The sequence below is a fragment of the Pseudarthrobacter sp. NamE2 genome (genome assembly GCF_005796205.1).
Classification (GTDB): domain Bacteria; phylum Actinomycetota; class Actinomycetes; order Actinomycetales; family Micrococcaceae; genus Arthrobacter.
The window spans coordinates 1-115,343 of the sequence record NZ_VAHN01000006.1; the positions used below are offsets into that span (position 1 = coordinate 1).

A 115,343-nucleotide genomic window follows, 5' to 3' on the forward strand; every position below is an offset into this window, starting at 1 on the left:
GCCGGAGGCGCCGGCCTGGATCATGGACTTCATTAGCTCGTAGGCGTTCAGCGGACCGCCGAAGCCGGCCTCGGCGTCGGCGACGATCGGGACCAGCCAGTCCTCAACGGACTGGATGCCTTCGGAGAATTCGATCTGGTCGGCCCGGAGCAGGGCGTTGTTGATCCGGCGGACAACGGTGGGAACGGAGTTGGCGGGGTAGAGGGACTGGTCCGGGTAGGTATGGCCGGAGTTGTTGGCGTCCGCGGCCACCTGCCAGCCGGAGAGGTAGATGGCCCGCAGCCCGGCCTTGACCTGCTGCACTGCCTGGTTGCCGGTGAGGGCACCGAGGGCATTGGTGTACTTGCCCTCCTTGTGTTCCGCGCTGAGCTGCTTCCACAGCTTCTCCGCGCCGCGGCAGGCGAGGGTGTGTTCTTCGGAGACGCGGCCGCGGAGGCGGATGACGTCGGAGGCTGAGTAGTCCCGGGTCACACCTTCCCAGCGGGGGTTGGCGGACCATTCGAGCTCCAGGGCCGCGGCCTGTTCTTCGAGCGTCTGGGAGGTGGGCTCAAATGCTGCGGTCATCGTTGATCTCCTTGTTTGTATTTGTTATTGAGCGTTGTTGTGACAGACCTGCTTTTTGCATTGCTGGGCCCTCGATTTATGTGCTCGCTTCATCACCTGCCGCTTCCCGGAAATCCCTTCTTCTTTAGAGGGGAACAGGTGGGGCAAAAGCATTTCCCGCGAAGGTGGAGGTGCTAGGGAACGCCTGCTGTTGCGGGCAGGATGGGCTGGGGCAGTCCTGCAAGCGTCCCGACTTGGCGGTATTTTTCGAGTCGTTGCGGAAGGAGCTCGTCCAGCCCGGTGGCGGAGAGGGCGGCCAGTTCGAATTCGATCGCCTGTGCCAGGCGCTGGCAGAATGCCCTGCCTTCGAGTGCGGCGTCGGGGCGCTCGTCTACAACGTGCTCGACCATCCCGAGGGCGTACAGGGATGCGACATTGATACCCTGCGCTTCCGCCAGTGCCGGGGCGAAATCGGTGCTGCGGTGCACGATGGCGCTTGCTCCCTCGGGCGGCAGCGGGGATAGCCATGCATGTTGCGCGGCGATGGTCCGGTCTGCGGGGAAAAGCGCCAATGCCCCGCCCCCGGTGCCCTGGCCCAGCATCACCGATACGGTTGGGGAGCGCAGGCCGATGAGGTCATGGAGAGAGCGCGCTATTTCACCGGCCAGGCCACCTTCCTCTGCCTCTTTTGACAGCGCCGCACCGCCGGTGTCGATTACCGTGACCAGTGGCAGTCCCAACTCCTCAGCCAGACGCATGCCGCGACGCGCTTCACGCAGCGATGCCGGTCCCATCGCGGTTTGCTGCGGCGGCCGGGGCCGGGTATGCCCAATCACCACGCAGGACTTTTGTCCGAAGCGGGCCAGAGCCAACAGGAGTCCCGGGTCCTTTTCGCCCTGGCCGGTGCCGTTGAGGGGAAGGACATCGCGGGCGGCGGAAGTCAACAGTTGGCGCAGATCTGGACGCTGGGGATTGCGGGAGATCGTGATCGATTCCCAAGCCCCTGCATCAGACGGTTTCGTGGTGAGTGTGCGCGGCGGACGGACGCGGGGCTGTGGGCCGGCAACCAGAATGTTCAGGGCGCGGTCGACGACGTCGGACAATTGCCATGGCGGGACTACGGCGTCCACGAGTCCTTTGTCAAAAAGGTTCTCGGCCACCTGCACGTTTTCCGGGAAGGGCGAGCCGTGCAATGCCTCATACACCCGCGGTCCCAGGAACCCGAGTAGCGCGCCGGGCTCTGCAACCGTGATGTGTCCAAGTGATCCCCAGGAGGCCATCACGCCGCCGGTGGTGGGGTGGCGGAGGTAAACCAAGTAGGACAGCCCGGCCTGCCGGTGCGCGCGGACGGCCGCGGTGATCTTCACCATGGAAAGGAACGCTGCTGTGCCCTCCTGCATACGGGTGCCGCCGGACGCTGGTCCTGCCAGGAGGGGAAGTCGTTCCCCGGTGGCCCGTTCAGCAGCGTTTACGATTCGTTCGGCTGCGGCGTGGCCGATGGAGCCGGCCAGGAAACGGAACTCGCTGACGATAACCGCCACCCTCCGGCCGCGGATCAGACCTTCGCCGGTGAGTACGGACTCATCGACTCCGGTTTTCATCCGGGCCGCCTCCAGTTCCTGCCGGTACTCCGGGCCGGGGTTGGGATCCACTACGGGCGAGTCCCAACTGCGGTACGAGCCGGGATCGAGCACGGTGGCGATAAGCTCGGCGGCGGTCAGGTGCTTGATTTTCTGGGATGCAGTCACGCTAGCGGGCCTCCGCAGCAGCGAAGGGGGCCGTGGCGTTGTCGGCAGGGGCCAGGCCCAGCCATTCCCGGATGGATTCGCCGTCCGCGTCCAGCAGCGGCGAAGCTGCATGCCCGGTGATGGTGGTTTCCGCGGTGTCGCCCGGGGCGAAGAACCGCAGCGGTGGGCCGGGGAGGCTGACCTTGCCCAGCAGCGGATGCTCCACCTCCACGACGAGGCCCTGGGAGGCGACCTGTTCCCAGGCGTATACCTCGTCCAAGGAGCGGACCTTCCCGGCCGGGATCCCGGCGTCGTTCAGCTTGTCCAGCAGTTCCGCCGCGCCATAGTCTGCGAAGACGCGTTCGACGGCGGCAATCACCCCGGCGCGGTTCCGCACCCTTTCGGCGTTGCTGGCAAAGCCCGGGGCGGCGGGGTCCAGGCCGAAGGCGGCGGCGAAGGAGGCCCAGAGCTTTTCGCTGCCGACGCTGATTTGGACGCTGCCGTCCTTGCAGTTGAACAACCCGTAGGGGGCGATGGAGGGGTGGTGGTTGCCCTGCGCCTGCGGGACCTCGCCGGCCACCGTGGTGCGGGTTCCTTGGAAGGCGTGGACCCCGATCAGCGAGGCCAGCAGTGACGTGCGGACCACCTTGCCCCGGCCGGTCCGGTCGCGTTCAACCAGCGCTGCGAGAACTCCTGTTGTGCCGTTCATGCCGGCCAGCAGGTCGGCGATCGGGACGCCCACGCGCTGCGGGTCGTCCGGGCCGGAGCCGGTGAGGGACATCAACCCCGCTTCGCCCTGGAGGATCTGGTCGTAGCCGCTGCGCTGGGACTCGGGTCCGTCGTGGCCGAAGCCGGTGATGGACAGTATGACCAGGCGCGGGTTCAGTTCGTGCATGAACCGGGTGGAGAAGCCCAGCCGGTCCATCACGCCGGGGCGGAAGTTTTCGATCACCACATCGGCGCGCTCCAGCAGCCCGCGCAGCACGGCCTGGCCGTCGCCGCTTTTCAGGTCCAGTGCGATGGATTCCTTGTTGCGGTTGCAGGACATGAAGTACGTGGACTGCAGGTCGTCCTTGGGGCCGACGAAGGGCGGGCCCCAGCCGCGGGTGTCGTCCCCCGTCCCGGGGTTCTCCACTTTGATGACACGGGCGCCCAAATCGGCGAGCATCATGCCGGCGTGCGGGCCGGCAAGGGCCCGGCTCAGGTCTATGACAGTGTGGCCGGCCAGAGGGCCTTGGGGACGGTCAGCTCGGTTCATGCGCTGCTTCCTTTTCGTATCGAAGGTTGGCCGGGGCCAAAAGAGGCGGGAATTCAGGGCGGCTATAGCCAGCCGGGGACAACAAGTGCGAGCCAGGCAAGGATGGGGCCGGCGACGATGACGATGCCGCTGTAGCCGAGGATTTGCTTGTAGAACTTGTCCTTGTCCACACCTTCGGGGGCGTTGGCCAGGACCAGGGCGCCGTTGGTGGAGAACGGTGAAACATCGACGATGGTGGCGGCGACGGCCAGGGCGCAGATGACCCCGACAGCTCCGATTTCACCGGTGGACAGGAACGGCACCGCGAGCGGGATGAGTGCGGCCAGAATGGCGGTGGAGGAAGCGAAGGCGGAAACGATGGCGCCAATGAAGCAGATGAGGAGGGCTGCCACCAGGGGCATGCCCATGCCGGCAACGCCGTTGGAGACGAACTCGATGGTGCCGGCCTCTTCAAGCACGCCGACGAAGGTGAGCATGCCACAAATCAGCAGAACCGTGGACCAGCTGATTTTGTTAATGGCCCCTTTCTGGGCGGCTGGCGAGACGAGCGCCAGGACGACCGCGATGGTGATGGAAACGAAGCCGACATCCATCTTCAGGCCCAGGGCCACGACTGCCAGCGCGATCAGGCCGCCAATGGTGACCAGTTGCGGGATCCGCTCAGTTTGTTCCTTCGTGGCTGCAGCGCCATCGCCGGCGGGATCGCGCGGGCCGTACATGCCCGAGCCGAAGCCTTTGAAGGACACGTCCCTGCCTGCCTTGGCCCCGACGCTGACGGCCATCCGCGCCTCGGCGGCCTGCTCGACGAAGTGGCTTACCCGGGAGGACAACAGCTTCCTGCCGCCCAGGACCACGAAGAGGACGAGAGCGATGATGATGTTGAAGATGAGGCTGGACAGGAACAGCGCTGTTGGACTGAAAGCCAGGTCGGTTTTAGCAAGGATGCCGTTAACTGTGACGCCGTAGACGGCGATTGGAGAGAAACCACCCGCCTGCGCGCCGTGGATGACCATCATGCCCATCAAGAGCGGGCTGATCTTGTATTTGCCGGCAAAGTTGAGCGCGATGGGGGCGATGATGGCGACGGCGGCGGGAGACAGCGCGCCGACGGCGGTGATCACGGCGGTGATGGCGAACATGACCCACGGGATGAGGGCCACCCGGCTGCCCACCAGCTTGACGGCACCTCGCACCAGGAGATCGATGGTGCCGTTGTTCTGCGCGATGGCGAACAAGTACGTGACACCCACGATGGTGAGGAAGAGTCCGCCCGGGAAGTTGGCGAGGATGTCGCTGGTGGACATGCCCAGTACCAGCGTGCCGAGCAGGAAAGCGCCAACGAAGGCGAGGGCGCCCATATTGAGTGGCAGGACGGTAGCGAGCAGGAACATTGCCGCCAGGATGATGATGGATAAAACAGGAGCGGACATCGTTGGTCCTCCATAGGGAAAGAAATCTGTGACGTGAACCACTGGCTCACTGGACTAGCCTCTTAGACAGCGGGTCTATCTGTCAATAGCGACTCGTTGTACTCTTGGAGAACCGACGACGACGGATGAGGGCTTGTGGACAAGACACCCCGGATAGGACTTGAGCGGGTCACCAGACCAAGGCTCTACGAACAACTCGTGGAGCAGATCCTCGCCTATATCGAATCTGCGCAGCTTCGACCAGGTGATCTCCTGCCCGCCGAACGTGACTTGGCTGAGCGCCTTGGCGTTTCCCGCGCCACCCTGGCCCAGGCCCTGGTGGCACTCGAGGTGTTGGGCGTCATCGACGTCCAACATGGCACCGGCGCCGTACTGGCCCGGCGCCCCAGCGTCGCATCCGTGATCAAAGGCCTGCGGGAGCACCGCAGCAGGCTGCCCGAAATCGTCGAGGCGCGCAGCACCCTGGAAGTGAAGCTTGCAGGACTCGCAGCTGCCCGACGCACCGAGCAGGACCTCAAAGACATCGACAAAGCCCTGGACGTCATGGCGCAGGAGATCAAGGACGGGGACCGCGGCACCCGCGGCGACGAACTCTTCCATCAGGCCATCACAGCAGCAGCACACTCCTCCGTACTGGCACAGCTCATGGCCTTCATCGCCGAAATGATCCTGGAAACGCGCATGGAATCACTCGGCCAGCCAGGCCGACCCGAGCAGTCCCTCGCCTCGCACCGCAAGATCGCGGACGCCATCCGCAATCAGGACGCCGAAGGCGCAGCCGAAGCCATGCTGTCCCACATCGAGCTCGTATCCGACGTGGAACTGCTCCGATAGCGCGCTTAGGCAACCTTCGGAAAAACTCCAAGCCTCTGGCTCGCAAAGTCCCAAATGCAGTTGCAGGTAACCCCGTTGGGAGCCTCGCCCCGTTCATTTCCCAACCTCAAGATAAGCCTTCCGCCAACCCGCCTGGGTTCCCGGAAGGCGCTTAACCCGGTGCCTGCACTACGGAGACTTCGAGCGGCCCAAGAGTGGGATCAGGTCTTATCCACGGCCCGAGACTGGGAGCCGTCAGGGTACCCGCCCGGCAGCAGTAGCGATTGCTTTGTACGGGCAGGTGAGGGTCGATCGTCAGGTTGGGGTGTAGCCTTCGCCGACAGCTATTGAGATCCTTCGAGGACATCAATAGCCCTGCGGCCAAGGCTGCCTAAGACGTGGCGGTGCATGGCTTCCCTTGCCCGGTCCGCCTCGCCGGCAATGACGGCCTCGGCGATCTGGACGTGTTCTTCCTGGACGCGGGCCTGGTCCTTTTCGGAATCCCGTTGGCTTTGCAGCCCGATCTGCCGGTACTGGTCCGCTTTGTCCCAGAGGCCTTCGAGAATGCCGATGAGGAGCGGATTGTGCGATGAGAGATAAATGGCCCGGTGGAAATCGCGGTGCGCGGTCAGGGCGTCAAGGTCGGTGGAAGTGCTTAGCGGAGTAAGCCGCTGGAGGGTTGTTTCGATGTTTGCAATGTCCTGCGGCGTGCGGCTGCCGGCGGCCAGTCCCGCGGCCAACGGGTCGAGGTTTTCCCTAATGACGTAGAGGTTCCGCGCCTCATCCGCGGTGAGGGGCGTGACCCTCGCATCCCGGTGTGAGTCCAGCTGTACCATACCTTCGGCAGCGAGCCGGCGAAGCGCTTCGCGCAGGGGAGTGGTGCTGACCCCAAGTTCCTGTGCCAGCATCGTCTGGCTGAAGACTGCGCCAGGCTGGATCTGGCCGGTGAGTATGCGGCGGCGCAGTTCGTCGTAGGCGTAGGCGCTCTTGGTGAGGGCAACGGGAGGGATCGGCACGGTGTGCTCCTTACGCGCCTTCCGGCATCATGACTGTCTGCTTCAGATTACCGGGTTGGTGGTGATTGAAAGCGGAAAGGGTGCGGAGCGTAGGCGTCCCCGTTCGCCCCGCCCGCGCCCTGCCCGGGCAGTGGAATTTGCTAGACGTCCTGCCGTGCCTTGGCAGTGACGCGGCGCCAGAGTGTGTAGGCGAGCACCAGTGCCAAGATGCCGTAGAGCGCCCAGGTGACGGGGCTGTCGACCAGGACGGAGACTTGGCCGCCGCTGGACATCATGGCGTTCCGCAGGCTGGTCTCGGCCAGGGGGCCGAGCACGACGCCGATCATGATGGGGGCCAGGGGGAAGCCGTACCGGCGCAGGATGAATCCGAGGACCCCGATGGCCAGCACGATGTAGAGATCGGCAACGGCAGCGCTGGTCGCATACACACCGAGCCCGCAGAAGACCGTGATGCCGGCGTAGAGGTAGTGCTTGGGGATCAGCAGCAGCTTTGCCCATAGCGGTGCAAAGGGCAGGTTGAGTACCAGCAGGACCACCAGGCCGATGAACAGGCTGGCCAGCAGCGCCCACACCAGGTCCGCGTTGCGTTCAAACAGGAGCGGGCCCGGCTGCAGGCCATACTGTTGGAATGCTGCGAGCATGATTGCCGCTGTGGCTGAGGTGGGCAGGCCCAGCGCAAGAAGGGCGCCCATGGCGGTGCCCGAGGTGGCGTTGCCGGCAGCTTCCGGGGCCGCGACGCCGCGGATCGCGCCCTTGCCGAACTGCGGGTCGCGGCGCTTGCGGTCCAGCTGGCGCTCGGTTCCGTAGGCCATGAAGGTGGGCACTTCCGCGCCGCCGACAGGAATGACACCGAAGGGGACCCCGAAGGCCGTTCCCCGCAGCCAGGCGGGCAGTGCTTCCCGGAATTCCCGCTTGGAAAGGTAGGGGCGGCCAGAGACTGCGATTGCCGAGAGCTTGGGATCGCGGTGGATGCGGGAAGCAACATGGAACACCTCACCCAGGGCCAGGATGCCCACGGTGATGACGATGATGCTGATTCCGTCAAAGAGCTGCGGCACGTCCGCGGTGAAGCGCGAGGCCCCGGAGATGCCGTCGATGCCCACCATCGCAAGAGCCAGCCCGATGGCGAGAGCGGACAGACCCTTGATGACTGAGTCTGATACCACGGAGGCGGTGGCGATGAACGCGAACACTGCCAGCGCAAAGTATTCGGCAGGGCCGAACATCACGGCGATGTCAGCGAGTTTTGGGGCAAAGAACACCACCAGCGAGGTGGCGATGAGGCCGCCGATGAAGGCTCCGATGGCGGATGTGGCCAGTGCCTGCGGGGCGCGCCCGAGTTTGGCCATCCTGTGGCCTTCAAAGGTGGTGGCGATTGCGGTTGAGCCGCCGGGGGTGTTCATGAGGATGCCCATGGTGGAGTCTCCGAAGAGGCCGCCGAAGTACACTCCGGCGAACATGATGAAGGCGCCCACCGGGTCCAGGCTAAAGGTCACCGGAAGCAGGAGCGCCACCGCCATGGAGGATCCCAGGCCCGGGATCACGCCGACGGCGGTGCCCAGGAACGCGCCGACGAAGACCCAGAGCAGGTTCATGGGAGTGAAGGCCTGGGCAAAGCCTTCCAGGAGAAGGGAAAGGGATTCCATCAGCCGAAGATTCCTTCCAAGATGCCGCCGGGCAGGTTCAGGCCCAGGCCGGCGCCGAATGCGAGCTGGATGCAGGAGGCGAAGACCAGGGACAGGCCGAGGTCGAAGAGGGGACGTTTGCTTCCCAGGGCACGGGAGACACCCCAGAACAGCACCGCCGCGGAGATGAGCCAGCCCACAGGGATGAGCAGCAGCGCAAACGCCAGGAACGAGCCGAAGACGAACGCCAGTGACTTCCAGTCGGTATGGAAGCGGTGCACTGTTCCGATTTCCGTCACGTGTTCGGGCTTCCGCAGAGTCTGTACTGCCAGCAGGAGGGCGAGGACGAAGATGGCGATGACGATCAGAATGGGAAAGAACGTGGGCCCCGGCGCCTTGGCGCCTTCCGGGACATCCATGGTGATGATCCCTGCAGTGAGGTAGGCGCCGATCGCGGCGAGGATGCCTGCGACCACCAGCCCGCTGCGGCCGGCCCAGAATCCGGGCCGGTCCGCGGGCTGTTCAACGGCCAGGACTTCCTGCGCTGTATCCGCGGTGTTGCCTGTCTCAGTGGTCATCGGAATCTGCCTTCACGGTTAGGACGGGAACCGTTGAGCCAAGGATGATGCTCTGGGCGTCGGATCCGAGGATCACTTTGCTGACCCGGGAGCGGTTGCGTACCCCGATCACCACCAGGGCGGCACCGGTTTCCACCGCGGTGTCCAGCAGCTCTTCGGCAGCATGGCGCCCCTGCGGGTCGCGGGCCAGGAGTGTGGCGCCGGCTTCGACGGCGCCGTGCAGGGCCGCGCCGCTGCCTTGTTCCGGAATCTCCCCAAGGGGGAAGATGGCCAGGGGTTTGCCGGCGGTTTCGGCCGCCTGCAGGCCGTGCCTGAGGGCGGCATTGCCCTCGGCGGTTGTTGTGTATCCAACCAGGATTGTCATGTCTTCTCCAGCGATGTGTTGGGTGGGGGAGGTCAGTAGCCGAGTTCGTTCCAGATGTTGTTCACGGCCTCGCTCTCATCGGCGATGAACTGCTCGAACTCCTCACCGGCGAGGAACCTGTCAGTCCACTGGTTCCGCTTTATGGCGTCTTTCCATTCAGGGGTCTGCACCACTTCGGTGACGATGTCCTGCAGGACCTGCTTCTGCTCCGGGGTGATACCGGGGGCGGCCACTATCCCTCGCCAGTTGGTCAGGCTAATGTCGTAGCCGAGCTCCTTCAGGGTGGGCACGTTTATCGTCTCCACCGGTTCCGGGGCGGAGACGGCGAGGGCCTTCAGGCGTCCGGCTTCGATCTGGTCCGCGAAGTCCACGTAACCGCTCACCGAGGCTTTGATGGTGCCGGACATGAGCGAGGTGGCCAGTTCGCCGCCGCCGGAGTACGCGATGTAGTTGACCGCAGTGGGTTCGATGCCGCCGGCCTGGGCCAGCTGCGTGATGATCATCTGGTCAACGCTGCCAAGTGATCCGCCGCCGAAAGCGAAGGAACCGGGGTCCTGCTTCCAGGCCGCAACCAGGTCATCCACCGAGTTGTACGGCGAGTTGGCGGGAACCACCAGGACGTCGTAGTCCTCCGTGATTCGGGCGATGGGTGTGACATCCTCCAGAGTGGTGTCGGAGCCATTGATGTTGATCGCACCCAGCATGGTGATGCCCATCAGCATCAGGGTGCTGCTCTCACCCTCCATGCCCGCGAATTTCGTCAGGCCGATGGTTCCACCGGCTCCGGGGATATTCACCACCTGCGCGTTGTTGACGATGCCCTGGGCGCGCATTGCCTGCTGGGCTTCCCGCGCTGCTCCGTCCCAGCCCCCGCCCGCGCCTGCCGGCGCGATCAGGGTAAGCCGGTTGCGGGCGTCATCACCGGAGCCACTGGCAGACGCGTTGACGGAGGCAAGGGCGACGGCGGTGATGCCCAGGACTGCGAAAGCGGCGCGGGCCACCTGCTTGAAGCGGGAGTGTTTCTTAACAGACGTCGGATGGGGCTCCATCGCCCTTCCTTCCTTTCGGGGAGTAGCGCAGCACCGGTATGTCATCGGCACGCCGGTTGCAGCTTATAAGCTATGATCTATATCTGTCCATCCCGCAAGTCAGGGCCAGACAAGCGAAGAGAAGGTGTTGCAATGACGCTCCAGGCCGGAAGCACCATCGGTCAGCAGACCATTTCGGTGGGGGAACGCAGGTTCCGCATCACGGACGTCCAGTTCGCGCTGGGCCCAGACTTCCACCGGTTGCCCATGGTGCTTCGCCTGCTGGCGGAAAACACGCTGCGCAGGTCGGCGCCGGCGGAGGCTGCACGGACAATCGGGAACCTGCACAACTGGCTCCCGACCCGCAGTTCCGAGGAGGAACTGGAATTTTGGCCCCAGCGTGTGCTGATGCACGACACCACCAGCACACCCGCCCTGGTGGACGTGGCGGCGATGCGGGACTCACTCGCGGAAGCCGGACTTGACCCGACGACGTTGAACCCGTTGCTGCGGGTGGACGTTTCGATCGACCATTCGCTGGCAGTTGAGGAGTACGGCCATCCGGACGCGGCCGGCCGCAACCTGGTCCACGAGTACCGGCGGAACCGGGAGCGCTACCGTTTCCTGAAGTGGGCTTCCCAGGCGATGGAAACAGTCCATATCAACCCGCCGGGCACCGGCATCATGCACACCATCAACCTCGAGCAGCTGGCCACGGTCGTCACCACCATTGAAGATCACGACGGCGGCCTGCCCTGGGCAGTGCCAGACATGATGATCGGCACTGACAGCCATACGCCCATGGTCAATGGAGTGGGCGTCCTTGGCTGGGGCGTCGGCGGACTCGAGGCCCAGACTGTCATGTTCGGCATGCCCACCACCCTCCGGATCCCGGACGTCATCGGTGTCCGGCTCACCGGTTCACTCCCTGCCGGCGCGACTGCAACTGACCTGGCCCTCACCGTCACCCAGCGACTGCGCGCCCTCGGGATATCGGGGGAATTCGTGGAGTTCCACGGACCCGGTGTGGCCGGCCTGACCGTAGGACAGCGGGCAGTGATCTCCAACATGGCACCGGAATACGGGGCCACCACGGGCTACTTTCCCATCGACGTCCACGTCTTGGATTACCTGCGTGAAACAGGTCGCAACGAGTTCCAGCGCAACCTGGTTAAGGCGTACGCCCAGGCAGCAGGCTTCTGGTTCGACCCGGCTGCCGAACCGGAGTACACCTCCACCATCACGGTTGACCTCGACGCGATCGAGCTGCGCGCCGCGGGGCCGCGCCGTCCGCAGGACCTGCTCGCGCTGTCAGAGATACCGGCGGTCCTGCACTCCAAAAACAAGCCCGCCCGGGAACCGGACGCGGACCTGCCGCCGTTCCCTGTCGCCCTTGCCGCGATCACCAGCTGCACCAACACCACCGACCCCAAGCTCCTGATCGCCGCAGGCCTGGTCGCCGCCAAGGCCCGGAAGCTCGGACTCGTCCTGCCGTCCTGGGTCAAAACCTCCCTCGCCCCCGGATCACCCGCCGCAGTCAGCTATCTCAAGCGGTCCGGCCTGCTAGCGGAGCTCGGGGCGGTCGGATTCGACATCGTCGGCTTTGGCTGCACCACCTGCATCGGCAACCCCGGCCCCCTCCCCGAGGGGATCAAGGCAAGCCTCGATAAGGGCAGGAGCCGCCCGGTGGCCATCCTCTCCGGCAACCGCAACTTTCCCGGCAGGGTCCACCCGGACCTGGACCTCGGCTTCATCATGTCCCCGCCCCTCGTGGTGGCCTACGCCCTCGCCGGCAGGGCAGACATAGACCTTGCAACCCACAACTTCCGTGCCGGCAGCAGTGGAGACGGTACGCCGGTGACGCTCACTGACCTGTTGCCGAGCCAAGCGGAAATCGATGCGGCGTGGGAAGCCGGGCAGGACCCGCAGGACTTCGCCAGGGACTTCTCGGTGGCAGTACGGAACCCCATGTGGTCCCGCCTCGAAGCACCGGACTCGCCGCTGTTCCCCTGGGACCCCGAGTCCACCATCCTGCGCCGTCCGCCGTTCGCGTCAATGGACCAGGGCAGCCAGCTGGGCCACTACATCGCCCACCCCCTGCTGGTCCTGGGCGACGACATCACCACCGACCACATCTCCCCGGCCAGCGCAATCCCGCCGGACAGCCTGGTGGCGGACTTCCTGGCGGAGCGCGGAGAGGACCGGGACGACCTCAACGTCTTCGCCTCCCGGCGGGGCAACTGGGAAGTAATGCTCCGCGGCGGCTTCCACAACAAGACCGTCAACAACCGGCTCGGCGCCGCAATCCCCGGCGGGCTGCCGGTCGCACACACCGTCCACGGGCCCAGCGGCGACGTCCTGCCACTGCCCGAAGCCGCCGACCGCTACCGGCAGGAGGGGCACTCCACGGTCATCGTCGCCGGAGAACGGTTCGGAACCGGCTCCTCCCGGGACTGGGCAGCGAAAGTCCAGAGACTCCTCGGCGTGCGGGCAGTCATCGCCGGCAGCTTCGAGCGGATCCACCGCTCAAACCTGATCGGCATGGGCGTGCTGCCGCTCATAACCCCGGAAAACATGCGGGAAAGGCTGCAGCACCTGCAGCCCGGGGACCGGATCGAGGTCGTGGCACCCGCCGGTGCCATCGCCCCGCGCGCCCGTGTCCGTGTTGTCCTGCACCCCGCGAACGGTGGGGCTGAGGAGTTCATCGCCCGCGCCGCCGTCGAAACCGAACTCGACGCCAGCCTGCTCCGGGCAGGAGGCGTCATCCCCTCCCTCCTGCGCTCCACCATCGAAGCAGGACAGCACAAGGAAGCCGCATCAGCATGAACAAAATCAGCGTGAACCGGCCCATCGTCGAACTCGACGGCGACGAAATGGCCCACACCATGTGGACCCTCGTACGGGACAGGCTTATCAACCCATACGTCGAGGTGCCCATCCTGCGCTTCGACCTCTCCCTGCCGAACCGCGAGCGGACCGGGGACAAGGTCACCCTGGAAGCGGCGCAGGCCGTCGCTGAGCACCAGGTAGGCGTCAAGTGCTCCACCATCACTCCGGATGCTGCCCGGGCAACCGAATACGGGCTCAGCCGGCTGTGGCCGTCCCCGAACGGCACCGTGCGCAACGAGCTGAACGGGATCATCTTCCGCGAACCCGTCATCATCGAGTCCGTGCCCCGGCTCATCCCAGGATGGACAAAGCCTCTCGTCATCGCCCGGCACGCCCATGCGGACCAGTACAAGGCAGTCAACTTTGCAGTTGCCGGCGCGGGCAGGCTCACCCTGACCTACACGCCCGACGACGGGTCCCCGGCCACCAGCCACGAGGTGGCAACCTTCCCGGAAGGCGGCGGGGTGGCCATGGGGATGTACAACTACACCGACTCCATCCGCGACTTCGCCCGGGCATGTTTCGCCTACGGTCTGCGGCGCGGCTACCCCGTGTACTTCTCGTCGAAGAACACTGTTCTCAAGGCTTACGACGGGCACTTCAAGGACGTGTTCGAAGGCGTTTACAAGGAGGAGTACCGGGCCCGCTTCGAAGCGGCGGGACTCTTTTACGAGCACCGGCTCATTGATGACATGGTGGCCTCGGCTTTGAAATGGGAAGGCGGCTATGTCTGGGCCTGCAAAAACTACGACGGCGACGTGCAGTCGGACATCGTCGCCCAAGGCTTTGGGTCTCCCGGCCTCATGACCTCCGTCCTCACCTCCCCGGATGGCAGCATACAGCTCACTGAAGCAGCCCACGGGACCGTCGCCCGGCACCACCGCCGCCGCCAGGCGGGTGAAACCACCTCCACTAACCCCATCGCCACCATTTATGCCTGGACCAGGGCACTCGCGCACCGGGCGACGTTGGACGGGAACACCAGCCTGGCCGGCTTCGCCGTAGACCTGGAGGACGCGGCGATCAGGACAGTCGAAAAGGGAACAATGACCGCAGACCTGGCTCGCCTGTCCGGCAAGGGGACCGTCAGCGTTACTACGGAAGACTTTATCGACGCCCTCGCAGACCGATTGGTAGCCCTTTCAGGTGCAAAGTAGCCGTCGCGTTAGGTCCTGGGGAGCAGAAACGACAAGGTTGGCTTCTCGGCGCTCCGGTCAAGGCGATCATTCAGTACGAACTCTGGCGTCAGAATAGAGCGAACTTCCGCTTTACGGACAGTGGCTCAAAGCTGATCTCAGACCCTACCCTGACAGTCGGATGCAACGAAACCTGGGGTGGGGGAGTTCGAGAACAGTCAATATAGGCCCAAAACTCTGGACTGGATGACATCCCCTTGCGACAAGTGCAGCTAAGTCACATGCTGTGACTGGGCGGGCGTCTGAGAACAAGTTGGAGCTTCGTCCACCAGCCAAGTCATCCCTTGTCAGGTGCCCCTTACGTCAGGCTGCGGTGTGCCTGTAATGACAGAGAGAAGCGCCATGTGCAAGGGGAATCAAAATTGCAGTGTTAGCGACCTTGGACTGATTTTCACTTGACTCTGGCGCCCAATTCCGCAAAAGAGCTAACGTCATTGACTCCCAAGTACTCCGAGTGCTGAACCGTTTCGTAGTTAGGATAGGCCGGTGAGCGAACCCAGCCCCCATGAATCTGATGTCCCAGAACCACATTCCTCCATAAAGCGGTTGCGCGTCGACAAAGCCAACCCCACCATCTACGACATCGCCAGGGTGGCTGGGGTAAACCCCTCTACCGTATCGAGGGCGCTCAGTAAGCCCGGCAGGGTCAGTGCCAAGACGCTGAAAATTATTGAGGACGCCGCTGCCGAGTTGAATTACCAAGTCAACCCGATCGCCCGTGCGTTGCCTACTGGCAGGACCAATACGTTCGGATTGATCGTCGCCGACATCACCAATCCCACGTTCTTCGACATTATTCGCGGCGCACAGACTACGGGCACCTTGCGCGACTACACTTTGGTGCTGGCCGAATCGGCCGAGTCCGCCGTTACGGAACTGACGACGGCGCGGCGCATGATGACCACGGTAGACGGTCTCATTTTAGCCAGCCCCCGCATGGACGATCACGACATCCGCGCTTTGGCGCAGGACAAACCTGTGGTAGTCATCAACCGGGAAGTTGAAGGCGTTTCGTGCGTCATTCCGGACGTGGCCAAGGGCATCAGCGAGGCAGTCCGGAGCCTGGCCGGCAATGGACACAAGCGGATAGTATTCGTACCCGGTCCACCGCAGTCCTGGATGTCCGCGCGCCGCTGGGACGCTGTGCAAAGTGCCTGCGAGTGGTCCCGCGTCGAGGCGGTGCGGCTGGAATCGGCCAAGCCAACGGTCGACGGCGGCAGACGGGTGGCCCGGGCAGTGCTTGCCAGCGGTGCCACGGCGGTAATGACGTATAACGACCTGCTGGCTATCGGGCTCCTGCAGGAACTACAGGCCGGCGGTATCTCCGTGCCTGATGAGATCAGCATTGTGGGCTTCGATGACATCTTCGGGGCGGACTTTACTACCCCGCCCCTGACCACCGTGCGGTCGCCCCTGGGGGAGTGCGGAGCCGCCGCGGCCACTCGCCTGCTTGACCTGCTAACCGACGCCGGCAGCCCGATTGAAATTATGCAGGTGGAGACAGAACTGGTGCTTCGGGGATCCAGTGGAAAGGTGCTGGCCAAAAGCTAAGACTCCTGGTGATGGATTGCAATGCGTGGCAACTTTGGCAACCGGTTGACAAGCGGTTCATCTAGCCCTGACGATTGACGTATGCCACAGTCCATCGCTTCCCACCCGGACAGGCTCCTGCCTGCCGAACCCGGCACCCGCAGCATCGCCCGGGACCTTCTAGCCCGGGTCCAGGATCTGCCGATCATTTCGCCGCACGGCCACGTTGACGCCGCAGTCATCGAGCAGAACACTCCGTTCCCTGACCCGGCAGCGCTGCTGGTCAGTCCGGACCACTACGTCACCCGACTGATCCACGCCAGCGGTGTTCCGCTGGACCGGCTCCGCCCATCAAAGACCGCGGAACCGGACTCACGGGCCGTGTGGCGTGAGTTCTGCAAAGCCTGGCCACTTTTCGACGGCACAGCCTCCGGGTACTGGCTGCGGACGCAGTTCGAGAGCGTGTTCGGGCTGCAGCACGAGATCAGCGCCGAGACGGCGGAGGCCACCTATGACGCCATCTCTGCCAAGCTGCAGGAGCCGGGTTTCCGGCCGCGGGAGCTGTTCAAGGACTTCAACATCGAGGTGCTGGCCACCACCGACGATCCCCTGGACAAGCTGGAAAGCCACAAGGCGATCGCACAGGATCCCTCCTTCCACGGCCGGGTCCTGCCCACCTTCCGGCCGGACGCGTACCTGAACATCGCCCACCCCGACTGGGCCGGCAACGTCGAGCGCCTGCTCGCGGCAGCGGGCGACGGCGGCACGGGCTATGGCGCCTACCTCGCCGCGCTGGAGAGCCGGCGTCGATATTTCATAGACCATGGCGCGGTGTCCGCGGACCACGGCGTCATCACCCCGGCAACGCTCAAACTGGACCAGGCCGAGGCGGCGCGGCTGTTCGACCGGGCACGCTCCGGCGAGGCCACCCCGGAGGACCGGGACGCCTTTGAGGCCCACATGATGTACCAGATGGCGCGAATGTCCGTGGTGGACGGCCTGGTGATGACCATCCACCCCGGCTCCTACCGCAACCACCACCAGCCCACATTCGAGTTCTTCGGTGCGGACACCGGCCATGACATCCCGTTCGGCATCAACTACACCCAGGCCATCCGGCCCGTGCTGCAGGACTTCGGCACCGCCAAGGACTTCCACCTGGTGCTGTTCACCCTGGACGAGACGGTGTTCTCCCGCGAGCTTGCCCCGCTGGCCGGCTTCTACCCCTCTGTGTACCTTGGCGCGCCGTGGTGGTTCCTCGACGCCCCGGACGCGATGCTGCGCTTCCGTTCCGCCGTCACCGAAACCGCAGGATTCTCCCGGTCCTCCGGATTCATTGACGACACCCGCGCGTTCTGCTCAATCCCGGCCCGCCACGACGCGTCACGCCGGATCGAGGCCTCCTTCCTCGCCCGGCTGGTCGCCGAACACCGCATCACCGAGGACCGCGCGCACGAGCTCATCGTGGACATCGTGGACGCCTCCCCGCGACGGGTCTTCAAGCTGTGACTTCGGAGGTGGTGGAGCAGACAGCCGCGGCACTTCCGCTGCTCACCCGCGGACTCCGGCCGTTCCCGGCTCCGCCCGTCCGGATCGTGCACCTGGGCCTCGGTGCCTTCCACCGGTCGCACCAGGCCTGGTACACCCAGCACGCCGGTGATGCGGGGGAGTGGGGGATCGCGGCGTTCAGCGGCCGCCGGCCTGATGCCGCGGACACTCTTTCCGCCCAGGACGGCTTGTTCACACTGGTGCAGCGCTCCGGGGACGGGGACGCTTTTGAGCTTGTGGGCAGCATTGTCGAAGCCGTGGATGGCGCGAACCTGCAACGGTTGAAAGAAATGGTGGCTTCGAGGCAGACCTCGGTCATCACCCTGACCATCACCGAGGCCGCCTATGCCCTCGACGGGTCCGGCGCCTTGGAATCGTCACCGCTGGGCCGCCTGGTCCTGGCCCTCGGCGCCCGGCGGGAGGCAGGCGCGGCACCCGTCGCCATCGTCAGTTGCGACAACCTTGCCCATAACGGGGCGGTGACCCGCAATGCCGTCCTCAACCTGGCCGGGCGCTTTGAGGGGCTGCCGGACTGGATCGGCGCGAACGTGAGCTTCGTCAGCACGTCCGTGGACCGGATCACCCCCAAACCTACGACGGCGGACCTCGGGCTGGTCGCCGACGCATGCGGTTACCTTGACGCCGCGGCCGTGGTCACTGAACCGTTCCGCAACTGGGTGCTCAGCGGGGATTTTCCCGCCGGGCGACCGCGTTGGGAAGACGCCGGCGCGGTGTTTGTGGACGACATCGAGCCGTACGAAAACCGGAAGCTGTGGCTGCTCAACGGCGCGCACTCCATCCTGGCGTATTCGGGATTGTTCCGAGGGCACCGGACCGTGGCTGAGGCGCTGTCGGATCCTATCTGCCGGGACGCGGTGGAGGAGTTCTGGGATGAGGCTGCCCGGCACCTGCCGGCCAGCCTGGGCATCCCGGAGTACCGGGCCGCGCTGCTGGAACGGTTCGGCAACGGCAGGATCGCGCACCATTTGGCGCAGATCGCCATGGACGGCACCACCAAGCTGCGGATGCGCGCTCTGCCGGTCCTGGCCGCCGAACGCGCCGCCGGCCGCCCCGGGGACGGGGCCGCGCGGATGATTGCCGCCTGGCTGGCCTACCTCTCAACAACGGACGGGTTCCAGGACCCGCTGGCCGCGGACATCAACACCGCGAACGCCCTTAAAGGCAGCAAACGCACGGCGGCGCTTGTGGCGCTGCTGGACCCGGACCTCGCCGGGGACGCCGGCCTTGTTTTCCGGCTCGATGCCCTGCGAGCCGGTTTTGCTACTGCTTTTCCTGCGGATATTTCCGCTCTTGATCACGCGGGCCGCCAAGGCAGCGGACCGTAACTGGAAGGACCACCATGAAAATCATTGCCGCTGAAGTGTTTGTGACCAGCCCGTCCCGGAACTTCGTCACGCTCCGGATCACCACCGAGGACGGTGTCACCGGCATTGGTGACGCGACCCTGAACGGCCGGGAACTCGCCGTCGCCGCCTACCTGAAGGAGCACGTCGCGCAGCTGCTAATCGGCAAGGACCCGCACCGGATCGAGGACACCTGGCAGTTCCTCTACCGTTCCTCGTACTGGCGCCGCGGTCCGGTAACCATGGCTGCGATCGCCGCCGTCGACATGGCGCTGTGGGACATCAAGGGCAAGCTGGCCGGTATGCCCGTGTATCAGCTCCTCGGCGGGGCGTCCCGGAACGGGCTGCGCGCCTACGGCCACGCCTCCGGCGCCGACATCCCGTCCCTGTTCGACTCCGTCCGCGAACACCTGGAACTGGGATACAAGTCCATCCGGATCCAGACCGCCGTCCCGGGCATCAAGGCCCTCTACGGCGTGGCCGCCCAGGCCCAGGCGTCGGGGGAGCGCTACGATTACGAGCCCGCGGGCCGCGGCGCGTACCCCGTGGAGGAGGACTGGGACACCCGCGCCTACCTGCGCCACCTGCCCACCGTCTTCGAATCCGTCCGCAACGAATTCGGCCCCGAGATCCCGCTGCTGCACGACGGCCACCACCGCATGACACCCATCCAGGCCGCAAAGCTCGGCAAAGCCCTGGAACCCTATGACCTGTTCTGGCTCGAGGACTGCACCCCGGCCGAGAACCAGGAAGGACTGCGCCTGGTCCGCCAACACACCACCACCCCACTGGCCATCGGCGAAATTTTCAACACCGTCTGGGACTACCAGACCCTCATCCGGGAACAGCTCATCGACTACGTCCGCGCCGCGTCCACCCACTTCGGCGGCATCAGCCCGCTGAAGAAGGTCATGGACTTCGCCGCGCAGTACCAGATCAAGTCCGGCTTCCACGGCCCCACCGACATCTCCCCGGTCGGGTTCGCCGCGCAACTGCACGTGGGCCTGGCCATCCACAACTACGGCATCCAGGAATACATGCAGCACTCCGACAAGACCAACGAGGTCTTCCACCAGTCCATGACCTTCACCGACGGCTACCTGCACCCCGGCGACAACCCCGGCCTCGGCGTCGAATTCAACGAAGAAGCCGCCGCGGCATTCCCGTACCAGCAGGCCTACCTGCCCTACAACCGCCTCATCGACGGCACCGTCCATGACTGGTAACGGCACAGAGGCAAAGCCCCTGGTTGTGGTGATGGGCGTATGCGGCTGCGGCAAGAGCACCGTCGGGGAGTCGTTGGCCCGGCAGTTCAGCATCCCTTTCCTTGACGGTGACTCCCTGCACCCGGCGCACAACGTCGCCAAGATGGCTTCAGGAACCCCACTCACGGACGAAGACCGCTGGCCCTGGCTCGCCACCGTCGGTGGCCGGCTCGCCGAAGCAGGCGAGGGCGGGCTGGTCCTCGCATGCTCGGCCCTGCGGCGCAGCTACCGTGACGCGATCCGTACCCAGGCTCCGGACACCCTCTTCCTTCACCTGCATGGCAGCAAGGAACTCCTCGAACAGCGCCTGGCGTACCGGGCCGGGCACTTCATGCCGGCCGGGTTGCTTGTATCCCAGCTCGCAACGCTTGAACCGCTCGAGGCCGACGAGGCGGGCGTGACGTTGGATATCGCCGCGCCGGTCGAAGAGGTTACTGCTAGGGCGCTCAGGGCGCTGAAGAGGACTCAGGGTTTGGCAGCACCAGATAAACGTTGAGCTCCACTAAGTTTTAGTTGTCCTTTGCTGAGCGTCCAGTCGGTCGAAAGTTATTGCAGTTGACAATTCTGTGGTGTAGTACTCAGTTTTCGCGTAAACTTTTCGTATGGAGTCTGCTACTCGCGCGCGAGGGCCTTATGCCAAAACTGTTGAACGGCGCTCCGCCGTAGCGCGGGCCGCGCTTGAGATTGTTCTTGAAAAGGGCCATCGCGCAATAACCACCGCTGAGGTAGCCTCACGTGCTGGTATGAGTGAGACGGCGATGTTGTATCACTTCCCTACTCGCGACCACATCCTGGTTGCGGCTATGGAGCTAGCCGACAGCGATAGCCGGACCGTCTTGACCGACCAGTTTCTGGGCAGTGAAGCGCAACAAGGCGAATGGCCCCCACCGGAGCTAGCGCGCCTTAGTGCCGAGGATGAGGCCGTGACCCGCCTCTTCTTTGCTTTGAGTGCCGAGGCAGTAAATACCGACCATCCTGCACACCAGTATTTGAAGGACCACCAAGAGCAGACAGTCCTCCATTTTGCCGACGGTATAAGAAGGCGGCAATCGAACGGGTACGCCTTGCCTGGCTTGGATCCTCACGCCGTTGCCCGCCAAGTAGCGGCAGTCTGGAGTGGTCTGCGCATGCAGTGGCTGGTCAATCCCACCTTCGATCTTGCCTCCGAAGTGTCCCAAGCATTCAAAGCACTGACAGGCCAGTCGATTATGGAAGCAAAACGGAGCATCAATGACCTTGTATCCCGAATGTAAAAGTAGTAGATCCGTGGCCAGGAGATAACTCGGCATCCTGGCGGTTGCGGGCAGCAGCCGCGCAGGTTCACCTGTTGCCAGCCGTAGAAAGTTCCTTCGCCTCGGTGCCTGAAGGGCTTCGTGAAAACCCTGCAGCAACAGCTGAGGGTTTGGTCACGCATATGTAGGGCAGCACAAGCTGCTGCAAAATTCAGACCCCGCCTAGGGCCAAACTCGTCGAAAAACCAGCAGAACACAGTTGAAAAACAACTAGATGGCAACCGGTTGTATTTTTGTTTCCAGCATGGTTTGCTTGTGATGCCGATCACCGCCACTGCCCGCCAAGTAATCGGCCTCCCAGTACCCCCCTACCTTCACACCCTCCATCTCGACAAAGGAGTCTCCCCACATGATTACCGTCCTGTCTCGAGCCAGATCGCTGACAAGAGCAGCATCAGCAACAGTGGCCGTTGCTGCACTTCTAGCAACCGCGGCATGTTCATCCGCCTCCCCTGATACATCTGCCCAACAATCCCAATCCCGGGACCAGGAGCTGAGCATAGCCGTCCAGGCACCGCCGGCCTCCCTGGACCCGTCCCAGCTTGCCGAGGGACAGCAGTCCTACGTTTGGGCGTCCATATTTGACACCCTGCTGCTGGTGGACAAAGAAGGAAAAGTCCGGCCAAACGCAGCTGAGAGCTGGAAGTACTCCGAGGATTTGCGCACACTGACACTCAAACTTCGGGGGGACCTGAAGTTCAGTGCAGGCGATGCGGTTACTGCGAAAGACGTTGTTGGAACATTGGAACGAACCCGGGCAACTCCCGGCCAGCAGCAGTCCAAGCTTGCCAAGGTAACCGCGGTTTCGGCGCCTGACGATTCCACTGTCGTCATCCAGCTGTCCGCACCCGAGCCGTCGCTCCTGAACTATCTGGCCCAAGCCACGGGCGTCATCGGGGACCCTGAGACCCTGGCGGCGGAAACGACTAAGCTTCGTCCTGCCGGCTCCGGACCCTACGTCCTCTCGGACGCCACCGTCGACGGTACCGAGTATGTTCTGGAACGCCGGGAGGACCATTGGAACGCGGCTGCCTATCCTTTCAAAACGGTCAAGGTTAAGGTCATTCAGGACCGTACGGCGCAATACAACGCGCTTCAGGCCGGAGAAGTTAAGGCCGCCTTTATCCAGGCCCCGCAGCGCCAGCAGGCCGAAGCCGCCGGTTTCAAAGTGAAAGAAGTGCAGGCTGTTGCTGCGCTTGCGCTGATTCTGGCTGACCGGAAAGGCGAACTCGTCCCCGCGCTTGCTGATGTCAAGGTCCGCCAGGCCATCAACATGGCATTCGACCGCGAACAGGTCGTCAAAGCGCTGCTCCAGGGTGTGGGCCGGCCCACGGTACAGGTCTTCAACCCGAACGGTGACGCGTACAACTCGGAACTGGAGGGCACCTACGATTTCGACCCTGAGAAAGCACGCAAACTTCTCGCCGAGGCAGGCTATGCGGACGGCTTCTCCATGACCATGCCCAGCACCGTCATCTCGCAATCCTTCGAGCCGGTCATTACGCAGGCCTTGGCTGACATCGGGATCAAGGTCACCTGGGAGCCGGTGCCCCCGCAGAACACTGCAGCATCGATATCGTCAAAGAAGTATCCGGCTGTGCTGTGGTTTGCAGGGCTCAACGAGGCAGGCCGCGAGGTGGGGGACATGTATACGCCTGAAGCATTCCTCAACCCTTTCAAGTGGCAGGACCCTGAGTTCGACAAGTTGCTCCAGAAAATTGCTAACGAATCTGACGAAGAAGCCCGCGCGGACCTCTACAAGAAGGTCAGTGAATACACGGTGAAGCAGGCCTTGAACGCCCCAATTGCTTACACCGGGACCCTCTGGGCGACCGCGCCGGACGTTGAATTCATTCCCTCAGTCGTCGTCTTGCCGACAGTCCGGGACTTTGGGGTAACCAGCGGCTAGTTCCCTAAAGGGTTGGTAGGTTCCTGGTTCGTCCGGGGCCCTACCAACCCTCGTCCCGACCGCGTTTGTCCCCTCCCGGTTCGCGGACCTTCCTCCTCCGGCCCGAGCATCGCGTTGCAGGGGAACTGCCGTGGCACACCTTGCAGACGCGGTGCCCGAATCAGAACAGCACACCTGCCCTGCTGGGGCACCATCACAATAAGGAGTCTGAAGATGCCAGAGGAAAAGTCACGAGGCAGCTCATGATCAGCTACGCCCTCCGACGTCTGGGTGCGGGTATAGTCCTTGCGCTGCTCGTCACCATGATCACGTTCTTCCTCCTCAGCGGCTCCCTGGAATCCGTTGCCCGGGAACGCTTGGGCAGTGCAGCCACTCCCGAGTCCATAAAAGCACTGATGACCCAGCTCGGTTTCGACAGGCCAGCTATCGTGCAATACCTGGATTGGCTTGGAGCCGTATTGACCGGTGACTTCGGTACCTCACTGTTCACAAGCCAACCGGTCGCTCCGGCCGTGGCTTCCCGTTTGGGCGTCACGCTTTCCCTTGTCGTCACCGCCCTGATCATTACGGTGATCGTCAGCGTCGCGCTGGGTGTCTGGGCGGCCTCACGAGGTGGAGTGGCCGACAAGGTATCCCAGGCCCTGTCACTCGTGGGATACATCGTTCCCGGGCTGCTGATTGCGATTGTCCTGGTAGCAGTATTGGCGGTGAATCTGAAGCTGCTGCCCGCGACCGGATTCACCCACTTCGCCCAAAACCCGGCGAAATGGGCGGCATCGATCACCATCCCGGTGATAGTGCTGGTAATCGGCGGGGTGGCCAGCATGGCCGCGCAGGTACGCGGGTCCATGATTGATGAACTTCGGAAAGACTACGTCCGCACCCTGCGGACCCGGGGCATCCCGACGCGCTCCATCGTGCTCCGCCACGCGCTGCGGAACGCCGCGAGCCCGGCACTGACCGTGCTGTCCCTTGAATTCATCCAAATGCTGGGCGGCGCGCTGATTATCGAAAACGTATTCGCGCTCCCTGGGTACGGCCAGTACGCATTCAACGCGTCCCTCCAAGGGGACATCCCCATCATCATGGGCATCACACTGTTCGGCGTCATGCTCGTAGTGGCAGTGAACCTCATTACCGACGTAGTAAACGGCTGGCTCAACCCGAAGGCGAGAATCTATTGAGCATCGAAGAACTCAGCGTCGATCCCGGGCTGGCAGCCCCAGCCCGGAAATCTCCGCTGCGGAAACTCCTCAAGGACCCCCAGGCGATCATCACCTCGGTGCTGCTGCTGGTCATCATCGTCCTGGGACTACTCACGCCGTGGATCACCCCGCATGACCCCAACGAAGCCCAGCTCAACGCGATCAACGCGGCACCCGGGACTCCCGGGTATCCCCTGGGCGCGGACCAGAACGGGCGCGACATCGCATCCCGGCTCCTCCATTCGATCAACACGAGCATGATTTCAGCCCTGATCGGCGCCAGTGTTGCCCTCATCATCGGGGTGACGTTCGGCCTGCTTGGCGGCTACTTTGGACGGCGCCTGCGCAGTGCCACCGAATGGGTCTTCAGCCTCATCATGACCTTCCCCGGGCTCCTGCTGCTGATCGTCCTGATGCCTGTCACCAAAGGTGACTACCGCGCAACCATGCTCATCTTCGGGGTCCTGCTCTCGCCCGGTATCTACCGCATCGTGCGGAACCTCGTGGTCGGTGTGAAGAATGAGCTCTACGTTGACGCGGCACGGGTGTCCGGCCTGTCCAACCTGCGTATCCTTGGCCGGCACGTTCTGTTCGTTGTTCGTGGCCCCATCATTATTGCCGCCGCGTTCCTGGCCGGTTCCGCGATCAGCCTGCAGTCCGGCCTTGCCTTCCTCGGCGTCGGATCCAATCTTGTTCCCAGCTTCGGTGCGATGATCGCGGACGGCTTTACTAACCTCTACCTCGACCCGACCCAGTTCATCTGGCCCAGCATCCTGCTGGGGACCCTCACTGCCTCCCTCGTCCTGCTCGGCAACTCCCTGCGGGATGCGTTCGAGGGCGTGAAACTGAAGCCCTCAAAGCTGGCCGAACCCACGCTTAAGAGCGAATCCGCGGTAGTTGGCGATGTTGAAGCAGCGGAGTTGCTGTCGGTGAAGGACCTGGTCATTGCCTACCCCACGCCTTCGGGCCAGCTGAAGGAGGTCGTGAAGGGTGTCAGCTTCAGCCTTCACGCAGGGGAAACTCTCGGACTGGTAGGGGAATCCGGGTCCGGCAAGACCCAAACTGCTTTTTCGATCCTTGGAGTGCTCCCGTCGGAAGCTGTCATTGTGCAGGGTTCCATAAAGTTGGAGGGACGGGAGCTGCTCGGTTTACGCGAGCAGGACCTGCGCGCGCTGCGGGGCCGGGAAATCTCGTACATCCCGCAGGAGCCGATGTCGAACCTGGACCCCTCCTACACTATCGGCGCCCAGCTTGTGGAGGGCATTCGCGCCTCTGCACGCATGTCCGGTGCGGACGCAAGAGCCAGAGTGCTCGCCTTGCTGGAGCGGGTGGGGATCCAGGATCCGCAGCGGACCTTTGACTCCTACCCCCATCAGATCTCCGGCGGGATGGCACAACGAGTACTGATCGCCGGTGCCGTGGCGAGCCGCCCCAAGCTGCTCATTGCCGATGAACCCACAACCGCACTCGATGTGACGGTCCAGGCCGAGATCCTTGACCTGCTGCGGGAACTCCAGGCCGAACTGCACATGGCGGTCCTGCTCGTCACGCACAACTTTGGTGTGGTCGCCGATATCTGCGACCGGATCGCCGTGATGCAGAACGGCCAAATTGTCGAGTCCGGCTCGGCGCTGGAACTGTTCCGGGAACCGAAGCACCCGTATACACAACTGCTCCTGGGGTCGATTCTGGACGAGCACACCGTACGAACCGACCCGCCGGTGCCTGTCGCGGCGGCTACTGGGGAGAAAAACTGATGAGTACGCCGCTGTTGGACGTGACCGACCTCCGCGTAGCCTTCACTGGCCGCGGATTCCGCCCGAAGGCGGTTGAGGTCCTGCACGGAGTATCCCTGAGTATTGGCGAGGGTGAGACCCTCGGGATAGTCGGGGAATCCGGGTCAGGCAAAACCACGATCGGCCGGGCGGTGCTGGGTCTGGTAAAGCCCTCCGGGGGCCGCATCCGCTTCCAAGGTGCCGATATCACTCATGCCAGCCCCAGGGATCGCAGGACTTTGTCCAAGAGCATCCAGGTGGTCTTTCAGGACCCCTACACCTCCCTCAACCCGTCACTGACCATCGGCGACACCTTGAGCGAGCCACTCGTGGTGCAGGGTGCGACAGCGGGCGACGCACGAGCACGGGTTCAAATGCTGCTTGACCAGGTGGGTCTACCGCGGGACGCTGGCGAGCGGTTGCCGCGGGAGTTCAGCGGCGGGCAGCGTCAAAGAGTCGCGATCGCCCGTGCCCTTGCCCCCAAACCAAAACTCATCGTCTGTGACGAGCCGGTCTCGGCCCTGGACCTGTCCACACAGGCCCGGGTCATGGACCTCTTTATCGACATTCAGCGCCAGACCGGGGTGGCCTACCTTTTCGTCTCCCATGACCTGGCGGTCGTGCGGCACATCAGCCACCGGGTCAGCGTCGTCTACAAGGGAGATATCGTCGAAACCGGCCCCGCGGACCTGGTGACGTCCACCCCGGAGCACCCGTACACGCAGCGGCTGTTGCTTGCAGCACCGATCGCAGACCCTGTCGAGCAGGAGAAACGCCGGGCAGAACGGCATCGGCTCGCCGAGCTCCACCGCGAACAGAACGTCCAAGCGGGAGTCGCATGATCGGAACAACGCCGATACTTCCCGGTTTCCACCCTGACCCATCCATCTGCCGCGCCGGCGAGGATTACTATCTGATCAACTCAAGTTTCGAGTACTTCCCCGGCGTACCGATCTTCACCAGCCGGGACCTGCTGACCTGGCGACAGATCGGCAACGTCCTGGACCGTGAGAGCCAGCTCAACGTAACCCCCGGGATTGCAGGGGCGGGCAAGGGCATCTATGCGCCGACCATCCGCTTTCACGACAGGCACTTCTGGATCAGCAACCGGCGTCCCGCTGACAGCGCCCCTTGCACTGCGGGCCGTAGAAGACCCGCAACAGCACGGTGTCCGCACAGGGCCGGACCGGCTCGAACTGGGCTACGAACAGGACGGCTTCAACGTACTGGCGACCATTGATGGCCGGTACCTCTCGACAGAAGTCGCGGGTGGATTCACGGGAAGAGTCATCGGGGTGGAGGCGCTTGGCGGGCAGGCACGCGTCAACCGCTTTGAATACCTCGCCGGTGCCACTGAGCCTGCCACCGGCGCATAGGCGGCTAGGTGATGGGGGAGTGCCAACACCCACAGCAAGGCTTCGCCCAGGTCGAGGACTGCCGGGGCAGCTACTTGGCGTCGTGCGCAGGGCTGAAGTCCGCGCTTCTTCAGTCCTTTACTCCGATACTCCGACTCTAGATAGGTGAACTCATGGACCGTGCATCTTTCGATCCTGACCGGACTTTGCGGTGGGCCGTCGCCGGAGCCGGGACCATCTCCCGCAGCATCGTGCCCGATCTGCAGGCCATACCCGGCAACCAGGTAGAGGTCGTCTTCAGTAGGGACCCGGCAAACGCAGCCCGCTTCGCTAAGGAGTTTAATCTGGCCCGCTGGACCGATGACTTCGCATCGGTGGTACAGGACCCATTGGTCGATGTGCTGTATCTCGCGACGCCCTTCGCTACTCACGCTGCAATGGCCCGTGAGGCGCTGCTGGCCGGCAAACATGTAGTCATCGAAAAGCCCATGGCAATGAACGCGGACGAGGTCGAGGAACTGTTCACCTTGGCTGGAAGCCAAAGCCTGTTCCTTATGGAAGCCATGTGGATGAAGTTCAACCCTGCGTTCCAGCACCTTTTCGAACTCCTGGATTCAGGGGTGATCGGGAAACCATCAAGCCTGCGCGCTGGTTTCGGCTTTCCGCTGATCCCTGATGGCGGCAGCAGATGGGACCCGGCACGCAGTGGCGGAACCTTGCTGGATCAAGGGATCTACCCTGTGACCTTGGCTCACGCCATCTTTGGAGAACCGACAGATGTCCATGCCCGCGGATGCCTCCGCGACGACGGCCTCGACTTCGCCGAACACTTCACCCTTGACTTTGAAGAGGGCCGGTTCGCCCAGTGCGCCAGTTCAATGACTGAATTTGTTGACCCGACCGCGTCAATCAGCGGCACGTTGGGGTGGATCACAATCCCGGGTATGTTTTGGACATCGACAACTCTTCTGATGCACGCCGGTTCCTGGGCCAAGATGTTCGCCCCGGAACCGATAGAGCACGACCGCGAAGGCAACGGATACGTCCCCATGCTCCGGGCCGCCGGAGAGGCCATCCGCTCAGGAGCCACGCAGCATCCGATACATCCCGCGTCCGACACGATTGCCGTATTCCGAACCCTAGACGCCATTAGTAAGCAGGTTAAGGAATCAGCCGCAAGGTTCCCGTTTGATGCCTCCCAAGGAAGCAGACCTACTGAATCGAGGGATGATGCCTGCCTGCCCCGCTGATTTTCTTCTGGCGGCTTCTGCTATGCCCGGCAGCAGTTCATGCCCGACAGCAGGATCCAAACAGACCGCCCTGCCAGCGGTGTCAGTAAGGCGCCGGCCGTGAATGCCGGCGCTGTTCCCGACGGCAACACGAAAACGACGAAGGGTATGGACCAAGGGGACGGAGAAACCGTAGCCCCTCATATGCCCGAAGCGGCAGGGCCATTTCCGGCACTGGCCGGTGACCCACTGGTGCCGACGCGGGCGTCCGCGGGCGGTGTGGGAACGGTCGGGCTGGGAACCGTTGGCCTCCTGGTCTTCGCAACGTTCGGTGGAGCCATGGCTCTGATTGCGCCTATGGCTTTTTCGCTCTCACTTCGATTGGAGGTGCTGGCGCCCGGGCGGGTCGAACTGCTCGGTTACACAATCGGCATTGGGTCGGTTTTTTCACTCCTTGCTTCCCCGCTCACCGGAATTCTGAGCGACCGGACCCGGAGCCGTTGGGGCCGACGCCGGCCCTTCACCTGTGCCGGTCTGGTGCTGGGTATCGTGGCAACCCCGGTGATGGCCTTCGCCACGGATCCCCTCATCCTCACCGCAGGGTGGGTGCTGTCCACTATCGGGTGGGGTACCGCACTGGGTTCCATCGGGAATTACCAGGCGGACCGTCTGCCTCCCCACCAACGGGGGAAGATTTCAGCCCTCACGGTACTGACGATGCACGTAGCGCCGGTAGCAGGAATCCTGCTCATCGGACTCGTAAGCAAAGACGCGTTCTGGGTCTTCGGGATCCCTTCGCTGGTCGGCACCATCTGCGTGGCTTCCTTCATCATTTTCGTGAAGGAAGGGGACAACCGGGACGCCGGGCCTCTTGAACCGCTGTCGCTTCGGCGTTTCCTTGCCAGCTTCGTGTTCAACCCGCGGAAGGAACCTGACTTCGCCTGGACCTGGCTGGGCAGATTCGTCTTTTTCTTCGGCCTATCCCTAACGACGAGCTTCAGCACCTTTTTCTACGCCCAACGCCTCGGGATAGGAGTTTCAATGGTTGCTTCAGCCTTGGCGGTCATCTCGGCAGCCAGTGTTTTGAGCGCCGTTTTCGGATCCATCGGTGCAGGGTGGCTTTCAGACCACTGGGCCCGCCGTCGCCCGTTCATCATGGTCGCCACAGTCCTGTTTGCCCTGGGTGCCTCGCTCACCGCCTTCGCGCATGACCTTGTAGCGCTGGTGGCAGGGACGCTTGTTTCATCCCTCGGGATCGCGATCTTCAGCGCCGTCGGCCAGGCGCTGGTCCTGGACGTCCTGCCCCACAGGCAGACGCAGGCCGGACGCTTTATGGCCATCACAAGCTTCGCGCAGAAAATCCCCGGGGCACTGGCCCCATTCGCCGCCACATTACTGCTGTCCCTCACCAGCGTCGGCGACGAGAAGAACTACACGGTGCTCTACCTGAGCGCTGGCATGCTGGCGCTGGCCGGAGGACTCATCACCTTGCTGACGGTCAAATCAGTCCGCTAAAAACGGCTCCGGTCATCGCAGGCCAGCCATGAACAGTGCCGCAGACCGTTGCAGCGCCCTCACCATCTCGCAATCATCAACCCATTTGTACTAACCCGCAGGAGGAAACGCAGTGCTAAAGCCCCGCCCCACACTCACCCGAGAACTTGTAAACCTCGATGGTCTCTGGCGCTTCGCCATCGAAGACGCAAACGTGCCCAGGCCCTGGACCGGAGCCCTGGAAACCAGACTTGAAGCCCCCGTGCCCTCCAGTTACAACGACCTCTATACCGACCCTGAAATCCGTAACCACGTCGGATGGGTGTGGTACCAGAGGACCGTACGTGTGCCCCGCGGCTGGGCAGGGGAGCGAGTGATCCTCCGCCTGGACGCGGCGACACACGAGGGCAAAGTTTACGTCGATGACGTTCTTGTCGCCCGGCACGTCGGAGGCTACACACCATTCGAAGCCGACATCACCGATCACGTCTCACCAGGCGCGGAATTCAGGCTCACGGTCGGAGTAAGCAACGAGCTGACCAGCACGACCATCCCCCCCGGCAGCATCAGCGTGACCCAGGACGGGCGGCGCCAGCAGACCTACCTGCACGACTTCTACAACTACGCAGGCCTGGCCCGGTCGGTGTGGCTCTACAGCAAACCCGAGCGCCATATCAGCGACATCACCATCGTCACCGGCGTCATCGGGCAGACAGGTGTCGTCGACTACTCCGTGGCAGCCAGCCACGAAACAACCGTCCGGGTCCGCGCCCTGGACGCCACGGGGTGCGAAGTCGCGACGGCAGAAGGAAGCAACGGAACCCTCAGCATTGAGGCGGTCACTCTCTGGCAGCCGGGAGCGGCGTACCTCTACGACCTCGTGGTCGAGCTGCTCGACGGCGAGGAAGTGATCGACAGCTACACCGAACCGTTCGGAGTCAGGACGGTCGAAGTGCGCGGAACCCAGTTCCTCATCAACGGCAAACCGTTCTACTTCACCGGCTTCGGCAAACACGAAGACACGGCGGTCCGCGGCAAGGGCCACGACAACGCCTACCTGGTGCACGACTTCCAGCTGCTGGAGTGGGCCGGAGCGAACTCCTTCAGAACCTCGCACTACCCTTACGCCGAAGAGGTGCTGGAATTCGCTGACCGCAATGGGATTGTCGTCGTTGACGAGACTGCTGCGGTCGGACTGAACCTGGGCGTCCAGGGAGGGCTGACCGGGATCGGTCCCAAGCCCACCTTCTCCCCGGAAACCTTCAATCATGAGACCCAGGCTGCCCACGCGCAGCACCTCCGCGAGCTGATAGCCCGGGACAAGAACCACCCCAGTGTCGTGATGTGGAGCATCGCCAATGAGCCGGCTTCCAACGAAGAAGGAGCCCGCGAATACTTCGAGCCCCTGGTGCAGCTCGCGCGGGAACTGGACCCCACCCGTCCCTTGACCTACGCCGCCGTTATGTTCGCAACCTTCCAGAACGACAAAATCGCTGACCTCTTCGACGTCCTCAGCATCAACCGCTACTACGGCTGGTACGTGTTCACGGGTGACCTGGCAACCGCGGAACAGTACCTGGAAGGCGATCTTCGCGGCTGGGTGCAGGCTTTCGGCAAGCCCATCATGATGAGCGAATACGGAGCCGACACGATGCCCGGACAGCACTCGGTGTGGGATATGCCCTGGAGCGAGGAGTACCAGCAGTCCTACCTCGACATGAACCACCGGGTCTTTGACAGGATCGAGGCCTTCATCGGAGAACATGTCTGGAACTTCGCCGATTTCCAAACCTCCAACGGCATCCACCGCGTGGACGGCAACAGGAAAGGCGTCTTCACCCGGGACCGGAAGCCGAAATCAGCAGCACACACCCTCCGCGCCCGCTGGACAGGCCTGAACGGCAGCAAACCTTCCGCGAACGAAACAGCAATCCCCGACGAAGAAACAAAAACCCGGCCCGTACCTGCCCTGGAGGGAGCAAAATGACGGAGACCACTAAACCTCTGACCGGCTCGCGCTCCATCCGGGAATGGCTGGGCCATCCTGCGGGAGGACCGCTGCTGCGGGGCATGCTCACCCAAGCCGGACAGGACGAAGCAGCCCTCAAACCCATCGAACACTTCGCCCTCCAACAACTGGTCGAACTAGGGGGCGGCCAGTTCCCGCAATCATTGCTCGATCATCTGGTCCGCGAAGTCAACGAGGGAGTACTCCCCGAGGACACCACTGACAACGGCCAGGTTGGTGCACGGGGAGGGGTGTGGGCGGAACGGATCTCGGATGCCCGCTTCTCCGGCAAGACCGTGATCGTCACCGGGGCGGGCTCCGGCATCGGACGGGCCACCGCCTCCAGGATCGCGCGAGAAGGGGGCAGGGTCATTGCTGTGGACATCGCCGCTGACCGGCTCGACGCGCTGGTCACAGCCCACCCGCAGGCAGACATCGTCCCGGTACCCGCCGACATCACCAATGATCCGGACATCGCCCGGATCGTTGAAGCCGCCGGCGCCCGGATCGACGCGCTGGCCAACGTCGCCGGGATCATGGACGACATGACGCCACTGCACGAGGTTTCCGATGACGTCTGGGACCGGGTGTTCGCGGTCAACGTCGACGGAATGTTCCGCCTCACCCGCGCGGTCCTCCCGGTCATGATTACGGCAGGGCGGGGATCAATCGTCAACGTCGCTTCCGAGGCAGCACTCCGGGGCAACTCCGCCGGATTGGCCTACACTGCCTCCAAACACGCCGTTCTCGGGGTAACCCGCAGTACCGCATTCATGTACGCACCTCAAGGGATCCGGGTGAATGCGGTCGCCCCGGGCCCGGTCGCGACCGGAATTGCGGCTACTTTCGGCTCCGAGCTCGGCGCGAAACGGCTCGGCCCGTTCATGCAGATGATCCCGCCAGTGGCCGAAGCATCACAGTTGGCCGCGTCCATCACTTTCCTGCTCAGCGATGACGGAACGAACATCTCTGGCGCTGTCCTGCCCTCGGACGGGGCCTGGTCGGTGCAATAAGAGAGGCAAAGTCAAAAGGCTCCGGGAAAGGGGCGGGCGGGCATATCTTCCGGCCCCTTCCCGGCACAGCGATGATGCCTCCCTCCCCAAAGGAGCAAAGGGAGTGCTTCACTCAATTCCCAAGGTCGACTATAAGGAGATCCTCATGAACGAAACTTCCTGCTGTCACTGGACGATCGTCCGCTGCCCCACCACAAACCTGCGCTCCTTGGATGCCAGATGACGACTGGATTAGGTCCTTGGCAGCCCGAAGACGACTGGACCCTGCTTGTCGGCCAGCATATCGAGATCCACGAACAGGGAAAGATTCTCGATCGGGGCCGGGTGGAGGACGTGACAAAGGACGGGGACGTCCTGTGGCTGGGGATGGATGGACCGAGGTGCCGGCGCCTCATCGAAAAAAATCCTGAAAGGCACGCGAAGGTCCTATAAGCTTCGCCCAACCAGGACACCGGCGGCCGCTTATTTGTCCTCTGGTGAGCCTATGAACCGCATCAGCGCCTCCATGAGGTGCAGCGTCGGCCGATCGGGATCGAGAAGGAACTGTATCCGGAGGCCATCGATCATCGCCAGCACCATCGTGACCTTGTCATCGGCGCTGAGTTCCTCGCTGTCATGGGAGGTGGCAAGGCGCTTGCTGGTGAAATGCTGGCGCATCCTTTCGCGCCGGGCGATGAAGAAATCGTGCGCCGGGTGACCGGGATTTGTTGCCGCGATCGTGATGGCCAGCCAGTTCCGCAGCTGTTCGGGATGAGCGAATTCTTCCTGAAGAAGGCTGCTCAGGACCCGCTCCCTGGGCACCTTCGATTCCATGATGCTGCGGGCAAGTTCCATGTCGTCAGCATCGCGTTGGGCAAGGGCGGCCAGGAGGAGGTCATCCTTCGTGGCGAAATGCCGGAGCAGCGCGGCGTGGGTCACGTTCGCGCGGGCAGCGATGTCTCTCAGGGACGCCCGCTCATAGCCGTGCTCGGCAAAGCTGGCCGAAGCAGCACGCACGATTTCCGCACGGCGCGCCGGAGTTGTCGCATAGGGGCCGCGGCGGCGTGACCCCACCTTTTGTCCGGCGGCTGTTTCGGAAGTGGTCATCACGGAACTGATCCTTTGTGTTTAACCGGTCAGGGGTGCTTTGAGAGAGGGTCTTGCCAATTGTAACCACGTTGGCTACTATTTCGGAATGTAACCAGCGTGGTTACATTTACTGGGTTTCGACGTCAGAGTCGCCCAGCTCCGCCCGCGGTGCCGCGGGCGAAGAGCCACCCGATAAAGGAGTCACAGGTGACTACGAACGAGCGCGAGGCTACCGGTCTTGCCGGCGGCATGGCAGCCGCCCAGCCGATGTCAGGTAACCAGCCCCCCACGGGCGAGGCCGGCAACACTGTCGGGACCAATGCTGAGGAGCCCCAATCCCCAGTGAGCCGGGGGTATGTCTTCTGGCTGATGCTGGCCAGCTTCGGCGCATCAATGGCCATGATGGTCCCGCTCTCGTACGGCATCGCGGTTCGCATTACGGAGCTCGCCCCCGGGCAGGAAGAGGTGCTGGGCTACATCACCGGCACCGCGCAGTTGATCTACCTGCTTATCAGTCCAATGATCGGGATCTGGAGCGACCGCACGCGGTCCCGGTTCGGGCGCCGCACGCCCTTCATCTTCCTCGGCACAGCCATCGGCCTTGCCGGCCTGATCGTCATGGGATCAGCGCCCAACCTGCTGATCGTGGGCGCCGGCTGGGTCTTGGGTATGTCCGGATGGTCCATTTCAGGGGGCGCGATCCAGAACCTCATGGCCGACAAGCTGCCTGAACAACAGCGCGGAAAAGTCTCCGCACTTACCGGGTTGATGACCCAGATCGCGCCCGTCCTGGGCATCGGAATCGCCTACGCGGTCTCGTCCAACACCCTGCTCGTGTTCGTCGTTCCGGGCGTTGTCGGCGCCGTGCTCCTGGCATTGTTCCCGCTGATCAAGCCCGAGGGAAGCTCCAAGGATATCGCCGTCCACTCGGACGTCACCGCCAAGTCCCTGGTTGCCAGCTACGGCTTCAACGTCCGTAAGTACCCCGACTTCGCGTGGAACTGGCTGGGCCGGTTCGTGTTCTTTATGGGCCTGTACTTCAACACCACCTTCGGCACTTTCTTCTACGCACAGCGCCTCGAGCTCCCGGTCCGGGAAGTAGCCGGTGTCGTCGCCACCATCGGCATGCTTGGCGTCGTCGCAGCCGCGGGCGGCGCGCTGCTGGGCGGGTTCCTGTCCGACAAACTCAAGCGCCGGCGCCTGTTCGTACTCATCGCTGCGGTTCTCTTCGTTGCAGGTGCAGTAGTCGAGGCCTTTGCCTGGTCATTGCCTCAACTGATTGTGGGGGCTGTGCTGATGCAAATGGCGATCGCCGTGTTCGCCACCGTCGATCAGGCCATTATCTTCGCCATCCTGCCCAACCGTACCGAGACCGGGCGCTACATGGCCGTCGTGGCCTTCGCCCAGAAAATACCCAGCGCCGTCGCCCCGCTCATCGCTTCTCTTGTCATCACGCTCGGTGCTGTGGGCGCGGAAAAGAATTACACGCTTCTGTATCTGGCCGGCGCTGTCCTTGCCCTGCTGGGCGGTTTGGTGATCGCGCTCAAGGTCAAGACCGTCCGCTAGACGCTGTTCCCGTACTCAAGGAAGAAGGACCACAATGGGCGGAGTGCCCTACGATCTGACCGTTGACAGCGGTGGCGATCAGTTCCCGGTAACCGGATCTGCACCCAGGCTGTCATGGAAGCCCGCTTCTGACAGCGCTGGCCCGGAGTATGAGCTCGAAGCGCTCATCGACGGTGCACCGCAACAGCCGGCAACATCCAACGGCCACCTGTATGTCGCATGGCCCTGGGCGGCGCTGCGCAGCCGGCAACGCGTGCAGTGGCGTGTGAGGACCGCCGGGACCAATGCCGGCTGGTCTGACTGGTCTGGATTCGAAGTCGGACTCCTCGATCCGGACTGGACCGCCTCGTGGATCTCCCCGGTGGAGAATAGAGACCCTGGCTACGGCCAGCGGCCCGCGAACATCCTGGCTGCCGAGTTCGTACTGCCCGCCGAGGTGACGTCTGCCCGGCTTTACGCGACAGCACTCGGGGTCTACACCGCCGCCATTAATGGGCAGCGGGCAGGTACAGCTGAACTTTCCCCAGGAACAACGTCGTACGACCGCACACTCTATGCCCAGGCATCCGATGTGACATCCGCGCTCAAGCCGGGGCGCAACCGGGTTGACATTGAACTCTCTGACGGCTGGTACCGAGGCCAGGTCGGTGCGTTCCGGATCCCCGCCGGCTGGGGAACCACCCTCGGGGTCCGCGCCGAACTGCACATCGAACTCGCTGACGGATCCCGTCAGGTAGTCGTCACGGACGACACCTGGACCAGTACACCGTCCACAACGGTCCGCGCGGACCTCATGGACGGGCAAGTCACCGACTACACGCTCCCGGCGGCGCCGCCCTTTAAGGCCCTCGCCGGCCTGGTTGAAGCACCGCCGATCGCCTGGTCACCGGCCCCGCCGGTGCGGGTTGTCGAATCGCGGCCACCCGAGCGGCTGGAGGAGCTCCGGCCGGGGGTGTGGGTTGCCGATTTCGGCCAGAACGCGTCGGGGTGGATCCGGCTCGAGGACCTGGGACCGGAGGGCACCCGCACGGTGATCGAGTACGGCGAACACGTCGACCCGGATGGCGACCTCTCCACGTCCCATCTTGATTCCCACCGGCCAGGCGAGCCCACGAGGATCTTCTCCCAACGCGACGAAGTAACGGCTGGTGCTGGTGCTGCCGTCTTCGAACCGCGCCACACGGTGCACGGATTCCAGTACGCCCGCATCAGCCGCGACGGAGCTACCCTGGATCCCGCAAAATTGACGATGCAGGTTGTCCACACCAACCTCCGCCGGACCGGTGAATTTTCCTGCAGCAACGAAGACCTCAACCACCTGTACCGCATGGGCGAATGGAGCTTCCTGGGAAACGCCGTCGATGTGCCAACGGACTGCCCCACACGGGAGCGGCTGGCGTGGACGGGCGATTACCAGGTGTTTGTCTCTACCGCCACCAGGTTGCGTGACGTCCTCGGGTTCAGCCGGAAATGGCTGACATCGGTGCGGGATGACCAGCTCGAGGACGGCCGGATCGCCAACTTCTCACCTGACGGCCGCCGCATCAAAAACAACCTCGATGACCAGTTCGCGATGATGACCGGCTCCGCAGGCTGGGGTGACGCGATCGTCGCCGTGCCCTGGGAACTTTACAAGGCATACGGGGATGAATCCGTTCTCGCCGAAAACTGGGATGCCATGACCCGATGGGTGCAATGGGCCCTTGATAAGGCACGCACGACCCGCCACCTCGGCCGCGCCCAGCTCTCACCCGAGCCCGAGCCCTTTGAAGAGTACCTGTGGGACGGCACCTTCCACTGGGGCGAATGGATCGAGCCTCAGAAGCGGGACGAGGACGGGAAGCTGATCAACCCCGTCCAGGACAACCCGATGGCGTGGTTCATGGAAGATAAGGGCGAAGTCGGAACGGCCTACCTCTACCGGTCCACAGCCGCGCTCGCCCAGATCGCACGGGTCCTTGGAAGGAGCGCGGATGCCTTCAAATATTCAGCGATCGCCGACTCCATACGTGAGGCTTGGCAGGCAGCCTACCTTCGTCCGGACGGCACCACCGCCACGGACACCCAGGCTGCCTACGTCCGTGCCCTGTCGTTCGGGCTCCTGCCCGAGGACCTCCGCGGGAAGGCAACCGACCGGCTCGTCGAGCTCATCCGCTCCGCGGACACCCACCTGGGAACCGGATTCCTCTCCACCGGAGACCTCCTGCCCGTCCTCGTCGAGGCCGGCCGGGAAGATGTCGCGTACGAGCTACTCCTGCAGCGCACAGCGCCGTCATGGCTGTACATGGTGGACAAGGGCGCCACAACGATCTGGGAAGCATGGGAAGGCATCGACCAGGACGGTAACGCCCACGAGTCCCTGAACCACTACAGCAAGGGAACCGTACTCCGGTTCCTCTACGAGTACACCCTCGGCCTGCGGCAGGACCAGGAGTCGGTGGCCTGGCGCTCCCTTGTCATCGCTCCCACCCCTGGCCCGGGACTTACCTGGGCGCGCGGTTCACACGAAACACCCAACGGCACCATCAACGTCCACTGGCAGCTCAACGGTGACGAACTCTGCATCGATGCTGACATTCCCGCCAACACCGTCGCCCGCATCATATTTCCCGACGGTACCGAACACGCTGCCGGCCCCGGAAGGTTCCGCGCTGCCAGCACCTTTCCGCACACAAGCACATCAGAACCGCGCCGCTCAGCGGCAACGGTTTGACAACCTGCCCGGCCAAGGCACCACAACACACACTCACAGAAGAGGATGACATGACAACTTTCCCCAACGGCTTCCTATGGGGCGCCGCGACTGCCGGCCACCAGATTGAAGGCAACAACATCAACAGTGACTGGTGGGCCCGCGAACTGACCATGCCCGGGATGGAACTCTCAGGAGACGCCTGCGACAGCTACCACCGCTACCAAGAAGACATTGCTCTCCTGGCTGACGCCGGCCTGACCTCCTACCGGTTCAGCCTCGAGTGGTCCCGGATCGAACCCGTGCAAGGACACTTCTCCAAGGCAGAGCTCGCGCACTACCGCCGCATGATCGAGTACTGCTTCGATCGGAACGTCACGCCCGTCGTCACCCTGCAGCACTTCACCACCCCCCAGTGGTTCGCGAACGACGGCGGCTGGCTCGCTCCGGACGCGTCCGAGAAGTTCCAGCGCTACGTCACCGCCACCACCGACATCCTCGACGGCGTTGAGTGGGTCGTCACCATGAACGAACCCAACATGCAGGCGGCCATAATGACCGCCATGCGCCGGATGCAGCAGACCCAGGGCGCCCAGTGGCAGAGCCCCACGGTAGAAGGCGAGGGGGAGAAGAAGCAGACACACAGCGACTTCCTCACCTACGCCGATCCCGAAATCGGGCGCACCTTCACCACCATCCACCACGCAGCCCGCGAAATTCTTAGGGCCAACACCAACGCCAAGGTCGGCTGGACCATCGCCGCCGGAGCCCTCACAGCCGCGCCCGGCGGCGAAGAGAAATTGCTGGAGATCCGCTACGGCAAAGAAGACGTCTACTGGGAAGGCAGCCGTGGGGACGACTTCGTCGGCGTGCAGGCATACTCCAGCCAGGAAGTCGACGCCAACGGCCTCGTCCCGCACCCGCCACACCCGGACAACACCCTCGTCGGCACCGCATACCGCCCGGACGCCCTCAGCATGGCCGTCCGCCACGCCTGGGACATCACCGAAGGTGTCCCCGTGCTCATCACGGAAAACGGGATCGCAACCGCCGATGACAATCAGCGGATCCGCTACACCACCGAAGCGCTGCACGGCCTTCACGCGACCATGACGGAAGGCATCGACGTGCGCGGATACCTCCACTGGTCACTTTTGGACAACTTCGAGTGGGGACACTGGGAACCCACCTTCGGCCTGATCGCAGTCGACCGGGAAACCTTCGCCCGTACTCCCAAGCCAAGCCTCGCCTGGCTCGGCCGCGTCGCCCAGCACAACGAGCTCGACGCCGGAGTCCGGTCATGACCACCGCCTTCGCCGACGTCTCCACAACACCCCTGACTGACCTCCTGTCCCTAGCCGGGCGGCAGGCGGTCGTGACCGGCGGGGCGCAAGGGCTGGGCAAAGCCATAGCCTGCCGTCTCGCAGAGGCAGGCGCGAACGTCCTCATCGGCGACATCAACGCCGAGAAGGCGCAGTCCGCGGCGGACGAAATCACCACTCGGTATTCCGTACGGGCGCTCGGTGCCGCGATGGACGTCACCGACCCTGAATCGGTCAGGGTCGTGGCCGCAGTTGCTGTCGAGGAATTCGGCGGCATCGACATCTGGGTAAACAACGCGGGCATCTTCCCCAGCATCCCAGTCCTCCAAACGCCAGATGAAACTTGGGAACAGGTATTCGCCGTGAACACCCGTGGCGTATTCAACGGCTCCCGCGAAGCCGCACGACGCATGACCGGCGGCAACCGGGGGGGCGTCATCATCAATATGGTCTCAACAGCCGGATTCACCGGAACAGCACCGGGGCTCTCCGCCTACGTCGGCTCCAAGCACGCAGTCCGCGGCATGACAAAACAGATGGCACTCGAATTCGCACCCCTCGGAATCCGCGTCCTGGGAGTTGCCCCAACGTTCGTGCCAACCGAGGGCAACATGGCCGCAGCTGCCGCGCACCCGCCCAGCAAATCTGCCGGTGTGATGACAGTCATGACGAACAGCCTCATCGGCCGCATCGGAACCCCCGACGACATCGCGCGTGTCGTCTTGTTCTGCGCAAGCGACATGTCCACCATCATGACCGGAAGCACCCTCCTCGCTGACGCTGGACAAACAATCTGAGCCAAATCTGCACAACTTAGCTGCCCCAGCCTTTCCTTGCCGGCTGGGGCAGCTAAGACTGAGGACGAACGTTCGACTGAATAGGAGCGACTGCGGGAAGTGCGGCCATTGTTGTTTCGCTGAGTCGGATCGATCGATTTGCCGATACTGATGACCAGCGAGCAGCCTAACGGCTATGCCGGAGCTGCCCAGCGTCCTGGGAGCTTTTTCGAAGGCATCACTGCTTTCACCTTTCACAGTGTGATTGAATTTTTGAAAGGTGATCATGACCAGCGCATCGAACACGACTTGCTGGGCGATCTATCGGTGCCCGTAGATGCTTACCACGGGTCCACACTGCGCGGGCTGAGCAAAACTTCCAGGTCACCAGACAGAAATCTCCCAGTTCCCCGAGCTGGTCACCGCCCTGGCGGCAGTGAAGCAGGCTGCCGCCCAAACCAACATGGACCTGGGGGTGCTCATGCCCAGCCAGGGGGAGGCCATCGTGACCGCCTGCAAGGAAATCCGCGCCAGGGCGCTGCTGGAGCCCTTCGTCCTTGACCCGATCCATGGCGGTGCGGGGACCTCAACGAACATGAACGCGAACGAGGTCATTGCCAACCGGGCCTTGGAACTGTTAGGCCACACCAAAGGGGACTACCAGTTCCTCAGCCCCTGGAACACGTCAATCTACGCCAGAGCACCAACGACACCTACCCGACCGCTCTGCGCATCGCGGCCATCCTAGCCGGACAGGAACTGCTGGAAGCCACGGCACACCTGCGCGCCAGTTGCACAACCAAAGCCGAAGAGCCCTGTTATCCCCCGACGCCTGGCCACACCACCCCACTCCCTCGACCAGCGCCTACTGAGCACCAGCTAACTTTCCATCGCAGGCCCCACCCAGACCACATCACGTTGTTGGTTCTCCTCCTCGGCGTCACGTCGACAGGCCGAATCCTCCCTTGCCAGGCGCCCCAGCGTCAGGTTGGGCTGACCGCCAGCTTTCATGAACACCACGTCTGGCGCTTCCAGTTTGGGGGCGCCCTTCGGCGGCCGGCCGCTTAGTCAGTGGGCGAAGAGTCGAGGCGGTGTGCTTTCCCTCAGGATAGGCTCCGCGTTGATGTGGCGAAGGCGTCGTGTTCCAGCCTCCAGTCCCAGTTGCACGGCGGCTGCTCCTGCGGCGGCGAGGTTGAGCTCGACGGTCGTGAGCTCGGGTGTGACGTCTTCGGCTCCGACAACGTTGCCAAACCCGGCGAGTCCAATGTGCTCGCCCGGCTCCATGCCTGACTCCCTGAGCGCGGTCATGGCGCCGATAGCCATGACATCTGAGGCGGCCACTATCAGGTCTGCATCCCGCAGCCCGTGGCGTGCCAGCCGGCTTATCAGGGCATGCGCGCCGTCCCTGGTTATTGGTGAGCGGTGGATATCGCTGTCGCGGATGTCGATACCGGAAGCCTTTGCAGCCTCAATGAATCCACGCTCCCACTCGGCTGCGTTGGTGGATTCTGTGGCTGGTCCGAGCAGAAGAGGGTGGGTGTATCCCCGCTCGGCCAGAAGTTCGGCCAGTTGTGCTGCCCCCGATCGGTGGCCGAGTACCACGGTGTCAAATGGCAAATCGTCCTGGCCCACCGCGACAACACGGCCGCCCCTGGCTTCATACAGGCGCAGTTCCTCGGTCAATTTGTCTTGTGAGGCTGAGGCCCCGTGCCCGCCGCCTGTCAGGATGATCATCTGTGGGCTCAGTCCGCGCAGCGCGCGCACGACGGCAAGGTCGTCTTCGGCACCATATCCGCTTCCGGCGATCGTGACGATCAGGCCGGCGGGGCCTGCACCTTCAATTACGCCTTGGGCGATCGCTGAGTAGTAGGGATGCTCAATGTCGGATACGACGACGGCGATTGTTCGTGTTGTACCTTTTGAAGTCGCCTGGGCAGTCAGATTGGGTCGGTAGCCTAGCTTGTCGGCCGCGGCCATAATGCGGTCCCGTGCAGATGCCCGCACGTTGCGGACCCCCGGGCTCAGGGCCCGCGACGCCGTTGCTACCGAAACGCCTGCCTCTCGTGCCACGTCACGGAGAGTTACTGCACTCCCCTGCGCGGTTTGTGTCATTGCAATCCTGTCGTCACCAATCGCATCCCGGTCTAAGTTTTGCATGGGATGACGGTTTCCCCCAGTAATATCAACACTATCCCCTGATTGAGGAAACAGTTCTCCGTCCTACACGAGGTGACAAACATGAGTGAACGGCTGGCCGACGTCACCTTGCACGAAGTAGCACGCATTGCCGGCGTGTCAGCCTCCACCGCATCAAGGGCGATCAATGGCGGGGATAAAAAGGTAAGTCCGGACTTGGAGCGCCGGGTCAAGGCTGTTGCCAACTCCCTCGGGTACGTACCGAGTCTTTCCGCCCGCGCCTTGAGGGGGCGCCGGACGGCCATAATCCTGCTGGTGAACGACCCCCGCACGGCATCCATCGCGGCTACTGCTGCCGGCATGGAAGAAGCCGGACGAGCTGCCGGGGTCGTGGTAACCGTGTCCGCTACCGGGCCGGACCCCGAGGCCCGCCTGGCGGCGATCAGGACCCTGCGGGCACTGAACCCGAGGGCTTTCGTTGTGGCGGCCAACAGCGTCACTGGCGCCGGAGTCCGCCAGGAAATCAAGGACGAACTCGCAGACTATCAGCGCTCAGGCGGGGGACTGGTGATCATCGGCGACAGTGAACTCGCCGCCCCCACCGTGCGCTTCAACGATTACGAAAGTGCCCGTGTCATCGGCGCCTACATGGGTGGGCTGGGCAGGCGCAAGGCCGCAATCCTGACCACAAGTCATCCTGCCTTTGCCTACCGTACCGAAGGTTTCCTGGACGGTCTTTCCTCCCATGGCTTCAAGGCAGCCGATGTGCGCATCGTCGAGTGCGAACTAAGCAGGGCGGGCGGCAGGGCTGCTGCTTTGGAACTTGCCGGTTCCGGCGCACCCGATCTGGTACTGGCAGGCAATGACGTCCTGGCCATCGGAGCACTTGGAGGATTCCGCTCCGCGGGACTGAAAGTCCCGGACGACGTGGCTCTCTCGGGTGTTGACGATATCCCTCTCGCCCAGGACGTACTGCCCGGATTGACCACCGTGGCCTTTCCCTTCAAGGAAGCCGGCCGGAGAGCTCTCCGTCTGGCCCTCAATTCTTCGGAGTACACGGAGCAGACCGAGCATCTTCGCGGCGCCCTTGTTGTCCGCGGCAGCACGCTCCTCAGCACCGCAGAATAGCCACCATGCACGTTTCGCGGGCTTGAATTGGGCCAACCAAATTGGAAACCGATGTCCCGGTGTTTCCGCCCGTAAACTCCAAGCGCTCCTTTGTAGGGTGCCCCGCCTACCAAACCGCGTGCAAAAACCGCGTTATTACGGCGGGACATCGGTTTCCATTCTTCCTTGTGCTGCGACTCACCACGGTGGTACAACTTTAACCAGTCGCGGAATGCGTTATCCCGCCCCTGTTGCAGTTCCGATTTTTCGGTCAACGTCGATCACATAGGAGGTGCTCGTGAGAAGCACTTATCCCTCCCCAACAAGCGCATTGCGAGGAAGGTCCGCATGAGCGCTTTAGGCGAGCTCCATTCGCTCACGAAACGGGAAAAAGGGCAGCCCAAGGTTAAGGTCAAGCACCGCCACAACAAGGCTGCCTACCTTTTCCTGCTGCCCTGGTTCCTGGGTTTGGGCATCATCACCATCGGCCCGATGATTTCGTCGCTTATCCTGTCATTCACCAAGTACAACCTTCTGCAGGCACCGAAGTTCATCGGCTTTGATAACTACATCCGGATGCTGTCGGATGAGAGCCTGCACCAGTCCCTTGGCGTCACGTTTCTCTACGTCTTCGTGTCGGTTCCCGTTCAGCTTGGGATGGCCCTGGCCCTGGCCCTGCTACTCGACAGGGGCGTCCGGGGTTTGGCCTTCTACCGCTCGGTTTTTTATCTGCCGTCACTTCTTGGCTCGTCGGTTGCCATTGCTGTCCTCTGGAAGCAGGTTTTCGGCACGGAGGGGCTGGTAAACCAGTTCCTGGCCATGTTCGGCATCGCCGGCCAGGGCTGGATCTCCAGCCCGCAAACGGCCCTGGGGACGCTGATCATCCTCAATGTCTGGACGTTCGGAGCGCCAATGGTCATCTTCCTGGCCGGGCTCCGTCAAATCCCGACAATGTACTACGAAGCCGCATCAACCGACGGCGCGTCCAAGTTCCGTCAGTTCCGTACCATCACCTTGCCGCTCCTGACGCCCATCATTTTCTTCAACCTGGTGCTTCAGATCATCCACGCGTTCCAGTCCTTCACCCAGGCATTCATCGTGTCCGGGGGAAGCGGAGGGCCGGCAGAATCGACACTCTTCTACACCCTCTACCTCTACATCCGGGGGTTCTCAAACTTCGATATGGGCTATGCCTCAGCCATGGCCTGGGTCCTGCTGCTGATCATTGGTGCCTTCACCGCAATCAACTTCTGGGCCTCTAAGCATTGGGTTTTCTATGATGACTAATTTCGACACTTTGGAAACGCCGGCGCCCGCTCCGGAAGCACCTTCCCGCGCCAGCGCTGTCCGCGCCGACACGCCCGCACGCAGGAAGCATTCAAGGACCAGGGGCATGGTGAGCAGCGCGATCAAGCACGCTGCGTTGATTCTCGCCGGTCTGATCATGCTCTACCCGGTCCTGTGGCTTGTTGTCTCCTCCCTGAGGCCCACCGACGAGATCTTTCGCGACCCGGGCCTGGTGATCCGCAGCACCGAGTTCTCCAACTACGCGGACGGGTGGAACACGCTGTCCAGCCCCTTCACCGTGTTCCTCATCAATTCCAGCCTGGTCGTGCTGGGATGCATCCTCGGCAACCTGTTTTCATGTTCCTTGGCCGCCTACGCCTTCGCCCGGCTGGATTTTGCGGGAAAGAAGTGGTGGTTCGCGATCATGCTGATCACCATCATGCTGCCCATCCATGTGGTCATCGTTCCCCAGTACATCTTGTTCAGCCAGCTGGGCTGGGTGAACACCTTCGTTCCGTTGATCCTCCCAAAAGTACTGGCAACGGACGCGTTCTTCATCTTCCTGATGGTCCAGTTCATCCGCGGTATTCCCCGGGAACTTGATGAGGCAGCACGTATCGACGGATGCGGGCAGGGCAGGATCTTTGCTCAGGTAATCCTGCCGCTCATGGTCCCGGCCCTGGCAACAACTGCCGTTTTCACGTTCATCTGGACCTGGAACGACTTTTTCTCGCAGCTGCTGTACCTGACCAAGCCTGAGATGTACACCGTTCCGCTCGCCCTGCGTGCGTTCATGGACGCACAGTCCTCGACCAGCTGGGGACCCATGTTCGCCATGTCGGTTGTCTCCCTCATCCCCATCTTCCTTGTCTTCCTTTTTGGCCAGCGGTTCCTGATCAAAGGCATCGCCACCACGGGCGGCAAGTAAGGCACAGGCCCGTGCCGTTTACCCGGCCGGGACTTTCAATACCAGATCACCTCAAAGAAAGGGAACGCCATGTCCGGTGTTCAATTCACCCGCAGAGCCGCGGGATTCATGGCCTTTGCCGCCGCGTCCGCCCTCGCCCTCTCCGCCTGCGGCCCCAGCGCCACGCCCCAGGGCAGCGAAGGCGCGGGGGAGCTGTCCAGCGAACCTGTCACGCTGACGATGACGTGGTGGGGTAACGACACCCGCCAGGCCAACACCCAGAAGATCATTGACGCCTTTGAAAAGGCACACCCGAACATCAACATCGAGCCGTCCTACTCGGACTGGGCCGGCTACTGGGACAAGCTCGCGACCGAAACCGCGGCGAACAACACCCCGGACATCATCCAGATGGACGCCCTCTACCTGAGCACCTACGCCGACCGGGGCGCGCTGCTGGACCTTTCCAGCCTCGGTGACGCCCTCAACACCAGTGACCTGCCGCAGGCCGCGGTGGATTCAGGGAAAGTCGGGGACAGCCTCTACGCCGTCTCCGCCGGTCTGACCGCTTATTCCCTGGTCGCCAATACCTCGATCTTCCAGCAGGCAGGCGTCGAGCTTCCCGACGATAAGACGTGGACCTGGAAAGACTTTGCGGAGATCACCAAGAAGATCTCCGACAGCGGCGCAGGGAAGTACTACGGCGCCTCAGCCTACGGCTTTGAAGACGGCGCTTTGCGGATGTGGGCCCGCCAGAACGGCGACCAGCTCTTCGATAAGGACGGCAAGGTCGTCATCAAACAGGAAACCGTCAAGAGCTGGTGGGACGAGCTGAAGAAGCTCACCGAGACCGGCTCCGTTGCCCCGGCTTCCACAACCATCGAAAAGCAGTCCGGCGGACTGTCCGAATCCCTCAGCGCCACCAACCAGGCTGCCCTGGGCTTCTGGTGGAACGGCCAGCTCACCGCGCTGAGCAAGGCCAGCGGACAGGACCTGAAGCTTCTCCGCGTTCCGGAATCCTCCGGCGGCAAGTACTGGTACAAGCCATCCATGTTCTGGTCTGCTTCCTCGCGCACGCAGCATAAGGCCGAGGCGGCGCTCTTCCTTGACTTCCTGGTCAACAGCCAGGAAGCCGCTGACATCCAGCTGACTGAGCGCGGAGTGCCTGCAAACGAAAAGATCCGTACCGCTATCACCCCCAAGCTCAGCGAGACCGACAAGGCTGTTGTGGCGTTCCTGGATGACCTCAGCGGCGACGTCGGTGAAGCTGAGCCCGTCACTCCTCCGGGTGGCAGCGCCATCGAAGCGCTGCTGAAGAAGTACACCGAGCAGGTCCTGTTCGATCAGGTGTCCACCGACAAGGCCGCGGAAGGGTTCATCAAGGACCTCAGCTCCGAAATCCAGAACTAACAGCAACAGGGCCGGGCCCAGGATCAGCACCCCTGGCCCGGCCCTTGCACACCCGCTTTCACTTACAGGAGACTTCCTTGACTGACAACATCAACCCGGCGATTCGCCGTGCCGCCATTGTGGGCACAGGTGGCATTGCCACGGCCCACGCAGCCGCCCTGACCGAACTGGCCGGCCGCGTCGAACTGGCAGCAGCCGTGGACATCGATCCCGCACGCGCGGCTGCCTTCGCCGAGAAGTGGTCCATCGGCCGGACCTACCCCGACATTGACGGCCTTCTCGAAAACGAAGACCTGGACCTGGTGCACATTTGCACCCCTCCCGGATCGCACGTGCCGCTTGCGATCGCCTGCCTCCGCGCGGGGGTAACGCCTCTGATTGAGAAGCCCCCTGCCCTGTCGCTGGCGGAGATGGATGAACTCGCCGCCGTGGAACGTGAAACCGGCGCATCCGTGTTGACCGTCTTCCAGCACCGCTTCGGCTCCGGGGCCATCCAGCTCAGGAACCTGCTGGAAAAGGGAGTCCTCGGCCGGCCCCTCGTCGCCTCGGCCGACACCCTGTGGTACCGGGACGCCGAGTACTTCTCCGTCCCCTGGCGCGGGAACTGGGAAATCGAAGGCGGCGGCCCGACCATGGGCCACGGCATCCACCAGTTCGACCTGCTGCTGTCCATCCTGGGGGAGTGGGACGAGGTCACCGCCGTCGCCGGCCGCCAGTCCAGGCCCACCGACACCGAAGACGTCTCAGCCGCCCTGGTCCGCTTCGCCAACGGCGCGATCGCCACCGTCGTCAATTCGGTAGTTTCTCCCCGTGAAACCAGTCATCTGCGGTTCGACTTCGAGCGCGCCACCGTCGAACTCGACCACCTCTATGGCTACACCAACAGCAACTGGACCGTTACCGCGGCCGGCACCGACGCCACCATCACCAAGGCCTGGGCCGAAGGCATCGGCAATAACACCAGCGGTCACACCTCCCAGGTCGCCGCCATCCTCGACGCCCTCGATGCGGGAACCACGCCGGCCGTGCCGCTGTCCGCCGCCCGGAGCACCATGGAATTCATCGCCGCCGTCTACGCCTCATCCTTCACCGGACGCCGCATCAAACGCGGCGAGATCGGCCCCGGTGACCCCTTCTACACGAGCATGGTGGGTTCCGGCGCGCCCTGGGCCACAGCAGAAAAGGCCGGGGTGCCGGCATGAGCGCCTTCACTATTGATCACCGCCTTGACGAGTCTGTAACCGTTACTGCTGACGGCACGGCCCTGTTCACCTACACGTACCGCCCCGATACCGTGCAGCTCGAGTCCCCGAAACCGTATCTGCACCCCCTGCGCACCCTTGGCGGGGACGTGGTCAGCCTTTTCCGCCCCCACGACCACGTATGGCACAAGGGCATCGCCTGGGCTCTGCCGCATGTGGGGGAGCATAACTTCTGGGGAGGCCCTACGTACGTTCAGAAACCCGAAGACGCTCCCGGGCAGGGATCCTACGTTCAGCTCGAAAACAACGGACGGGCTGCCAGCTCTGCGCTGACTGAACTGGTAGCTGACAAAGACTCGGCGAGGATCGCGCACCGGCTGGACTGGACCACGCAGCAGGGCGACCTCGTTATCCAGGAGCAGCGCCGGATCAGTGCCGGGATCGCCGGAGACGGCGAGGCCTGGGTGCTGACCTTCGAGACTGCGATGACGAACGTGTCCGGCGCGGCCATTTCCTTTGGCTCGCCCACCACAAAAGGCCGGGAAAACGCCGGCTACGGCGGTCTGTTCTGGCGCGGTCCCCGGTCCTTTACCGGCGGTGTCATCCACACCCCCGGAGCCAGCGGCGGCGAAGAGCTACGCGGTATCCGTGAAGAGTGGATGGGTTTCTCCGGCCAGCACGATGAGAGCGCCCGCTGGTCCACGGTGGTGATGGTCGATGCCCGGGAAAACCCGCTGCATCCGCCCCAGTGGTTTGCGCGTAACGAGCAGTTCGCCTGCCTGTGCCCGGCGCCCTTCTTCAGCGAGGAATTCGGCCTTCCTGCAGAACAGACGCTGAGCTTGCGGTACGCGGTCGTGATCGCCGACGGGATGGATTCGCGTGAAGACGTTACCCGTCTCGCCTCCTGGGGGAGGGAAGCGCTTTCGTGAAGACACTCGTAGAAAAGGCGCCGGTCTTTCCAGGCGGAACATCCGTGACCCGGCTCAGCGTCTACGCTGACCAGGCTCCGGACGGGGTTGCCGGCGGCACGCCACACCTTCACACGGCCTCGACAGAGGCCTACGTTGTCCTCTCCGGCCGCGGGGCAATCCAGACCATTTCCCCGGAAGGGTTCCGGGAAACAACGCTGGAGCCGGGCTCGGTGGTCTGGTTTACCCCGGGCACGATCCACCGGGCCGTGAACCATGGTGATCTGGAAATTCTGGTCATCATGTCCAATGCAGGGCTTCCCGAAGCCGGTGATGCGGTCATGACGTTTCCCGAAGACATCGTGAGCGATCCTGAAGCGTACCGCGTCAACGCGGCCTTGCCCCCGGCAGATTCACCTGAAAGTGTCCTGTCTGCTGCAGCGGCCCGTCGACGGGACCTGGGCGTGGACGGATTTCTTGCTTTGAAAGCCGCTGCTGACACCGGCCCGCAGGCTTTCGAAGTTGCCCTGGACCGCTTCTACAGTGCCGCTTCCGCCGTGGTCACACCCCTTACGGGAACGTGGCGGGAGGTCTGGGAGAAGAGCGCGGGCCGGGCAGCCTCTGAAACCGATCAGGTGCTTTCCGCCCTTGTCACCGGCTCCCAGGAGCACCTGTGGCAGGCCGCACTGGAGCAGGCTCCGGCCACCCGTGCCAACCAACGCTTCGGCATGTGCGGAAGGCTGCAAACCTACAACACCCGGTAATCGAAAGCGCGACCTTCACCCTTCGGGGTGAAGGTCGCACCTCCCCTCGCGCCCTCACGCGTGGCCGCGAGGCAAAACCCGTCCCAGTTCATCTCCCGGAGGAACAATGAAGTCCCTATCAAGAATCGTCAGGCGGTGTGGTGCCGCAGCAGTGGCAACAGCCGTGGTTGCCAGCGGTATGGCCGTTGTGGCACCGCCCAGTTCAGCAATCGACGCCCTGGCGTCGGCGCAGTCGTACGCCGGTTTCACGAGCAAGGGCGACCTGCAGGCAGAAGGCCGCACCATTGTGGCCGGCAAGGAACTTGCCGTCACCGACGGTTCCGCGCCTGCCGGCTCCGGCACCACCTACTACGTCGACTCCATCGGCGGTGATGACACCGCGGCAGGAACCACAGCCGGCACCGCCTGGAAGACGTTCCAAAACGTCAACGCCAAAGTTTTCGCCGCCGGTGACCGGATCCTGCTGAAGGCAGGCAGTTCATGGTCTGCCGAGGGCACAGAGGTGGCCAAGGAAGCCTACGACTACACGCACTGGGTCAACGGGGTGCCCACGGACGTCACGGCGGAAAACCCTTCATGGCTCCTGGCGCCCAAGGGATCGGGAACAGCCGAAAGTCCGATCGTCCTGTCCAGCTACGGGTCAGGCGCAGCACCCGAACTCAACGGCCGCGGCGTGGTCAACGACGTGCTGCAGCTGAACAACCAGCAGCACTGGGACATCTCCAACCTCGAAATCACCAACGTTACCGACGGTTTCAACCCGTCCGTTTTCGAACCGGGCGCAAACCAGGGTCAGAAGCCGGGGGAGGAAAACCCTAAGACCGGCGACCTGCGCGGCATCCACGTCCAGGCCGAAAACGCCGGGACCCTCAGCGGCTTCGACATCCATAACGTCTTCGTCCACGATGTCAGCGGCGTCATGTGGTCCATCGGCAACACCGGTTTGGACCGTTCAAAGCGCACCGGCGGCATCCTGTTCGAGGGACTCAAGGGAGACGCCACGGCCGTGTCCCAGTTCAAGGACGTTACCGTCCGGGACAACGTCATCGCGAACACAGCTTTCGCGAACGTAGCGTTCAAGCAGTTCTCGGGCATGGGCGAAAACCGCTACCGGGACGTCAAACCCGGCTGGGGTGACAGGTCCTCCGGACGGGCCGCCACTGACGGGACCATCACCGAAGATCCCGACTGGCGCCCCCACAGCAGCATCACTGTAACCGGCAACTATCTGACCAACCGTGACACCGAATACGGGTGGAACTCCCTCTACCTGACGAGCGTGCAGGGTGCCACGGTGGACAACAACCTGATCGACGGCACCGGCGTCTCAGGCATCGAAATGTACTACGCCGACAACATCGTGGTGCAGAACAACGAGGTGGCAGGGGTGGAGATGCGGGTCAATGCCGCCGACTCCAACGCCATTGACCCTGACCGCGGCACCTCCAACGTGCTGATCCAGGGCAACTACGTCCACAATTCCGGTGAAGGCATCCTGCTGTGCGGGTTCAGCTTCAGCACCGCTGTTGTCCGCTACAACATCATCCAGGACGTCGATAAAAACTACATCAACCCGCATGGCGACAGCGGGGTCAATCTCATCTACAACAACCTGATGTACAACACACAGAAGCCCACCAGGAACAACACGGTCGGCTTCTTCGAATCCAGCGGCAGCGCCAGCACGTACCTCGTCGAAAAGAACCCGCACTACGTGTTCAACAACGCGTTCATCAACACCAGGGCAGACGTCAGCGGAGCAGCCTTCCGCACCGAATTCCCCGGTGTGCACTTCAGCAACAACGCCTATTACGGGCCCAAGGTCACAGCTCCCAGCGTGGACAAGAACGCCACCACGTCCGATCCCAAGCTCGGTGGGGACCCCGCCGAGAACATCATGAACGCCAGACTGACCACCGCTCAGTCACCGCTGATCAGTGCCGGAATGAATGTGGACCTGGCTGCGATCGCCAAGGGATTCAATGCCACGGGCAACACCGCAACCAGCCAGTTGCCGCTGACGGTGGACTTCTTCGGCACCACCGTTGCGTCCCCGCCGAACGTGGGCCCCTCGTCCTATCTCCCCCCTGAAGGTCAGGGCATGGTCTCCGGCATCGTCACCGATTCCGCAGGCCTGGCCGTTCCCGGCGCAACTGTCGCTTACGGCCCCGGCACGGTCACCGCTGACGCCCGCGGACGCTACGCCCTCGAAGTGCCGGCCGGTGAGTACACCCTCGTTCCGTCGGCACCGGGCTATGAGAACGGTGCCCCGGTAACAATGACCATCGGCAGCCGCGAAATCCTCAGCAGGAATTTGGCTCTGGGTGCGACAACCGCCACAGAGGGAACGGTCGCCGGTACCGTAACTTCCTCCCGGGCCGGACTTGGTGGAGTGGCGGTAACCATCTCCAAGGATGGCCAAACGGTCGCTACCGCGACAACCAACACCGCCGGTGCCTTCCAGATCGCGAACGTCCCTATGGGAGAGGGCTACACCGTCTCCGCCACGAAGAGCGGCTACCAGGAGGCCTCACAGGCAAATGTTACAGTCCAGCCTGCCCGGACAGTTACGGTCAACCTGGTTCTGTCACTCATCCCCGGTGAGACGAAGTACGTCATCAACGAAACCTTCGATGACGAAACAACCGGAGCGTTCACCCAAACCACCGATGGTGCCCTGACCGCCAAGACGGCACCGGCAGTCGGAACAATCACCGTCCGGGACGACGCCGGCCGCGCGGGCAATAAGTACCTCGATATCACAAAGAGCAGCGCAAGCTCGGCGGTCCTGGCGGTTCACAACACGGTGGAGCAGAACCTCACCGGTGCCGTGACCCTCGAAGCACGGGTGCAGCGCACCACGACGAACGGCGCACCCAACCAGCTGGCCATGTACTCGTTCACTGAGTCATCCTGGAACGCGACCAGCCCGGCATCATCAACCAATCCCTCCGCCACTTTCGGGTTCGCAAGTGGAAAGATCATCACCCACAACGTGACCGGTTCCAGCTCGGTGAAGAACGTTGCCGACTACACCCCCGGCAAGTGGTACACCATCCGCAACGTGGTGGACCTCAACACCGGAACGTTCGACTTCTACATCGACGACATGACCACCCCGGTCCTGGCAGACCAGCCACTGCGCACCAAGGTCGACGACCTGGACTACTTCACCTTCTTCATCAACGGAACCAACGTCGGCAACATGCTCGTCGACTACTTCCGGGTCAACACCGGAACACCCTTCGACTACAACGACGCTTCACTTGCCTCTGTTGACGCGAAGACAGCCGACGGCAGCATCCAGCTGGCAACGTCCCAGGACGGCCAGAGCTACACGGGCACCGTGGACCCATACACGCAGACCGTCTCCCTTGGTGCAGCCGCTGCCAGCAAGTTCGCCAAAGTGGCCATCAACGGTACCGACGTCACCGGCGGCAACACTGTGGACGTTGCACTGAACGCGGGCTCGCAGGATGACGCCGAGATCGTAACTGCAGTACCTGTTACGGTCATGGCGGAGGACGGCACCACGGCCACATATACGGTCAACATCTCCCGCACCAACCCCAACCAATCCACGCACCTGCGGAACCTGGAGGTTGAAAGCTACGCATTGACCCCGGCATTCGCGCCCGAACGGCAGGGCGCTGACCTGCCCTACCAGGTCGTGGAAGAACTGGAATCAACCGTCTCCACGGTGAAAGTAAAGTGGCAGGCAGGATGGGCTGGCCAGCAGGTCCAGGTCAACGGCAACATCATGCCCGAAGGAGCCACCGAAACCACGGTGAACCTCAAGGACGGCGAGAACATCATCGACGTCACGGCCAGCTCGTACCCCGGCGACTTCGGCAGCTACATCATCAAACTGACCCGCAAGGCTGCCGTGCAACCATGGGAACTGCGTGGCTTTACCGCTCCCGTAGACATGGGCGGAGTCTGGAACAGCGTAAAGGGCGGAAGCACCGTACCCCTGAAGTTCGAAATGTTCGACCGCGGCGTGGAAATCACTGACCCCGCTCAGGTCAAGAGCTTCACAGCCACCCAAGTACAGTGTCCAGGCACCAGCGCTCCCATTGACGCCGTCGAATTCCTGACAACAGGCAGAACCCAGCTCACCTACGAGGATGGACAGTTCATGCAAAGGTGGCAAACGCCTAAGAAGGCCGGCAGTTGCCTCCAGGTCACCTTAACCGCAGCAGACGGCTCCCAGATCACCTCCAACTTCCTCATCAAATAAGGCACTAACCACATGAGAAAAGGCAGGGCCCGGATTCCCGTCCGGGCCCTGCCTTTTCTCATGCTCACAGAATGGTCCGACTGCCTCACGGATTTCTCTTGAGCGCGATGCTGAGGGCGCAATTGCCGCTCACACTGGCAGACGACATTACGCCCGCATCCTTTTCACGGGAGGCGTAGCCGCCGGCTTGTTCTTCTGCCAGCGGCGCCAGCGGTCCCCGCACATCTCCTGCCCGGTCTTGTGGTGGACCAGCTCAGGCCCCGGAGGCCAGATCCTCCCTTTCTCAGGGCGCCCTGATGTCAAATTCGGGTGTGGCTTACCTCGACGCTTCTGTCGGCTTGTGCGGCCGCACGACTTAGACGCGAAGGCTTGCTGATGGAAGTCGTGACAGCCACTGGTGCTGTTCTGGCCAGCGGTAGCCCTCGCCTCCTTCGTGACCGTTAAATTCGTAGACCGTGGTTTCGGCTTTGCCGGCGTAGACGTTTGCAGCGGCGAAGACTGTCGAGGGTGGGCAGGTTTGATCCATCAAAGCAGCCGAGAACAAGCCTGGTGCTTTTGCTCGCTTGGCGAAGTTGACGCCGTCAAAATAAGAAAGCGTGCGGAAGACTTTGTCTTGGGCATTGCGGTGGACGGATAGGTATAAGGCAATTTCCGCGTAGGGCTGATTGGCAGTTAATCCGACCGCACGTTCGAAGTGGTTGAGGAAGGGTACGTCGGAGAGCAGTGCCAGCAGGTCAGGCACCAGACCGGCGACAGCGAGGGCGATGCCCCCGCCTTGGCTTGTTCCGGCTGCTATGACGCGCGCGGGGTCCACTGCATCGATGGTGCGCACAGCGTCGACGGCTCGGACGGCGTCGGTGATGAGGCGTCGGTAGTAGTAGGTGTCTGGATCCAGTATTCCTCGTGTCATGAACCCGGGGGTTGAAGGGGCGGCGCCATGGGGATCGGGGGTTTGCCCACCGGTACCCCACCCGGCCCCTTGTCCTCGGGTGTCCATGATGAAGGAAGCGTATCCCGCAGCCGCCCATGCCAGTTGCTCGTGGGGCAGGCCGCGTCCGCGACCGTATCCGACGTAGGTGACGATGGCAGGTAGGGGGCCTTCTGCATTTCTCGGAAGGGTGAGCCAGCCACGGATCGGTTCTCCTGCGTATCCCGGGAAGGTGACATCAAAAGAGTCGAAACTGGTCATACCAGTGTCAATGGGGGTGAGGGAGAGCGTTCCTTCGGCGCTGCGTGCCTCCTGGATGGTGGCGCCCCAGAAGTCGTCAAAGTCTGCAGGTTCAGCGACTGTGGGCCGGTAGGAACGAAGCTCGTCCAGGGGCATGTCGAAAAAGGGCACTGATGTTGCCTTTCACTAGGGAAGGGAAGACCCGAAGACCGAGTCCCTTCACGGCGACCGATGTTGGATGGCCTACCATCGGGGTGTGTTGGTGGAGTCCCGCCAGACGATGGTGTTCAGGGGTGTGTTTGCTGCCGGTTCGGGGAGGGAGCCACCGACTGCCGTGACGAGGCGGCGCATGGCTCGACGGCCCAATTCTTCATGGTTGACGTCGACGGTTGTGAGGGTCGGATTCAGATAGGCGCCCAAAGGGTTGTTGTCCCAGCCAGTGACGGTGATGTCCCCCGGTACCTGCCACCCGCGGTTCAATGCTCCGCGGATGACTCCTGCTGCTACCAGGTCGTTGCCGGCAATGACGGCGGTGACGCCCGAATTGTTGGGGAGTTGCGTTATGGCTTCAATGCCTGATTCAGCGGACCAGTCCCCATCGTAAACTCCGGCGGATTCCAGGCCGAGCCGTTCGATGGTGTCGAGGTAGACCTGTTTACGGCCGCGGGCCGATGCGAACTGCTGCGAGCCGGCTACGTGGAGGAACCGGCGATGTCCTTGTGCTGCGAGCTGCTCGATCAAGTCGGCTACGGGGGAGCTGTCAGCCAGCTCTCCGATGGCGCGCATGTCGTCGTCGTAGTCCCCGGATACAACCAAAGCCGCACGGCCCGCCACTGCCTCCTCGCTGGTGGGTGCCAAGGGGGCCAGGGAAAGGATGCCTTCAACCTGGCCGGAATCTGCAAGCTCCAGCATCCGCTGCGTTCGGGCCTCGGCACCGCCCTCGAGACTCACCACTTCGGAGGCGTATCCAGCGGCGTGGGCCATCTGGACGGCGCCGGCGAGCATCCTGGTCGGGCTGTAGCTGCTTGGGGGCGGGATCAGAATCGCCAGCCGACCCGTACGGCGGGTACGCATGGAGCGTGCGACCAGGTTCGGCCGGTAGCCAAGTTCCTGAATTGCGGCCTCCACCCGTTGACGGTTCGCCGCCTTCAAGGCGTCGTTGTTCTGCAGGTACCGCGAGACCGTTTGGTGGGACAGGCCGGCGAGGCGGGCGACCTGGTGGATCGTGGGACGTCGGACTCGGGTCGTATCCGTTGCGGCCTCCTCTCAGGTTTCGACTGATGTTGCCTAGATCCATCCTTACATAGAACATGAACGATCACTATCTCGCGGCATACCGACTTAATCCCTAAGCGTCCACGAGATTTCGGTCAGGATCAGGCACTTGATCGCGATCTTGTATGACGGCTTGATCGGGCCGGCCGAATCCCCCGAAGATCTCAGCGCCCTGGCCTGGATTGTGCAATGCCTGGAGGATATCGAAGCGACCGTCACCGGAATAGCCCACAACAAGCATGAAGTGTAGCCCTGGAGCTTTAGGCGTGGAACCGGCGGCGGAAAGGTTGCGAGGAAGGTCTTCCCGCCGCCGGCGGTCAAAGCGCCGCACCCTCCTCGGTTCCTGACGTGCCGGGACAGGCGCCAATAACCGTAGAGGTGGCGGCGTACCAGCGATTAGACGTAGCTTGCTGTCTTCTGGTCGGATTTTGCCGGGACCACGTTGCCGTTGATGCGGCGGTTGAGGTGCCAGGGGTTGGCGTCCTGGAGCGGTTGGGGGAGGAGTTCCTGCGGGAGGTTCTGGTAGGCGACCGGGCGCAGGAAGCGGTTGATCGCCAGGGTGCCCACCGAGGTGGTCCGGGAGTCGGAGGTGGCGGGGAACGGCCCGCCGTGGACCATGGCGTGGCCTACCTCGACACCGGTGGGCCAGCCGTTGACGATGATGCGTCCCACTTTCTGTTCCAGGACCGGGATCAGCGGCGCGGCGGTGGCGTAGTCCTCTTCCGTGAGCTGCAGGCTGGCGGTGAGCTGGCCTTCGATCCGGGAGGCAGCCTGCAGCAGGTCCTCCACCGAGTTATAGCGGATCACCAGGGAGGCAGCGCCGAAGATTTCCTCGTGCAGGACGTGGTTGGACACGAACTGGTCAACGCCGGTGCCGAAGATGGTGGGGGCGGGGGCGTTTTCTGTGGGGCCGGGGGTGCCCTTGCCGATCAGTTCGACGCCTTCGGCGCTGCCGAGGGCTGTGGTTCCTGTATTCCAGGAGCCGGCAATGCCTTCGGTGAGCATGGTCTGCCCGGCGCAGGCGGCCAGGGCGCGGCCGACGGCGGCGGCGAGTTTGTCCCCTGCTGCACCGGCCGGGGCAAAGAGCAGGCCGGGGGAGGTGCAGAGCTGGCCTGAGCTTCCGGTGACTGCCGTGACATAGGCGGCAGCCAAAGCGTCCACGTCACCCTTGAGCGCGCCTTCGAATACGAAGACGGGGTTGAGCGAGGACATTTCTGCGTAGACCGGGATGGGTTCGGGGCGTGCAGCCGCCGTCTTCATCAGGGCGATGCCCGCAGACTGGGAGCCGGTGAAACCCACGGCTTTGATGGCGGGGTCGGCCACCAGGGCCTGGCCGATGCTGGCGCCGGGGCCGTAGATCAGCGAGAACACGCCGGGGTGCAGGCCGTGATCCTTGACGGCCTTGGTGACGGCGTGACCGACGAGTTCGCTGGTGCCGGGGTGGGCGTTGTGCGCCTTGAAGACCACCGGGCAGCCCGCGGCCAAGGCGGAGGCTGTGTCACCGCCCGCCGTCGAGAAGGCCAGCGGAAAGTTGCTGGCACCGAACACGGCGACCGGGCCCAGCGGGATCTGGCGCTGGCGAATGTCGGCGCGCGGCAGGGGAGTGCGTTCCGGGATGGCGGGATCGATTCGGACGCCGCGGAAGTCGCCTTGGCGGACGACGTTCGCGAAGAGCCGCAGCTGGCCGGTGGTGCGGGCGCGTTCGCCCTGCAGCCGGGCAGCAGGCAGGCCGGTTTCCTGGCCCGCGCGAGTGATGAGTTCGTCGCCGATGGCTTCGATGTTGTCCGCGATGGCCTCCAGAAACGCGGCGTGGGTTTCCGGGTCAAGGCTGCTGAAGGACGGGAACGCTTCCGCGGCGGCCGCGGTGGCGGCCTTGAGCTGGTCCTCGGTGAGCAGCGTGTACGCGGGCTCGAGGGCCTCATTGGTGGCCGGGTTGAAGCCGTTGGTGGTCTTGCCTTCACCGGCAACAGGCTGGCCGGCAATAAGTGAATGTCCTGTGAGGGTCACTGTTGTTCTCCTGGTTCAAGTTTGTAAGGTGTCGGGGCGGTTGCAGTTCCGCCTTCGCAGCATGTCCGCTCTGGAGGATGAACACTGGGAGCGGAATGCAGGGGGGATCTAGACGGCTGTTCGCGCACAGGCGCTTTGCACGTTAGTCTCCACCGGGTGTCGTCGCGGCCGGTAGAAGGAAGGCAGCCCGGCAGTTAGGTTGCCGGAACTGCGATGGCGTCCGGATGCGGGCGGTTCACCGGCGGGGCCATGTGGTATCCGTTGGCCTCATAGTCATAACCTTCGAGGGTGTTGGCATCGCGGCTGTCGGACGCAGAGGAATAGAAGGCGCGAATCTCAGTGATCTTGCCGGTCTCCGGATCGATTTTGTACCACTCGGACCCCCGGACGTAGCCCTTGCGCGCCGGCTTCCAGTGCGTGAATTCGATAGCGGCCTGGAAGGTCTCGGGCTCAGCGATGAGCCGCTCGATGGACCAAGCGGAGTCTATGCTCATCGTGAGTCGGCGCCAGTTCTCGGCGATGGTCCGGCTGCCGATCCAGGGCCCGTCAAGACCGGGGGGGAAGTAGTGAACGGCGTCCTCGGTGAACTGTGCAACCATCTTCTCCACATCGGCTTCGTTACAGCCGTCAAAGTATGTTCGGATGGTTGCCTCCATCCGGTGTCGCTGTTCCTCGCGGGAAAGTTCCGCAAAGCGTGTCATGCCTGCACCCTTTCGATGTCCTGTTAGATAAGTGTCGGTACTCGCCCCGTTGAAGAGGCGCTGGCTTGCTACCGGGATGCCGCTTTGCTGGCGTCCGGGTGGGGCCGGGGTACGGGCGGTGCCATGTGGTATCCGTTGGCCTCGTAGTCGTAGCCCTGCATCGTCAGGGCGTCGCGTCCGTCGGGAGCTGCGGCGTAGGCGGCCCGGATTTCGGTGATCTTGCCGGTTTCGGGATCGAAGGCGTACCACTCGTCGCCCCTGAGGTATCCGCCCTTGGCGGTCTTCCAGTGGGTCCACTCGATAGTTGCTTGAAGCGACTCGGGCTCGGCGATGAGCCGTTCAATGCTCCAAGCCGAGCCGATACTCATGACCAGCCTGCGCCAGTTCTCGGCGATGGTCCTGCTTCCGATCCATGGGCCTTCGAGCCCCGGGGGAAAGTAGTGAACGGCATCGTCGGTGAATTGGGAGGCCATTTTGTCCACGTCAGCTTCGTTGCAGCCGTCGAAGTAGGTGCGGATGGTTTCTTCCATCCGGTGTCGCTGTTCTTCGCGGGGAAGGTCGGCAAAGCGGGTCATGCGTTCACCTTTTCCTTCTCGATGGTGTTCTGTTCCTGCTGCCAGGCCCGGTAGTCATTCAGCGTCTGCTCGTCCGGCGGGTATACGCCCCAGAGGGATTCGCCGGCGCTGACGCGGTTGTGGAGGTATTGCTCCAGTGCTTCCTGCTCGGCTGCTGGCCCTGCGAGTTCTGCTGCCAGGGCGCGGGGGACGACGATGATCCCGTCGCGGTCGCCGACCAGGATGTCTCCGGGGTAGATGGCAACGCCGGCGCAGCCGATCGGGACCTGGAGTTCGGCGACGTGGAAGGAGGCGGGCCGCGTGGTGGCGGTGATGCTCTTGGCGTAGGCCGGGAAGCCCAGCTCGGCAAGTGCGTGCCCGTCACGGAGAGCGCCGTCGGTGACGAATCCGGCCGCGCCCCGATTCATGGCCCGGGTGATGAGCATGTCTCCGGCGGAGGCGGCGCTGGTATCGCCGCGGCTGTCCACGACAATTACCTGCCGGCGGCCGACCTGTTCGACTGCTTCCCACTGCAGGACGTTGCCGGTGCGGTAGGGGTCATCGAGCGGATCAATATCTTCGCGGGCCGGGATGAAGCGCATCGTGTAGGCCTCCCCGACGAAGCCGTCGAACTTGTCGCCGACAGGATTCAGGCCCACCAGGAATGGCTGCCGGATCCCCTTTTTGTAGAGCTGCGTAGCAAGGGTCGAGGTGCTGGCCCGGGCGAGGAGTTCGAAGACTTCATCCCCGAGGGGCGTTTGCTGGTTTTCGTCCGACATAAGTTTGCTCACTTTCATATTCCCGTTTATCGGGACTCGTTCCCGCTTATTGAATTATGGCATCTTTTGGCTGCGTGTACCAGAGGGGCGGCCGGAAGGGTTGCCAAGGGTGCCCTGTCGGGTCGAGTTGTGGGCAGAAATAAGAGAGCCGCGTATAGGTTCTTGAAGAACCTGTACGCGGCTCACCTGGCCCCTGCGGGGCGGTGTAAGGACCTGTTTAGCTTTGTCCTGCTCCCACCTGCAGCAGAGTGTGGCGTGGTTCAAACCCGAGGCGGCGGGAGATGGCGGCAGCAGTTGCGGATGCCAGTGGGCCGATTGTTTCTGTCTGTGCCTGCATCCGGTCCGCCGGCCCGGCGACGCTGATCGCGGCTACGACCTGGCCCGTATGGTCGTAAATCGGTGCGCCGCAGCAGGTGCTGGAGAGGTCGAATTCCTGATGCTCTTCGGTCCATCCGCGCTCCAGGGCCCGGTTCAGGTCCTCTTCCAGTTCGGTCCTCGAAGTGATCGTGTGGGGGGTGTATAGGCGGAACTGGAGCTGGCGCAGCAGGGCGGTACGCTCGCGTTCGCTCATGCCGAGGAGGTAGGCCTTGCCGATGGAGGTTGCATGGAGCGGGCGACGGGCGCCAAGTTCTGCACTTACCCGGACTGACTGTGGCCCGAGTTCCCGGTAGACGAAGACGATTTCATGGCCGCTGAGGACGCCCAGGCTGACGCTCTCGCGGGTCTGCTGGGCCAGGGCGCGCAGCAAATCGGGCGCCACGTCCATGACCTCGACCGACTGCACTGCGGCCATGGCGAGGCGGGCGATAGAGGGTCCTAGCCGCCACTGGCCGGCGGGGGTCTGAACTATGTATTGGTCTTCATGCAGGCGCTCAACCAAGCGGTACATGGCGCTGCGACTCATGCCCATCGCCTTGACCAGGTCCGCTGTGGATGCTTCTCCTGTTTGCGCCAGGTAGTTGAACAACTCCAGTCCGCGGTCCAGTGATCCCTTGCCGGCTGGGGTGGATGCCATGCACGTTCCTCTCAGTCTTCCGGCCCCGCAAAAACCGGGGCCCGGGGCTTCCGCTTGAATCGCGGCTACACCGATCAAGTGATCGCGTTCCCGATCATTGGGACCAAGTATCTCACTTCGGAGCCAGAACGGCTGGGAAGTGCGAGGCGGCAGCATTTTTGCTTTCTTGGCGGTCTTTTTGACCGGAAGCCACCTTCAATCGGGACCTGGAGGCAGGGGGCCGGTGGCCGCACGGCCCCCTGCCGGACCCTCACAGGCCGGCTACGACGGGGTTGTGCAGGGTGCCCACTCCGGTGACCTCCACCCTCATGTCGCTGCCTGGCTGCACAAAGCGGGGCGGATCCATGAACCCGCCACATCCCGACGGGGTGCCTGTGAGGATGATGTCGCCGGGCTGCAGTGTGAAGTGCGTGCTCAGGTACTCAATCAGGGCCGGGATCCGGAAGAGCATATCGGAGGTATTTCCGTCCTGCACCAGTTCCCCGTCAAGCCAGGTGCGGATGCGGACGTCATGAGGATCCGGGATCTCATTGCGTGTCACGGCCACCGGTCCCAGGGGGCAGAACGTGTCCAGCCCTTTACCGCGTACCCACTGCGGATCTGCCCGCTGGACATCGCGGGCAGAGACGTCATTGGCGGCTGTATAGCCCCAGACGTGGTCCAAGGCCTCTTTGGCAGGTACTTTGGAAGCCCGCTGGCCGATGATGACGGCGAGTTCGCCTTCCCAGTCGACTTCTCTGCTTACCTCGGGGTCAGCCACGACCGGCGCGTCCGGACCTGTGACACTGTTCGCGAGCTTGGGGAAGAGATAGGGCTCGGTCGGCAAGGGAAAGCCCATCTCTAGGATGGTCTGGCGGTAATTCAATCCGATGCCGAAAATTGTTCCTCCCGTGTATGGGGCGAGGAACCGCGGCGTGGCAACGACGGCGGCCGCTGGTTTCGTTGCTACCGGCTGTCCGGCAAAGACTTGTTCCAGGTTCCCGTCGAGTTCGGCCCAGCCTCCGTCCACTTCAACTGCCGCATAGCGGCGTCCATTATGTTCGACGTGCGCGTACCTCATTACGGTCCTTCTATTCGTACTGTTGTGGGGGATGGTCGCTGTATCAGCAACGCGGGACTTTATTTCAAGCAGTTCTGCTGTTGCTGTTGCGGGCCGTTCATGATTCACCAGCAAGGCCCACCGTCGGCATTGGTGGGAATCACCGCCGGTCTGCGGGGCTGACCCGTGGAAACAGGAAAAAGGGGTGTTGGAGCGGCCGGGCGCCACTCCAACACCCCTCGCCACGGTTGCAATCGTGGGTGGCAATCTTTCTCTATCGACCTCGTCCTGCGGACGGCGTCCGGGAGATGACCCGAAGGGTTACTTTAGGATGCGTGAACCTTCGCATTGTGGCGGTCGTGGAGGTCCTGCTCGATTTGCTCGAGGCTGCGCCCCTTGGTTTCCCGGACGAACTTCAGGCAGAACAGGAATCCGAGGATGTTGCACGCAACGAAGAGCTGCATGGTTCCTGCCAGGCCAAGGGCCTCGCGCAGCAGCGGGAACCCGAAAGTGATACCGAGGGTGGCGAACCAGGTGATCATGCTGGCCATGCCCATTGCCGCGCCGCGGACACGCAGCGGGAAGATCTCACCGAGGACGACCCAGTTGACGGGCCCCCAGGTAAGCGAGTAGCTGACAAACATGACTGACATCGCGACGAGCATCGATACCGGGTTGATCTGGTCGCCCTTGCCCGCCTCGAAGGCCATCCATGACATGCACACCGCCATGCAGGCACTTCCGCTGATGAGCAGCGTCCTGCGGCCGACGCGGTCGATGAACTGCAGCCCGATCGCCACCGAAACGACCTTGATCGTCCCCAGGATGATGGTGAAGATCAGCGCGTTTTCATGCGGCAGGTTCAGGCTCTCAAAGATAGTAGGAGCGTAATAAGTGACCATGTTCAGGCCGGTTGCCTGGCAGAGAATGGGGATCCCGATTCCGACGATAACGGCCGGCCGGACCCACTTGGCCAGAAGCTCCCAGCGCGAGCTCTGGGCCTCGACACGGGTAATAGCTTCGATGTCGGCTGCAGCTTCCTCAGCGGACCGCGTGGCATAGAGCAGGCGGGCGGCCTCCTCGCGGCGGCCTTTGGTCATCAGCCAGCGGGGGCTCTCGGGCAGGAATGGAAGACCTGCCACCAGGAGAACTGCCGGCAGCGCGCCGGAGGCGAGCATCAGGCGCCAGTCGCCAGTGCCTGCCAGAAGGAAGTTGACGCCGTAACCGAGCAACAGGCCGGTGACGATCATCAGCTGGTTCAGGCCCGCAAGACGTCCGCGGGCTTTGGCCGGAGCCATTTCCGACAGATAGACAGGCACCAGCGCGGAGGAACCGCCGACGCCAAGTCCCAGGAAAATGCGTCCGGCGATCAACAGTTCATTGTTCGGGACTACGGCACAAGCCAAGGATCCGACGATGAAAATGATGCCCAGAATCAGGATGACCCTTCGTCGGCCAATACGGTCCGAGAGCTTCCCTGCCGTGACGGCGCCTACGATCGCACCGATGGAAATACCGCCGACGATCAGGCCGGTGGTTAGCGCGCTTTGAGTGAATCCTGGAGTGGCGTATATGTAGGACAAGGCGCCGGCGATGATGCCGGTCTCGTAGCCAAAAAGGATGCCTCCCAAAGCACCGAAGAAATAGATCAAACCAGGCTTGGGGACCGGGCCGCTAACCCTGCCCGTCCGAAGACTGTTGGCTGAAATCGTCATAAGGAACCTTCCTGAAGCTCAGCACCCGCCATTGGGGCTATGTGAAAAGCGTTTCGTCCCGATCAGTGGGACGTCAACGTACTAATTGGGAATGGCTTACCACTAAGATAGCCCACTGTAACTGGAATCACAAGCACCAGTTCCGCTTATGAGGACAAAATCCGCCTTATCGGGACGGCAAAAGCTGCTTGAACCTCTAAGAGGCCCGGGTGACGGCCTTGGTGGAATTGCCTCCCGCTCGGGGATGCAGAGTCCGCCTCGGCCTTGGCCCCTAGGAATAAGAGCTGAAAGCGGCCAAGGGGTTGCCGGGACAGGAGGGTACTCCCCGATCGGCCGTACTTGTCCCGATAGCCGGGATGCTATTGCTTTGATTGGGACGGGGGTATAACTTAGCAGGGAAAGAAATGGTACCTAGCCTCGTGAACACCATCAGTTGAGGCCACACAGACAAGGACGTCATGATGCCCAGCAAGGAACATGGGAATCCTCAAGCTTCGCCGGCCAGGCTTCAGGGCCGGGTGGCTCTCGTTACGGGAGCGGCACACAATATCGGGGCGGCCATCGCACTTCGCCTTGCGGAAGAAGGCGCAGCCGTCGCCGTGGCTGATATCGATGCCGCCGGCGCGGCGGAGGTCTGCCGCCAAATCGTCGAGGCAGGCGGACAAGCCTTTCCAGCAGCCGGGGATCTGACAGACATCCAGGACATTGATCGGATTTTCGCGGAGATCGAATCGGCTCTGGGGCCAGTTGATGTGCTGGTCAACAACGCCTATACCCGCGTCAGCGAATCCTGCTTCCAGCCCTTCCTTGGCGTCGAGCCAGTCCAGTGGCAGCAATTTGTCGCAGCGAACACAACCATGTTCTTTGCCTGCTCCCAACGGATGGCACGCCGCCTCGCTACGGCGGGCCTCCCCGGAAGCATCGTGAACATCAGCTCCCACGGAGCCGCACGGGCCCACCGCGAGCAAATCCCTTACGACGCCGTCAAGGGAGCGATGGAATCCTTCACCCGGGCCATTGCCGTGGACCTGGCCCCCTGGGGTATCCGCGCCAACGCTGTTCGGCCTGGGTCCATTAACGTCCAAGACGGACGAATGGGCTGGGACGTCGGCGAGTTGCAGCATGCACAAATCCCACTGGGGCGCCAAGGTACCCCAATGGACGTTGCCCACGCTGTCGTTTTCCTCGCTTCCCACGAATCGGACTACATCACCGGTCAGGTCTTTAACATCGACGGAGGTCTGGCTGCACAGGCGCGCGCTCCCCAGGTGGAGCCCCATCCTCCGGCCAGTCCGACGACCTTCACGGACTTCCCTGTACCGTTGCAGAGCCGGTAGACCAGGGTTCTGGTGGGACCGAATGTGCCGGAAGAACAGTCGCTGAGGGGACGCGTTTCCCTCTCTGCCACGCGGCGGATCGTTCTTTCACGGGATGGGTTTGAGCTGGCAGTGGCCATCCGTGGTGCCGAGATGCAATCTTTCATCGGACCGGATGGACACGAGTATCTATGGCAAGCCGGACCTGTATGGCCCCGCCACGCTCCGATACTCTTTCCGGCGATCTGCCGGCATCCCGGTGACGTACTCAGGATAGACAACCGGGAATACCCTTTGGGCCATCACGGTTTCGCCCGGGATCTCGACTTCGAGGTGACGGACCAGGGCCCTGATCACCTCACCTTAACCCTCAACGATTCGCCCTGCACCAGCAGGCACTATCCGTTCCCCTTCCGGCTGGACGTCAGCTACCGGCTGACCAAGTCAGGGGTCCTCGTTGAATTCCGGGTGCACAATCCCGGGCCCCGGACGGCACCTTTCGGCATCGGCTCACATCCGGCATTCAAGTGGCCCCTTGACCCTGCAGCGGCTGCCGAAGAGCACACGGTCCTCTTTGAGCGACCCGAGCCCGGCAACATTCGGAGAACACATGACAATCTCCTGTTGCCCGAGGTTTTCCGCAACCCATCCCTTGCCAGCGGGCAGTTGAAGCTCGGTCCCGAACACTTTATCGAAGGCGCCATCATCCTCGAAGCCCTTCGCAGTTCAGCCCTTCAGTACCGTTCTCCCAGTGGGCGGAGCATTCGCCTTCGCTGGAGTGGTTTCACAGATCTGGCGCTGTGGTCACCGCCCAAAGGCCGCTTCCTCTGCATCGAACCGTGGCGCGGTCTGCCGGCGCCGCGGGACTGGAGCGGCGATGAAGGAAGCCGACCTGATTTGGAGCACCTATCCCCAAAAGAAACACGAAGCTACGGTTACCGCATCGATATCGAGACACCATGATGAACACCCTTCATGTATCCCTGCGCACCCAAGAGCCACTTGCCGAAGCCGCACCGGCGCCCGCGGGCAGCCCAGCCCTGGTCGGGGTTGTGGAAGCTGTAGCGTGTGAACCCAACTGCCACTACTGCTCCGGTCCGGAAACGGACTGAGTCCTCGGCACTTGTCTTCGGGCGCTTGCTATCTCGGGAGTAACGCTTCCCCGACTGGACGAGCATGGCGTCCAACTCCGTAACTGACCGACTGACCTGCATTCCTCCGGAAGCACTGCGATAGCCAGCCCGGTAGCATCCGCATGTCCTTTGTCCCGGTCTTGCCCGGATACTGCTGGGCTAAGCCGCGCTGGTGCACCCGTTGCACAGCCTCCGGTCCGGGAGCCCGGATCGGTCCTTCTGGCGGCAGGCATAGGCAGTCCAGTGCATCCAAGACTTTCTGGACGGCTCCCTGGCAAGGCCTGACCAGAAAAACTGTCCTGTCACGGGCTGCCGGGCAGTTCGGGTTGAGCGCCTCGTCAAAAGGTTGGAAAGGCAGTTGGGCTGCCAGATCCTCCCGCGCGGATGAGGTGATCGCTGATCTTTGTGAGTTCGCTCCTCATGCGGATGATTTCGCGTGCGTGAGCCGCCAGGCGTTTGTCCTCAGCGGTTCGTTGATTGATGGCTAACGGGGCGGGGTGGCGCTCGTCCGTTGTGAAGATCATCATGCAGCGTGTTGTCAGTGACAGCTTTTCGGGGTGGCTTGGCGGGGCGGAACGTACAAGGACGCTGATGTGGATGTCTTGCCCTGCGACCAGGATGGCTCTGGCATGGACTTCCACGAGATGTCCGATGCGGATCGGGTGATGGAAGTGGATGCCGCCGGAGTACCGGGCCCGGGCGCCTTCCGGGCTAAGGAGTACCGCGCAGGTTCCTGCGGCTTCATCGATCCAGCGCATGACAGTGCCGCCATGGGCGTTGCCGGACCAGTTCGCGGTTTCCTTACCTGCCACGAACCGAAGCGTGCTTCCGGGTGCGGTTCCCTGGCCGGAATAATGCTCAGCCAGCATGGCATCTTTGAGCCGCATCCGCACCGGAATCCGCTGGAGAGCAAGTTGTTGCCTGGCCTCGTCGTCTCGGGTCTTGGGCTGCCAGGGCCGGACCGCGTGAGGTTTGCCCTGCTCATCCACTGTCACAAAGACAAGAATGCAGTGCATGGCGCGCGTGTACTCAGCCTCTTCCAAAGAACGTGCGTGAACCGACACCAGCACGTGAATGCTGGACTTACCTGTGTGAATGATCCTCGCGTCAACTTCAACGACGTCGCCGGGGCCAATACTTCCGTCGTAGTGCACGTTGCCGACGTAGGCCGTGACACAGTAACTGGAACTCCAGGCCACCGCGCAGGCATAGCCCGCGCGGTCAATCCATTCGAGAACGCGGCCGGCATCCACCTGGCTGCCACTATGGTCCATGTCCTGGGGGGCGGTAAGAAATCGCAGGTTCAACCGGTCGTCAGTGACCGCAGGTGATCCTTGCGCCGTGGTGGCAGAAATTATCGTTTCCGTTCTTCAGTATTCATAGACCGCCGTGCCGCAGCGCAGCGATGTGAGTGACAGGCACGCAGCTGCACCCGGATCGCGGTGATCCGGGAGTGCACTCCAAGTGCAGCCCTTGCGCTGTACGCCCGCCAAGAAATGGCGATGCGTTCCACGAGGCTGGGACTGGTCTTAGTCCTGAGTGCCGGGACGTGGGTTGGGTGTATAGGCGTTGAGGACGGTCCAGTCAGGTTCGAAGCCGGTGCCGGGACCGTCCGGGATCTGTACCCGGCCCTCGCGGGGGATAGGGGTAGCGATGCCCGGGAAGGCTTCGGGTTCGACGTAGAGATGCTCAAGCTTCGGATCACCCGAAGCGGCGGAGAGCAGCTGGAGCGTTGCCCAGTATCCGGGGCCGAAGTAGGGCGAGTGGGGCATGCAGGCAATCCCGCGCTGCTCGGCCTCGTGCAGAACAGCCATGAATTCAGTGACCCCGCCGATCTTTGTCACGGAGGGTTGGGGATGCTGGACGGCATTGGCCTGCATCATTTTGTGGAACTCGTAGCGGGTGCAGGCGTTCTCTCCTGCCGACAGCGGAATGCTGGTCATCGCCGCAAGCTGGGCCAGCGATTCGAAGTCCTCAGGTGGGTAGATGGGCTCCTCGAGCCAGTCAATGCCGATTGCTTCCAGTGCAGGCAACTGCTGGCGTGCTTCGTCCAGGTTCCAGGCGCAATTTGCATCCACAGTGAGCTCGGTTCCCGTACCTGCGCCTTCGCGTCCGGCGCGGATGATCTCCGGCAGCGTCTCGTGCAGCTTCACCGAGGTGTACCCCGATTCGACAGCGTGTCGGGCCCGGTCGCGGACGACCTCCGCCTGGCCGTAGTGGACGAGGCTGGCGTAGGCTGCCACTTCAGAGCGTTTCCGCCCGCCCAGCAGCTCCCCCAAGGGCACCCCGGCCGATCGGGCCTTCCTGTCCCACAGAGCGATGTCAGCTCCGGAGACCGCGAACATTGCAATCCCGTAGCGGCCGAACAAGTGTAGTTTCTGCTGGACCTTGCGTATCAGGCCAGGGACATCATCCGCGTCCTGGCCCATAAGGAGGGGAGCCACCATGGTGCGAAAAGCCTCCGCGACCGCAGACCGGCAGCTGTAAGCAAAGCACTCTCCCCAGCCGCTGATCCCGTCAGCCGTCGTGATGCGCACAATAACCCCGTCGAACCGGTTCCACCGTCCGGCAGGCGCCCCGTAGCCGCTGCTGTCATCGTCGAAAGGGATATCGAGTTCGTAAACATCCACACCCATGATGGTTGACGCACCGTAAGCCAAGGCAGCTGCCCCCGCCTTCTCAACTCGCTGGTCCAGGATCATGATTCTTCTCTTTCCTCCGAGGAACGGGCCGTAGAGTGCCAGGCTTCCTGCACTGCACGTCGACGCGATGCCCACGAACCAGGCTGCAAAAGCTGCGCCCACAAGTAAGATACCTCAAAGTCCCGATAAGTGCCATAGAGTCCCTATTAGAGGGACTGACCTGTTCCAAGCGTGCAGCTTGTGCGTGGAACTTCTTTCGTTTGCACCGATTCGATGCGGGGGGATCGGCCGCAAGCACGATGAAACTGGTTCAACTCCAGTGCTTTAGACGCGGATACCTGAGTTCGAGGCCCTTCCCGGAGGAAACGTCCAGAGATAAGGAAGTGCAGCGTCGATAAGGAAGGGCAGCGTCAGGTTGGGCTGGGTCTCACCTCGATGGGGCCGTAACGCCCTGATACTGCAGGTAAAGGTAGCGATCGTCATGGCTGGCTTCGGGATTCTCAACGAATAGTGCGCCTGCCAGCCGTCCTCCCGGCGGAATGTTCGTCCACCTCTCCCGTAAGTGAGCTTGAGCCGGATGATGCTTAAATCCGAAGCCACGTCATCGATTACTCCACGTGCAATGACCAGGCCGCATCCCCGGGTCTGATCCCGTTCCAGTCGAAATCTCAAAAGTCGTTGGCGTCATGAGATCTTTCTTGATTCTTCGGCACAGCGTACTGTCGGCCCTCAGTAAGGGCTGCTATTTTGCTCCCGCGGCAAGCAGCGGCCGCTGAGTGAGGTCGTCAGGACGCAGAGCGCGAGGCCTGAGGTACAGGTGCGTCCTCAAGGGGATCCAGCCGCAACTTTGGCCCCGGCGTCGCAGGAGCGGCGCTGTCGCTCGGCTGATGCTCTGAATCCGGCTCCGCCTGGGCTGAGACGCCTCGGGGCGAGCCTCTGTCCACCCACCGAGACAGCATGCGGGGGTCCAATAGTGCGTCGAGTGCGAGCACTGCTGCGCCGATGTTGCCTTCGCGGTGATTGAGCGGGACGTTGCGGACCACCAAGCGTTCGGTGGCGAGCGGTTGAGAGCGGCGCCGCACCTGCTCTGCGATGGCCTCGAAGAACGGGCGACCGGCGAGGGCCAGCCCTCCGCCGACGAACACGGTCGCCGGGTTAAGTAGGTTCACGACGGTGGCAAGGCTGGCGCCGATGAGTGTGCCGGATCGATCAATCAGCTCACGACTGACCGGATCAGCCGCGAGGGAGCCCGCAACGATGTCTTCGAACGTGAGCCCCCCTTGCCGTGCAATGCGGTCCTGAAGGAACGTGGAGTCGCGGGTGAAGGCGGCGGTGTAGCCGTCCCGAGCGAGTGCCCATCCGCCGGCCAGCGCCTCCAGGCAACCGAAATTCCCGCACCGGCACTGCACGCGCGAGTACTCGGCGACGGTGGTGTGGCCGAAGTCTCCGGCGGCGCCCCGATCGCCACGGACTAGCTCGCCGTCCGCGATGATTCCAGCGCCGAGGCCGGTACCAGCCTTGATGAACACGACGTCGTCACCGGACTGACGACGGAGGCGCTGCCAGGTCCCCAACGCCATCAGGTTTGCGTCATTTTCGACAAAAGCCGGAACGCCGTACTCGCGCTCGAGCCACTCCCTTACCGGATAGGCGTGCCAGCCCGCCATGATCGGCGGATGGACCGGCGAGCCGATGGACACGCTCACCGGTCCGGGTACGCCGATGACTACCGCCCACAGTGGTGCGGTCGGCACGAGCATGGCCGCAGCCGCGTCGCGGAGAAGCGAGAGCGACGCCTCCGGGCCGTTGTTGATGTCCCACGCGGTGTAGCTCTCGGTCTCGACGCGTCCGGCCAGGTCAGTAAGCGAGATGGCGACCCGCGACGCCCCGAAGACCGCCGTGAGTACACGCCCGCGGTCCGCTCGGACCCGCAACGTGCGGGCGGGGCGGCCGCCTTTGGAGACCCCTTCGTCCAGCTCTTCGATGAGCCCTGCCTCCAGCGCGTCCTCGACGCGCTGACTCACAAGCGCTCGGCCCAGGTCGGTTCGGCGTATGAGCTCCGGCCGCGTCGTCGCATCACCGCTGCGGATGAGGCCGAGCACCAGGGACAGCGTCCTGCTGTGATCCATACCCATGGTTTACCTCCGTCGGAACTGACTATACGGGAAGGGTCTTTTTCACGTTCAGCGCGACCCTTTACTTTTGCAGATTTTCTGCAATACTACTGTTGGTATCGATCCGGACGGGGCATCGCCGCCCCGCCCTCGTGAGACTTCAATGGAGAAACCATGACTGATTCACCGCGTGTCATCGTTGTCGGCAGTGGGCCGATCGGCGCTGCGTACGCCAGACTGATTCTCGACGGCAACACTCGCGCAACCGTGCTCATGGTGGAGCTGGGGCCGCGAATCTCGCAGACCCCCGGCCTCAACGTCCGCAATATCCCCGATAAGGCCGCACAGGACGCCGCTCGCCTCGCCTCGCAGGGCCCGAATTCGCCCGGCATGCTTGGCGGCGGGGGCATCCCTGGCGGCGTACCCGCAGTCGAAGGCACCTTCACCGCCCGGCAAGGCACCCACCTTGTCGACGACGGCGGTCCGCTGACTGGCCACAGCCCCGGTATGCCCGCCGCCGCGCTGGCTACCAACGTCGGCGGGCAGGGCGCGCACTGGACCTGCGCATGCCCTCCGCCCGCCGACTCGGAGCTCGTCGACTTCATTCCCGCCGCCGAGTGGGACGACCTGATCGGTGAAGCCGAGCGACTCCTGCACGTCGAGAAGGACGCGTTCCATTCGTCCGTCACCCAGGCCATTACTCAGGCCCTCGGCGCGGAGTTCAACTCCCGCCTGCCCCAGGGAAAAAAGGTCGGCCCATTCCCGGTGGCCGTTACAATCAGGCCTGACGGGAAGCTGGAGTGGACCGGCACTGACACCGTGCTCGGACCCCTCCTCATCGACGGCACCTCGCAGCAAAAGCGGTTTGAACTGCGTGATCGCACTCAGGCACGGCGCATCCTGCTCAACAACGACGTGGCCACCGGCGTGCTTCTGCGCGACTTGCATACGGGCCGGGAGTACGAGGAGCACGCCGACGTCGTGATCGTCGCAGCGGACGCGGTTCGCACCCCGCAGCTGCTGTTCGCGTCCGGCGTCCGCCCCGCTGCGCTCGGCCGCTATCTCACCGAGCATCCCGTACTGCTGAGCACCGCTGCCCTGCGGCCCGAGGTCGTCGAGCGGCTCTATCCCGACGGGGTTCCCGATGGAGGCTCCTTCTCCACGGCCGCAGGTGACGCGGTGTCCGCAGCCATTCGCATCCCGTTCAGCGACGCGGGGTTCCCTTACAGCGCGCAGATAATGCACACCTTGAAGGCCCCAATGCCCATCCCGGACGATCACCCGCTCGCGAACAGTCCCTACGGCTACGTCAACGTCGGCTTCGGGATACGAAAGTACCCCCGAGTCGAGGATGGCCTCACGTTCAGCGAGACGGAGTCGGACGCGTTCGACATGCCGAACGTAACGATCGACTATGCGCTCACGCAACGCGAGGAGAAGGAGATCGCCGCCGCCCGGCTCGATCAGACCCGCGCGCTCGAGATCCTCGGCACCGTGGTGCCGGGCGGCCAGCCGCGACTTGCTCCGAACGGCTCCTCGCTGCACTACCAGGGAACCTTCCGTTCCGGCGCCACCGACGACGGAACGAGCGTGGTGGACCCATGGTCCCGTGTCTGGGGTATCCAGAACCTCGTGCTGGGTGGCAACGGCACGATCCCTACTGCGACCGTGGTCAACCCCACGCTGTTCAGCACCGCCCTCGCGGTCCGCGGGGCCCGCAAGCTGCTCGAGCAGTTCGAATCGGCTGGCGCCGAGGACCGCACCGCACCCGTCTCCGCCTGACAAGTCGGTCGGGCGGCAGCCCCACCGACCTCTTTCCTAAGATCCATCTGTCCCTCGCCGCGGTCACGGCCCGGCGAGCACAACGAAGTGTTTGGAGTAGATATGACAACCCCTACCTCGGCCAGCCCCGCCGACACCATCGCTGCCCCGCCACGGCTGCCCCTATACAGACGAGCCGCATTCGGGCTGGGCGACTTCGCCGGACAGCTCGTGTGGACCACAGTCACCAGCTACCTAGCGGTGTTCTACACCGAAACGGTCGGCCTCGGTGCCGGCGTCGTTGCGCTGCTGTTGCTTGTGACGCGCGTGGTCGATGCGCTCATCGATCCGCTGGTCGGTGCCCTCGCCGAGCGCACGCGATCCCGGTACGGGCGATTCCGCCCTTGGCTCCTGTACGGCATCGTGCCGCTCGGCATCACCTTCGTGCTGACCTTCACCGCACCGTTCCCCGGTTCGAGCGCCAGCGCTGTGGTCTGGGCGGCGGTGACCTACGGCATCCTTGGCATCCTGTACTCAGTTGTCAACGTCCCCTACGGTGCGCTCCCGGCCGTCATGACCGAATCTGCGACCGACCGCGTCTCGCTCAACTCGTTCCGAATGATCGGCACGAACGCCGCGAACGTGCTTCTGTCGCTGCTGACTCTCCCCGTGATCGTGTTCTTCAGTGGGGCCGGCGATGGACGGACACAGACCGTCGGGGGCTACACGCTAACCGCGACCGTCTTCGCGGTCCTCTCGGTGGGGCTCATGCTTGTCGTGTTCGCCACGTCCCGAGAGGTGATCACCCCCGTCAAGAAGGGGCCGGCACCGATCGCGGCTACGGCGCGAGCTATCTTCACGAACCGGCCACTGATGCTAAATCTCATCGGCACCTTCCTGGTCCTCACCGCGTTCTTCGGCCGGCTGGGCGTCGTCATCTTCTATGCCCTCTATAACGTCCAGAACTTCGCGCTCGTCCCCGTCCTGATGAGCACTCCGGCCATCGCCGCGATCATCGGCATCGTCGTCTTCACCCCGCTCGCTCGACGATTCGGCAAGCGCAACCTCTTGATCACGTCGCTGCTCGGGCAAAGTGTCTCGCTGTTCACGCTGTTCTTCGTCGGCTTCGACAACATCATGCTCGTTCTCGCGCTGTCCTTCGTCTACGGCCTTTCGACGTTCGGTACCCCCCTCGTGCTTGCGATGGTGCCGGACGCGGTCGACTACGGCGAGGAGCGATCCGGGATTCGAACCGACGGCAGCTCTTACGCCACGATCAGCTTCTCGACGAAGATCGCAAGCGCGGTGGGCGGCGGTGCCGGCGTAGCTCTAATCGGTGCGTTCGGCTTCGTGCCGAAAGCACAGCAGACGGCCGAGGCCATGAACGGCATCAACATTGCCGTCAACCTCGTTCCCGCCATCATCACCCTGCTTGCGATCGTGCCCTACCTCTTCTATAACCTCACCGAGTCCCGAGTGGCCGAGATCCGTGCACGACTGGACGCCCGCGGAGGCATCATCACCGACTCGGAAGAAGTGAACGAGCAGCAACTCTCTGCTGGAAAGAAGCACATGCAAAACAAGAAGGAGAAGCCATGACCTTTCAGGGCTATATGGTGCAGGCGGACAGCGCCACCACCGACGGCAGCACGCTGCGATACATCGTGCGGCTGCCGTGGTACCGCAGCCTCCCGCTCTCCGCAGTCGTGGTGCTCGCGGTCGAGATCGATGGCCGAGAGATTTCCGGGGATTTGATCCGACTGGAGGTAAACGGTGGCAGCTACCGCATCGAGGACCTGGCAGAACGGTGGGATGACATCTGGTTTGTCCAGGACGAAGCCACTGTCGCGATTACCGACTCGACGGCTGCCGCCCTGCACCACGCCGAGATCACCACTGTCATCGACCTGCGCAGCCCATACATCCTCATTGGCCCCGAACGCCCACTTGTCACCAACACCCGCTCCAGACAGGTGTTCGAAATCGCACAGAAGGTTCCGACTTCATGACTGCCACCGCGACCACCTCCCGAGCCCTTCCCGGTACCGACATCAAGCTCGGACTGACGCTCTACTCCCTCACGAACGAGTGGGTCACGGGGCAGTACTCGCTCGAATCCCTCATCGCCCGGGTCGCCGAGGCCGGGATCGGACCCGGGGTGGAAGTCGTCGGGTTCCAGACGATCCGCAACTACCCGGCCGTATCTGATGACTTCGTGCGCAGCTGGCGCGCACTGCTTGACCAATACGAGCTTGAGCCCTCCTGCCTGGCGGTCAATACCGACGTGGCACTCCGACGCGACCGGATGCTCACCGATGACGAGATCGTCGACTACCTCGCCCGGCAGATCGAGACTGCGCATCGATTGGGGTTCCCTACCGTGCGTACCCAAATGGGCGGCTCCACGGCCGTGCTCGAGCCCCTCCTGCGCCGCGTCGAGCAGTACGGCATCAAGCTCGGCATGGAAATTCACGCGCCCGAGGGGCCCAACACGCCGACCGTCATGCGGGTGCGTGAGGCCTACGAGCAGATCGACTCGCCACTGCTGGGGTTCATCCCGGACTTCAGCTCCACGATGCGCGGAGTACCCGCACCGGAGATCGACTACTTTGTGCGGCTCGGCCTACCCCGTGCAGCCGGGGACGAGCTCGAAACCATCTGGGCCGAATCCGGAAACCCCCAAGAGCGCTTCGGGCGATTCGCTGAGCTCGCTCGGTCGAAGGGCGCCTCCGATGAGGCACTCCGCGCCGTGCACACGGCATTCAGCATGCACGGCCACGAGCCCGTCGATTCGTGGCGCGAGATCATGCCGCAGATCGTGCACGTCCACGGTAAGTTCTACGACATCAACGCCGCGGGCGAGGAGCCGTCCATCGACATCCCCGCCATCATGCGCATCTTCGTCGAGGCAGGCTACGCCGGCTATTTCTCGTCCGAGTGGGAAGGGCACGCGTTCCGCGACGTCGGCGAGGTCGATCCGATCGCGCTGATCCAGGGGCAGCACCGTCTGATTGTCTCCGCAGTTCGGGACGCGGTCGCGGACCGTTAACCGCGATCGACCGCGATCGCTCCACCGCCCTTCGCGGCCATCTGCGGCGGAAGGGCCGGGAACAGGCCGCATCCCCCGCGGGCAGGTGAACCGCTGGCAATTTGGCCTGGCGACGCCGGGCTCCCCGTAACCGCGCGTCCAAGGCTCGCTCCGCCGCAATGGCTCGGAGCGGGTCGTCCGCAAGGACGTACGTCCGAATGATGCTCCAGGACAGACATCGAGAGCCACTCTCCGTCAGACCATCACTATCACCCCCTACCTTTTGCAGACAATCCGCAGAAGATAGCTATGCTGGCGGCCGACCCGCCCGTCAGGGTGGGGTGGTCTGACCCGATAAGCCCCCTTTGAAGGAACCGCCGAGAGCCTGTGGATGACCAGGCTGGCTGAAAGGATCTCCCATGCGTTCACCACGAGTAGCCATTCTTGGCACGGGCATGATCGCGGCCGTGCACGCCCGCTCCGCTCGAACCGCTGGAGCGGAAGTGCTCGGTGTACTTGGTCGCAACCCGCAGCGCTCACAGCAGGCCGCTGACCAGCTCGGCGTCCCCCGAGGCTACGGCTCCCTCCAACAGGTCATCGACGACACTCCTGATGTCGTGCACATCTGTACGCCAAACGACCAGCATCATCCTCAGGCCCTCGCGGTCATTCGCGCTGGCATCAACGTCATCTGCGAAAAGCCACTCGCCGTGACTGCCGATCAAGCCTCCGAACTCCTAGAGGCAGCTCAGCGCGCAGGCGTAGTCGCAACCGTCCCGTTCGTGTACCGATTCCACCCCCTGATCCGCGAGATCCGCTCCCGAATCCAGAGCGGCTCACTCGGCCGGGTGCTTACCATCCACGGTTCTTACCTACAGGACTGGATGCGCGACCAAGAGTCCTCCAGCTGGCGTGTAGACGTCGCTTCCGGCGGCGCGTCCCGGGCATTCGCGGACATCGGATCTCATTGGTGCGACCTCGTGGAGTTCGTCACGGGAGAGCAGCTCAGCGCCGTCGCTGCGACCACCGACATCGCCTACCCCACACGCCCAGTTCCGGATGGACCGTCCTTCTCCAAGGCAGAGGGTGTCGAGCACGAGGGAGAAACTCAGCAGCGGATGAAGGTTGCGACGGAGGATATAGCCGTTGCGACGTTCAAGACCGCTTCAGGGCGTCTTGCCAACGTTGTGGTGTCGCAGGTCGCATCGGGTCGAAAGAATCGGCTCTGGTTCGAGGTTGACGGCACCCTTGGAAGCGCGGTGTTCGACCAGGAAAACCCAGAACAAGCCTGGTTCGGCACGGAAACAGGTGCCAGCATCGTGGTTCGGGACCCTTCACAGGGCTCTCCCGATCAGAGCAGGCTCGCTATTGTTCCCGCCGGGCATCCGCAGGGCTACCTCGACGCGTTCGCTGCCTTCGTCGCGGACACGTATGCCGCAGTCCGCGGGGAGAGCCCCGAGGGGCTCCCCACATTCGTTGACGGTACCCGTTCAGCTCGCATCGTCGATGCCGTCGTTGCCAGCGCGTCCGCCGCCGCTGTCTCGGAAAACAACTGGAAGGACATTCAATGAAACTCGGGATGCTGACCGCATGCCTACCGGGATGGTCGCTCGACCGGATCTCCACGTTCGCCGCCGATCAAGGGTACGAGCGGCTCGAGGTTGCGGTGTGGCCGGGCATCGGCGGACGCGACTTCGAGGCCGCGCACCTGCCCGTCGCGACCTTCACAGACGAGGACGCCGCCACGACCCTGGCACTCCTCGACCGGGCCGGTCTAGAAATCAGCGCGCTTGCGTACTATGAGAACAATCTGCACCAGGACCTCGCGCGCCGCGAGCAGATCCGAACGCACCTCAAGCACGCCGTCGACACCGCTCAGACCCTGGGGATCCCGTACGTCGGCACGTTTATCGGCCGCGACAACACGAAGTCCGTGCGTGAGAACATGCGCGAAGGCAACCGGGTCCTACCCGAGCTGGTCGATTACGCCGGGGAACGTGGCGTGCGGCTCATTATCGAGAACTGCGTCATGGAGGGCTGGCACCCCGACGGGTACCCCGGCAATATCGCATACTCCCCTGAGCTCTGGGACTGGGTGACCGGTCTCGGCTTCGGGCTGAACTGGGACCCGTCGCACCTCACTTGGATCGGAATCGACCCGGTCGAGACGATCCTGCCGTTCGCCGAGCACATCGTGCACGCGCAGGCAAAGGACCTCGAGCTATTCCCCCGGAAGCGGAACCAGTACGGGTTCTTCGGCCTCGTTGACAAGGGCGATGACCCGTGGGACATGGGGTGGTGGCGCTTCCGGGTGCCGGGGCGTGGCGTCGTTGACTGGCCGCACGTCATCGACCGCCTCTACGAGGCAGGGTTCACCGGCACCCTGTCCGTCGAGCACGAAGACCCGCTGTGGGGCGGCACTGACGACAAGATTCTCGAAGGCCTGCGCATCGCGCATCGCACTCTCCGCCCCCTCATCGCGGAGGAACGATAAACACAAGGAGGCACTCCGCCTCTTACGCTCTTACGCGTTGCTTTCGCTGCAGCGCAGAAGGGCAACGAGGGCCGCCAATCTCGCCGTTCCATGCCGCGAGCATCCGACGGCATCAGCGCCGGCAGCGCGTCTCGCGCGTTGGGGTTGTTGACGAGCGGAGAAGCCCGACCATCATTGCGGTCTCGGCCTCCCTTGCGCGATCCCGCGCCACCTCCAGCTGCCAGAGCGCGCCCATGCCGTGGTGGTGCGGTACAGCAGATGCTGGATTCTCGCCTCATTAAGGGGTCGGGGCAAACGCTCCGTCAAGCTCCGGCCACGGGAACTATTGCACATCGACGGCACAGGCAGGGGAGAGGCTACTCCAGCTTGGCCTGGCGCAGGTACTGGTAGACAGTCGCCCTGCTGGTCCCGTAGTCACGGGCAAGAACGGCTTTCGGGACACCGTTACCGGCGCGCCGAACTAGGTCTGCCGCCCGCTCCGGGGCGAGGGTCTTTTCCGCCCTCTCTAGGCGCCGCGCTGCTTGGCCAGGGCGATGCCCTCCCGCTGTCGTTCCCGGATGAGCGAGCGTTCGAATTCAGCGAAGGCATCCATGACGGAGAGCATGAGGTTGGCCATGGGGGAGTCCTCGCCGGTGAAGACCCGGCTCTCCTTGACGAACTCCACCCGCCGGCCCTTGCGGGTGAGTCCCTGGACAAGAGCACGCAGGTCATCGAGGTTCCGGGCGAGCCGTTCCATGCTGTGCACAAACCATCGTATGAAGATCCGGTCCAGAACCTGGCGTTCGAGCTGGCGTTTCTCGTTCTGGTCCAGCATGCTCACGCGCGCATACCCGATCCGCTGTCCAGTCACCGGTGCCTCCACCCTCATCCTTTCAGGTTGAGTTCTAGGCCCCTCTCAGCCCACGGCCACGAGGATCACCATGCACTGGCTGTGGATGGTGGCGGGGCCGGAATTAAGCGCAATGCCCCGTCCGCTGAGGGCGGACGGGGCATTGCAGTTTCACCCGAGGTTGAATGCGCGGGGGCTAGCCGGCGCGGCGGGTGTAGACGATGTCCGGCTGGCCCGGCAGTTCCATGCCTTCACCGATGTAGAAGCCCGGGTGCGGCGGCTGGTTGTAGGAGATGTTCTCCCGGGCCACAGACAGGCGGTACACCGGATCGTGCATGAGTGTCCGCAGGCGGACATCGGTGCCGGCTGTGGTGGTGTAGATCCGCAATTCCGTGCTGTCTGCTGACGGCCAGGCAATCTCTTCCCGCCAGTCACCGAGGAGGTCGGCCTGGATGGCAGGGTTGCCCTTGGTGCTGTTGTTGGTTTTTGCCCCGGTCGCGGTCAGCAACCGGTCGCTGGATTCGGTCTCCCAGTTCCACTTGGCGATGCTGGGCGTGCCTGTGTTGGTGGCAGCGTTCCAGTCATGGTCCACGATCTCGCGCAGCAGGTCGCCGTCCCACCAGGCCAGGAAGTTGGCTGCAGGGATCTTGTTGGCGATCAGTTCGCCCTTAGCCGAGCGGAGCTCACCAACGGGGGAGTTCCACGCCGCGTCGCCGCCGATGGCCCAGCCTTCGGCACCCGGGTGGCGGGGGTCGATGTCTCCGGCAGCAGCGCGTCCGGTGTCCTTGGTGGCCGGGATGCTCCAGAGCACTTCACCTGTCCGTGAATCCCGGAACGTAGCGCCCTTGTTGCCGCTTGAGCCCATGTCCTCGTGGGCGGCGAAGGTCTCCAGTCCTGGGCGGGACGGATCAAGGTCACTGGTGTGGATGGCGTCGCCGTGGCCGAGGCCGGTGGTGTACAGCGGCTTGCCGTTGTCGTCGATGGTCATGGACCCGAAGACGAACTCGTCCTTGCCGTCGGCGTCCACGTCAGCCACGGAGAGGTTGTGGTTGCCCTGGCCCCGGTACTGGGCACCGGCGGTGTCGGAATCGAAGATCCAGCGCTTGATGATCTTGCCATCCACCAGGTCGTAGGTGGCCAGCACCGTGCGGGTGTAGTAGCCGCGGCTGAACATCATGGAGGGCCGCTCGCCGTCGAGGTAAGCCACGGCGCCGAGGAAGCGGTCCACGCGGTTTCCGTAGGTATCGCCCCAGGCTCCAACGTCCCCCCGGGGCGGGTCGTAGGCCACGGTGTCCATCACGGTGCCGGTGGCACCGTGGAAGACCGTGAGGAACTCCGGTCCCGTGAGCACGTAGCCGCTGCTGTTGCGGTAGTCAGCTCCGGCGTTACCGATGACGGTTCCGGCACCATCACGCGTGCCGTCCGCGGTCTTCATGGCAACCTCGGCCTTGCCGTCGCCGTCGAAGTCGTACGCCAGGAGCTGGGTGTAGTGGGCGCCGGCACGGATGTTCGGGCCCATGTTGATCCGCCAGAGCTTGGTGCCGTCCATGCGGTAGGCGTCCACGTAGACGGTCCCGGTGTAGCCTGCCTGTGAGTTGTCCCTGGAATTGGACGGGGACCACATCTGGATGACTTCGTAGGTCCCGTCGCCGTCCAGGTCCGCCACGCTGGAGTCACCTGCGGAGTAGCTGTAGGGCTGGCCGTCCTTGGTGTAGTCGTCTGCAGGCTTGTCCAGCTTGACTGCCAGATAGTCCTGCGCCAGCGGGGTGAACTCACCGGTCAGCTGGTCCCCGCCGTTGCCGACGCTCTTAATGACGTAGCGGGAAGCCGCTGTGCCTGATGAGTCCAGGAAGGTAGTGCTGTTCCGGATCGGCTCTTCGGTGAGCTGGACGCCGTCGCGGATGACATGGAACCCGATCTGTTCGGGGTCCAGGCCCAGCATGCGCCAGCCCACCCGTACGCCCTGGTCGGTCAGCAGGGCCACGGGGGCGCGGTCCAGCTGCTCCATCTGCCGGTTAATAACGGTGACCTTCTCTGTTCCCACCACGGGGGAGGGCACGGATTCGCCGCCCTTGTTCACGGTGGTGACCCGGTAGTAGTACTTGATGGTGGTCAGCACGGTGTAGTCGGTGTAGTTCACTTCGCCGGCGCGGCCCACGTATTCGAAGGGGCCCTCGGGCGAGGTGGAGCGGTAGATTTGGTAGGCGGCGGCATCGGCCACCTTCTGCCATTTCAGGGTCACGCTGGTCTTTTCCACGGCCTTGACGTCCACCTTGAGGGGCGCGGCGGGAACCGGGGTGTTGGGATCTACCAGGGCGGTCTCGACGGTGTTGGAGGGAACGGATTCCAGGCCGGTGCTGTCCAGCGCCGTGACGAAGTACTTGTACGTCAGGCCGGCAAAGGCAGTGGTGTCCTGGAAAGATGGTGCCGTGACGTTTTCGGCCACCAGCGAAGGCTCGGCCTCAAACGATGCCTGGCGGAACACCTTGTAGCCGGCGGCGTCCGTCACGGGGTCCCAGGCAAGGTCGACCACTGGAGGTTCGGCGGCTGCATTAACGGCCGTGGTGTGCAGGTTGGTGGGTCCCACCAGCAGGGGGGTGACCTCCAGGCCGTTGAGCCGCTGGCCGGAACCGCTGATGGTCAGGTTCAGCTGCCCGTCGGAGACCAGGACCTGGTTGATGATTTTGGTGGCGGAGGAGGACCGGCCGGAGGAGACCTGGCCGTAGGGGGTGCCCTCGGCGGCAACATCGGTGCGGGTGGAGCCGATCCAGTCGCTGTGGTACGTCTTCAGCGCATAGGTGCCGTTGGGCACGTCCAGCTTGAACTCGAAGCTGGAGCTGCTCAGGACGAAGTCGCGCAGGAGATTGGTGGTCACGGCGCCCCGGTCCCGGTCGCTGAGTACCGCGGTGTCCTTGAAGCCGAAGCCGCGCTCAGGGGTGTAGGCCATGGTCCGGTTGACTTCGGTGTAGCCGGGCTCGAGAGGCGCCCCTACGGGCCCAAAGTCGAACTTGTACTTCGCCTGCTTCGTGGTCACCGCCAGGGTGTCGCTGGGCTCGGAGAGTCCCTTGCCGTTCATGGCAGCCACCCGAACACTGTAGGCGGTACCTTCGGCGAGACCGCCCAGGTTGGCGGTGGGGACAGTTGAGGTGGTGGTCAGCGTGAAGGCGCTGTCCGGCTCGGAGGCCAGCTTGCGGTACACCTTGTAGATGTCCGCACCCTCAACGGGCTGCCACTTCAACAGTGCGCCGGCGTTGGAGACGCTGCCGGCCACGAGTCCCTGCGGTTTGGCCGGAACGGACGACGGCGGTGCGATTTCCTTGACCCGTGATGCCAGCGGGACGCTGAGCTGCTTCACGCCTTCGGCGACCAGCCGTGCGATCTGGATGGCGCCGTATTCCTGGAAGTGGGTGTTGTCCACGGTTCCGGTGGGACGGTTGGGGTAGACGCCTGCATCAACATGGAGGAACACCGATTTTGTGTCTTCCGGGCCGATGGCATCGTAGTAGGCGCGGCTGGAGGCCGAAAGGTCCACCAGCCCCACGTTTTCCTCAGCGGCGAGTTCGTGCACCTTGGCGACGTACTCAGGGAAGCTGACCCGGAACTTGCCGGTTGATTCGTCGAAGTCGCGGCGGCCTACGGGCGTGACCAGGACGGGTACGGCACCGCGCTGGCGGGCGCCGTGGACGTAGGTCCGCAGGTATTCCTTATAGTCAGCGGGTGAGGCGTAGCGGTCGTCCACCCCGACGGTGGCGTCGTTGTGGCCGAACTGGACCATCAGGTAGTCACCGGGGTTAATCACGCGCAGGATCTCATCCAGCCGGCCCTGGCTGATGAAGTTCTTGGAACTGCGGCCGCCGATGGCGTGGTTCTTGAAGGAGACCCGGTCATCGAAGTACCGGTCGATCATCTGGCCCCAGCCGGCCTGCGGGACGTATCCGGCGTCGTAGGTCTGGACGGTGGAGTCGCCGGCGAGGTAGACGCCGGGGTCCGCGGTTGCCGTGCGGGGAGCCCGGGCGGCGATCACCAGGGAGTTGATCTTCGCAGCTGTTCCGCTGAAGTCCAGGTTAAGCTGGCCGTCCACCAGGGAGATGGGGAATTCCATTTCAAGGTACTGGCCGGCAGGCTTGTCGGTGGCCTGTACCTTGGCCATCTTCTCTGCAGTAATGGCGATGTTGGTCGCCTCGGTGGCGTCGCCGGCGATGAGCTTGACGGTGTAATCGCCGTTGGGCAGGTCCACCAGGAAGCTGCTGTCCTGGGCCTGCACGAAGTCGGACCGCAAGGGGTCACCGGTGCCGCGGTCGGCCCCCGAGGTGACAGCGGTATCAGTGAAGCCGAACTTTGCCGCGGCGGAGTACTGGGTGCCTGCTTCAATGCGGGTGTAGCCTTCGGCCGTGGCACCGGGGCCGAAGTCGAATTTGAATCCGCTTCCCACCGGCGGCAGGGCGGTGTCGGCATGGACCGCCGGCAGCCCGGTGAAGGCGATGGCAGCGGAAGCCACCGCGGCGGTGACCGCCTTGGTGCCTCTGGCCAGCCTGCGGCCTGGCGGCGGCGCTTCCTTCGACAACGGGGGCACTTGCGGGGGTATATGCACGGACATCTCCTTCGATGAACTCTGGCAAGACGATACCCAGGCGGGGATCTGGAACGATTCAAAACGAGGCCGCCGGACAGCGGATGTCGATTTTGGTGGGTTCCGGGTTGGACCGTGGATTGAAGCGAGACCTGGGTGGGGTGATGCGACCCTGTAAGGTTTATCAGCCCCGAGCCCATGCTGGCAACCGTTTTCCCAACTTTCCCGGGAGTTTTTGGTATTGAATGTTCCTGCTTGTTCGGCCGAAAAATCCGTACTGGGGGAGCTCTTCACACTGGCATGGGCGGGGTGTGTACCGGTTAAACAGCGACGGCGGATGCGCACCGAAGTGCCCATCCGCCGTCGTGTGTTTTGCCGGCTTGCGCCGGAATTATTTCCCTAGAAACTGCTGAGGATGCCGGTGTCTTGAGGCGCGCTGGTCAGGTAGGTGAACTCATCCATTCCTTGGTCCTGCAAATTTTGAACGACGAGCTTCGCCAGGACAGTGGCCCCATCCCGATTGAAGTGCAGCCAGTCACCCGTGGTGTAAAGGGACGCGGTCTCGACCGGGCCGATCGAAGTGAAGTAGGCGGAACTGAGCACGTTGAGATCCACGAGGTCAACACCCTGCTCCTCCGCCAAGGCAATCATGGCCGGCCGGTACATGGCCTGCTCGGCATTGTGCACAGGAGTTCCATTTTCATCCGTCGTCCAGGAGATTGATCGCCCCTGCGCAGTCACGAGGACGACTGTCGCTCCGGTGCTCTTCACCGCCGACACGGTCTGACGCATGTAATCCTGGAATTGAGCCGCTGAATAAGCCTTCTCGTCGTTAATCCCCATCTCGAGAAGGAAGTAGTCGCCAGGTTTGGCGTACTTCAGAATCGTATCGAGCGATCCTCCTTGGAGGAATCCCTTGGCAATCTGCCCCGCGGAGGCCATGTTGCGGACGTTGAGAACGTCTGGATTCACAAGCTCCGGCACAATCTGACCCCAGCCGACCATTTCGTCGGCATCTTTGGGATAGTAGTTCGTGACCGTTGAGTCACCTCCAAGCCAGACCGTCGCGGGCAACTGTGGATCCTTAGAGACGTGGGTGATGACCATCGCCGACAGCGTGTGCGCCGCATTCTGACCCGGGACGACCGAAAGGTTTAGTTGCCCGTCGGTTATGGGTATGAGAAAGGAATCCTGGGCGTTAACACCTGTCAGATTCAGAAGTTGATATACGCCTTCAGCCGCCACACTCGATCTGTTCGTATCTCCCAACATAACCTGGACGCGGTAGAGACCTTTGGGTAGGTCCACATTGAAGGTGTTCGGGCTGGCCGGTGCGGACTTCAAGAACCGGACAGCAGTCGCTCCCACCCCTGAGCCGGTCGCCGAGACATCAGTCATGTCTTGCGGCGTGTTGAACCCGTACCCTGTCGCGGAATCATATGCATCGGCAGCACTCACGTTGGTGTAGCCGGACACCTCCGGGCCTGCGCCGAAGTTGAACTTCGTAGCTACGGCCGCGGCTTCTACCTTGCCCTGTTGTTGGCCGGGTTGCACTGCCGAGGCCTGGCCGGTGCCCATGATCGGCCCTAAGAACGCTGCGACCGCCAAACCCACGAGGAGTATCTTGGCCTTCGCTGGGATGTGTCCGAGTTGCGTTACCGATTTCATCTTGTCTTCCCTTTCAAGCGTTTTCCGATCGCTTTGTCCGCTACCACGACCTGACCACTGATGCCGGCGGGAACCGCCACAGGGTCACCAGTGTGGAGTCGGTGTTCATGCACCTCTTTGGTCGTCAGGACTCGCGTCCCTTTAGAGTCCCTGCCTCTTCAGGTCCTCTGCGACCAGCCGGGCCAGCTCAGCGGCGCCCGCGCGGTTGGGGTGGAGCGAGTCACCGGTCATGTAGAGGGCAAGGGTGGCCTCCGGGCCAATCTCGGTGAAGTACGCCGAAGCCAGGACGTTCAGGTCTACTAACGGGATGTTCTCTTCCGAGGCCAGTGCCACGGTGGAGTTCCGGTACCAGCGGTTCACTGAGGTGTGGACCCCTTCGGCGTTGAAGTCCGTAGCGCGGCCCTGCGGGGTGACCAGCACCGGCGTTGCTCCGGTAGCTGCCACTTGCTGGACCATGTCCCGCATGATCTCCTTGAACTCGGCCTCAGTGGTGGCATTCTTGGCGGCGGTGTCGTTGATGCCCATTTCCAGCAGGAAGAGGTCGCCCGGCTTGATGTACTGCAGCACGGCCTCGAGCTGGCCGTCGTTTCGGAAGCCCCGGGCGATCTGGCCGCCGGTGGCCATGTTCCGGATATCAAAGGCTTCCGGGTCAACGTACTGCGGCAGCATCTGGCCCCAGCCTCCCTGGACACTGGATTCGAGCGGGTAGTAGCTGGCCACGGTGGAGTCCCCGCCCACCCAGATGGTGGGGTCCATTTCCGGGTGGCGAGAGACCTTCTCAATCTCCAGGGCGCTCAGGGTGAAGGCGGTGCCCACTTTGCCTTCGGTTACCAACAGGTTCAGCTGGCCGTCCGTCACCGGTATCTCGAAGGAGTCCTTGGCGCCGTTCCCGGTGAGGTTCATCGCCTGGTAAACGCCCTCAGCGGCGATGCTCGCGCGGGAGGTGTCGCCCAGGGTGACGGACACCTTGTACAGGCCCTCCTTGAGGTCCACGTTGAACGTGTTGGCGCTCTTGGTGCCGAATTGCAGGAAGCGCACGGCGTCGCTTCCCGCGCCGGCCCCCTTGGCGGGGACGTTCACCATGTGCTCGGGGGTGTTGAAGCCGTAACGCTTCTCCGGGCTGTAGGTGTCGACGGCGCTGACGCCGATGTAACCTTCTTCCACCGGTCCGTTGCCGAAATCGAACCTGTAGTTGCTGGGTTCCGCATTGGCTGCGGGGGCCGCCAGGCTCACGCCCAAGCCACTCAAGAGCATGACTGCGGCCATGCCCCCGGCAAGGGTTTTCTTGGACTTGCTAGTTGAATGCTTAGCACTACCGAGCACGTTCATCTCCTTTGATAACGCGTGGAACTGCAACCACAACGCCGGGCTTGTATCGTTTCAAAAAGCCGCGCAAATGCGGATTCTGTTGAAATGAGGCATTCGCGGGTGCCGGATAGTTCCGACCTCTCGCGCTACAGCATTTGTAACAGCCATCAACGCAAGCGGTCAAGAGACTCTGGTAGATTTCTGTCTCTTTTGTTTCTGAATGTGAGCACATATGCCTGGCCGTAAACTCGCTGCAGCGCCAACTGGGGCTGGGCCGGTATCAGACTGCGCGGACGATGTTGCATAACTGCGTCGTGCCTGCGCTAGGCGGGCAGCCAGACGGTCTGCGACGAGCTCGTTGAAGTCGCCAATTCCGCTCCCCTGGAAGGGTTAATTTCGGTTTCTCAATGGCCGTATAGTGGGTGGGTTTCTCCCCTGGGACTACCAACAGGCTGCGTCCGACTTGGTTGTCTATGCCCGCCGGGTGCTAGATATCGATACTGGAGGAGAGCAAATTCTCGAATCCCTTAATCCTCCACGCGGGAGCGTTGCATGCGCCTTAGTGGGCCATTGACGGCTATGCAAGGCCCCATTACACTTTTTGAATCGGTTCAAGCCATCCCACGCATAGATGGAATGAAAGTCGAGCAGCTGAATCGAACGGCCCCACTTCCCGGTTCGAACACACACGGCCAAGCTCTGGCCACAAGGCCTGAGGCATAGACTGCAGATGATTCCTCAAGGCAGGGCGCAACGAAGCGGAGCCGGAAGGAAGGTAAAACCCTTGGTGATCTCGAGGTTTGCTCATGCGAGCAGCACTCCGTAGGGCATTCGCTTGCCTAGGGATGCGACGCATCACTTGGTCAATTGTTTTATCGGTGAGCCTTCTTGCCGTCCTTCATCTACAGAGTGTGGCGACACCCACAGCGCTCTATCAGGTCGACCGGAAAGTCCACGACGCCGGCGCCTCCGGCATTGCCGCTGCGCCCTACGACGAGGACATTGCGGCGGCCAACAAACTGGGATCGACGACGCTGCCCTCGGGCAGCCCCCTAGGCTCAATACCGTTTCTTGCGGACTCCCCGCAGGAATATCTGGGAGCGCTCTGCTGGAGCCACCAGCCCTGGATGTCATCGTTTTTTAGTGGCAGGCATATGTCCGACACCCAGTTAAACAATGCTTCCAGCATTATCGACGCCGCTGTGAGAGCCGCGCTGCCCGATGAGGCTCAAGTGCTCGGCGTGCAAGCCGCACTCGGTGAGTCTTCACTTGAGAACCTGGATCATGGGGATGCTGCAGGACCCGACTCTAGGGGACTCTTCCAGCAACGCGACAACGGTGCGTGGGGATCATTGAGCGACCGCATGGACCCATCTGTCAGTGCAACTCACTTCTTCATGGCACTCAGAAACGTCGACGGATGGGAACAACTCCCGCCCAGTGCTGCCATCCATCAAGTACAACGGAACCAAGACCCGGAGCACTATACAAAATTCCGCCAGCAGGCACTGAAAATTGTCGACATTCTGAAGGCTCAGACCACTGGGGGCCTCAATCCGCACAACCGTGCCTGCGGCCCAGCCAGGACACAACAGACCCAGGTTTCGCTGGGAGCCCTCTTGCAGCGACCCGCAGCAGGGACGCTGATGTCTCCGCTGGCGAATCTCAAGGAGACCTCCCCGTTCGGACACCGATCCAGCCCAATCACGGGAACAGCCGGGGAATTCCATACGGGGCAAGACTATGCGGGCAGCTGCGGCACCCCTGTCCACGCCGCAGACGAGGGAACAGTCCGAGAGGTCGGTTGGCACCCGTGGGGAGGAGGAAACAGGGTAGAAATCGACCACGGCAACGGCCTGGTGACGACCTACAACCATCTACAGGGGATCGCTGTAAGCAAGGGGCAAAAAGTCGACGCCGCAGAAATCATTGCAACAGTCGGCACAACTGGCTCCTCTACCGGCTGCCACCTTCACTTTGAAACCATACTCAACGGCCAGCATACGGACCCACACAAGTGGCGGCTCGTCCCGCTGTGGGCAAAATCCTCCGTCGGCGCGCTCACGCTGACAAGCTACGCTCCAGGATCAGCAGCCGGGCAGTCCACCGCACCGCCTATTTGGTCACTGCCGACTGTGCGCACCTCACAGCCAGTCCCTCCCACCGCTGCCGCGTCCTGGCAGGCGCCGACCGCCACGCCGGGTCATACCCCCGGACCAACGCCGGCACCTAGCCCCGAGCCAACCCCGACATCTGCTCCCACCCCTGAACCAACACCGACGCCTACCCCCGAGCCGTCACAGACCGCCGAGCCGGAACCAACACCGACGCCTGCCCCGGAGCCGTCACAGACCGCCGCACCGGAGCCAGAGCCGGCAGTTCTTCCTGAGCCCACGCCCACCGCCGAACCGGAACCAACACCGACGCCGCCCGCCGGGTCAACAGCGACGGCCGAGCCGGAACCTATTCCTACTGCCTAGCCAATGTCGTGTGTCCTTACCGGGCACTCCCCCGCCCATTTCGCCGCGCCGATAATAAAGATTCTGTAAACCTGGAGTTCGATGACAGGGGAGAGGTCTCGGTCTCCGGGCAAGAATGCGGCCTGAAAGAATGGCCTGCATGGAGAACGGTAACGCCGCCATGGGTGCGAAACCAGAGTCGATGCTGGAGGTTCGGGTGGAGCTGGTTGACAGCGAGCCGAAAATCTGGCGCCAGCTCGAGGTCCGCGGCTCCCTGACGCTGGACCAGGTGCACCAGGTCCTGCAAGCGGCATTCGGGTGGGAAGACATGCACCTGCACAGGTTCACAGCCGATGACCCCTTCGCGCCACTGCGGCCGGTGAACGGTGAAGTTCCGGAAGCCCTGCAGTGGCTTCCACGGCGGGAGTGTGACGAACCGGGCGAGAGGCCGGAGGAAGATTTCTCCCTTGAACAGTTGCTGGCGCTGGGCGCCGGAGCAGCGTTTTATGAATACGACTTCGGTGACAACTGGCTGCACCGGCTCGAGCTGGTCACGCAGAGTCCCGCGAACGAAGGCACCCCGCCGGCCAGTGTGATCGATGGTGCCCGTCGCGGCCCATTGGAAGACTCCGGAGGATTTCCAGGGTACGAAGAGATCCTGGAGGCGCTGGCCGACCCGGCCCATCCGGACCACGCTGAGTACTCAGAATGGGTGGCAGAAATTACCGGTTCGGCTGAACCTTTTGACCCCGCCTTCCTCGACATCCCGGCACTGAACCAAGCGTTGATCGCCCAAGTTCAAGTGCGTGAATAGCAAGCGAAAAGCCCCACCGCGATACCGGAATGCAACCCCTTCTGGGGCCGCTCTCCCGGCCATTTTCGAACGCCGATAACTGACCTTATGTAAAGCTAGCGCCGATAGGGGCTCACTCGTGGTGGGCCGTGACGATGCCGTTCGCTCGCTACGCGCTGTGTGAGGCCCCGGACTCTGTAGTCGCACTGTTCGGATCCGTCCCTAAAGGCGTATGCGAACCTTTGGCTCATGCCGCATCCGTGTGATGAGTTCAGCCGGAAGAATGCCAAGACAAGGGCGAACTGTATAGACTCACTGGTTTCTAAATTATCCAGAGGTCATAGCTACGATTGCACGCAGCTATTGCAAGACGGTCACCCTACCGCGACGTCCTGTCTGTGCGTTGTGATGCAGACGAACCGGAGGTCCGAGGACGGAAAGCAAACACGTCACTCCCGTCTCGTGAGGTGCCGCCGTTACCGCTCGACCCTTCAGTCTGCCGCCGTTCTTTCTCGACTTGTAATGCCTTAGCACGAAGCTGACGGACGAGCTCACGCGAATGTTTGCGATCTGTGCTCATTGGACACCTCCCTTCGTTTCAATACTGCCATCATCTTCAGTATCCATACTCTCGAGAGCATCAGCAACGGCAAAAGCGATGTCAGTGTCTTCTTGGCCGGCCCAAGGATGTCCGACCAAGCCGATCATACTCACCACCCCGACATCTCTAGTCTTGGGGTCAAGTGCTCTTTCTGTCGCCCAAGTGAATCGGTCCCACCACTGAGCACGGAGGTCCGCCTTCTCACGTTGCAGGCGGTCCTGTTCGGCAGCGTGGTCACGCTGCTGGCGGTCTTGTTCAGCAGCTTGTTCACGTTGTTCGCGGTCTCTCAACGCATTCTGCCCGGCTCGATGACTGCTGTATGCGGCTGCACCAAATGCTACTCCAGCAGCCGCTAATGCCATGACCCCGCCGAAACCGGCAGAGGTGAAAAAAGCTCGCCAAAAGTCGTTGTCCAAGACAAAGGGCGGGAAAAGACGGCCTAGAACTGCTCCTGCTAATAGGCCACTCGCCAAACTCAGCAAGATAACGCATCGTTTCGAAACCCAAAATGCCTGGATCTTTTCTTTCTTGGTGGGTACATGCACTGCGCCAACACTGGACGCCTCAGGGGTTCCCGCTGGGTCTGGATCTGTGGTCATTCTGCCGTGCCTTCAGTTAACGCTGTACAGGTCTTAGCCACCAGCGTGGGCGCCGATGGGACCGGGGTGGACCTGAGTAGAGCTGCTTGAGTTTTTATAACATCTACCTATTCGGGGCTTCTCGGCCTAACCGCCACGCGGGACAAGTTACGTTCGAGACCTCCGCGTTCCAGGCTCCTCCCCTTGTTCACTTGCTTGGCTATATTCGACGTCTTAGCAAGCGACAGTTTTTGCGCGACGGCGGCCGTCGCCGGTGTGCCTGGTGCTTTGCTTGGTGACCAGCAAGACAAGGTAAGCGAGATGCAGCCGCCCACCCGTTCGCGGCGCCATTGAAATCACAACAGGAAAGCCGATTGATGGTCGCTGACCTGATGCCTACAACCGGAGGCCGTGAGAAGGCAAAGCGTCAGCAATCTCCTACTTGGCTAGCATCAGATCATGCATAACGATGCCACATCCCCCGACTACGCCAGTGTCCGGGCGATTGCTCTCGACGCCAATGTTTTTAAGAGCGCTCCCGGGATCAGTGCGCTTAGCTCCCTTGCTGAGCGCGCAGATACACACGGTCGCGTTGAAATCTGGATAGCGGACACAGTCATTTGGGAATGGGGGCAGCATTTGCACGAAACGCACGTCGCGTTAAGGGTAGCCGCCAAGAAGTTGCGGGCTGCAGGCCTATGGGCGAAGGATCCTGGAGACCTTTCGGCACATGATGTCGCCGGCCAGCTTTTGGACCGAATCAGGGGGCTGGGGCGAAGCGTACGAGTGGTAGACACTTCCCCGTTTGCGCACGAGGCGCTAAGAGACCAGATCCTGCTAGAGGGGCCGGGCAAGCGCAAAGGAGACGTGAAGACTGGAGCAGCCGACAGCGCTCATCTCAGGGCGTATCACGCACAAGCGTCTTTCCAAGAAATAAGTTACCTCCTGGTTTCGGCTGACGGAGACGCTCTAACGGCCCACGAGCGATGGGGACATGAAACACCGCCCAGCATCATGAAAAGCCTGACAAGAGCGGCCGAGGCTGTCTTTCATTCTGTACCAAGTAACGCTGCGGGCGTGCAGTTGGCGCTTAGCGTGGCGTTGGACGCATCTTCCCTCCTAAAAGACGTGAGTATAGGTGGCGCGGAGCTCGGATATGCCCTTGACCACGCCCCCGAAGATGGCCTGTCGATGGAGGTGAATGCCGAGGCCGCTAGGTTCGTAGGTCTGGTTCATACCAAACAAGATCCAACCGCCGTAACGTTTACCGCTCTGTATCTTGCCGACGTGAAAGTTGTTGGGGCAGCGTTCAATTGGAATCCTGTGCCGCAAGAAGTGACCGTTAGCAACGCCTTGCTGCGTGTTCAAGTTTCCATCCCCCAGGGCTCCGCATCTTCTAAGGACGCGGTGGTAATCAATTGCGACATGACGGCTCCGGTCGCCGGACCGTGGAATGCGCCGCGAGAGGCACTGGATGATATTTGGACCGCTCTGTCCTCGATACCCGGAGTTGCCGGCGTTACGGACGGCGGCTGGCCAAGCGCAGAGGACCTGTCGCTTCTTTCCAAAGTCACCCTCGGGATCGGGGGTGAGGAGTTGACCCTGGATCTGATGGGTTCTGGATTTCACGCGTGGGAGCTCAGGTGCACGTACCGCGGGCAAGAACAGCATTTACTCTGTTACGAGGCGGGTGAGGGCTACGCTGACTCCGAAAATGGCACTGTCACTGTGCCCTTCTACGGGATAGCCGTATTGGGAACGCCGGAATGGTCCGAACACGCTGAGTATGGGCTCAACGAGTTCATCTTTCGAGTAGGCATCCCGGGGCTGACTCAGTAAACGGAGTGGCAGGCGCTTAGGAAGTGACTCCTAGGGTTCAAGTCCGCCTCGTTCGAGTATTTTCTTGGGCGTCAGTGTGCGGCCGTTTTCGAGGTTTCGACCAGCGGTGGTTCTTGAGCAACGGCGGCCGTGGCAAATGTGTGCCCGAGAGGTTTCACACTCCCCTGCCTGGTTACACCTGGTTTCCGTGAGCGCTGATAGCCCAGTATGTAAAGCTGGCGCCGAGAGAGGCTCGCAGGGGCTCGTGTTTAGCATAATTGAATGGCACATCCCCAGGCCTGACCTCAGACATCTTGGATCTCCATGGATTAAGCAACAGCAACCCTTCTAGGGCTGGACGACAGGTACGTCTTGGCCCTGTTCAGCAGCTGGATAGTTACGTCACCGTCTTTTGCAACCCGGTCCAACATCACTTCTCGGCGTCGGCGTGCCCCATCCGCGAATTCGGCTCGAACAAGTTTGAGGAGCTCATTGAGCTCTTCGGTGTCCGGGAACTCAGTAATTTCAGCGATGTCCACAGCTGTTGGGCGGTTTTTTCGCGTTGCGGCGATGGTCGCCAGCATCGTCAGGTGGAAACAGAGGTCCTCTACCTGACCCCGGGTACTCTCCTCTTGGCGCAAGAAATCCTCGCATACTCTCTGGATTCGGATAGCGGAGAGATATGCCCCGATAGGATGCGTGGGGACAAACAAGAGGTCGTAGATTTCATCCTCAAAGACTCTGCTTACTTGTCCCCTAGCTACATGGGGCATTTGCACCAGGCTAGCCAGCAGGGCTTGGCCCATTTGGTCAATGGAAACTAGATCTTGGATGCGTATTCCCTTATTGCTGTACAAGTGTTTTCGACGTTCATAGTACAAACCATGTTGGAGCAAATACTCCTCGATCTGACGCTGCACTTTGTCTGTTGCACGCAGCGAACTCAGACTCAAGCTAGTTTGACTGTTCGTCGCGCGAATGATGCGATCTCGAACACGATCGTCTTCTGCCTGAATGATCTTAACCAAGACGCTGCGATTTTCCGGACTGGCCGAGGCATTGCGTCCTCGCTTGTAAATCTCGTGAGAAGTCTGCAATCCATTGACAATTTGAGGTGACTCTAATTCCAGTAGCTTGTTTGCTGGCTGGACGCGGTGGGCGACGATCGTAACGCCATTGTTGAGCCACCAAAAGTCGACGTTCTCATCATGCTTTTCCAGCGTTGATTGGATACTTCGATTGACCGTTGTTTCGCCTTCGTAGTCCCGCACATTGGCTTCAAACAGCGAAGCGTCCAAGTTTCCGATTTCATCCGTGATGAACTTTTCATACTCATCCAAACGCACGACACCGATGTAACCTCCAGCCGTATCCGTGGATATCGGGTTCTCGGCCAAGGCTAGGCATCGCGTAACAGATGGCTTCTCACGAGCCATGTCGGAAAGGGCAGAGGCGTCCAAGAAGTCGATTTGAGGAACACAAGCACCAAAAGAATTTTTCAGTGCATCTGCAATTAGCGTCGACTTCTCTACGGTGTTCGGATGCAAGTGCTCGGCTTTGAGCGCGACGAAACACGTGAGAATCCGAAGGGAGGGCATTTCAAGGGCACGATAGGCATCCAAAAACCTTCGCGTTATCTCGAGCACTCGAGGATTAAGTGTCCTCGCAAGCTTCTCCTCGCTCCTGCTGAAGTCCAAAAGGCGCGGAAGGTTGACGACGAGCTTGTCTATGGCAGATTCGCCAAATCCCTTGGTGTTCTTAACCTGCAAGATGACTAGGTCGAGTTGCGCGTTGCGGCCAAATCCCTTCAATGGGGTGTCATCGCGGATGCAAAAGCCGTTTACAAACATATAGAGAGCATCAATTCCTCCGTCCTGCGCGCCGTCGACGATCCCGGACAGCAAGTCGTCGTGGGTGGCATTGAAGTGGCGAAGATACTGTTTTGCAGAAAAGTACGTTTCGTGCTCAGTCTCACTCAGAGCCGGGATCGTTTCGGCTCGAGCACGAGTGAGCATGTCGGCCAGAAGAACGACGTCATTGCTGGTCATAAGATCCCCCATTTGAAGTGCTCCGAAAGGGCACTGTGCTGCATCAGCTATCTCCAAGATGATGCCACGCCCATGGGATTTGGGCCGGCAACGCGCCGAAAATTACTAGCCTAGATCTCCGAACGCCATCAGCGCCCCCCTTGCTCCAATAGACACCAGCATCGACGATGAAGCTTCACCTCTATACGGGATTCAGAAGCTCTCGCAGACACCTGGACAAAGAGGTCAGTACACGCAGATCTGACAACCGACTTGCGAGGTCTTGACTTCCTTGTAGGACGGCTCTAGAACTCAACCTCACAGGCAAAAGGTTGGAGGAAGCAGTGTCCGGACAGCGGATCGGGTACGTCCGAGTAAGCACTCTTGACCAGAATGAGAAACGCCAGCTCGAAGGCCAGGTTCTGGACCGAGTCTTCACGGACAAGGCCTCCGGCCGGGACACTTCCAGACCGGAGCTTACGGAGCTGCTGCGGTTCGCCCGGGATGGCGACACCGTAGTGGTTCACAGCATGGACCGGCTCGCCCGGAACCTTGATGACCTGCGGGCCCTTGTCCAGGGCCTCACCCAAAACGGTGTACGGGTGGAGTTCATCAAGGAGAGCCTGGTCTTCACCGGCGAGGACTCCCCCATGGCCAACCTCATGCTCTCCGTCATGGGCGCCTTCGCCGAATTCGAACGCTCCCTCATCAGAGAACGCCAACGGGAGGGCATCGCTTTGGCCAAGCAGCGCGGCGCCTACAAAGGACGGAAGAAGACCCTCACACCGGACCGGGCAGCAGAACTCGTCCAACGCGCCGGCACCGGTGTTCCGAAAGCACTTCTTGCCCGTGACTACGGGATCAGCAGAGAGACCGTCTACCAGTACCTCCGCCACGCAAAGTTAGAGTGATCCACTCCCCTGCCTGGCCGTCGATGTGCCCTGGACCGCAAGCCATTAGCTTTACAGAATATCCATTATCGGCGTTTGAGTGGGACGAGTAGAAGTAGATGAGACAACGCGTCCAAGCGGTTCATTGGGCGTTTTTCAACATCGGGCGTGATGTCTGCCCATCAGATGGTGCTGGGGTAGGCTGCGTGCAGCGTAGCCATGGGATCGCTAACGGTGTCGTCGTCTCGCTATCGGAAAGGGTCTTAGGACCATGAAGCTCGCTTGTATCGTTTGAGGAATCCGATGACCGGGGTCAACCCGCGGCCCTCCGGCGTGCATCCCCTGTTTCGTGGCGGTCGTTGGCGGGCCACCGGCAAAACCAAAGTAGCAAACCGTAGCGCGGCCCCAAGTGCCGCGGACGCCGCACCAACGCTGTCGGCCGCGGTTTCAACGAAGTTTGGCAACCGAGCCGGTCGGCCAGCCATCCTGCTGGGCGATTGCAGGGAACAGGGCCACCGCAGAGCGCGTCTCCGGTACGCCCCGGTCCTTCGCGAGCGTGATCAACGGCGGTTGGAAAGGGTGACTGCAGCAAGATTATCCCTTTGCTGCCACCCTTCCCCGCCGGTGAACAGAAGCTTGAGGGCATGCAGTCGGGTTGGATGAGGAGTGTTCTGACATCGCTTACGTCCGGACTGCCGGATGCTTATGCGGCGGGAGAGGCGCGGCTCAGGGAAGAGCATTAAGAAAGAGGACCTCCGGGGTGGTGCTTGCCTGGGCAAGTCCACGGCCGCGAAGGTCCTCTTTGGTTTTGGCGGAATCAGCCCGGGTGGATTCAGTGCTCTTCGTGGAGCGACTGCTTGTAGCGTTCCGGGAGCAGGATGGTGGCGATCATGGACAGGATAACCAGGCTCAGTCCGATGCATGTAAGCGCGAGAGTGCCGTTTTCGGTGTTCTGGAAGATCCAGGCGGCGACGAACGGGATCGGGGCGCCGAAAATCAGGCCGGCCATGGTCATGCCGAGCGCGGAGCCGGTGTAGCGCATGGACGTCGGCAGGGCTTCGGAGAAGAAGGCGGCCTGCGTGCCGGCCGTGACTTGGATGCCGCAGAGTGCGAGGGCAATGATGGCTGCGCTGGCAGGGAAGTTCATGGTGTTCATGATCGGGAACATGGTGGCTGCGGCCATGCCCTGCATGGTGAGTCCGAGCAGGAAGGTCTTTTTGCGGCCGATCCGGTCACTGAGGCGGCCGCCGAGCAGGGCTGCGGGAATGGAGACGAGGTTGGCCATGAGCAGGAGCCCGAACGTGATGGAGTTGTCGTAGCCGAGCTCCTTTGTCAGGTAGTTCACGGCGTAGGTAACGCTGATCCAGAACAGGCCGGCCGAGGCAGCCCAGGAAAGTACGAGCTTGATGACCGTGCCGGGCTTCTTTGCAATGACGGCCAGCGCGCGTTCCTGCGGAACGGCCGATTCGGCGGCCTTCTTCTGGTTCTCCTTGAACGCCGGGGTTTCCTCAATGCGGCGCCGGATGAAGACGCCCACCACCAGGAGCAGGACACCCATCAGGAACGGAACGCGCCAGCCCCAGGAAGCGAAGTCTTCCTTGGAGAGGAACATGGCTAGACCCGTGAGGGTAATGGATGCGAAAGTCTGCGCGAGGGGCGAGCCTGTGGCCAGAATCCCGCCGTACAGTCCCCGGTGGGCTGTTGGTGCATGCTCGACGACGAGCACTTGGACGCCTGTCGCCTCGCCGCCGAGGGCGAAGCCCTGCAGGAAGCGGAGGATTACCAGGAGGGTCGGTGCGATGATGCCGGCTACCGCGTAGGTGGGCAGCAGGCCGATGAGGATGGAGGCGGCTCCCATCAGGATCAGGGTGAACATGAGGACGTTGCGGCGGCCGATCTTGTCGCCCAAAGCGCCGAAAACGATGCCACCGAGGGGACGGGCCACCATGCCGGCGCCGAACGTGGCGAACGAGGCCAGGATGGCGGTGTTCGCGTCAAAGCTGGGGAAGAAAAGCTGGGGGAAGAGGGTTGCGGACAGAGTGCCGTACACGGCGAAGTCGAACCACTCCAGCGCTGTTCCGAACGTGCCGCTCACGACGGCCCGGCGTGACGTCCTGGGGTCAAGGGTTGCTGCATCGGCCGTGGCGGGCGCGGGCTGAACAGGATTAGCTAATTCCGACATTGGAACTTCCTTGCGTTGTTGATAAGCCAACTTGAAGCCGGGCACCTGGTCAAGGGATTTCCGGAGGTGGACCATGGACGGCATGTGATCCGGCTTCAGTGGCTGAGAGGAGGCCTCTGGCCCACGGCCATCGCTTTTGATGGGTAGTGGAATCGCCGGAGAACAAGCGTTCGTTTTCAGTGTAGGTGTGACGTGAGTCGCATTGCAAGAGTTAACTTTTGAGGTCCAGCAAGGCATTCCGTACGAACGCCCGTTAGTCTATGCTTGGCACTGAAGGTTCAGTGGCGGATGCGACTGAACTCCCTTCGTCAGAGCTTAAGGGAGAGCAGATGAGCGAGCAGGTACAGGAAAGACTCGTCAAGGGACGCCCGGACCATTTCTGGGACGACCTCGTTACGGATGACCGGCTAAAGAGCCCGGGTATTACCATTTCCGAAGCACACCTCGTCCAGTGGGCAGGGCTGACCGGCGACTGGGTATCCCTCCACCTCGATGAGGAATACGCCTCCCAAACCCCCTTCGGGCAGCGGATCGGTCATGGTCCGCTCACACTCTCCCTGGGTCTTGGCCTCATGACGCAGACCGGGTACTTCACCAATGTCATCGCATGGCTGGGCCTGGACGCCGTCCGCGCGGTCCAGCCCGTTTTCATAGGTGACACTATCCACGTCGAGGCGACCGTCAGCGAGGCCCGCGTGACCAGCAAGCCCGGCTCCGGCCTGTGGACCATCGACTACGCCGTTCTGAAGCAGGACGGCAGCACCGTCATGACCTTCTCCAGCAGCTTCCTGATCAAGCGCCGCTAATTTCCTGCAGCAGGAGCACCACAGCAAGGACATTTCCATGAGTATCACCACAGAACACCAGGCAGCCTCCCGGGTCGAAGGCGACAAGCCTGAATCTCCTGAGGAGTTGCGCGCCCGCCTTGTCAGCTTCCTCGACGAGCACGTGAGCGAGGAAAGCCTGATTGCCCATGACGAGAATGAAACCTACGACGTGGAGCTGTTCCGGGCCCTCGCCAAGGCCGGTTTCGTACAGCTTGAGTCGCGGATCGGCGGAGCAAAGGCCAAGCATCGCAGCCAAACGATCGTCCTCGAGGAGCTCGGTGCCCGCGCTACCTCCATGGGGGTGAGCTTCGTCGTCCAGTACATGGGCGTGGAATTGCTGCACTCCTTCGGCACCCCTGAGCAGCAGGAACTCTTCCTCGCGCCGCTCTTCGCCGGCGACGCCAAGATGTCCTTCGCGCTGAGCGAGCCGGCGGGCGGGACCGACGTAGCACGGGCCATGACAACCAAGGCCGTAGAGCAGCCCGACGGATCGTTCCTGATCAATGGAGCCAAGAAGTGGATCGGTGGGGCCTCGGACGCGGACTACCTTATTGTTCTGGCACGGACGAGCGACATCCAACGGTCCTCGATCGACGGGATCACCATGTTCATCGTTCCCCGCGACACCCCCGGTATCACAACGACGCCCATTGACACCATGGGAATCCGGGCTTTGGAACAGTGCGACATCGAATTCGCGGACGTCCCGGTTCCCGCCGAACTGGTGCTCGGCAAAGTGGACAAGGGCTTCCGCCACGTCTTGGGAACCCTCAACGGGGAGCGTCTCAACGGCGCTGCCGTCGCACTGGGCATCGCCCGCGGCGCTCTTGACTACGCCGTGGGTTACGTGAAGGAACGCCATGCTTTCGGCCGTCCCATCGGCGCCTTCCAGGCCCTGCAGCACAAACTTGTGGACAGCAGTGTCAAAGTGGAAAGTGCCAGGCTCCTGCTCGAAAAAGCCGCCCTGGCGTCCGACGAACTGGCCGGTGCCGATGAAACCCTTTCAGCGATGGCGAAGCTGGCAGCAGCCGACGCAGCCACCACCGTCACTGACGTCGGAATGCGGGCCATGGGCGGGTGGGGCTTCCTGCGGCAATTGCCCATGCAGCGCTACTTCCGCGATGCCCGCCTCTACACCTTCGCTCCGCTGACCGATGACATGATCCGCAACTACATCGGCGAGCAGCACCTGGGACTCCCCCGCTCTTACTGAGTCGGAGCGACCCAAGAAAAACTGAAGACAGCCGCCGGACGCCACCTGCCCTCCGCCGTCGAAGGACACTTGTTTTGCCTGCTGTGCGCGCCTCCTCGGGGCCAGCCCAAACAGGCAAACAAGTGTCCGTGCGTTAAACTTTGAGCAAGCGACGACGATAGGTGGCGCCACATGGTTGCAACGACTGAACGCGGAACGGCGCAGGCCATCCGCGAAGAAGCAGCAAAGCTGTTCTTTGAACGCGGCTACGACGGAACCAGCCTGAGGCAGGTCGCCTCGGCCGTCGGTCTCATGGTTGGCAGCCTGTACAACCACATCGACAGCAAGGAAAACCTGCTGCTGCAGATCATGGGCGGCATCATCGATGATCTCCTGGACAGCGCCCGCAAAGCTGTCGAGATCGACGGCGACGCTGTGGACAAGCTGCAGGCGGCACTCACTGCGCACCTGAAGTTCCACGCCGAACGCGCCCAGGAAGTCTTCATCGGTAACGCCGAGCTCCGCTCTCTCTCTGACGACGCGCGCAACGTGGTGATCGCCAAGCGCACCGAATACGAGCAGTTCCTGCAGGACCTAATCGAAGAAGCGGGCCGGGCCGGCCTCGCCGACGTCATCGATCCTCGCATCCACGTCTACAGCATCGTTGCCCAGGCCACCCACATTGCCGGCTGGTTCAAACCGGGCGGGAGGATGTCACTGGACGAAATCGTGGCCGTCTACACCAAACTCGCTCTTCGCGAACTCAACGTCCCCGACGCGGACGCCAGAGTCGAGGGCCGGCAAGGAAATGTCAAAACCGCCTAGCCGCGAACGTACAGCCTTGGATTGCCTGTGACGTCCGTTGGCTGGCCTCGTTCTCCAAGGGGATTAAAAATCAGCCACGTGGAGCAGCATAATTTACGGCTTCGGAAGCCGCAGAGGCTTGTGCCCAGACCCGTTTGGATCCTTACTTGAGGGGAGGGATCGCCCCCACACCGGAGCACCGGAGCGGTTCTGTTTGAACGTCAGTCCCGTTGCAGGGCCGGGGGCGATGTCCTTCCAGCCCACCCTTGGAGGAATCAATGTTCGCCAGAGTCAGCACGTACCGTCCGGAGCCCGGGAGCACGGGGGCGCCGTCAGAAGACACCGTTGACCAGGTGCTTAGAATGCCTGGCTGCAAAGGGATCTATTATCTGTTTGGCAAAGACAACACATCCCTGTCCATCACCCTTTGGGACGACGAAAATGCCCTTGCCGGCAGCCAGCAGGCAGCGGACCGGCTCCGCTCGGAGACCAGCGCCCAGCAACACCTGCAGATTCTGAACGTGGCCGAGTTCGAAGTGCTGACCAGGGAACTCAGGGACTGACTCCCCCGCTGATCCGACAGGCACAGCCGGAACACCGGGAGCGCGGACTTTCTGTAGGAGCAGTTCCAGGCAAGGTCCTGCACGGGCCCGGATCCGGGGAGGGAAAGGGTTCATATCAGTACGCGGATTGCCTTCGGCGCGCGGCGCAGTCGTATCTCTAGCGCAAGCGGCGGAGCCGTGAATCGTTGATCAGGATCCACTCCAGAAATATTCGTCGGTTGATTTTTCCTCTGTCGGTCAGAGGCAGCTCAGTGAGCGAGTAATAGTGCACGGGCCTCTTGTCCCTGGCCAGGAGTGCGTGCAAGCCGGCGTTGAGGGTGGCTGCAGTGAGCCCCCCCACAGGAGGGAATGATTCCTGCAACGACACACTGTCCGCGCAGGTCATCGGGAAGCCCTGCCACCACGGCAGCATCAACGCCAGGGACGGACGACAGGGCGAGTTCAACCTCGTGAGGGTAGACGTTCCTGCCTGCGGTGTTGATCGTCCGAGCTCCGCCCGAGAATGTGGAGGATCCCGTCGAGGAGGTATCCCTGATCACCAACCGTGGAGAGGCCGCTCAGGGTCCGGAGGGCTTTCCCGTCGTCGCCCCACAGGTAGCCTTGGCAGATCATGGGGCTTTTGACGCTGATGTTTCCCACGCATCCGTCCGGCTGGGGTTCCCCACGGTCGTCGAGGATCTGCACTTCGATGCCGGGGAAGGGCTGGCCAATGGCCGTGCCGGCCGTGTCCAATGGTTCCTTTGCGTCCAGGCGACGGCCGGCCACGAAGCTGAGTTCCGCGGCTCCGTAATATTCGAAGATGGCCGCGTTCGGTGCCCAGCGCCTGGCGGCTTCCAGGGTGCGGGCGTCGAGCTTGGACCCGGCACAGATGATGGTTCTGATGGCGGAGGCGTCCACCGACGCCATGAGTCCCCGTTCGCTGAGGAGCCGAAGCATGGTGGGGACGAGGACCAGCCTCGTGATGCCGTCGTGGGCGATGACGGCGTGGGCATCGCCGACGTCGAGCGTGGGCAGGGTGTGGAATTCGGTGCCGGCGTACAGGCATTCGGACAGTGTGTAGAGGTTCAGGCTCGCCGAGAGCGGGCCCGGTGCCAATGTTTTGTCATCCGGCCGGAGGCCGAAGAACTCGATTGAGGCGTCAAAGGATGCCTGCCATGACCGGCGGGTGCGCCTGAAGGCTTTCGGTATTGACGTCGTCCCGGCGGTGAAACCGATGAGGAAGGGCTCGTCCGGGTCGCCGTCTTCCAGCGCCGTCCCGGTGGCGCGTGACGGGAAGGGCAGCCGGCGGGTCACGTCTTCCTGCGCCTGTTGCGTCCAGGCGGGATCGAGGACAGCGATCTGACGCCCCTTGGCTACCCCGGCACAGTACAGGGCTGCGAATTCGGGCGAGTTGGGTTCGGACATGATGCAGGTTTCCGGGGTGGCAGGCAGGAGTTGGTGTGCTGCGCCGCGGAGTTCCGCCCAGCTGAATCCGCGGCCGCCGACGGCGACGGTTGTGCCGTCGGGGCGGAGGTCAGCCCATCTCTGGAGTCTGTTCAGGAAGGGCACTGCTTGGGTCCTGCTTCCGGCTGGCGTGGCGGGCCGGCCGACATCTTGCCGGCCGGCACGCTCACATTGTGGAGTGAACGGCTATGCGTTGGCGGCCGCTTCTATCGGAGCCGTCTCGCGGCGCTTCATGAGCGCAGTGCGCCGGACGACGCACACGAGCTCGTTGTTCTGGTTGTACCCGCGGTGCTCGATGCCCACGATTCCTGTTTCCGGCCGTGAGTTGGAGACGCGCTTGTCCAAAGCTTCGGTCTCCACGCGAAGGGTGTCACCGAAGAAGACCGGCTTGGGGAATTCGATGTCGCGGAAGCCGAGGTTGCCCAGGGTGGTGCCGAGGGTCGTGTCCTGGACCGGAACGCCGGTGACGACGCCCAGGGTGAAGATGCTGTTGACGATCTGCTTGCCGTACATGCTCTTGGCAGCGAACTCGGCGTCCAAGTGCAGCGGCTGCACGTTCATGGTCAGCGTGGTGATGAGCAGGTTGTCCGTCTCGGTGACGGTGCGCGTGACTTCGTGGCGGATTACTTCGCCTACCTGGAAGTCTTCGTAGTACATTCCGGCCATGGTGTGTCTCCTGTAGTTTGTTGGGCCTGGTGGCCAGTCGTTGCTTAGTTGCTGCCGGCGAAGGCGAGTGCCTGGCGGGCATGGTTCGCGTGGGCGAGGTCGATGTGGTCGCCGCGGTAGGAAACAGCTCCGTGTCCCTGGCGCTGGCCTTCCTCGAATGCCTCCACGAGGCCCTGGTAGTAGCCCCGCATGGATTCCGAGAGTCCATACGATTCGTTGGCCACGGGTGCGTGCGAGGGATGGATCAGCACCTGCCCCGTGTAGCCCAGCCCGTGGTTGGCGGTGGCGAAGGCCTTCAGCCCGTCAAGGTTGTGGACTTCCTGCCAGAGGCCCAGGACGATGCTGCGGAGCCCGGCAGAACGGGCCGCGACCACCACTTTGCTGCGGAGGTACAGGGTTTCGATCCCTTCGGGGGTCCAGGCGAAGCCCACCTCGCGTGAGACGTCGGCGTCCTTTGCGGCGGCGGCCATGACTCCACCCACCCGCGGGCCGGCGAGGATTTCGTCCACCTTGTTAATGGAGGCAGCCGTTTCCAGGGAAGGAATCAGCTCTACCTTCCCCTTCGGCACCTCATTCAGGATCTCGCCGGCGGTCACCAAAGCGTCGAAGCGGACGACGTCATCGCGGGAGAAGAGCTTCGGCAGCAGGAAACCGGTCAGTTTGGCGTGGGTCGTTTCCGCGATGTCCTTGCCGAAGTGGACGGTGTCCAGGGCGTTCGGGCGGATCAGGATTCCCTTGTCACCGTTGTGGGTGTCCAGCGCGTCCTTGGCGTTGGTACGGGCCAATGGCTTATCGGCCTCCGGAACCGAGTCCTCGAGGTCGATGATGATGGCATCGGCCTCGGAGGCCAGTGCCTTGTCGATCCAGCTTCGCTTGTGGCCGGGGACAAACAGGATTGAACGGAAGGGCTTCATCAGGCTGCACCTTCCAGGACGAGCTGGGTGAGCAGGGTTCCGGCGGCCATGGAGTCACCAACGGTTGCATGGATGGGTCCTACGATGCCGGCAGCCGGCGCCTGGATGGGATTCTCCATTTTCATCGCTTCAAGGACGAAGAGGACATCACCGGGGGCTACCATCTGGCCTTCTTCGACGTTGACCTTGATGATGGTTCCCTGCATGGGGGCCTTGACGCTGCCGTCGCTGGCCTTGCCCTTGCCACGGGCCCGGGTGCTGCGCGTCCGCTGCCCGGCCGAAGCTTCCTCGGCGGGAGCGGCGGGGTACGCTGCCGGTGCACCCGCAAAGGCTCCCGGACGGTCGGAGAACTGCGGGATGATGTAGAACCGGCCGCCGACCTCAACCTCGTTGCGGGCCAGGGGTTCTTCTTCAGGTTCCTCCGAGAAATCGACCTTCTCTTCCAACCAGCGGGTGGTGAACTGCGCCGATTTGAAGTCGTCGTGACGGATGACAGCCAGCGAGGCGGGAACGGTGGTGGGGACGCCGCGAACGAGCAACTCCTGAAGCCCCCGTTCCAGCCGGGCCAACGCTGTTTCGCGGTCCGGGCCGTAGGCGATGAGCTTGCCTATGAGGCTGTCGTAGTAAGGAAGGACCTCGTCACCGCTTTGGTAGCCGGCGTCGAAGCGGAGGCCCTCGCCCTCGGGTGCCTTCAGTTCTTCGATGAGCCCCGGGGCGGGAAGGAAGCGCCCGCCGGCAACATCCTCGGCGTTGATGCGGGCCTCGATGGCGGCACCCTGCGGCACCAGCAAATGGCGGATGCTGAGTTCGTCGCCGGCGGCGACCTTGATCTGTTCCGCGATGAGGTCCACGCCGTGCACCATCTCGGTGACCGGGTGCTCCACCTGAATACGGGTGTTCATCTCCAGGAAGTAGAAGTTCTCCCCCTCCACCAGGAACTCCACGGTTCCGGCTCCGGCGTAGCCGACGTGCTCGGCAAGCCTGACCGCGGCGGCCCCCATGGCGGCGCGCAGTTCCGCGGACAAGCCTGGGGCCGGTGATTCTTCGACGAGCTTCTGGTGGCGGCGCTGCACGGAGCAGTCCCTGTCGCCGACGTAGACAGTGTTGCCCAGCTTGTCGGCGAAGACCTGCACCTCTACGTGCCGGGCGCTGGTCAGGTAACGCTCCAGGTAGACTTCCCCGTTGCCAAAGGCCGCGGTCGCTTCACGGACCGCTGCCGCTACGGCTTCCTCTGCCTGTTCCTCCGACTCCACGATGCGCATGCCGCGGCCTCCGCCACCGGCGGAAGCCTTCACCAGGACCGGATAGCCGTGCTGCGCACCGAAGGCGGTCACATCGCCGGCGCCGGAAATGGCGTCCCGCGAGCCCGGCGCAAGGGGCACCTCGGCGGCGATCGCCACGGCGCGGGCAGCCACCTTCTCGCCCATGGTGGAAATGGCGTCGGGGCTGGGGCCGATGAACACCAGTCCGGCATCCTCCACGGCCTTGGCAAACGCTGCGTTTTCGGAGAGGAAGCCGTAACCGGGGTGGATAGCATCGGCGCCGGTCTCCAGGGCTGCGCCGATGATGCGCTCGATGTTCAAGTAGTTCTCACTGGCTGCGCCGGCGCCGAGGTTCACGGCCTCGTCGGCTTCCCGCACGTGCATGGAACCGGAATCGGCCTCGGAGTGGACAGCCACGGAATTGATGCCAAGCGAGCGGCAGCTGCGGATGACCCGTACGGCAATCTCGCCACGGTTGGCGATCAGGATTTTGCTAAACATGGTGTTTCCTTGTCGTGTGTAAAAGTCGGGGCGTCAGCGGCGGACGCAGCGGTTGCTCGCGGAGCCGAGGGTGTTGATGCTCGTTTCGAGGACGGACCCGGCCTCAAGGAACTCCTTGGGGTTCATGCCGTCTCCGACACCGCCGGGGGTGCCGGTGAGGATGACGTCTCCTGCCCGCAGGGTGGTGATGGCCGAAATGTACTGGATGAGAGCTACCGGGCCGAAGACCAGCTCCGAGGTGCGCGAGTGTTGCTTGGTGACGCCGTCCACGGAGCAGCTGATGTCGAGGTCGGGCTCAGGGCCCGTTTCGTCGGCGGTCACAAAGTAGGGGCCCAGGGGTGTGGTCTGGTCGAACGTCTTGCCTTGGAGCCACTCCGGGGTGCGGCGCTGGAAGTCACGGGCGCTGACGTCGTTGGCAACCGAGAAACCGGCGACGGCGTTCCTCGCCCCGGCTTCGTCGGCGCGGCTTACGGTGGTACCGACAACCACAGCCAGCTCCGCTTCCCAGTCGACGCTGGCAGAGCCTGGCGGGAGCACAATATCGTCGTGCGCTCCGATCAGTGAATCGGAGAACTTGGCGAAGAGGGTGGGGTGTTCGGGCAGTTCCCGGCCCATCTCGAGGATGTGGTCCCGGTAGTTCAGCCCGACGCAGATAATCTTTCGCGGTTCGGTGATCACCGGCGCGAAGTCGGCGTCGTCGGGGCTGACGGGTGAGCCGGCCGCCAATCCCGACCACTGCGGGGCTCCGGCCTTCAGCCAGGCCCCCACGTCGGTGAAGTCCAGCGGAACCAGCTTGCCGCCGTTGAGCACTGCCGCCCTGGTTCCGTCTTCGGTGCGGATTGTTGCCAGCTTCATGCGTTCCATCCCAGATTTACTTTGAGCTGGCTCTTGACCAGTTTTCCTGCTGCGGACCGGGGTAGTTCCTCCGGTCGCATGAACACCATCTTTTTGGGGATCTTGTAGCCGGCAAGGTGCTGGCGAAGGAACGCCGAGAGCTCTGCCGCGTCGACGCTGACCCCGCTGCGAAGCACCACGACGGCACGGACTTCCTCATCCCACTTGGGATCGGGAACACCGACGACGACGGCCTCCAGGACGGAGGGATGCATGTGCAGGATCTGCTCGATCTCGGCTGAGTAAACATTCTCCCCGCCCGTCTTGATCATTTCCTTGAGGCGGTCGCGGAAATAGAAGTAGCCACGCTCATCGCGTGTTGCGAGGTCTCCGGTGTGCAGCCAACCACCCAGCATCGCCTCTGCCGTGGCATCCGGACGACCGTAGTAGCCCGTCATGATGCCCGGCCCGCGCACGCAGATCTCACCCAGTTCTCCCGGGGCCACTTCCTGCCCCAGGGGATCCTGCAGTTGCGCTTCCACCAGGAAGTACTCCGTACCGATCGAGCCGTCCACGGCAGGGTCCAGCATGTCCGAGGGCTTGAGCCTGGTGACCATGGGGCCGGCTTCGGTAAGGCCGTAGCGGAAGTAGAGCTCCGTTTCCGGGAGCATTTCCGTGAAGAGTTGCTTGTCCGGCATGCGGAGCAATCCGGCACCGGTGTGCACGGCCTTCAGGTTCCTGCGGATGATCGGATCACCCAGGACGCCCGTGTCCATGAGCCTGCGCATCATGTTGGGGATCATGAACGTGTTGGTGATCGACTCCCGGCCGACCAGGTCAACCACGGTTTCTTCGGTGAACTTCTCCGCGATGACACTCGTGGCGCCGGCGATGAAATGCGGCACGAGCCAGCACAAAAGGGCCGCGGAATGAAAGAGCGGAGTGACGATCAGTCCGCGTTCGTTTTCCCGGCTGCCGACTCCGCAGTCGTACATCTCATTGAACGCGTTCGCCATGGCCGATCGGTGCGACAACACCACGCCCTTGGGGGTTCCGGTGCTGCCGCCGGTGTAGATGATGCAGAGAGCCGACTCGGGCGCGGCCACATCCTCGATGGGACCGGTCCCGACACGAAGCGCCTCGATCTCGCGGCCCTGCCGGACCACCATCGGCAGTTGCTTGTCACCTTCGGCGAGGATCTGCAACGCCTCTTCGAGCAGCGGAAGGTGCGCGTCCTCGGCGAGGATGACCTTGGCTTCCGTTTCCAGGATCCCTGCGGCCAGCTCGGCCGGGGCCCACCGCCAGTTGTAGGCGATGTAGACGCCGCCGGCAGCTGCGATACCAAAGAAGGCCTCGGCGTTGAATACTGAATTTCCGGCCAGCACTCCAACACCCGAGCCATGGACCACTCCCGCATCGCGCAGGCCCCTGGCCAACTGCCACGCCCTCTCGGCGGCCTCGCCGAAGGTGACTCTGCCGTCGACGCCGACGAACGCTTCCCTTGCGGGATTGCGTCGGCTGTTCAGCCGGATCCAGTCTCCAATAGTTCGCATCATTGCCTCTCTGGAACCAAAAATCTGCTGTCAGAAAGCTGCCGCACTGGCAACCCCTTCGGTACGAACAAGCGTACGTCCGAAGGTGTATTTGTGCAATGTGCCACAGAGAATTAGGCAGTGAAAATTTCGGCAGCCTGACGGTTCAGGCTTCCGGGACCTTGAGTTCACGAAGGGCAAGCCGGGTGTAAATCTCCACGATTTCATCCAGGGACATGCGCCCGCCCGGCTTGAACCAGCCTGCAATGTGGGTGGCTTGGGCAACAAAGCTGTAGACATGGAGGCGCGCATCCACAACGTCGGCCAGGCTGGCGCGGCCGGCCTCCTCGATCAGGTCCTGCAGGAGCAGTTCGTACTCGTGACGCTTGGCGATCACCACGTCCCGGGCTTGTTCAGAAAGGGAGCGCAACTCCGCATTGCCGATGAAGACCTCCTGCGCACGCTCGGCATGGAACTTCAGGTGCGCGGCAAGTGCGGCACGGAGCCTGGCGACAGCATCGCCGTCGAAGTCGATCGCCAGCCTGATGGAACCCATGAGGTCATCCATGATGCCGCCCATGATTTGGAGCAGCAGGTGCTCCTTGCTGTCGATGTGGTTGTAGAGGCTTCCCACCCGGAGCCCCGACGCCGCGGCAACCTGGCGAAGGCTGGTGGCGTCATACCCTCGCTCGAAAAATAACTTGGCGGCCTCGGCCCGAATTACTTCGGCGCTGCTCCGCTCCACAAGCTCCGTCATTCTTGCCACCCCTTTGCCGTGATGCGCCAGCATTTTTCCTTGCACTCCACGCCGGGTTGCGGCGTGGGGCGGTCCGGCGCGCATGTTGACTTTCCCGTCACAACCTCGTTCACTAAAACATAGACGTACGAACGATCGTACTCCTCAGATAGGAGGTGTGTCTTGTTCGATCAGCTTTTCCAGCCAATTGACCTTGGCGGCCAGACCTTGCCCAATCGCCTGGTCCTTCCGCCGCTAACGCGAAGCCGGGCCGGGGACAACGGCGTCCCTACTCCCCTCATGGCGGAGTACTACCGCCAGCGCTCGGGCGCCGGGCTGGTCATCAGCGAGGGCACGGTGGTTTCACCGCAGGGTGCTTCCTACGCGAGGGTGCCCGGACTGTACTCGCAGCAGCAAGTGCAGGGCTGGCGGCCCGTCGTGGCAGCCGCAAGGTCCCAAGGAGCCGCGGTTTACGCCCAGTTGTGGCATGTTGGACGGCAAGCCCACTCCTCCGTGCAACCCGACGGCGGCAGGCCGTGGGCTCCCTCGGCCATCGCCATCACCGGCGGGCAGTACAGGAGCCCGCAGGGGCGGGTTCCTTTCGAAGAACCGCGCGAACTCAGCATCGACGGAATCACGGAGATCGTGGAGCAGTTTGCCACGGCAGCCCGCAACGCCATGGCTGCCGGCTTTGACGGTGTGGAACTGCACGCGGCGAACGGTTACCTTTTCGACCAGTTCCTAAACTCGAGCTCAAACCAGCGGACCGACCAGTACGGCGGATCAGTGGAAAACCGGCTGCGTTTCCTCAACGAGGTCATCGACGCCGTCAGTTCCTATGTGCCTGCGCACAGGATCGGCGTGCGCCTATCGCCGTCGTCGACGTGGATGGATGTCTTCGATCCTGACAAGCGAAGGCTCTACTCTGCTTTGGTCCGCAGTAGCAGCCCCCGGGGCCTCGCCTACCTTCATCTGGTGGAGCCGGGAATTGCCGGAGCCGTGGACAGCGCCGACCACGCAGGACCTATCACCAGTAGTGAGCTGGGCGCCCTCTTCGATGGTCCCGTGATCGTCACCGGCGGGCATACGCCGCGGACTGCAGCAGCAGCCATCGGAGCCGGAGAGGCGGACCTCGTGGGCTTTGGCAGGCTCTTTATCTCCAACCCGGACCTGCCGCTGAGGATCCGTCTGGGTGCCGAGCTGGCGGACCTCCGCAACGCAGGCCTTTACGGCGGCGGGCCCGAGGGCTACACAGACTATCCCGAACTTCAGACTGCACACTGACATCCGGACCAGAGAGGGACCAGAACATGTCCGAGCAAAACACCGCCAGCCAGCGCAGCCTTAATGTGCTGGTTACGGGAGCCGCAGGCGGTATGTGCCGCGGGATCAACAAGCGGCTGGGCAACGCCGGACACACGCTGGTGTGCGTGGACCTTGACTTGGAACGCTGCCAGGCCGCCGTCGACGAGCTACGTGGGCAGGGAATCACGGCCCATGCGTTCGCCGCGGACGTGACGCGGGAGGACGACGTCGAACGGTTGCGTGCCGCCGTTAAGGAGACGGTCGGTGAGGTCCACGCCTTGGTCAACGCTGCCGGAATCCTGGATCGGAAGATGCTCCTGGACCACAGCGTTGAGTCCTTCTCGTGCGCGATCGACATCAATCTGGTGGGACCGTTTGCGCTCATTAGGGCCTTCGCGGAAGACCTGCTCGCCGCCAACTGGGGGCGGATCGTCAACGTCTCTTCCATTGCCGGGACCACCGGCTACCCCTACCCGAGCTATGCCGCTTCCAAAGCCGGCCTCTCTAACCTCACCCGGTCTTTGCTGGTGGATTTCTGGGGCACGGGTATCACCGTCAATTCCGTGTGCCCCGGCGTGGTGGACACCCCCATGGTGATCCAGGAAGTGCGCGACCAGGTTCCCAATAAGGTACCCACGGGCAAGATCGTGGACCCCGACGAAATCGGCGCCCTGATTGCCTTCCTTCTGACCGATGATGCCCGGAGCATCAACGGGGCGGACCTGGTGATCGACGGCGGTGCCACCCAGGTCTTCCGGCTTTTCGACCCCACCCAGGGCTGAACGCGTGCAGATCACCGGCACGCGACAGCGCGAGGCATGGCTGAACAAGCTCCAACCTCCGGTCGAGAACGTCGGCGAAGGGTTGTGGTCCATCCCCGTAGTGTTCCCGGGGAACCCCATGCGGTATACGTTGTCCTACCTTGTGATCAGCGGCCCCGACTGCCTGGTCATCGACCCGGGCTTCGACAGCCCGCAGGGACGGTTGGATTTGGAGGCTGGCCTCCGGGCAGCCGGCGTGGGGATTCCGGACGTGTCGGGCATCGTTGCGACGCACTTCCACACGGACCACCTGGGAATGGCTTCCTGGCTCAGGAAGCGGTCCGGGGCCTGGCTTGCGCTGGGCCAGGCCGAGCAGCGTCATATCTCCGTCTTTGACGATCCCGCCGTCGAAAGCGAAACAGACCGGAACCGCATGCGCTCGTGGGGCGTCCCCGAAGGCCGGCTCGATGAAGCCGCCATGAGCGTGGACCAACTGATGCATTTGAAGCAGCTGGCGGATCCCGATCTCCGGCTCGGCGACGGCGACGCGGTCCCCATCTGTGGACGGCCACTCACCGTCATCGAAACCCCCGGCCACACACCCGGCCACATCTGCCTCCGCGACCCGGGTCGCGAGGTCTTCATCAGCGGCGATCACGTGCTGCCACGCATCTCCCCCAACGTTTCCCTGGAGATCCGCGGCGACGCCGATCCCCTGCGCAGCTGCATTAAGTCGCTCGGACGGCTGGAGGCGGACACGCACTTCGAGGTCCTGCCTGCCCACGAATACCGCTTCAGGGGACTCCGGGACCGGGTGCTGGCACTGCAGTCCATGAACCTGGAACGCTCGCAAGAAGTGGTGCGGGAACTGGAAGCACAAAGGAACCCCACCGTGTGGTCAGTCGCGTCGCGGCTCACGTGGTCCCGTGGCTTCGATTCGCTGGGCAACCTGCAGCTCCGGCTGGCCCTCAGCGAAACAGCCGCCCACCTGCAATACCTCCGCACCTCGGGCGTGAACCACACCGTTGAAGGGCTCCCGACCGCGGAACTCGCCGTATAGGGACGGCCCGCCTTTGGGTGGGCCTGAACTGCGCAAGCCTTGAACTGCTGAAAGCCAAAGGGCCCGGATCCCGAAGGACCCGGCCCTTTGGCTGTAAACAACAGCCTGTCTGTGCTTAGGAGGCCTGGACTTCTTCTCCAAGGTCGACCTCGACCTCGTCAGCCAGGAACCACTGCATGTCAGCCAGGAACTCATACTCGTGCTCGAACAGCTCCCGGGCTTCCTCACCCGCGTAGGCCGTCTTCACATCAGCCACCGAATCGAACCAAAGCTCAGCCATCCCATTGAACGGCCACTCCTTGTGATGTTCGACTGCGGGGTTCTGCCTGTAGCGCCTCAGCCCGGGAAGCCTGCGCACCAGGACAGGATGCTCGACGTTCCACTTGTACAGGAACTCATCCCGGCTCAGGCCCTCCCTGGCTTTGAGGACAGCAACCACTTTGATCATCCGCGTCCCCTTAGGCAGGCGTAACAGCCTGGCGACGCTCAACCGGCACAGCCTTGCGGCGGCCGTAGAGATCCAGGCGCACCATCAGGTCCGAGCGCAGCTCGTTGGCCGGAACAACAGCCTCAACGGCGTTGGCATTGGCGATCTTGAAAACATCGATGCCCTCGGCATACTCAGCCTGCTTCTCGGCAATGAACTTGCGGCGCTCTTCCGGATCCTCGATTTCGTGGATCTGGTTGTAGTACACGCCGTTCACGGCAGCATCCGGGCCCATGAGGGCGGGGCGGGCCGTCGGGAGGGCAATGACGGCATCCGGGTTCATGGGAGCGCCGGACATTGCCAGGTAGCCGCCGCCGTAGGCCTTGCGGACCAGCACGGTGATGCGCGGGACGCGGCACTCGGAGACTGCGAAGATCATCTTGGCGCCATGGCGGATGATGCCTTGACGTTCCACGGCCGAGCCGATCATGTATCCGGCGATGTCCACCAGGAAGATGATCGGGATGTTGTAGGCGTTGCAGATCCAGATGAAGCGCGCGGCTTTGTCCGAGGAATCGGGGAAGATCGAGCCGCCCATATGCTTCGGCTGGTTTCCCACCAAGCCCACGGGACGTCCACCGATCCGGGCAAAGCCGGTCAGCATCTCCGGTGCGAATAGTTCCTTGTACGGGAACCAGCTGCCCTCGTCCACCAGGGATTCAACGAACTCCTCCATGTCGAAGACCTCGGCCTCACGGAGGGGGACGATCTCCTGCAGCGTGCGCCCCGGGCGCGGTTCCTGGGCAGGGGCCAGAGGCGCCGGCTGCTCCCAGTTGGCGGGGAGGAAGCTGAGCCATACACGGATGGCGGCGATGGCTTCTGCGTCATCTTCAACCAGGACGTCGCCCAGGCCGGAGACGCTGCAGTGCATCTCTGCTCCACCCATTTCCTCCAGGGTGACCTTCTCACCAGTGACCATTTCCGCCAGACGCGGCGAACCCAGGTACGCCGTTGCATGCCCGCGGACCATGATCGTCATATCGCACAGGGCGGGAACGTAGGCCGAGCCGGCCGGGGACGGACCGAACAGCGCGCACACCTGCGGAACGCGGCCGGAGATCTGGACCTGATTGTAGAAGATGTTGCCCCAGGCGTGGCGGCCTGCGAAGCTCTCGAACTGCTCGTCAATGCGTGCACCGGCAGAATCGAACAG

The 115,343-nt window shown here is 62.8% G+C and carries 89 protein-coding genes and 4 pseudogenes (1 of these 93 running past the window's edge); 53 read left to right on the forward strand and 40 right to left on the reverse strand.

Annotated elements, in window-relative coordinates:
* The 4 genes and pseudogenes from FDW83_RS08730 to FDW83_RS08745 all read right to left on the reverse strand — a co-directional run.
* Nucleotides 1-564 (reverse strand): annotated as a pseudogene (locus FDW83_RS08730) (isocitrate lyase); the annotation flags it as partial.
* Nucleotides 565-737: 173 nt separating this feature from the next.
* Complete coding sequence (locus tag FDW83_RS08735) at nucleotides 738-2,291, reverse strand: carboxyl transferase domain-containing protein (protein ID WP_138137544.1); 1,554 nt, start codon at nucleotides 2,289-2,291, stop codon at nucleotides 738-740.
* A 1-nt stretch (nucleotide 2,292) separates the two neighbouring features.
* Nucleotides 2,293-3,528: a CaiB/BaiF CoA-transferase family protein gene (locus tag FDW83_RS08740; RefSeq protein WP_138137546.1), complete on the reverse strand. Its 1,236-nt coding sequence runs from the start codon at nucleotides 3,526-3,528 to the stop codon at nucleotides 2,293-2,295.
* 62 nt (nucleotides 3,529-3,590) lie between these two features.
* Complete coding sequence (locus FDW83_RS08745) at nucleotides 3,591-4,958, reverse strand: SLC13 family permease (protein ID WP_138137548.1); 1,368 nt, start codon at nucleotides 4,956-4,958, stop codon at nucleotides 3,591-3,593.
* Nucleotides 4,959-5,093: 135 nt separating this feature from the next.
* Here FDW83_RS08745 and FDW83_RS08750 point away from each other — a divergent pair, with 135 nt between their 5' ends.
* Nucleotides 5,094-5,792 carry a FadR/GntR family transcriptional regulator gene (locus FDW83_RS08750; RefSeq protein ID WP_138137550.1) on the forward strand — a complete coding sequence of 233 codons (699 nt, stop codon included), beginning with the start codon at nucleotides 5,094-5,096 and terminating at the stop codon, nucleotides 5,790-5,792.
* A 323-nt stretch (nucleotides 5,793-6,115) separates the two neighbouring features.
* Here the strand turns inward: FDW83_RS08750 and FDW83_RS08755 are convergent, their stop codons facing one another.
* The 5 genes from FDW83_RS08755 to FDW83_RS08775 form a co-directional block, all read right to left on the reverse strand.
* Nucleotides 6,116-6,787 carry a GntR family transcriptional regulator gene (locus FDW83_RS08755; protein ID WP_138137552.1) on the reverse strand — a complete coding sequence of 224 codons (672 nt, stop codon included), beginning with the start codon at nucleotides 6,785-6,787 and terminating at the stop codon, nucleotides 6,116-6,118.
* Nucleotides 6,788-6,927: 140 nt separating this feature from the next.
* Complete coding sequence (locus FDW83_RS08760; protein ID WP_138137554.1) at nucleotides 6,928-8,433, reverse strand: tripartite tricarboxylate transporter permease; 1,506 nt, start codon at nucleotides 8,431-8,433, stop codon at nucleotides 6,928-6,930.
* A complete protein-coding gene (locus tag FDW83_RS08765; RefSeq protein WP_138137556.1) occupies nucleotides 8,433-8,990 on the reverse strand; it encodes a tripartite tricarboxylate transporter TctB family protein in 558 nt (185 codons plus the stop codon). The genes FDW83_RS08760 and FDW83_RS08765 overlap by 1 nt, the downstream gene beginning before the upstream one ends.
* Nucleotides 8,980-9,354 (reverse strand): universal stress protein, encoded by a 375-nt coding sequence (locus tag FDW83_RS08770; protein WP_138137558.1) that lies wholly within the window; start codon nucleotides 9,352-9,354, stop codon nucleotides 8,980-8,982. Before FDW83_RS08770 ends, FDW83_RS08765 begins: the two co-directional genes overlap by 11 nt.
* A gap of 32 nt (nucleotides 9,355-9,386) precedes the next feature.
* Nucleotides 9,387-10,403, reverse strand: coding sequence for a tripartite tricarboxylate transporter substrate binding protein (locus tag FDW83_RS08775; RefSeq protein WP_138137560.1), 1,017 nt, complete (start codon nucleotides 10,401-10,403; stop codon nucleotides 9,387-9,389).
* 132 nt (nucleotides 10,404-10,535) lie between these two features.
* Between FDW83_RS08775 and acnA the strand changes: the two genes are divergently transcribed.
* The 18 genes and pseudogenes from acnA (at nucleotide 10,536) to FDW83_RS08860 (ending at nucleotide 33,454) form a co-directional block, all read left to right on the forward strand.
* Nucleotides 10,536-13,208: an aconitate hydratase AcnA gene (gene acnA / locus FDW83_RS08780; protein WP_138137562.1), complete on the forward strand. Its 2,673-nt coding sequence runs from the start codon at nucleotides 10,536-10,538 to the stop codon at nucleotides 13,206-13,208.
* Complete coding sequence (locus tag FDW83_RS08785; protein ID WP_138137564.1) at nucleotides 13,205-14,428, forward strand: NADP-dependent isocitrate dehydrogenase; 1,224 nt, start codon at nucleotides 13,205-13,207, stop codon at nucleotides 14,426-14,428. The genes acnA and FDW83_RS08785 overlap by 4 nt, the downstream gene beginning before the upstream one ends.
* A 525-nt stretch (nucleotides 14,429-14,953) precedes the next feature.
* Nucleotides 14,954-16,018, forward strand: a complete 1,065-nt coding sequence (locus tag FDW83_RS08790; protein ID WP_240720912.1) for a LacI family DNA-binding transcriptional regulator — start codon at nucleotides 14,954-14,956, stop codon at nucleotides 16,016-16,018.
* A gap of 81 nt (nucleotides 16,019-16,099) precedes the next feature.
* Entirely contained in the window at nucleotides 16,100-17,506 is a 1,407-nt protein-coding gene (gene uxaC / locus FDW83_RS08795) for a glucuronate isomerase (protein ID WP_138137566.1), read from the forward strand.
* Nucleotides 17,503-18,891, forward strand: coding sequence for a mannitol dehydrogenase family protein (locus tag FDW83_RS08800; RefSeq protein WP_240720913.1), 1,389 nt, complete (start codon nucleotides 17,503-17,505; stop codon nucleotides 18,889-18,891). The genes uxaC and FDW83_RS08800 overlap by 4 nt, the downstream gene beginning before the upstream one ends.
* A gap of 14 nt (nucleotides 18,892-18,905) precedes the next feature.
* Entirely contained in the window at nucleotides 18,906-20,135 is a 1,230-nt protein-coding gene (manD, locus tag FDW83_RS08805) for a D-mannonate dehydratase ManD (protein WP_138137568.1), read from the forward strand.
* On the forward strand, nucleotides 20,125-20,670 hold the full coding sequence (locus tag FDW83_RS08810) for a gluconokinase (RefSeq protein ID WP_138137570.1): 546 nt from the start codon (nucleotides 20,125-20,127) through the stop codon (nucleotides 20,668-20,670). The genes manD and FDW83_RS08810 overlap by 11 nt, the downstream gene beginning before the upstream one ends.
* Before the next feature lie 106 nt (nucleotides 20,671-20,776).
* Nucleotides 20,777-21,427, forward strand: a complete 651-nt coding sequence (locus FDW83_RS08815) for a TetR/AcrR family transcriptional regulator (RefSeq protein ID WP_138137572.1) — start codon at nucleotides 20,777-20,779, stop codon at nucleotides 21,425-21,427.
* A gap of 388 nt (nucleotides 21,428-21,815) precedes the next feature.
* Nucleotides 21,816-23,375 (forward strand): ABC transporter substrate-binding protein, encoded by a 1,560-nt coding sequence (locus tag FDW83_RS08820; protein ID WP_138137574.1) that lies wholly within the window; start codon nucleotides 21,816-21,818, stop codon nucleotides 23,373-23,375.
* 242 nt (nucleotides 23,376-23,617) lie between these two features.
* On the forward strand, nucleotides 23,618-24,559 hold the full coding sequence (locus tag FDW83_RS08825) for an ABC transporter permease (protein ID WP_138137576.1): 942 nt from the start codon (nucleotides 23,618-23,620) through the stop codon (nucleotides 24,557-24,559).
* The gene (locus FDW83_RS08830; RefSeq protein ID WP_240720914.1) at nucleotides 24,556-26,337 is read left to right on the forward strand and encodes a dipeptide/oligopeptide/nickel ABC transporter permease/ATP-binding protein; all 1,782 of its coding nucleotides are present in this window, start codon (nucleotides 24,556-24,558) and stop codon (nucleotides 26,335-26,337) included. The genes FDW83_RS08825 and FDW83_RS08830 overlap by 4 nt, the downstream gene beginning before the upstream one ends.
* Nucleotides 26,337-27,197: an ATP-binding cassette domain-containing protein gene (locus tag FDW83_RS08835; protein WP_138137578.1), complete on the forward strand. Its 861-nt coding sequence runs from the start codon at nucleotides 26,337-26,339 to the stop codon at nucleotides 27,195-27,197. The genes FDW83_RS08830 and FDW83_RS08835 overlap by 1 nt, the downstream gene beginning before the upstream one ends.
* Nucleotides 27,194-27,406, forward strand: a pseudogene (locus FDW83_RS19450) (family 43 glycosylhydrolase); the annotation flags it as partial. The gene FDW83_RS08835 and the pseudogene FDW83_RS19450, both read left to right, overlap by 4 nt.
* Nucleotides 27,407-27,416: 10 nt before the next feature.
* Nucleotides 27,417-27,731: a hypothetical protein gene (locus tag FDW83_RS19455; protein ID WP_240720915.1), complete on the forward strand. Its 315-nt coding sequence runs from the start codon at nucleotides 27,417-27,419 to the stop codon at nucleotides 27,729-27,731.
* Between the two features lie 152 nt (nucleotides 27,732-27,883).
* The gene (locus FDW83_RS08845) at nucleotides 27,884-28,960 is read left to right on the forward strand and encodes a Gfo/Idh/MocA family protein (RefSeq protein ID WP_138137582.1); all 1,077 of its coding nucleotides are present in this window, start codon (nucleotides 27,884-27,886) and stop codon (nucleotides 28,958-28,960) included.
* Between the two features lie 99 nt (nucleotides 28,961-29,059).
* Entirely contained in the window at nucleotides 29,060-30,454 is a 1,395-nt protein-coding gene (locus FDW83_RS08850) for an MFS transporter (protein WP_171027501.1), read from the forward strand.
* A 112-nt stretch (nucleotides 30,455-30,566) separates the two neighbouring features.
* Nucleotides 30,567-32,420: a beta-glucuronidase gene (gene uidA, locus FDW83_RS08855; protein WP_138137586.1), complete on the forward strand. Its 1,854-nt coding sequence runs from the start codon at nucleotides 30,567-30,569 to the stop codon at nucleotides 32,418-32,420.
* The gene (locus FDW83_RS08860; protein WP_138137588.1) at nucleotides 32,417-33,454 is read left to right on the forward strand and encodes an SDR family NAD(P)-dependent oxidoreductase; all 1,038 of its coding nucleotides are present in this window, start codon (nucleotides 32,417-32,419) and stop codon (nucleotides 33,452-33,454) included. Before uidA ends, FDW83_RS08860 begins: the two co-directional genes overlap by 4 nt.
* Before the next feature lie 231 nt (nucleotides 33,455-33,685).
* On the opposite strand, the gene FDW83_RS08865 is transcribed toward FDW83_RS08860, so the two are convergent.
* Both FDW83_RS08865 and FDW83_RS08870 read right to left on the reverse strand, forming a co-directional pair.
* A complete protein-coding gene (locus FDW83_RS08865) occupies nucleotides 33,686-33,871 on the reverse strand; it encodes a hypothetical protein (protein ID WP_138137590.1) in 186 nt (61 codons plus the stop codon).
* Nucleotides 33,872-33,916: 45 nt separating this feature from the next.
* Nucleotides 33,917-34,540 (reverse strand): TetR/AcrR family transcriptional regulator, encoded by a 624-nt coding sequence (locus FDW83_RS08870; protein ID WP_138137592.1) that lies wholly within the window; start codon nucleotides 34,538-34,540, stop codon nucleotides 33,917-33,919.
* A gap of 189 nt (nucleotides 34,541-34,729) precedes the next feature.
* On the opposite strand from FDW83_RS08870, the gene FDW83_RS08875 reads away from it, so the two are divergent.
* The 6 genes from FDW83_RS08875 (at nucleotide 34,730) to FDW83_RS19675 (ending at nucleotide 41,946) form a co-directional block, all read left to right on the forward strand.
* On the forward strand, nucleotides 34,730-36,088 hold the full coding sequence (locus FDW83_RS08875) for an MFS transporter (RefSeq protein ID WP_240720917.1): 1,359 nt from the start codon (nucleotides 34,730-34,732) through the stop codon (nucleotides 36,086-36,088).
* A 43-nt stretch (nucleotides 36,089-36,131) separates the two neighbouring features.
* Nucleotides 36,132-38,801 carry an alpha-L-rhamnosidase gene (locus FDW83_RS08880; RefSeq protein WP_240720918.1) on the forward strand — a complete coding sequence of 890 codons (2,670 nt, stop codon included), beginning with the start codon at nucleotides 36,132-36,134 and terminating at the stop codon, nucleotides 38,799-38,801.
* 50 nt (nucleotides 38,802-38,851) lie between these two features.
* Nucleotides 38,852-40,084, forward strand: coding sequence for a glycoside hydrolase family 1 protein (locus FDW83_RS08885; RefSeq protein WP_138137596.1), 1,233 nt, complete (start codon nucleotides 38,852-38,854; stop codon nucleotides 40,082-40,084).
* The gene (locus FDW83_RS08890; protein WP_138137598.1) at nucleotides 40,081-40,899 is read left to right on the forward strand and encodes an SDR family NAD(P)-dependent oxidoreductase; all 819 of its coding nucleotides are present in this window, start codon (nucleotides 40,081-40,083) and stop codon (nucleotides 40,897-40,899) included. The genes FDW83_RS08885 and FDW83_RS08890 overlap by 4 nt, the downstream gene beginning before the upstream one ends.
* A 406-nt stretch (nucleotides 40,900-41,305) precedes the next feature.
* Complete coding sequence (locus FDW83_RS19460) at nucleotides 41,306-41,626, forward strand: lyase family protein (protein ID WP_370281198.1); 321 nt, start codon at nucleotides 41,306-41,308, stop codon at nucleotides 41,624-41,626.
* Entirely contained in the window at nucleotides 41,605-41,946 is a 342-nt protein-coding gene (locus FDW83_RS19675; protein ID WP_255469942.1) for a hypothetical protein, read from the forward strand. Before FDW83_RS19460 ends, FDW83_RS19675 begins: the two co-directional genes overlap by 22 nt.
* Here FDW83_RS19675 and FDW83_RS08900 read toward each other — a convergent pair whose 3' ends face one another.
* Entirely contained in the window at nucleotides 41,947-42,948 is a 1,002-nt protein-coding gene (locus tag FDW83_RS08900) for a LacI family DNA-binding transcriptional regulator (RefSeq protein WP_240720920.1), read from the reverse strand.
* A 168-nt stretch (nucleotides 42,949-43,116) separates the two neighbouring features.
* Here FDW83_RS08900 and FDW83_RS08905 point away from each other — a divergent pair, with 168 nt between their 5' ends.
* The 8 genes from FDW83_RS08905 (at nucleotide 43,117) to FDW83_RS08940 (ending at nucleotide 54,839) form a co-directional block, all read left to right on the forward strand.
* Nucleotides 43,117-44,142 (forward strand): LacI family DNA-binding transcriptional regulator, encoded by a 1,026-nt coding sequence (locus tag FDW83_RS08905; protein WP_138137602.1) that lies wholly within the window; start codon nucleotides 43,117-43,119, stop codon nucleotides 44,140-44,142.
* 327 nt (nucleotides 44,143-44,469) lie between these two features.
* Nucleotides 44,470-45,408, forward strand: coding sequence for a carbohydrate ABC transporter permease (locus FDW83_RS08910; protein ID WP_138137603.1), 939 nt, complete (start codon nucleotides 44,470-44,472; stop codon nucleotides 45,406-45,408).
* Nucleotides 45,409-45,514: 106 nt separating this feature from the next.
* Nucleotides 45,515-46,336 (forward strand): carbohydrate ABC transporter permease, encoded by an 822-nt coding sequence (locus FDW83_RS08915; protein WP_370281183.1) that lies wholly within the window; start codon nucleotides 45,515-45,517, stop codon nucleotides 46,334-46,336.
* Between the two features lie 69 nt (nucleotides 46,337-46,405).
* On the forward strand, nucleotides 46,406-47,725 hold the full coding sequence (locus FDW83_RS08920; protein WP_240720921.1) for an ABC transporter substrate-binding protein: 1,320 nt from the start codon (nucleotides 46,406-46,408) through the stop codon (nucleotides 47,723-47,725).
* 77 nt (nucleotides 47,726-47,802) lie between these two features.
* Nucleotides 47,803-48,927: a Gfo/Idh/MocA family protein gene (locus FDW83_RS08925; RefSeq protein WP_138137607.1), complete on the forward strand. Its 1,125-nt coding sequence runs from the start codon at nucleotides 47,803-47,805 to the stop codon at nucleotides 48,925-48,927.
* Entirely contained in the window at nucleotides 48,924-49,856 is a 933-nt protein-coding gene (locus tag FDW83_RS08930) for a PmoA family protein (RefSeq protein ID WP_138137609.1), read from the forward strand. The genes FDW83_RS08925 and FDW83_RS08930 overlap by 4 nt, the downstream gene beginning before the upstream one ends.
* Nucleotides 49,853-50,599 (forward strand): cupin domain-containing protein, encoded by a 747-nt coding sequence (locus FDW83_RS08935; RefSeq protein WP_138137611.1) that lies wholly within the window; start codon nucleotides 49,853-49,855, stop codon nucleotides 50,597-50,599. The genes FDW83_RS08930 and FDW83_RS08935 overlap by 4 nt, the downstream gene beginning before the upstream one ends.
* A gap of 151 nt (nucleotides 50,600-50,750) precedes the next feature.
* Nucleotides 50,751-54,839 (forward strand): PxKF domain-containing protein, encoded by a 4,089-nt coding sequence (locus FDW83_RS08940; protein WP_171027502.1) that lies wholly within the window; start codon nucleotides 50,751-50,753, stop codon nucleotides 54,837-54,839.
* Nucleotides 54,840-55,194: 355 nt separating this feature from the next.
* Here the strand turns inward: FDW83_RS08940 and FDW83_RS08945 are convergent, their stop codons facing one another.
* Nucleotides 55,195-56,178: an acetylxylan esterase gene (locus tag FDW83_RS08945; protein WP_138137615.1), complete on the reverse strand. Its 984-nt coding sequence runs from the start codon at nucleotides 56,176-56,178 to the stop codon at nucleotides 55,195-55,197.
* A 72-nt stretch (nucleotides 56,179-56,250) separates the two neighbouring features.
* Nucleotides 56,251-57,231, reverse strand: coding sequence for a LacI family DNA-binding transcriptional regulator (locus FDW83_RS08950; protein WP_138137617.1), 981 nt, complete (start codon nucleotides 57,229-57,231; stop codon nucleotides 56,251-56,253).
* A 160-nt stretch (nucleotides 57,232-57,391) separates the two neighbouring features.
* On the opposite strand from FDW83_RS08950, the gene FDW83_RS19115 reads away from it, so the two are divergent.
* Entirely contained in the window at nucleotides 57,392-57,532 is a 141-nt protein-coding gene (locus tag FDW83_RS19115; protein ID WP_171027503.1) for a hypothetical protein, read from the forward strand.
* 146 nt (nucleotides 57,533-57,678) lie between these two features.
* Here FDW83_RS19115 and FDW83_RS08955 read toward each other — a convergent pair whose 3' ends face one another.
* The 7 genes from FDW83_RS08955 to FDW83_RS08985 form a co-directional block, all read right to left on the reverse strand.
* The gene (locus FDW83_RS08955; protein ID WP_138137619.1) at nucleotides 57,679-59,289 is read right to left on the reverse strand and encodes an aldehyde dehydrogenase (NADP(+)); all 1,611 of its coding nucleotides are present in this window, start codon (nucleotides 59,287-59,289) and stop codon (nucleotides 57,679-57,681) included.
* A 194-nt stretch (nucleotides 59,290-59,483) separates the two neighbouring features.
* On the reverse strand, nucleotides 59,484-59,990 hold the full coding sequence (locus FDW83_RS08960; RefSeq protein ID WP_138137620.1) for a nuclear transport factor 2 family protein: 507 nt from the start codon (nucleotides 59,988-59,990) through the stop codon (nucleotides 59,484-59,486).
* 68 nt (nucleotides 59,991-60,058) lie between these two features.
* Nucleotides 60,059-60,565 (reverse strand): nuclear transport factor 2 family protein, encoded by a 507-nt coding sequence (locus tag FDW83_RS08965; protein ID WP_138137622.1) that lies wholly within the window; start codon nucleotides 60,563-60,565, stop codon nucleotides 60,059-60,061.
* Nucleotides 60,562-61,335 carry a ribonuclease activity regulator RraA gene (locus FDW83_RS08970; RefSeq protein WP_205754660.1) on the reverse strand — a complete coding sequence of 258 codons (774 nt, stop codon included), beginning with the start codon at nucleotides 61,333-61,335 and terminating at the stop codon, nucleotides 60,562-60,564. Before FDW83_RS08970 ends, FDW83_RS08965 begins: the two co-directional genes overlap by 4 nt.
* 205 nt (nucleotides 61,336-61,540) lie before the next feature.
* Entirely contained in the window at nucleotides 61,541-62,338 is a 798-nt protein-coding gene (locus FDW83_RS08975; RefSeq protein ID WP_171027504.1) for an IclR family transcriptional regulator, read from the reverse strand.
* Nucleotides 62,339-62,588: 250 nt separating this feature from the next.
* Nucleotides 62,589-63,398: a fumarylacetoacetate hydrolase family protein gene (locus tag FDW83_RS08980; RefSeq protein ID WP_138137626.1), complete on the reverse strand. Its 810-nt coding sequence runs from the start codon at nucleotides 63,396-63,398 to the stop codon at nucleotides 62,589-62,591.
* 305 nt (nucleotides 63,399-63,703) lie between these two features.
* Entirely contained in the window at nucleotides 63,704-65,092 is a 1,389-nt protein-coding gene (locus tag FDW83_RS08985; RefSeq protein ID WP_138137628.1) for a sugar porter family MFS transporter, read from the reverse strand.
* A 461-nt stretch (nucleotides 65,093-65,553) separates the two neighbouring features.
* Between FDW83_RS08985 and FDW83_RS08990 the strand changes: the two genes are divergently transcribed.
* Both FDW83_RS08990 and FDW83_RS08995 read left to right on the forward strand, forming a co-directional pair.
* Nucleotides 65,554-66,429 carry an SDR family NAD(P)-dependent oxidoreductase gene (locus FDW83_RS08990; RefSeq protein WP_171027505.1) on the forward strand — a complete coding sequence of 292 codons (876 nt, stop codon included), beginning with the start codon at nucleotides 65,554-65,556 and terminating at the stop codon, nucleotides 66,427-66,429.
* 24 nt (nucleotides 66,430-66,453) lie between these two features.
* On the forward strand, nucleotides 66,454-67,371 hold the full coding sequence (locus tag FDW83_RS08995; protein ID WP_171027506.1) for an aldose 1-epimerase family protein: 918 nt from the start codon (nucleotides 66,454-66,456) through the stop codon (nucleotides 67,369-67,371).
* Between the two features lie 508 nt (nucleotides 67,372-67,879).
* On the opposite strand, the gene FDW83_RS09000 is transcribed toward FDW83_RS08995, so the two are convergent.
* From FDW83_RS09000 to FDW83_RS09010, 3 genes are all read right to left on the reverse strand, one after another.
* On the reverse strand, nucleotides 67,880-68,848 hold the full coding sequence (locus FDW83_RS09000) for an acyl-CoA thioesterase (RefSeq protein ID WP_240720922.1): 969 nt from the start codon (nucleotides 68,846-68,848) through the stop codon (nucleotides 67,880-67,882).
* Between the two features lie 222 nt (nucleotides 68,849-69,070).
* On the reverse strand, nucleotides 69,071-70,243 hold the full coding sequence (locus FDW83_RS09005) for a mandelate racemase/muconate lactonizing enzyme family protein (protein ID WP_138137634.1): 1,173 nt from the start codon (nucleotides 70,241-70,243) through the stop codon (nucleotides 69,071-69,073).
* A 725-nt stretch (nucleotides 70,244-70,968) separates the two neighbouring features.
* Nucleotides 70,969-72,318: an ROK family protein gene (locus FDW83_RS09010; RefSeq protein WP_138137636.1), complete on the reverse strand. Its 1,350-nt coding sequence runs from the start codon at nucleotides 72,316-72,318 to the stop codon at nucleotides 70,969-70,971.
* A gap of 153 nt (nucleotides 72,319-72,471) precedes the next feature.
* Between FDW83_RS09010 and FDW83_RS09015 the strand changes: the two genes are divergently transcribed.
* The 6 genes from FDW83_RS09015 to FDW83_RS09040 all read left to right on the forward strand — a co-directional run bounded on the left by FDW83_RS09015 (nucleotide 72,472) and on the right by FDW83_RS09040 (nucleotide 79,580).
* Nucleotides 72,472-74,079, forward strand: a complete 1,608-nt coding sequence (locus tag FDW83_RS09015; protein WP_138137638.1) for a GMC oxidoreductase — start codon at nucleotides 72,472-72,474, stop codon at nucleotides 74,077-74,079.
* 102 nt (nucleotides 74,080-74,181) lie between these two features.
* Nucleotides 74,182-75,657 carry an MFS transporter gene (locus FDW83_RS09020; RefSeq protein WP_138137640.1) on the forward strand — a complete coding sequence of 492 codons (1,476 nt, stop codon included), beginning with the start codon at nucleotides 74,182-74,184 and terminating at the stop codon, nucleotides 75,655-75,657.
* The gene (locus FDW83_RS09025; RefSeq protein ID WP_138137642.1) at nucleotides 75,654-76,067 is read left to right on the forward strand and encodes a DUF6379 domain-containing protein; all 414 of its coding nucleotides are present in this window, start codon (nucleotides 75,654-75,656) and stop codon (nucleotides 76,065-76,067) included. Before FDW83_RS09020 ends, FDW83_RS09025 begins: the two co-directional genes overlap by 4 nt.
* The gene (locus tag FDW83_RS09030; RefSeq protein ID WP_138137644.1) at nucleotides 76,064-77,107 is read left to right on the forward strand and encodes a sugar phosphate isomerase/epimerase; all 1,044 of its coding nucleotides are present in this window, start codon (nucleotides 76,064-76,066) and stop codon (nucleotides 77,105-77,107) included. The genes FDW83_RS09025 and FDW83_RS09030 overlap by 4 nt, the downstream gene beginning before the upstream one ends.
* 434 nt (nucleotides 77,108-77,541) lie before the next feature.
* The gene (locus FDW83_RS09035; protein WP_240720940.1) at nucleotides 77,542-78,657 is read left to right on the forward strand and encodes a Gfo/Idh/MocA family protein; all 1,116 of its coding nucleotides are present in this window, start codon (nucleotides 77,542-77,544) and stop codon (nucleotides 78,655-78,657) included.
* On the forward strand, nucleotides 78,654-79,580 hold the full coding sequence (locus FDW83_RS09040) for a sugar phosphate isomerase/epimerase (RefSeq protein ID WP_138137648.1): 927 nt from the start codon (nucleotides 78,654-78,656) through the stop codon (nucleotides 79,578-79,580). Before FDW83_RS09035 ends, FDW83_RS09040 begins: the two co-directional genes overlap by 4 nt.
* Nucleotides 79,581-79,936: 356 nt before the next feature.
* Here the strand turns inward: FDW83_RS09040 and FDW83_RS09045 are convergent.
* From FDW83_RS09045 to FDW83_RS09060, 4 genes and pseudogenes are all read right to left on the reverse strand, one after another.
* A pseudogene (locus FDW83_RS09045) lies at nucleotides 79,937-80,430 on the reverse strand (recombinase family protein).
* 175 nt (nucleotides 80,431-80,605) lie between these two features.
* On the reverse strand, nucleotides 80,606-85,000 hold the full coding sequence (locus FDW83_RS19700; protein WP_138137650.1) for a fibronectin type III domain-containing protein: 4,395 nt from the start codon (nucleotides 84,998-85,000) through the stop codon (nucleotides 80,606-80,608).
* A 378-nt stretch (nucleotides 85,001-85,378) separates the two neighbouring features.
* Nucleotides 85,379-86,647, reverse strand: a complete 1,269-nt coding sequence (locus FDW83_RS09055; RefSeq protein WP_138137652.1) for a rhamnogalacturonan acetylesterase — start codon at nucleotides 86,645-86,647, stop codon at nucleotides 85,379-85,381.
* 141 nt (nucleotides 86,648-86,788) lie between these two features.
* Complete coding sequence (locus FDW83_RS09060; RefSeq protein WP_138137654.1) at nucleotides 86,789-87,913, reverse strand: rhamnogalacturonan acetylesterase; 1,125 nt, start codon at nucleotides 87,911-87,913, stop codon at nucleotides 86,789-86,791.
* A gap of 887 nt (nucleotides 87,914-88,800) precedes the next feature.
* Between FDW83_RS09060 and FDW83_RS09065 the strand changes: the two genes are divergently transcribed.
* Nucleotides 88,801-90,435, forward strand: a complete 1,635-nt coding sequence (locus FDW83_RS09065) for a M23 family metallopeptidase (protein WP_171027507.1) — start codon at nucleotides 88,801-88,803, stop codon at nucleotides 90,433-90,435.
* Nucleotides 90,436-90,574: 139 nt separating this feature from the next.
* Nucleotides 90,575-91,228, forward strand: a complete 654-nt coding sequence (locus FDW83_RS09070; RefSeq protein ID WP_240720923.1) for a plasmid pRiA4b ORF-3 family protein — start codon at nucleotides 90,575-90,577, stop codon at nucleotides 91,226-91,228.
* A gap of 555 nt (nucleotides 91,229-91,783) precedes the next feature.
* On the opposite strand, the gene FDW83_RS09075 is transcribed toward FDW83_RS09070, so the two are convergent.
* Nucleotides 91,784-92,407, reverse strand: coding sequence for a hypothetical protein (locus tag FDW83_RS09075; RefSeq protein WP_138137660.1), 624 nt, complete (start codon nucleotides 92,405-92,407; stop codon nucleotides 91,784-91,786).
* Between the two features lie 438 nt (nucleotides 92,408-92,845).
* Here FDW83_RS09075 and FDW83_RS09080 point away from each other — a divergent pair, with 438 nt between their 5' ends.
* A complete protein-coding gene (locus FDW83_RS09080) occupies nucleotides 92,846-94,225 on the forward strand; it encodes a hypothetical protein (RefSeq protein WP_138137662.1) in 1,380 nt (459 codons plus the stop codon).
* 308 nt (nucleotides 94,226-94,533) lie between these two features.
* Here FDW83_RS09080 and FDW83_RS09085 read toward each other — a convergent pair whose 3' ends face one another.
* Nucleotides 94,534-96,252, reverse strand: a complete 1,719-nt coding sequence (locus tag FDW83_RS09085) for an AIPR family protein (protein WP_171027508.1) — start codon at nucleotides 96,250-96,252, stop codon at nucleotides 94,534-94,536.
* A 323-nt stretch (nucleotides 96,253-96,575) separates the two neighbouring features.
* On the opposite strand from FDW83_RS09085, the gene FDW83_RS09090 reads away from it, so the two are divergent.
* Complete coding sequence (locus FDW83_RS09090; protein WP_138137666.1) at nucleotides 96,576-97,142, forward strand: recombinase family protein; 567 nt, start codon at nucleotides 96,576-96,578, stop codon at nucleotides 97,140-97,142.
* Nucleotides 97,143-97,953: 811 nt separating this feature from the next.
* Here FDW83_RS09090 and FDW83_RS09095 read toward each other — a convergent pair.
* Complete coding sequence (locus FDW83_RS09095; RefSeq protein WP_171027509.1) at nucleotides 97,954-99,303, reverse strand: MFS transporter; 1,350 nt, start codon at nucleotides 99,301-99,303, stop codon at nucleotides 97,954-97,956.
* Nucleotides 99,304-99,632: 329 nt separating this feature from the next.
* Between FDW83_RS09095 and FDW83_RS09100 the strand changes: the two genes are divergently transcribed.
* The 4 genes from FDW83_RS09100 (at nucleotide 99,633) to FDW83_RS09115 (ending at nucleotide 102,689) form a co-directional block, all read left to right on the forward strand.
* Entirely contained in the window at nucleotides 99,633-100,109 is a 477-nt protein-coding gene (locus FDW83_RS09100) for a MaoC/PaaZ C-terminal domain-containing protein (protein ID WP_138137669.1), read from the forward strand.
* Between the two features lie 37 nt (nucleotides 100,110-100,146).
* Nucleotides 100,147-101,343, forward strand: coding sequence for an acyl-CoA dehydrogenase family protein (locus FDW83_RS09105; protein ID WP_138137671.1), 1,197 nt, complete (start codon nucleotides 100,147-100,149; stop codon nucleotides 101,341-101,343).
* A 171-nt stretch (nucleotides 101,344-101,514) separates the two neighbouring features.
* On the forward strand, nucleotides 101,515-102,147 hold the full coding sequence (locus tag FDW83_RS09110; protein ID WP_138137673.1) for a TetR/AcrR family transcriptional regulator: 633 nt from the start codon (nucleotides 101,515-101,517) through the stop codon (nucleotides 102,145-102,147).
* Nucleotides 102,148-102,488: 341 nt separating this feature from the next.
* Entirely contained in the window at nucleotides 102,489-102,689 is a 201-nt protein-coding gene (locus tag FDW83_RS09115) for a hypothetical protein (RefSeq protein WP_240720924.1), read from the forward strand.
* Nucleotides 102,690-102,846: 157 nt separating this feature from the next.
* On the opposite strand, the pseudogene FDW83_RS09120 reads toward FDW83_RS09115, so the two are convergent.
* From FDW83_RS09120 to FDW83_RS09150, 7 genes and pseudogenes are all read right to left on the reverse strand, one after another.
* Nucleotides 102,847-104,237 (reverse strand): annotated as a pseudogene (locus tag FDW83_RS09120) (class I adenylate-forming enzyme family protein).
* Nucleotides 104,238-104,318: 81 nt separating this feature from the next.
* Entirely contained in the window at nucleotides 104,319-104,798 is a 480-nt protein-coding gene (locus FDW83_RS09125; RefSeq protein ID WP_138137677.1) for a MaoC family dehydratase, read from the reverse strand.
* 44 nt (nucleotides 104,799-104,842) lie between these two features.
* Nucleotides 104,843-105,712: a CoA ester lyase gene (locus tag FDW83_RS09130; RefSeq protein ID WP_138137679.1), complete on the reverse strand. Its 870-nt coding sequence runs from the start codon at nucleotides 105,710-105,712 to the stop codon at nucleotides 104,843-104,845.
* Complete coding sequence (locus FDW83_RS09135; RefSeq protein ID WP_138137681.1) at nucleotides 105,712-107,475, reverse strand: acetyl-CoA carboxylase biotin carboxylase subunit; 1,764 nt, start codon at nucleotides 107,473-107,475, stop codon at nucleotides 105,712-105,714. Before FDW83_RS09135 ends, FDW83_RS09130 begins: the two co-directional genes overlap by 1 nt.
* Before the next feature lie 33 nt (nucleotides 107,476-107,508).
* The gene (locus FDW83_RS09140) at nucleotides 107,509-108,330 is read right to left on the reverse strand and encodes a fumarylacetoacetate hydrolase family protein (protein WP_138137683.1); all 822 of its coding nucleotides are present in this window, start codon (nucleotides 108,328-108,330) and stop codon (nucleotides 107,509-107,511) included.
* Nucleotides 108,327-109,862: a class I adenylate-forming enzyme family protein gene (locus tag FDW83_RS09145; RefSeq protein WP_138137685.1), complete on the reverse strand. Its 1,536-nt coding sequence runs from the start codon at nucleotides 109,860-109,862 to the stop codon at nucleotides 108,327-108,329. The genes FDW83_RS09140 and FDW83_RS09145 overlap by 4 nt, the downstream gene beginning before the upstream one ends.
* Nucleotides 109,863-110,007: 145 nt before the next feature.
* Nucleotides 110,008-110,598, reverse strand: coding sequence for a TetR/AcrR family transcriptional regulator (locus tag FDW83_RS09150; protein WP_138137687.1), 591 nt, complete (start codon nucleotides 110,596-110,598; stop codon nucleotides 110,008-110,010).
* Nucleotides 110,599-110,760: 162 nt separating this feature from the next.
* On the opposite strand from FDW83_RS09150, the gene FDW83_RS09155 reads away from it, so the two are divergent.
* From FDW83_RS09155 to FDW83_RS09165, 3 genes are read left to right on the forward strand one after another with little or no spacing between them, the layout of a single operon-like run.
* Nucleotides 110,761-111,861 carry an alkene reductase gene (locus tag FDW83_RS09155; RefSeq protein WP_138137689.1) on the forward strand — a complete coding sequence of 367 codons (1,101 nt, stop codon included), beginning with the start codon at nucleotides 110,761-110,763 and terminating at the stop codon, nucleotides 111,859-111,861.
* A 26-nt stretch (nucleotides 111,862-111,887) separates the two neighbouring features.
* Nucleotides 111,888-112,664: an SDR family NAD(P)-dependent oxidoreductase gene (locus FDW83_RS09160; RefSeq protein ID WP_138137691.1), complete on the forward strand. Its 777-nt coding sequence runs from the start codon at nucleotides 111,888-111,890 to the stop codon at nucleotides 112,662-112,664.
* A 4-nt stretch (nucleotides 112,665-112,668) separates the two neighbouring features.
* Complete coding sequence (locus tag FDW83_RS09165) at nucleotides 112,669-113,703, forward strand: MBL fold metallo-hydrolase (RefSeq protein WP_240720925.1); 1,035 nt, start codon at nucleotides 112,669-112,671, stop codon at nucleotides 113,701-113,703.
* A gap of 115 nt (nucleotides 113,704-113,818) precedes the next feature.
* Here the strand turns inward: FDW83_RS09165 and FDW83_RS09170 are convergent, their stop codons facing one another.
* Together FDW83_RS09170 and FDW83_RS09175 are read right to left on the reverse strand one after the other, a co-directional pair.
* Complete coding sequence (locus FDW83_RS09170) at nucleotides 113,819-114,151, reverse strand: EthD family reductase (protein WP_138137693.1); 333 nt, start codon at nucleotides 114,149-114,151, stop codon at nucleotides 113,819-113,821.
* Between the two features lie 10 nt (nucleotides 114,152-114,161).
* Nucleotides 114,162-115,343: the 3' portion of an acyl-CoA carboxylase subunit beta gene (locus FDW83_RS09175; protein ID WP_205754662.1), read on the reverse strand. It continues 399 nt past the right edge of the window; only the last 1,182 of its 1,581 coding nucleotides appear in the window; its start codon lies off the right edge, out of view; its stop codon occupies nucleotides 114,162-114,164.

Bases quoted from the DNA above. Each gene is read 5' to 3' on its own strand.
- FDW83_RS09015 (WP_138137638.1), top strand. From the start codon at position 72,472: ATGACTGATTCACCGCGTGTCATCGTTGTCGGCAGTGGGCCGATCGGC.
- FDW83_RS08775 (WP_138137560.1), bottom strand. From the start codon at position 10,403: ATGGAGCCCCATCCGACGTCTGTTAAGAAACACTCCCGCTTCAAGCAG.
- FDW83_RS08745 (WP_138137548.1), bottom strand. From the start codon at position 4,958: ATGTCCGCTCCTGTTTTATCCATCATCATCCTGGCGGCAATGTTCCTG.
- FDW83_RS09095 (WP_171027509.1), bottom strand. From the start codon at position 99,303: ATGTCGGAATTAGCTAATCCTGTTCAGCCCGCGCCCGCCACGGCCGAT.
- FDW83_RS09145 (WP_138137685.1), bottom strand. From the start codon at position 109,862: ATGCGAACTATTGGAGACTGGATCCGGCTGAACAGCCGACGCAATCCC.
- FDW83_RS08810 (WP_138137570.1), top strand. From the start codon at position 20,125: ATGACTGGTAACGGCACAGAGGCAAAGCCCCTGGTTGTGGTGATGGGC.
- FDW83_RS09055 (WP_138137652.1), bottom strand. From the start codon at position 86,647: ATGAAATCGGTAACGCAACTCGGACACATCCCAGCGAAGGCCAAGATA.
- FDW83_RS08765 (WP_138137556.1), bottom strand. From the start codon at position 8,990: ATGACCACTGAGACAGGCAACACCGCGGATACAGCGCAGGAAGTCCTG.
- manD (WP_138137568.1), top strand. From the start codon at position 18,906: ATGAAAATCATTGCCGCTGAAGTGTTTGTGACCAGCCCGTCCCGGAAC.
- FDW83_RS08770 (WP_138137558.1), bottom strand. From the start codon at position 9,354: ATGACAATCCTGGTTGGATACACAACAACCGCCGAGGGCAATGCCGCC.
- uxaC (WP_138137566.1), top strand. From the start codon at position 16,100: ATGCCACAGTCCATCGCTTCCCACCCGGACAGGCTCCTGCCTGCCGAA.
- FDW83_RS09110 (WP_138137673.1), top strand. From the start codon at position 101,515: ATGGTTGCAACGACTGAACGCGGAACGGCGCAGGCCATCCGCGAAGAA.
- FDW83_RS09040 (WP_138137648.1), top strand. From the start codon at position 78,654: ATGAAACTCGGGATGCTGACCGCATGCCTACCGGGATGGTCGCTCGAC.
- FDW83_RS08885 (WP_138137596.1), top strand. From the start codon at position 38,852: ATGACAACTTTCCCCAACGGCTTCCTATGGGGCGCCGCGACTGCCGGC.
- FDW83_RS09020 (WP_138137640.1), top strand. From the start codon at position 74,182: ATGACAACCCCTACCTCGGCCAGCCCCGCCGACACCATCGCTGCCCCG.
- FDW83_RS08975 (WP_171027504.1), bottom strand. From the start codon at position 62,338: ATGGCATCCACCCCAGCCGGCAAGGGATCACTGGACCGCGGACTGGAG.
- FDW83_RS19455 (WP_240720915.1), top strand. From the start codon at position 27,417: ATGCGCCGACCATCCGCTTTCACGACAGGCACTTCTGGATCAGCAACC.
- FDW83_RS08980 (WP_138137626.1), bottom strand. From the start codon at position 63,398: ATGAGGTACGCGCACGTCGAACATAATGGACGCCGCTATGCGGCAGTT.
- FDW83_RS08985 (WP_138137628.1), bottom strand. From the start codon at position 65,092: ATGACGATTTCAGCCAACAGTCTTCGGACGGGCAGGGTTAGCGGCCCG.
- FDW83_RS08820 (WP_138137574.1), top strand. From the start codon at position 21,816: ATGATTACCGTCCTGTCTCGAGCCAGATCGCTGACAAGAGCAGCATCA.
- FDW83_RS09160 (WP_138137691.1), top strand. From the start codon at position 111,888: ATGTCCGAGCAAAACACCGCCAGCCAGCGCAGCCTTAATGTGCTGGTT.
- FDW83_RS08920 (WP_240720921.1), top strand. From the start codon at position 46,406: ATGTCCGGTGTTCAATTCACCCGCAGAGCCGCGGGATTCATGGCCTTT.
- FDW83_RS08965 (WP_138137622.1), bottom strand. From the start codon at position 60,565: ATGACCCGCTTTGCCGACCTTCCCCGCGAAGAACAGCGACACCGGATG.
- FDW83_RS09105 (WP_138137671.1), top strand. From the start codon at position 100,147: ATGAGTATCACCACAGAACACCAGGCAGCCTCCCGGGTCGAAGGCGAC.
- FDW83_RS09080 (WP_138137662.1), top strand. From the start codon at position 92,846: ATGCATAACGATGCCACATCCCCCGACTACGCCAGTGTCCGGGCGATT.
- FDW83_RS08845 (WP_138137582.1), top strand. From the start codon at position 27,884: ATGGACCGTGCATCTTTCGATCCTGACCGGACTTTGCGGTGGGCCGTC.
- FDW83_RS09100 (WP_138137669.1), top strand. From the start codon at position 99,633: ATGAGCGAGCAGGTACAGGAAAGACTCGTCAAGGGACGCCCGGACCAT.
- FDW83_RS08860 (WP_138137588.1), top strand. From the start codon at position 32,417: ATGACGGAGACCACTAAACCTCTGACCGGCTCGCGCTCCATCCGGGAA.
- FDW83_RS09065 (WP_171027507.1), top strand. From the start codon at position 88,801: ATGCGACGCATCACTTGGTCAATTGTTTTATCGGTGAGCCTTCTTGCC.
- FDW83_RS08905 (WP_138137602.1), top strand. From the start codon at position 43,117: ATGAGTGAACGGCTGGCCGACGTCACCTTGCACGAAGTAGCACGCATT.
- FDW83_RS09130 (WP_138137679.1), bottom strand. From the start codon at position 105,712: ATGAAGCCCTTCCGTTCAATCCTGTTTGTCCCCGGCCACAAGCGAAGC.
- FDW83_RS08785 (WP_138137564.1), top strand. From the start codon at position 13,205: ATGAACAAAATCAGCGTGAACCGGCCCATCGTCGAACTCGACGGCGAC.
- acnA (WP_138137562.1), top strand. From the start codon at position 10,536: ATGACGCTCCAGGCCGGAAGCACCATCGGTCAGCAGACCATTTCGGTG.
- FDW83_RS09005 (WP_138137634.1), bottom strand. From the start codon at position 70,243: ATGATCCTGGACCAGCGAGTTGAGAAGGCGGGGGCAGCTGCCTTGGCT.
- FDW83_RS08825 (WP_138137576.1), top strand. From the start codon at position 23,618: ATGATCAGCTACGCCCTCCGACGTCTGGGTGCGGGTATAGTCCTTGCG.
- FDW83_RS09135 (WP_138137681.1), bottom strand. From the start codon at position 107,475: ATGTTTAGCAAAATCCTGATCGCCAACCGTGGCGAGATTGCCGTACGG.
- FDW83_RS08870 (WP_138137592.1), bottom strand. From the start codon at position 34,540: ATGACCACTTCCGAAACAGCCGCCGGACAAAAGGTGGGGTCACGCCGC.
- FDW83_RS09125 (WP_138137677.1), bottom strand. From the start codon at position 104,798: ATGGCCGGAATGTACTACGAAGACTTCCAGGTAGGCGAAGTAATCCGC.
- FDW83_RS09035 (WP_240720940.1), top strand. From the start codon at position 77,542: ATGATCGCGGCCGTGCACGCCCGCTCCGCTCGAACCGCTGGAGCGGAA.
- FDW83_RS08890 (WP_138137598.1), top strand. From the start codon at position 40,081: ATGACCACCGCCTTCGCCGACGTCTCCACAACACCCCTGACTGACCTC.
- FDW83_RS08915 (WP_370281183.1), top strand. From the start codon at position 45,515: ATGGTGAGCAGCGCGATCAAGCACGCTGCGTTGATTCTCGCCGGTCTG.
- FDW83_RS09030 (WP_138137644.1), top strand. From the start codon at position 76,064: ATGACTGCCACCGCGACCACCTCCCGAGCCCTTCCCGGTACCGACATC.
- FDW83_RS09170 (WP_138137693.1), bottom strand. From the start codon at position 114,151: ATGATCAAAGTGGTTGCTGTCCTCAAAGCCAGGGAGGGCCTGAGCCGG.
- FDW83_RS09060 (WP_138137654.1), bottom strand. From the start codon at position 87,913: ATGGCCGCAGTCATGCTCTTGAGTGGCTTGGGCGTGAGCCTGGCGGCC.
- FDW83_RS09140 (WP_138137683.1), bottom strand. From the start codon at position 108,330: ATGAAGCTGGCAACAATCCGCACCGAAGACGGAACCAGGGCGGCAGTG.
- FDW83_RS09070 (WP_240720923.1), top strand. From the start codon at position 90,575: ATGGAGAACGGTAACGCCGCCATGGGTGCGAAACCAGAGTCGATGCTG.
- FDW83_RS08740 (WP_138137546.1), bottom strand. From the start codon at position 3,528: ATGAACCGAGCTGACCGTCCCCAAGGCCCTCTGGCCGGCCACACTGTC.
- FDW83_RS08910 (WP_138137603.1), top strand. From the start codon at position 44,470: ATGAGCGCTTTAGGCGAGCTCCATTCGCTCACGAAACGGGAAAAAGGG.
- FDW83_RS09085 (WP_171027508.1), bottom strand. From the start codon at position 96,252: ATGACCAGCAATGACGTCGTTCTTCTGGCCGACATGCTCACTCGTGCT.
- FDW83_RS08815 (WP_138137572.1), top strand. From the start codon at position 20,777: ATGGAGTCTGCTACTCGCGCGCGAGGGCCTTATGCCAAAACTGTTGAA.
- FDW83_RS08960 (WP_138137620.1), bottom strand. From the start codon at position 59,990: ATGACACGCTTTGCGGAACTTTCCCGCGAGGAACAGCGACACCGGATG.
- FDW83_RS09115 (WP_240720924.1), top strand. From the start codon at position 102,489: ATGCCTGGCTGCAAAGGGATCTATTATCTGTTTGGCAAAGACAACACA.
- FDW83_RS08990 (WP_171027505.1), top strand. From the start codon at position 65,554: ATGCCCAGCAAGGAACATGGGAATCCTCAAGCTTCGCCGGCCAGGCTT.
- FDW83_RS08835 (WP_138137578.1), top strand. From the start codon at position 26,337: ATGAGTACGCCGCTGTTGGACGTGACCGACCTCCGCGTAGCCTTCACT.
- FDW83_RS08760 (WP_138137554.1), bottom strand. From the start codon at position 8,433: ATGGAATCCCTTTCCCTTCTCCTGGAAGGCTTTGCCCAGGCCTTCACT.
- FDW83_RS09010 (WP_138137636.1), bottom strand. From the start codon at position 72,318: ATGGGTATGGATCACAGCAGGACGCTGTCCCTGGTGCTCGGCCTCATC.
- FDW83_RS08930 (WP_138137609.1), top strand. From the start codon at position 48,924: ATGAGCGCCTTCACTATTGATCACCGCCTTGACGAGTCTGTAACCGTT.
- FDW83_RS09075 (WP_138137660.1), bottom strand. From the start codon at position 92,407: ATGACCACAGATCCAGACCCAGCGGGAACCCCTGAGGCGTCCAGTGTT.
- FDW83_RS09025 (WP_138137642.1), top strand. From the start codon at position 75,654: ATGACCTTTCAGGGCTATATGGTGCAGGCGGACAGCGCCACCACCGAC.
- FDW83_RS09150 (WP_138137687.1), bottom strand. From the start codon at position 110,598: ATGACGGAGCTTGTGGAGCGGAGCAGCGCCGAAGTAATTCGGGCCGAG.